General features: G+C 67.8%; 81 protein-coding genes and 3 tRNA genes (1 of these 84 cut by a window edge). 45 read left to right on the top strand and 39 right to left on the bottom strand.

Annotated elements, in window-relative coordinates:
* The coding region (locus VSR71_RS06645) for a hypothetical protein (protein WP_342913113.1) at positions 1-214 on the top strand (214 nt) is incomplete at its 5' end.
* Here the strand turns inward: VSR71_RS06645 and VSR71_RS06640 are convergent.
* From VSR71_RS06640 to VSR71_RS06625, 4 genes are read right to left on the bottom strand one after another with little or no spacing between them, the layout of a single operon-like run.
* The gene (locus tag VSR71_RS06640) at positions 201-671 is read right to left on the bottom strand and encodes a DoxX family protein (protein ID WP_342913112.1); all 471 of its coding nucleotides are present in this window, start codon (positions 669-671) and stop codon (positions 201-203) included. The two genes, VSR71_RS06645 and VSR71_RS06640, sit on opposite strands and share 14 nt — an antisense overlap.
* Positions 668-1,423, bottom strand: coding sequence for a DNA-binding domain-containing protein (locus VSR71_RS06635; RefSeq protein WP_342913111.1), 756 nt, complete (start codon positions 1,421-1,423; stop codon positions 668-670). Before VSR71_RS06635 ends, VSR71_RS06640 begins: the two co-directional genes overlap by 4 nt.
* Entirely contained in the window at positions 1,420-2,256 is an 837-nt protein-coding gene (locus tag VSR71_RS06630) for a DUF692 domain-containing protein (RefSeq protein WP_342913110.1), read from the bottom strand. Before VSR71_RS06630 ends, VSR71_RS06635 begins: the two co-directional genes overlap by 4 nt.
* Before the next feature lie 13 nt (positions 2,257-2,269).
* Positions 2,270-2,557 (bottom strand): BufA1 family periplasmic bufferin-type metallophore, encoded by a 288-nt coding sequence (locus tag VSR71_RS06625; RefSeq protein WP_342913109.1) that lies wholly within the window; start codon positions 2,555-2,557, stop codon positions 2,270-2,272.
* A 296-nt stretch (positions 2,558-2,853) separates the two neighbouring features.
* Here VSR71_RS06625 and VSR71_RS06620 point away from each other — a divergent pair, with 296 nt between their 5' ends.
* Together VSR71_RS06620 and VSR71_RS06615 are read left to right on the top strand one after the other, a co-directional pair.
* Positions 2,854-3,447 (top strand): sigma-70 family RNA polymerase sigma factor, encoded by a 594-nt coding sequence (locus tag VSR71_RS06620; protein WP_342913134.1) that lies wholly within the window; start codon positions 2,854-2,856, stop codon positions 3,445-3,447.
* Positions 3,444-4,088 (top strand): DUF1109 domain-containing protein, encoded by a 645-nt coding sequence (locus VSR71_RS06615; protein ID WP_342913108.1) that lies wholly within the window; start codon positions 3,444-3,446, stop codon positions 4,086-4,088. The genes VSR71_RS06620 and VSR71_RS06615 overlap by 4 nt, the downstream gene beginning before the upstream one ends.
* Positions 4,089-4,108: 20 nt before the next feature.
* On the opposite strand, the gene VSR71_RS06610 is transcribed toward VSR71_RS06615, so the two are convergent.
* The 4 genes from VSR71_RS06610 to VSR71_RS06595 form a co-directional block, all read right to left on the bottom strand.
* The gene (locus VSR71_RS06610; RefSeq protein ID WP_342913107.1) at positions 4,109-4,636 is read right to left on the bottom strand and encodes a gamma carbonic anhydrase family protein; all 528 of its coding nucleotides are present in this window, start codon (positions 4,634-4,636) and stop codon (positions 4,109-4,111) included.
* 107 nt (positions 4,637-4,743) lie between these two features.
* Positions 4,744-5,667, bottom strand: a complete 924-nt coding sequence (locus VSR71_RS06605) for a tripartite tricarboxylate transporter substrate binding protein (protein ID WP_342913133.1) — start codon at positions 5,665-5,667, stop codon at positions 4,744-4,746.
* Positions 5,668-5,790: 123 nt separating this feature from the next.
* The gene (locus VSR71_RS06600) at positions 5,791-6,996 is read right to left on the bottom strand and encodes a CaiB/BaiF CoA transferase family protein (protein ID WP_428979354.1); all 1,206 of its coding nucleotides are present in this window, start codon (positions 6,994-6,996) and stop codon (positions 5,791-5,793) included.
* A gap of 39 nt (positions 6,997-7,035) precedes the next feature.
* Positions 7,036-7,971, bottom strand: a complete 936-nt coding sequence (locus VSR71_RS06595; protein WP_342913106.1) for a hydroxymethylglutaryl-CoA lyase — start codon at positions 7,969-7,971, stop codon at positions 7,036-7,038.
* A 204-nt stretch (positions 7,972-8,175) separates the two neighbouring features.
* Between VSR71_RS06595 and VSR71_RS06590 the strand changes: the two genes are divergently transcribed.
* A complete protein-coding gene (locus VSR71_RS06590) occupies positions 8,176-9,150 on the top strand; it encodes a LysR family transcriptional regulator (protein WP_342913105.1) in 975 nt (324 codons plus the stop codon).
* A gap of 23 nt (positions 9,151-9,173) precedes the next feature.
* Here VSR71_RS06590 and VSR71_RS06585 read toward each other — a convergent pair whose 3' ends face one another.
* Entirely contained in the window at positions 9,174-9,761 is a 588-nt protein-coding gene (locus VSR71_RS06585) for a hypothetical protein (RefSeq protein WP_342913104.1), read from the bottom strand.
* A 566-nt stretch (positions 9,762-10,327) separates the two neighbouring features.
* On the opposite strand from VSR71_RS06585, the gene VSR71_RS06580 reads away from it, so the two are divergent.
* The 16 genes from VSR71_RS06580 (at position 10,328) to VSR71_RS06505 (ending at position 32,170) form a co-directional block, all read left to right on the top strand.
* Positions 10,328-10,699: a PHA-granule associated protein 4 gene (locus tag VSR71_RS06580; RefSeq protein WP_342913103.1), complete on the top strand. Its 372-nt coding sequence runs from the start codon at positions 10,328-10,330 to the stop codon at positions 10,697-10,699.
* A gap of 145 nt (positions 10,700-10,844) precedes the next feature.
* Positions 10,845-11,273, top strand: a complete 429-nt coding sequence (locus tag VSR71_RS06575) for a GNAT family N-acetyltransferase (RefSeq protein WP_342913102.1) — start codon at positions 10,845-10,847, stop codon at positions 11,271-11,273.
* An 81-nt stretch (positions 11,274-11,354) separates the two neighbouring features.
* On the top strand, positions 11,355-12,122 hold the full coding sequence (locus VSR71_RS06570) for a ParA family protein (RefSeq protein WP_342913101.1): 768 nt from the start codon (positions 11,355-11,357) through the stop codon (positions 12,120-12,122).
* 319 nt (positions 12,123-12,441) lie between these two features.
* Entirely contained in the window at positions 12,442-13,413 is a 972-nt protein-coding gene (locus VSR71_RS06565) for a tripartite tricarboxylate transporter substrate binding protein (protein ID WP_342913100.1), read from the top strand.
* 11 nt (positions 13,414-13,424) lie between these two features.
* The gene (locus tag VSR71_RS06560; RefSeq protein ID WP_342913099.1) at positions 13,425-14,555 is read left to right on the top strand and encodes a TauD/TfdA family dioxygenase; all 1,131 of its coding nucleotides are present in this window, start codon (positions 13,425-13,427) and stop codon (positions 14,553-14,555) included.
* A gap of 38 nt (positions 14,556-14,593) precedes the next feature.
* Positions 14,594-15,439 carry an isocitrate lyase/PEP mutase family protein gene (locus tag VSR71_RS06555; RefSeq protein ID WP_342913131.1) on the top strand — a complete coding sequence of 282 codons (846 nt, stop codon included), beginning with the start codon at positions 14,594-14,596 and terminating at the stop codon, positions 15,437-15,439.
* Positions 15,436-16,701 carry an MFS transporter gene (locus VSR71_RS06550; RefSeq protein WP_342913098.1) on the top strand — a complete coding sequence of 422 codons (1,266 nt, stop codon included), beginning with the start codon at positions 15,436-15,438 and terminating at the stop codon, positions 16,699-16,701. The genes VSR71_RS06555 and VSR71_RS06550 overlap by 4 nt, the downstream gene beginning before the upstream one ends.
* A 79-nt stretch (positions 16,702-16,780) precedes the next feature.
* On the top strand, positions 16,781-17,578 hold the full coding sequence (locus VSR71_RS06545; RefSeq protein WP_342913097.1) for a GntR family transcriptional regulator: 798 nt from the start codon (positions 16,781-16,783) through the stop codon (positions 17,576-17,578).
* Positions 17,579-18,087: 509 nt separating this feature from the next.
* Complete coding sequence (gene bcsD / locus VSR71_RS06540; protein ID WP_342913096.1) at positions 18,088-18,471, top strand: cellulose biosynthesis protein BcsD; 384 nt, start codon at positions 18,088-18,090, stop codon at positions 18,469-18,471.
* An 89-nt stretch (positions 18,472-18,560) separates the two neighbouring features.
* A complete protein-coding gene (gene bcsP / locus VSR71_RS06535) occupies positions 18,561-19,034 on the top strand; it encodes a cellulose biosynthesis protein BcsP (RefSeq protein ID WP_342913095.1) in 474 nt (157 codons plus the stop codon).
* 10 nt (positions 19,035-19,044) lie between these two features.
* Positions 19,045-19,839, top strand: coding sequence for a cellulose biosynthesis protein BcsQ (gene bcsQ / locus VSR71_RS06530; RefSeq protein WP_342913094.1), 795 nt, complete (start codon positions 19,045-19,047; stop codon positions 19,837-19,839).
* On the top strand, positions 19,839-22,037 hold the full coding sequence (bcsA, locus tag VSR71_RS06525) for a UDP-forming cellulose synthase catalytic subunit (protein WP_342913093.1): 2,199 nt from the start codon (positions 19,839-19,841) through the stop codon (positions 22,035-22,037). Before bcsQ ends, bcsA begins: the two co-directional genes overlap by 1 nt.
* 107 nt (positions 22,038-22,144) lie before the next feature.
* Entirely contained in the window at positions 22,145-24,466 is a 2,322-nt protein-coding gene (gene bcsB / locus VSR71_RS06520; RefSeq protein ID WP_342913092.1) for a cellulose biosynthesis cyclic di-GMP-binding regulatory protein BcsB, read from the top strand.
* Complete coding sequence (bcsZ, locus tag VSR71_RS06515) at positions 24,463-25,695, top strand: cellulose synthase complex periplasmic endoglucanase BcsZ (protein WP_342913091.1); 1,233 nt, start codon at positions 24,463-24,465, stop codon at positions 25,693-25,695. Before bcsB ends, bcsZ begins: the two co-directional genes overlap by 4 nt.
* Positions 25,680-29,948: a cellulose biosynthesis protein BcsC gene (locus VSR71_RS06510; RefSeq protein WP_342913090.1), complete on the top strand. Its 4,269-nt coding sequence runs from the start codon at positions 25,680-25,682 to the stop codon at positions 29,946-29,948. Before bcsZ ends, VSR71_RS06510 begins: the two co-directional genes overlap by 16 nt.
* 128 nt (positions 29,949-30,076) lie before the next feature.
* Positions 30,077-32,170, top strand: a complete 2,094-nt coding sequence (locus VSR71_RS06505) for a bifunctional diguanylate cyclase/phosphodiesterase (protein ID WP_342913089.1) — start codon at positions 30,077-30,079, stop codon at positions 32,168-32,170.
* A 10-nt stretch (positions 32,171-32,180) separates the two neighbouring features.
* Here the strand turns inward: VSR71_RS06505 and VSR71_RS06500 are convergent, their stop codons facing one another.
* Positions 32,181-34,202 carry a transcriptional regulator gene (locus VSR71_RS06500; RefSeq protein WP_342913088.1) on the bottom strand — a complete coding sequence of 674 codons (2,022 nt, stop codon included), beginning with the start codon at positions 34,200-34,202 and terminating at the stop codon, positions 32,181-32,183.
* 93 nt (positions 34,203-34,295) lie between these two features.
* On the opposite strand from VSR71_RS06500, the gene VSR71_RS06495 reads away from it, so the two are divergent.
* Together VSR71_RS06495 and VSR71_RS06490 are read left to right on the top strand one after the other, a co-directional pair.
* Positions 34,296-35,537: an MFS transporter gene (locus VSR71_RS06495; protein WP_342913087.1), complete on the top strand. Its 1,242-nt coding sequence runs from the start codon at positions 34,296-34,298 to the stop codon at positions 35,535-35,537.
* Between the two features lie 18 nt (positions 35,538-35,555).
* Positions 35,556-36,386 (top strand): alpha/beta fold hydrolase, encoded by an 831-nt coding sequence (locus VSR71_RS06490; protein WP_342913086.1) that lies wholly within the window; start codon positions 35,556-35,558, stop codon positions 36,384-36,386.
* 24 nt (positions 36,387-36,410) lie between these two features.
* Here VSR71_RS06490 and VSR71_RS06485 read toward each other — a convergent pair whose 3' ends face one another.
* From VSR71_RS06485 to VSR71_RS06460, 6 genes are all read right to left on the bottom strand, one after another.
* A complete protein-coding gene (locus VSR71_RS06485) occupies positions 36,411-37,376 on the bottom strand; it encodes a GntR family transcriptional regulator (protein ID WP_342913085.1) in 966 nt (321 codons plus the stop codon).
* A 247-nt stretch (positions 37,377-37,623) separates the two neighbouring features.
* Positions 37,624-37,983 carry a hypothetical protein gene (locus VSR71_RS06480; RefSeq protein ID WP_342913084.1) on the bottom strand — a complete coding sequence of 120 codons (360 nt, stop codon included), beginning with the start codon at positions 37,981-37,983 and terminating at the stop codon, positions 37,624-37,626.
* Positions 37,984-38,456: 473 nt separating this feature from the next.
* The gene (locus tag VSR71_RS06475; RefSeq protein WP_342913083.1) at positions 38,457-39,434 is read right to left on the bottom strand and encodes a tripartite tricarboxylate transporter substrate binding protein; all 978 of its coding nucleotides are present in this window, start codon (positions 39,432-39,434) and stop codon (positions 38,457-38,459) included.
* Positions 39,435-39,562: 128 nt separating this feature from the next.
* A complete protein-coding gene (locus VSR71_RS06470) occupies positions 39,563-40,810 on the bottom strand; it encodes a CoA transferase (protein ID WP_342913082.1) in 1,248 nt (415 codons plus the stop codon).
* A gap of 301 nt (positions 40,811-41,111) precedes the next feature.
* Positions 41,112-42,773, bottom strand: coding sequence for a cation acetate symporter (locus tag VSR71_RS06465; RefSeq protein WP_342913081.1), 1,662 nt, complete (start codon positions 42,771-42,773; stop codon positions 41,112-41,114).
* The gene (locus tag VSR71_RS06460; RefSeq protein WP_342913080.1) at positions 42,770-43,075 is read right to left on the bottom strand and encodes a DUF485 domain-containing protein; all 306 of its coding nucleotides are present in this window, start codon (positions 43,073-43,075) and stop codon (positions 42,770-42,772) included. The genes VSR71_RS06465 and VSR71_RS06460 overlap by 4 nt, the downstream gene beginning before the upstream one ends.
* A gap of 408 nt (positions 43,076-43,483) precedes the next feature.
* Here VSR71_RS06460 and VSR71_RS06455 point away from each other — a divergent pair, with 408 nt between their 5' ends.
* On the top strand, positions 43,484-43,870 hold the full coding sequence (locus VSR71_RS06455) for a hypothetical protein (protein WP_342913079.1): 387 nt from the start codon (positions 43,484-43,486) through the stop codon (positions 43,868-43,870).
* Between the two features lie 64 nt (positions 43,871-43,934).
* Here VSR71_RS06455 and VSR71_RS06450 read toward each other — a convergent pair whose 3' ends face one another.
* The 8 genes from VSR71_RS06450 to VSR71_RS06415 form a co-directional block, all read right to left on the bottom strand.
* On the bottom strand, positions 43,935-45,920 hold the full coding sequence (locus VSR71_RS06450) for a response regulator (protein WP_342913078.1): 1,986 nt from the start codon (positions 45,918-45,920) through the stop codon (positions 43,935-43,937).
* Positions 45,921-45,922: 2 nt separating this feature from the next.
* Positions 45,923-46,834: a sensor histidine kinase gene (locus tag VSR71_RS06445; RefSeq protein WP_342913077.1), complete on the bottom strand. Its 912-nt coding sequence runs from the start codon at positions 46,832-46,834 to the stop codon at positions 45,923-45,925.
* Between the two features lie 2 nt (positions 46,835-46,836).
* Positions 46,837-47,835: a SpoIIE family protein phosphatase gene (locus VSR71_RS06440; protein ID WP_342913076.1), complete on the bottom strand. Its 999-nt coding sequence runs from the start codon at positions 47,833-47,835 to the stop codon at positions 46,837-46,839.
* Between the two features lie 28 nt (positions 47,836-47,863).
* A complete protein-coding gene (locus VSR71_RS06435; RefSeq protein ID WP_342913075.1) occupies positions 47,864-48,277 on the bottom strand; it encodes an anti-sigma regulatory factor in 414 nt (137 codons plus the stop codon).
* Positions 48,274-48,642 carry an STAS domain-containing protein gene (locus tag VSR71_RS06430; RefSeq protein ID WP_342913074.1) on the bottom strand — a complete coding sequence of 123 codons (369 nt, stop codon included), beginning with the start codon at positions 48,640-48,642 and terminating at the stop codon, positions 48,274-48,276. The genes VSR71_RS06435 and VSR71_RS06430 overlap by 4 nt, the downstream gene beginning before the upstream one ends.
* A gap of 15 nt (positions 48,643-48,657) precedes the next feature.
* Positions 48,658-49,509, bottom strand: coding sequence for an STAS domain-containing protein (locus VSR71_RS06425; protein WP_342913073.1), 852 nt, complete (start codon positions 49,507-49,509; stop codon positions 48,658-48,660).
* A gap of 256 nt (positions 49,510-49,765) precedes the next feature.
* Positions 49,766-54,049 (bottom strand): trifunctional serine/threonine-protein kinase/ATP-binding protein/sensor histidine kinase, encoded by a 4,284-nt coding sequence (locus VSR71_RS06420; RefSeq protein WP_342913072.1) that lies wholly within the window; start codon positions 54,047-54,049, stop codon positions 49,766-49,768.
* Positions 54,050-54,093: 44 nt separating this feature from the next.
* Entirely contained in the window at positions 54,094-54,753 is a 660-nt protein-coding gene (locus tag VSR71_RS06415) for a response regulator transcription factor (protein WP_342913071.1), read from the bottom strand.
* A gap of 335 nt (positions 54,754-55,088) precedes the next feature.
* On the opposite strand from VSR71_RS06415, the gene VSR71_RS06410 reads away from it, so the two are divergent.
* The 7 genes from VSR71_RS06410 to VSR71_RS06380 all read left to right on the top strand — a co-directional run bounded on the left by VSR71_RS06410 (position 55,089) and on the right by VSR71_RS06380 (position 61,546).
* On the top strand, positions 55,089-55,775 hold the full coding sequence (locus VSR71_RS06410; RefSeq protein ID WP_342913070.1) for a hydrolase: 687 nt from the start codon (positions 55,089-55,091) through the stop codon (positions 55,773-55,775).
* Between the two features lie 123 nt (positions 55,776-55,898).
* Positions 55,899-56,720 carry an alpha/beta hydrolase gene (locus VSR71_RS06405; RefSeq protein WP_342913069.1) on the top strand — a complete coding sequence of 274 codons (822 nt, stop codon included), beginning with the start codon at positions 55,899-55,901 and terminating at the stop codon, positions 56,718-56,720.
* Between the two features lie 89 nt (positions 56,721-56,809).
* Positions 56,810-58,675 carry an amidohydrolase gene (locus tag VSR71_RS06400; protein ID WP_342913068.1) on the top strand — a complete coding sequence of 622 codons (1,866 nt, stop codon included), beginning with the start codon at positions 56,810-56,812 and terminating at the stop codon, positions 58,673-58,675.
* 32 nt (positions 58,676-58,707) lie between these two features.
* Positions 58,708-59,148: a DoxX family protein gene (locus VSR71_RS06395; RefSeq protein ID WP_342913067.1), complete on the top strand. Its 441-nt coding sequence runs from the start codon at positions 58,708-58,710 to the stop codon at positions 59,146-59,148.
* Positions 59,149-59,153: 5 nt separating this feature from the next.
* Positions 59,154-60,785: an MFS transporter gene (locus VSR71_RS06390; protein ID WP_342913066.1), complete on the top strand. Its 1,632-nt coding sequence runs from the start codon at positions 59,154-59,156 to the stop codon at positions 60,783-60,785.
* Between the two features lie 31 nt (positions 60,786-60,816).
* Positions 60,817-61,095: a XapX domain-containing protein gene (locus VSR71_RS06385; protein WP_342913065.1), complete on the top strand. Its 279-nt coding sequence runs from the start codon at positions 60,817-60,819 to the stop codon at positions 61,093-61,095.
* Between the two features lie 37 nt (positions 61,096-61,132).
* Positions 61,133-61,546, top strand: coding sequence for a response regulator transcription factor (locus VSR71_RS06380; protein ID WP_342913064.1), 414 nt, complete (start codon positions 61,133-61,135; stop codon positions 61,544-61,546).
* Here the strand turns inward: VSR71_RS06380 and VSR71_RS06375 are convergent.
* Together VSR71_RS06375 and VSR71_RS06370 are read right to left on the bottom strand one after the other, a co-directional pair.
* Positions 61,528-62,637, bottom strand: coding sequence for an alkene reductase (locus VSR71_RS06375; RefSeq protein ID WP_342913063.1), 1,110 nt, complete (start codon positions 62,635-62,637; stop codon positions 61,528-61,530). The genes VSR71_RS06380 and VSR71_RS06375 overlap by 19 nt on opposite strands.
* 7 nt (positions 62,638-62,644) lie before the next feature.
* Positions 62,645-63,283 (bottom strand): TetR/AcrR family transcriptional regulator, encoded by a 639-nt coding sequence (locus VSR71_RS06370; RefSeq protein WP_342913062.1) that lies wholly within the window; start codon positions 63,281-63,283, stop codon positions 62,645-62,647.
* Between the two features lie 180 nt (positions 63,284-63,463).
* Here VSR71_RS06370 and tolA point away from each other — a divergent pair, with 180 nt between their 5' ends.
* Positions 63,464-64,216, top strand: coding sequence for a cell envelope integrity protein TolA (tolA, locus tag VSR71_RS06365; protein WP_342913061.1), 753 nt, complete (start codon positions 63,464-63,466; stop codon positions 64,214-64,216).
* 52 nt (positions 64,217-64,268) lie between these two features.
* On the opposite strand, the gene VSR71_RS06360 is transcribed toward tolA, so the two are convergent.
* The 3 genes from VSR71_RS06360 to VSR71_RS06350 form a co-directional block, all read right to left on the bottom strand.
* Positions 64,269-64,343: transfer RNA gene (locus VSR71_RS06360), tRNA-Thr, on the bottom strand.
* A gap of 28 nt (positions 64,344-64,371) precedes the next feature.
* Positions 64,372-64,447: transfer RNA gene (locus VSR71_RS06355), tRNA-Gly, on the bottom strand.
* A gap of 6 nt (positions 64,448-64,453) precedes the next feature.
* Positions 64,454-64,529: transfer RNA gene (locus tag VSR71_RS06350), tRNA-Asn, on the bottom strand.
* 284 nt (positions 64,530-64,813) lie between these two features.
* Between VSR71_RS06350 and VSR71_RS06345 the strand changes: the two genes are divergently transcribed.
* Genes VSR71_RS06345 through VSR71_RS06330 form a run of 4 tightly spaced genes read left to right on the top strand, consistent with a single transcriptional unit; the run spans position 64,814 to position 70,038 of the window.
* Positions 64,814-66,976: an acetate--CoA ligase family protein gene (locus VSR71_RS06345; RefSeq protein WP_342913060.1), complete on the top strand. Its 2,163-nt coding sequence runs from the start codon at positions 64,814-64,816 to the stop codon at positions 66,974-66,976.
* Positions 66,973-67,971: a tripartite tricarboxylate transporter substrate binding protein gene (locus tag VSR71_RS06340; protein WP_342913059.1), complete on the top strand. Its 999-nt coding sequence runs from the start codon at positions 66,973-66,975 to the stop codon at positions 67,969-67,971. The genes VSR71_RS06345 and VSR71_RS06340 overlap by 4 nt, the downstream gene beginning before the upstream one ends.
* 21 nt (positions 67,972-67,992) lie before the next feature.
* Entirely contained in the window at positions 67,993-68,877 is an 885-nt protein-coding gene (locus VSR71_RS06335; RefSeq protein ID WP_342913058.1) for an SDR family oxidoreductase, read from the top strand.
* Between the two features lie 9 nt (positions 68,878-68,886).
* Positions 68,887-70,038: an acyl-CoA dehydrogenase family protein gene (locus VSR71_RS06330; RefSeq protein ID WP_342913057.1), complete on the top strand. Its 1,152-nt coding sequence runs from the start codon at positions 68,887-68,889 to the stop codon at positions 70,036-70,038.
* A 185-nt stretch (positions 70,039-70,223) separates the two neighbouring features.
* Here the strand turns inward: VSR71_RS06330 and VSR71_RS06325 are convergent, their stop codons facing one another.
* Genes VSR71_RS06325 through VSR71_RS06300 form a run of 6 tightly spaced genes read right to left on the bottom strand, consistent with a single transcriptional unit; the run spans position 70,224 to position 78,805 of the window.
* Positions 70,224-71,222, bottom strand: coding sequence for a tripartite tricarboxylate transporter substrate binding protein (locus VSR71_RS06325; RefSeq protein WP_342913056.1), 999 nt, complete (start codon positions 71,220-71,222; stop codon positions 70,224-70,226).
* Between the two features lie 30 nt (positions 71,223-71,252).
* Complete coding sequence (locus tag VSR71_RS06320) at positions 71,253-73,070, bottom strand: acyclic terpene utilization AtuA family protein (RefSeq protein WP_342913055.1); 1,818 nt, start codon at positions 73,068-73,070, stop codon at positions 71,253-71,255.
* The gene (locus VSR71_RS06315; RefSeq protein ID WP_342913054.1) at positions 73,067-75,070 is read right to left on the bottom strand and encodes an acetyl-CoA carboxylase biotin carboxylase subunit; all 2,004 of its coding nucleotides are present in this window, start codon (positions 75,068-75,070) and stop codon (positions 73,067-73,069) included. The genes VSR71_RS06320 and VSR71_RS06315 overlap by 4 nt, the downstream gene beginning before the upstream one ends.
* A gap of 43 nt (positions 75,071-75,113) precedes the next feature.
* The gene (locus VSR71_RS06310; RefSeq protein WP_342913053.1) at positions 75,114-75,959 is read right to left on the bottom strand and encodes an enoyl-CoA hydratase/isomerase family protein; all 846 of its coding nucleotides are present in this window, start codon (positions 75,957-75,959) and stop codon (positions 75,114-75,116) included.
* Positions 75,960-75,974: 15 nt separating this feature from the next.
* Positions 75,975-77,135, bottom strand: a complete 1,161-nt coding sequence (locus VSR71_RS06305) for an acyl-CoA dehydrogenase family protein (protein ID WP_342913052.1) — start codon at positions 77,133-77,135, stop codon at positions 75,975-75,977.
* Positions 77,136-77,185: 50 nt separating this feature from the next.
* Positions 77,186-78,805 (bottom strand): acyl-CoA carboxylase subunit beta, encoded by a 1,620-nt coding sequence (locus tag VSR71_RS06300; RefSeq protein ID WP_342913051.1) that lies wholly within the window; start codon positions 78,803-78,805, stop codon positions 77,186-77,188.
* 131 nt (positions 78,806-78,936) lie between these two features.
* On the opposite strand from VSR71_RS06300, the gene VSR71_RS06295 reads away from it, so the two are divergent.
* Complete coding sequence (locus VSR71_RS06295) at positions 78,937-79,677, top strand: IclR family transcriptional regulator (protein ID WP_342913050.1); 741 nt, start codon at positions 78,937-78,939, stop codon at positions 79,675-79,677.
* 344 nt (positions 79,678-80,021) lie between these two features.
* Here VSR71_RS06295 and VSR71_RS06290 read toward each other — a convergent pair whose 3' ends face one another.
* Both VSR71_RS06290 and VSR71_RS06285 read right to left on the bottom strand, forming a co-directional pair.
* Entirely contained in the window at positions 80,022-80,447 is a 426-nt protein-coding gene (locus VSR71_RS06290) for a type II toxin-antitoxin system VapC family toxin (RefSeq protein WP_342913049.1), read from the bottom strand.
* Positions 80,444-80,701: a FitA-like ribbon-helix-helix domain-containing protein gene (locus VSR71_RS06285; protein ID WP_342913048.1), complete on the bottom strand. Its 258-nt coding sequence runs from the start codon at positions 80,699-80,701 to the stop codon at positions 80,444-80,446. Before VSR71_RS06285 ends, VSR71_RS06290 begins: the two co-directional genes overlap by 4 nt.
* A 174-nt stretch (positions 80,702-80,875) precedes the next feature.
* On the opposite strand from VSR71_RS06285, the gene VSR71_RS06280 reads away from it, so the two are divergent.
* Positions 80,876-81,100, top strand: coding sequence for a hypothetical protein (locus VSR71_RS06280; protein WP_342913047.1), 225 nt, complete (start codon positions 80,876-80,878; stop codon positions 81,098-81,100).
* Between the two features lie 174 nt (positions 81,101-81,274).
* Here the strand turns inward: VSR71_RS06280 and VSR71_RS06275 are convergent, their stop codons facing one another.
* Positions 81,275-82,441 carry an acyl-CoA dehydrogenase family protein gene (locus VSR71_RS06275; protein ID WP_342913046.1) on the bottom strand — a complete coding sequence of 389 codons (1,167 nt, stop codon included), beginning with the start codon at positions 82,439-82,441 and terminating at the stop codon, positions 81,275-81,277.
* 289 nt (positions 82,442-82,730) lie between these two features.
* Here VSR71_RS06275 and VSR71_RS06270 point away from each other — a divergent pair, with 289 nt between their 5' ends.
* The 8 genes from VSR71_RS06270 (at position 82,731) to VSR71_RS06235 (ending at position 92,339) form a co-directional block, all read left to right on the top strand.
* Positions 82,731-83,624 (top strand): MaoC family dehydratase, encoded by an 894-nt coding sequence (locus VSR71_RS06270; RefSeq protein WP_342913045.1) that lies wholly within the window; start codon positions 82,731-82,733, stop codon positions 83,622-83,624.
* A gap of 14 nt (positions 83,625-83,638) precedes the next feature.
* Positions 83,639-84,955 (top strand): acetyl-CoA hydrolase/transferase family protein, encoded by a 1,317-nt coding sequence (locus VSR71_RS06265; RefSeq protein WP_342913044.1) that lies wholly within the window; start codon positions 83,639-83,641, stop codon positions 84,953-84,955.
* A gap of 48 nt (positions 84,956-85,003) precedes the next feature.
* Complete coding sequence (locus tag VSR71_RS06260) at positions 85,004-86,212, top strand: acetyl-CoA C-acetyltransferase (RefSeq protein WP_342913043.1); 1,209 nt, start codon at positions 85,004-85,006, stop codon at positions 86,210-86,212.
* Positions 86,213-86,432: 220 nt separating this feature from the next.
* On the top strand, positions 86,433-87,419 hold the full coding sequence (locus VSR71_RS06255; protein WP_342913042.1) for a tripartite tricarboxylate transporter substrate binding protein: 987 nt from the start codon (positions 86,433-86,435) through the stop codon (positions 87,417-87,419).
* A 53-nt stretch (positions 87,420-87,472) separates the two neighbouring features.
* A complete protein-coding gene (locus VSR71_RS06250; RefSeq protein ID WP_342913041.1) occupies positions 87,473-88,630 on the top strand; it encodes an acyl-CoA dehydrogenase family protein in 1,158 nt (385 codons plus the stop codon).
* A 76-nt stretch (positions 88,631-88,706) separates the two neighbouring features.
* A complete protein-coding gene (locus tag VSR71_RS06245) occupies positions 88,707-90,005 on the top strand; it encodes a CaiB/BaiF CoA-transferase family protein (protein WP_342913040.1) in 1,299 nt (432 codons plus the stop codon).
* Positions 90,006-90,046: 41 nt separating this feature from the next.
* Complete coding sequence (locus VSR71_RS06240) at positions 90,047-90,676, top strand: AraC family transcriptional regulator (protein WP_342913039.1); 630 nt, start codon at positions 90,047-90,049, stop codon at positions 90,674-90,676.
* Between the two features lie 130 nt (positions 90,677-90,806).
* On the top strand, positions 90,807-92,339 hold the full coding sequence (locus tag VSR71_RS06235) for a class I adenylate-forming enzyme family protein (RefSeq protein ID WP_342913038.1): 1,533 nt from the start codon (positions 90,807-90,809) through the stop codon (positions 92,337-92,339).
* Between the two features lie 21 nt (positions 92,340-92,360).
* On the opposite strand, the gene VSR71_RS06230 is transcribed toward VSR71_RS06235, so the two are convergent.
* Positions 92,361-92,462, bottom strand: partial view of a LysR substrate-binding domain-containing protein gene (locus VSR71_RS06230; protein ID WP_342913037.1) — the end only. 801 nt of this gene lie beyond the right edge of the window; 102 of the gene's 903 nt are visible here — the last part of the coding sequence; its start codon lies beyond the right edge, outside the window; its stop codon occupies positions 92,361-92,363.

The following is a 92,462-nucleotide window of genomic DNA, read 5'->3' as shown; positions in this document are numbered from 1 at the left end:
GACCTTGGATTTAGCCATCCTCTGGCGTCTCCATCGTGTTCAACCGGGCAGGCTGAATACCATGAAGAGCGCCTCAGGCGGACATTTCTGCTTTGCTAAAACCGGACATTACCGCTTTGCCGCTACAACCTTCCTTCGCATAATCTATCTTATGTTAAATAATCAGTTTACCTCAGCTTGCCAAGACAAGCCGCCCAATCTCAGCGAATCTTGAACAACCGGTCCATCGACCATGCACCACCACCGCGAGCGATCAGAAGCAGCATCAATCCTGCCCACGTCAGATGGGTGGGCCACGCATCAGGGTAGACGAAGATCTCTATGACCGCCGTCATGCACAGCAAGGCAAACGCCGCTGGCCGGGTCAGCAATCCCAGCACAAGCAAGACCGGGAACAGATGTTCGGCATAGGTTGCCAGATGTGCTGCCAGCTCGGGCGGCACCAGCGGCAGCCGATACTCGCTCTCGAACAGCGCAAAGGTACTGTCCTTGATCGTCAGCACGCCGGTCACCTTGGTTCGTCCTGACAGGAAAAATACCGATGCGATCGCCATGCGTGCAATCAGCGCCAGCACATCATCGTTGATCCAGCGTGCCGCACATTGCGTCAGGATTGTCCATGCGCCCCCGCTGGCGCCGGTGTGGTGCGTGGCTTGGGTCCTGTCTGTCATGGTTGCTCTCCGGCGATGATTGAGACAAAGGCACCCGCACCTATGAGCGAGGCCAGCGTTTGGGCGATGTCGATGCCAGGCTCGGCCATTGCGGCGGATTCGGTGGCGATCTGCAGCGCCTTGCCTTCACCGCAGGCGTCAAGGAACGCGCACATGCCCCGGCCTGCCGCTTGCCAGCACACGCTGCCGGACATGCGAACCAGCAATGCCCCCTCGCCCACCCAGTCCATATCTTCGGCAGGTACCTGGACAGTACGGTTGGCCTGCCAGATCGAGAACGCCGGATGGGCGCCGCACCAGTGCCAGCGCAGCGAGGCGCGGGGCCGCAGCCTCGCGTGAAGCAACGTCTCACCGGCCAGTGTGCTGAAGGCGCCGGCGTCGAGCGCTTCATCGTCGGCGGCAAGGTGGGATTCGGTCCACAGCCGGTCAAGCCGCGCGACGTCGGCAAGGTAAGGCAGTTCGGCCGCCGGCGGAAACGTCCGCAGGAAGTCGGCAAAGCCGGCGCCGTACTCGATCAGGCATACACTGCGTGGCGGCTCGGCACGGGCATGGATCAAGGCAGCCGACCGGAACCAGTCTTCGCCGACCAGCCGGACGACGGCCGGATAGTTTGCCGCCAATGCGTCCACGCAGGCCTTGAGCACCGTATTGCGGTAGACCTGAAAGCCGGGCTGGCGTGTCAGCACTGGTAGCAGCAGATCCGCCCCCTCCTCTGCATAGAGCGCATTCAGGAAGTCTTGCTCGAAGCTCATGCGTAGGCTGCCTCCCTGCCGAGCAGCGCGGCCGCGTGCGCCCGCTCCGCCAGCAGTTCATCGAACGACGGAATGTTCCCATCCCGCTCAATCAGCGTGGGGCGTGGGCCGATGCGGTCTATCAATATCTGGTAGAGCGACCAGACTTCCGGCGCGACCGGTGCATCGTGCGAATCGACCAATAGCGGCTGACTGGCAGTACGGTCAATCGAATGTCCGGCCAGATGGATCTCGCGCACGGCGTCTGCCGGCAGTTGATCGAGATACCAGGCGGCGTCATAGCCAAGGTTGCTGGCACTGACGTGGACATTGTTGACATCCACCAGCAAGCCGCAACCTGTGCGGCGCACCAGCTCCGCAAGGAAATCCGTCTCGTCCCACGTATGCGCATCGAAGTGCAGGTAGTGGGATGGATTCTCGATGGCTATCTCACAGTTCAGGGCATCCTGGGCCAGTGCAATGTTGTCGGCCACCCGCACCAGCCGCTCGGTGGTGCGGGCCACCGGCAGCAGATCGGGGTAGTAGCGGCCATTGAGCGTCGACCACGCCAGGTGTTCCGACATGCGTACCGGATCGACGCGGCGGATCAGTTCGCGCAGGCGGGCGAGATGCTCGCGGTCCGGCCGGGCATCGCCCGCCAGCGATAGCGACACCCCGTGCAAGGCTACCGGATGCCGTTCCCGGATGGCATCGAGCCAGGCCAGGCGCGGCCCGCCCGCCATCAGGTAGTTCTCGGGGTGGACCTCGAACCAGAGGCCGGGCGCGGTACATCGCAAGGCCTCGGCGAAGTGTTGCGGCTTGAGGCTCAGGCCGGCATGGGGTGTCGCGTTCATGGCGCGCGCCTGGTCAGAGCGGCTTGAGCGAGCCCATGCCGCGCGGCGTCTTGATCGACGTGCACGTTCCCACCGGCACATTCTTCCAGGCGTTGCCCTGGTAGTCGGTCTTTGAGGTGCCGGCGCAGGTGGTTCCTTCACCGGCCTTGCAGTCGTTCTGGCCGGCGAGCGACACGCCGTAGCACTTTTCCATCGCAGGCTTGGCCTTGTCCGGGGCCTGTGACGGCGCACTTTGCGCCATGGCGATGCCAGAGGTCAGGGCGGCCAGCGTAATGGCGCTTGCGATCTTCATCGAGTTCATTTGGAAGACTCCTTCGGGTGGACATGAGGACTGGAACGTAGATACCGGCAGAAAGACGGACAGCGCCGCACGGTGATCTGACCGGTAATTCGCAGCGGCACGCCGCCCGGTTACAGGGCCATCCCGGAGAATATTTTTGCGCGCCGCTGTAACCGGATGGCCCCGGGGAGCGAACCTGCAGGTATCAGTGCTCGCGAATTGCCGCCATGGATGCCCTCGCCTATCATCCTGAAACGCTCGCTTCTGCCCCTGCTGACGTGGCTGATCGCCCCGAACGGACCGCAGCGCTCCCTTTTATGAATCCGCTCGCCGACAACGCCCGCCCGGACACTGCTGCAGCCAACCCTGTCGAGCAACGCCTTCGCACGCTGATGCTGGCCGGATTGCAGGGCGACCAGGCGGCTTATCACACTTTCCTGATGGAACTGACCGGGCACCTGCGGGCCTTCGTCCGGCGACGGCTCTATGGCATGCCGGATGAAGTGGAAGATGTGGTGCAGGAAACGTTGCTTGCCGTGCATAACGCCCGCCACACCTATCTGACCGAACAGCCGCTGACGGCATGGGTCTATGCCATCGCGCGATACAAGCTGCTTGACTTCTTGCGGGGCCGCTCGCGCCACACTGCACGACTCGAACCACTCGACGATTTCATAGACATTCTTGCCGATTGCGAAGCGGTACCGACCCACGATGCGCGGCTGGACGTGGACGGGCTGCTCGAACAACTGCCCGACAAGCAGCGCCTGCCGATCGTTCATGTGAAGCTGCAAGGACTTTCGGTTGCGGAGACGGCAAGGCTGACCGGCCTGTCCGAATCGGCGGTCAAGGTCGGCATCCATCGCGGCTTGAAGGCACTGGCCGCAAAAGCAAGGATCCTCTCATCATGAAGACCGACGATCTGGTCACGCTGCTCGCCACCGGCGTCAAACCTGTAGACCGGCATGTCGCGCTGAAATCGTTCATCCTGGCCCTGGCGCTTGGCGGCGCGGGTGCCGTGCTGTTGCTGGCCATTGCGTTCGGCCTGCGGCCCGACATCATGCAGGTTCTGGTGCTGCCAATCTTCTGGATCAAGGTGGCATTCCCGCTGGGGGTGGCTGTCGCGGCCACGCACGTCCTGCGACGGCTGATGGTCCCGGGGGCGACGATCGGCGTGCGTTGGGCCGCGCCTACCCTGCCCGTGCTGGCCGCATGGGCCGGCGCACTGGTTATCCTGGCCAATGCCTCCGGGGCGGCGGAGCAAGCCAGCCTGATACTGGGCCGGACGTGGCGAACCTGCCCGCTCAATATCGCGTTGCTGTCGCTGCCGCTTTTCGTCTCGGTCCATTGGGCGGTACGCCAGATGGCCCCGACACACCTGCGAGCGGCAGGCGCAATGGCCGGCCTGCTCGCAGGCGCCACCGCGACCATCGTCTATTGCCTGCATTGCCCGGAAATGGAGGTCCCGTTCTGGGCGGTCTGGTACCTGGCGGGAATGCTGATTCCGACGGTGCTGGGTGGACTGCTCGGCCCACGAATCTTGCGGTGGTAGTGTCGGGCAGTTCTTCGGGATCAGTACGTGCTTTGCTCGAGCAGCGTGCGGTAGCGCGCGGACCGGCATACATAGTCCTCGGCGTTGGCGCGCAAGTTCTTCACTTCTTCATCGGTCAGCTCGCGTACGGCCTTGGCGGGCGAACCAAGGATCAGCGAGCGCGGCGGGAACTGCTTGCCTTCGGTCACCAGCGCGCCGGCGGCCACCAGCGACTCCGCGCCGATCGACGCGTTATTCAGGATCACTGCCTGGATGCCGATCAGCGCGCCATCGCCAACGGTGCAGCCGTGCAGCATGGCCTGGTGGCCAACGGTCACGCCACTGCCCAGTGTCAGCGGACAGCCCGGATCGGTGTGCAGCACGGCGCCTTCCTGCACGTTGCTGCCTGCGCCAATGGTCACCGGTTCGTTGTCGGCGCGGATCACGGCGCCGGGCCAGACCGAAACATCGTCGGCCAGTTCGGCGCGGCCGATGATGGTGGCTTCGGCTGCCACAAAGGCGCTGCCGGCAATGCTGGGGACGAGTTCGCCCAACTTGTAGATGGTCATGGTGGGGGAATTGAAGACAAAGGGCTGCCACCGCGGCCCGCCCGGACAGGGCGCCGGCCGCGTTGACAGCAGGAAAATGTGTGACGGCCCGCCCGCGTGTAGCCGCTTTACTCGACCTTTACGTTGGCTTTCTTCACCAGCGCGGCATAGCGGCTGGCTTCACTGCGGAAGAAGCTGGCGGCTGCTTCGGGCGTGCCCGGTTCGATCTGGGTGCCCTGCTTCTTCATTGCCTCCAGGACTTCAGGCGAGGTGAAGGCCTTGGCGAATGCATCGTGGACACGCTTGACCTCTGCCGGCGGCATGCCGGCCGGCCCCACCACGGCGAACCAGCCGGCAACGTTGTACTTGGGCAAGCCTTGCTCGGCGATGGTGGGCAGTTCAGGCGCGGCGGCGGAACGCTTGTCGCCGCACAGGCCAATCGCACGCAGCGTGCCGGCCTTCAGATGCGCCGACACCGCGTTGAGTGCGACGACTCCCATCTCCACCTGCCCGGCGAGCAGGTCGTTCAGCATCGGGCCGGTGCCCTTGTACGGCACGTGGTGAGCGGTCACGCCGGCTTCATCCAGGAACATCTCGCCCGCCAGGTGAATGATGGTGCCGTTGCCCGACGATGCCAGGTTGTAGCTGTCCGGCTTGGCCTTGAGCAGCGCCACCAGTTCCTTGACGTTCTTGGCGGGCACCTTGGGATTGACCACCAATACCAGCGGCGTCGTGCCGATGACGCTGATCGGCGTGATGTCCTTGATCGCATCGAACGGCATGTTCTTGAACACGCTGGGGTTGATCACATGGTTGTTCGACACCAGCCCGAGCGTGCTGCCGTCAGGCTGGGCCTTGACGACCGCGGCGGCGCCCGTGATCCCGCCGGCGCCGGGGAGGTTCTCGACCACCACGGGCTGGCCCATGGTCCTGGCCAGCGACGGCACCGCGGCCCGTGCGATGGTGTCGACGCCGGAGCCCGCGCTGATGGGCAGGATGAGACGGACCGGCTTGCCGCCCTGCGCGATGGCAGGTGCCGTGGCGATGCTCATCGACGCCGCGACGGCGGTGGCAAGCCTGAACAAACGGCGTCGGGCCGGATTGAATACTTTCTGGTCGGGGGTCATGGTTTGTCTCCTGGTCTTTGTTTTGTCCTGCTGTCGGGGCATGCTGCCTCAGGCGGGGCCTGGCATTCCCGAGGATTGCGGAAAGAACTCGGCGTTATGCTCGCCCGCCTTCGGCAGCGGACGGCGCACGCCGGGACGGCGGCCGCCCATCAGCAGGGGCAGCAGCACCGTTGGCGCCGTGGAGCCGTCATCCACCTGCATGGGCACCAGCCCGCCGCTGGCCTTCAGGTGCGGATCGTCGAGCAACTGGTCGGGACGCATGATCGGTGCGTACGGAATCCCGGCCGCTTCCAGCCTTGGCGCGAGCACCGCCGGATCATGGTCCTTCAGGATGGCGCCCAGTTCCTCCAGCAGCCTGGGCCGTACGGCCACGCGCGACGTGTTGTCGGCATACTCCGGCCGTTGCGTCAGTTCCGGGTGCTCCAGGACCTTGCACAGCGTGACGAACTGCTTGTCGCTGACCGCGCCGATGAACAGCTGCTCGCCGCCGGCCAGCGTGAAGACGTCGTACACGCTCCACGCCGACACGCGCGACGGCATCGGCGGTGGCACTTCGCCGGTCATGGCGAACTGCTGCATGTGCTGCGAGGACAGGAATACGCAGTTCTCGAACAGCGCACTCTGTATTTCCTGGCCGCGGCCGGTGCTGTCGCGCTCGCGCAGCGCGGCCAGCACGCCGATCGCGCCGAACATGCCGCCCATGATGTCATTGACCGATGTCCCGGCGCGCAGCGGGCGCCCCTTGGGGCCGGTCATATACGACAGCCCGCCCATCATCTGCACCACCTCGTCGAGCGCCAGGCGGTTCTCGTACGGCCCGGGCAGGAAGCCCTTGTGCGAGACGTAGATGAGATGGGGATGCCTGGCCGACAGCGTCTCGTAGTCGAGCCCCAGTTTCCGCATCAGGCCCGGACGGAAGTTCTCGAGCAGCACGTCGCACTGGCCCGCCAGCTCGGCCGCGGCGGCACGCCCTTCATCCGTGGTGATGTCGAGCACCACGCTCTTCTTGTTGCGGTTGAAGGCGCGGAAGAAGCCGATGCCCAGCCCCGGCAGATTGCGCGTCTTGTCGCCGCCGGGCGGCTCGACCTTGATGACCTCGGCGCCGAGATCGGCGAGGATCATGCCGCAGGTGGGGCCCATGACCATGTGCGTGAATTCGAGCACGCGGATGCCGGTCAGCGGCAGGCGCTCGCTGTCGTGCTCGCTGTCGTGCTCGCTATCCTGATAGTTGTCGTGTTCCAGAGCGGTGTTCATGTCGTCTTGCATTCCGTTCGATTCGTTGCGATTCGTTGATCAGGCCGCGGCGCGTGACGATGCGCCGGCGAAGGTCTTCGGCAGGCCCGCCCGCCACAGCGTGCCGTGCAGCGCTTCGCCAGCCAGCCAGCCGGCCACCTCTTCACGCAGCGCCAGGAGCTGGCCGATGTCGATGCCCATGCTGGCCAGCATGTAGGCCAGGTCTTCGCTGGCCACGTTGCCGCTGGCGCCGGGCGCGTGCGGGCAACCGCCGATGCCGGCCAGGCAGGCGTCAAAGCGGGTGACGCCGGACTCCAGCGCGGCAAACACATTGGCGAGTCCGAGGCCGCGCGTGTCATGGAAGTGCCCGCACCAGAAGCGGTCGCCGGCAATGGCAATGGCACGCTCGAACAGGCCGCGAACCATGGCGGGATCGGCATAGCCGACGGTGTCGGCCAGGCTGACCCGGTCGGCGCCGGCGTCAAGCAGGGCCCGCATCAGGCGCAGGACTTCATCGGGTTCGACCCGGCCCTGAATGGTGCAGCCGAAGGCCGTGCCTACCCCGCCCTCGATCAGGGTCTTAGAGCCGGCCGCGTCGCGCGCCGCGCGGATGCGCGCCACCTCCGCCACCACCTCGTCGGGGGTCTTGCGCAGATTGGCCACGCTATGCGCATGGCTCGCCGACAGCGGCACGATCATCAGGTCCGCGCCGCTGTCGATGGCGTTCTCCGCGCCGCGCAGGTTCGGTACCAGCACCGAGGCAAACACGCCCGGAAGGGTGCGCGCATACGACACCAGTTCGGCCGTGTCGGCCAGTTGCGGCAACAGGCGCGCAGGCACGAACGAGCCGACTTCGATCTCGCGCTGGCCCGCGGCATGCGCCTGGCGGATCCACGCCTTCTTCTGCTCGGTGGGCAGGATGGCCTGGATACTTTGCAGGCCATCCCGGAGCCCGACTTCGCGGATGACGGCGTTGGTGGGGTATAGGGCAGTCATGGCAGGAACCTGAATGAGGGTGAGTCGATGGCCTCTACGCGAGAGGCAACGCCACAACTCTAAGACCTTCCGCCATGCTGGAACAGCGATGTTTCGTCCACGATAGCGTTCCAAATCGGAAAGTCTCAAGACATTCCCGAAATTTGCAGCCAGGGCGGGAAGTCCGCATTAAGATTCCGGCAAGGAAACCCAGGAATTTCATCCATGCGAGATCTCGACCTGACCACGCTGCGCCTCTTTGTCGCTGTCTGCGAGACGCAGAACATGGCGCGCGCCGGCGAACAGGAACACATCGTCGCGTCGGCCATCAGCAAACGCCTGGCGCAACTCGAGGAAACTGTCGGCACCACCTTGCTGGAGCGCCGCCGTCGCGGCGTGATTCCCACGCCGGCAGGGGAAATTGTGCTGGCCCATGCCCGCGCCATGCTTTCCGCCGCGGACCGCGTGGCCCGCGACATGGCTGACTTTGGGTCTGGCATCCGCGGCCAGGTGCGCCTGCTTGCCACCGTATCGTCCATGGCGGAGTCGCTGCCGGACGACATAGCGGCGTTCCTGCAAATGCCGGAGCACCGCGATGTCAGTGTCAGCATCGAGGAAAGCCTGAGTACGGAGATCGTGCGGTCCTTGCGCGAAGGATCGGCACCGCTTGGCATCTGCTGGGATGCTGCCGACCTGGAAGGCTTTGAGACCCGGCCCTATCGCAGCGATCACCTTGCGGCCGTGGTTCCGGCCTCGCACCCGCTCGTGAGGGCCGATTCGTGCGATTTCGAGGAGACGCTCGCCTTCGACCATGTCGCCATGCCAGCGCAAACGGCTGTCCAGACCATGCTGGTTCGCCATGCCGCCATTCTCGGCCGCCGGATCGTCTACCGCGCCGTCGTCTCGACCTTCGACGCCGCGCTGCGTTGCGTGCGCGCTAACCTGGGTATCGCCATCTTGCCGGCAGAAATCGCCAGGACCATCGCGCCGGCGTTCAACGTCCAAGTGGTTCCACTGCGCAACGATTGGGCTCGGCGGCGCTTCGCCATCTGCTGCCGCAATTTCTCACTGTTGTCGCCAGTTGCACAACTGCTCGTGGCCCACCTGGAAAAGTGCGCAGCCGACGACGGTCCCGCAGTAGCCAGCGGGCGCTTGTCGAGGAAGGAAACGTCATCGAGCAGCATCAAGAAGCCACGTTGACCCCTCGGTAAGCCTGACCGCCCTCAGCGGCTCGCCCTCGGCGACATCGATACGGCAAACGCTTCGGTGTAGACCGCCTGCACCTGGTTGCCGCGCCGGATGGCCTTGAGCTGCTGCGGATCGCTGACATGCACGTCGACCGTTTTCCCCTTTGGGCCCTTGAGCGTCACCATGCCGGTCTTGCGGTTGACGTTGACGACATCCGCAGTCACGGTCACCTCCCGACCGATGGTGCCGCCGGGCTTGGCTCCGGGCGGCGCGCGTTCGATCGTCTCCCGCTCGATGGCCGTGCGCATGCCGGTCTGACGGGTCATGCTCACGGACAGCGCTCGCTTGTACTCGACGGCGACCACGTCGCCAATGCGGACCTGGTCGAAATTCCGGACGTCTTCGCCGACCTGCAAGTCGGTAACCTTGCCTTGCTTGTTCTTTAACGAGACGGTGCGCGTGGCGCTGTCGATGGCCACCACGGTCGCGGTGGTCTTGACGGTCTCGGTCGCCATCATCGCCCCGACGCCGGACGCGACATGCACGCTGGATTCTGGCTGGGCTGGCGCTGCAACACTGGCTGCGGCCAGCGCGCAGGCTGCGAGTAGCTTGTAGCATTGCATGCTCGGCTCCATGGCGCGGAGAAACTTGCGGATACGTGAGGTTTAGTTCATCCACGCCAAAGTACAAGCGGCGAAGCGCGCGCATGCACAAATGTTGCCTTCGAAAGATATTGGAGAATCCCGGCGAACAGATGCTCGCAATCGGTTTTCCCGCTATCGGCCAAAAGTATTAGCCGCACTGATCCCTTCTCCTCGTTGCCAAGTCCTGGTTTGCGCTGAAGAATGCAGCCATGGACCAAGGGAGGCTGACGATGGAAATGCGTTGGGAGAAACTCTACTCAGGCGGCCTGGCCGAGTTTCACCAGTCCGAGTCCGGGGCCTGCCGTGCGGCGCGGCGCGCAAGCGTGCTGGACGCGGTGTGGCTGGGAGCGCTGTTGACGGTACTGATAACCGGCGGCGCCCTCCTCTTCAGGTGAAACCGACACCGGTATGCGATGGCCCCACGCCGTCTTCTAGGCGGGGTGTCCGGCAAACGATAGCCACGTCATGCGCGTCGCAGCCGCTTGCATCATGCCCCGCCTCGTAGGTATAGTCACCCGCGATGACTCCATCGCGGAGACTTGCCGATGAACGCCTTCATTGCACGCAGCCGGGCCAGCGCCGTGGCGTACATCAACGCCTGTGCGAAAGGGACTGTCGAGCTGGACTATGAGTCAGCGTGGGAGGACGCGATCGAACTCGGGCGAATGGGTCAGAAACTGGGGGTCGATGTCCAGTACCGGACAGTCGAGCATATTTGCGTGGAATCTGCCGACGCCCTGACACGCGGACTGCGTGAAAAGAAGCTGACCTTCCGGCAGCGATACCTCTATTGCAGGTTCGACATGTTTGCGCTGCCTGAGGCGGTCCTGTGCGAACTCGAGACCCTCGCCATCGAGCATGGCGACTACATCTTGCCCGGCCATTTGCTCGGGGAAACTACCCTGGTCTGGCGCTAGCGATAGCGACGAGAAAAACGCGCGCTGCAGTCCGGCGTGGTGGCCTGATGTGGCGATAGGCAGATTCACCTAAGGATCAATCCCTACAGGCAGCATGCCCCCTCGAAAGTAGGATAAGTGGACGAACTACGCGAGGGTTTCCGCTATGCGTCCTCACTATGCTACCGAGGCGGACTGGCCGGACATTAAAGCGCTCCTGCACGCTTCATCATTATCCGTGGCGGGGGTGCAGGACCGGATCGGCCAATACATGGTAATTCGGGATAACGCCGGCCTGCTCGGCTGCGCGGGCCTGGAGCGTTATGAAAACACCGGCGTCCTCAGAGGCCTTGCCGTTGCACAGCGCGCCCGCTCATCCGGCCTTGGCGAACTTCTCATTTCCGCCATCGTCGCGGACGTCCGTCGCAATGGCGTCGAATCGATCGTGCTGCAAACCCGCAATGCGTCAGGCTATTTCGCGCGAATGGGCTTTACGCCTGTCAGCTACGCGGAACTCGCTCCGGCGGTCCTTGCCTCCCCGGCAATGCGCCACGACCAGGCCGAGGCCGGGACACTGATGCAGATCGCGCTGTGAAAATCGCCACCGCTGCCGTGGCCGCGCCCTCCCTCGCTAAGGTATGCTTTCGCCTTCAAAACGGTCTTCGCAGGGGAAGCAATGCGGCGCGTCGTATTCAATCAGAAAGGTGGCGTTGGCAAGTCAACAATCGTATGCAATCTCGCGGCGATCAGCGCCAGCGAAGGCTTGCGCACTTTGGTCGTTGACCTGGATGCCCAGGGCAATTCGACCCAGTACCTGATGGGCGCGCGCGCCGGAGAGGCCAGTCCGAGCGCGGCAAACTTCTTCGAGGCGTCCCTGACCTACAGCTTCAAGCCGGTGGACCTGGCGTCGTTTATCCATCCCACGCCTTTTGAGAATCTCGACGTGATGCCCGCGCATGCCGACCTCGACGCGCTGCACGGCAAGCTTGAATCCCGCTACAAGATCTACAAGCTGCGCGATGCCCTGATCGAGCTGGAGGCAACCTACGACGCCATTTACATCGATACTCCGCCGGCGCTGAATTTCTATACCCGTTCCGCACTGATTGCCGTAGAGCGCTGCCTGATCCCGTTCGATTGCGATGATTTTTCGCGGCGGGCCCTTTACACGCTGCTCGATAACGTGAAGGAAATCCAGCAAGACCACAACGACGCGCTGGAGGTCGAGGGCATCGTCATCAACCAGTTCCAGCCGCGCGCCAGCTTGCCGGCAAAGCTGGTCGAAGAGCTGGTCACCGAGGGGCTGCCGGTACTTGAGTCGCGGCTGTCTGCCTCGGTGAAGATCCGCGAATCGCACCAGCACGCCATGCCGATGATCCACCTCGATCCCCGGCACAAGCTGTCGCAGGAGTACCTGGCGCTGCATCGGGAACTGGCAGGCTGAACGCCGTCATTCCTGCGCTGTATCCGGCCCATGGCGCGGCAGCCGTCGCGCCATGGAACCGCGGCTCGCGCAGTCCGGAGCAGCGCTGACCGTATCGTCCGCGACCCGGCAAATGTGCCGGGAGACAAGCATGCGGATTTCGGTGCACCCCGCGCCCCGTCCCTAGGGTAACCCCCGAGCTCCCCCTTCTTGCCTGTTGTCGCCCGCCTGTCTATTCTGAATCCACAATTTGTCCGGACAAAAAAATAATTACGGACAATATGGTTCACGATCCGGTCCACCGGACTTTCCATCCTTCGACAGGAAAGAGGAGACAAGCATGCCCGCCCCACTTCGACTCGCGGCGATCAGCCTATCGCTGACCCTTGCCGTGCTGGCCTTGCCTGGCAATGCGCACGCGGAATTTCCGGACAAGACCGTCCGTATCGTCGTGCCCTACTCGCCAGGCGGCGGCACCGACATCGTCGCGCGCCGGCTGGCGGAGCGGCTGACGCCGCGCCTGAAACAGACCGTGGTGGTCGAGAACAGGCCCGGCGCCAACGGCATCATCGGCACCGACGCCGTGGCCAAGTCGGCCCCGGACGGCCATACCTACGTGCTGGTGGTCAATACGCACCTGCTGAATCCGATCCTCTACAAGAAGATGCCTTACGACACCTTCAACGACCTGATCGGGGTCACGATGGTGGCCAAGTCGCCGCTGGTGTTCGTTACGCAGACGGAGTTTCCGGCCACCAACGCAGTCGAGTTCGCGCGCCATGTCAAGGCGAAGCCGGACAAGTACTCGTATGGCAGCTCCGAGAACATGACCCGCCTCGTCGGTGCCATGTACAACAAGGCGCAGAACCTGGACATGGTCAACGTCGCCTACAAGGGTGGCGCGCCGCTGATGACCGATGTGGTCGGCGGTGTCACCACGGTAGGCGTCACCAGCGTGCTGACCGCCAAGCCGTTCATCACCTCCGGGAAGCTGCGCCCCCTCGCGGTCACCGGGGCGCAGCGCACGCCGGCGCTGCCCAACGTGCCGACCATGATCGAGTCCGGCATGAAGGACTTCGAGGTCTACACCTCGTACAGCCTGTATGCGCCGGCCAAGACCCCGAAGGCGGCGCTGGAGCGCATGCAGAAAGAGGTCCATGCGGTGGTGATGGCGCCGGACATGAAGGAAATCCTGGCCGAACAGGCTGCCACGCCGGTGGCGCAGCCGGTGGACGAATTCAATGCCGAGGTGAAGAAGGACTTCGCGCTCTGGCAACGCCTGGCCAAAGAGGTCAACCTGCAAGCGGAGTGAAACAAGCCAACATGGAAACAACCAAGACCAACACCCAGGGGATCGGCCCCGTGGCGGGCGGCTGGACGCGCCGCGACGTGGAGCAGGACAACAGCTGGATCCATGTGCTGAGCGAGGTGGAGATCGACGCGCTGGAACGGGCGCTGCGCCACGCGCAACAGACCGGCAAGGACCGCTTCGATATGTCGCTGGAAGACTTCCCGCTGGACGCAGGCGTGCGCCAGCGCCTGGTTGCGCTGATCGACGAGACGCAAGGCGGCTTCGGCTTCAAGCTGCTGCGCGGTTTCCCGGTGCAGCGCTGGGATGTGGATGCGCTGCGGCTGCTGTTCTGGGGAATCGGCCTGGCACTGGGCGTGCCGCGCCCGCAGGGCAAGATGAGCCAGTTCGTGTCCGACGTGCGCGACGCGGGCGGCACCTACCGCTCCAATACCGGCCGCGGCTACAACACGCGTTCGGGGCTGGATTTCCATGCGGATGGCAGCGACATGGTCGGCCTCTTCTGCGTGCGCACCGCGAAGAGCGGCGGGTCCAGCCTGATCTCCAGCTCGGTCGCCGCGCATAACGAAATGCTGCATTTGCGCCCGGATCTCGCCGCCGAACTCTATGCGCCGCTGGTCTTCAGCCGCCAGGGCGAGCAGGCCCCGGAAGAAGCGCCGTACTATGCCGCGCCGGTGTTCGGCGTCCGCGACGGGCATTTTGCCTGCCGCCATATCCGCAACCACATCAAGGGCGCGCAGCAAACCTTCCCCGACGTGCCACGGCTGACGCCACAACAGACCGAGGCGCTGGACCTGTTCGATGAACTGCTCGCGCGCGAGGACCTGTGCTACCACATGGACCTGCAACCCGGCGACATCCAGCTGCTGAACAACCATATCGTGCTGCACTCGCGCACCGAGTATGAGGACCATCCCGAGCCCGAGCGCAAGCGCCACCTGTTCCGGCTGTGGCTGTCGCTGCCGCAGGCGCAGCCGCTGCCGCACGGCTGGGTCGACGCCTACAAGGATGTCGATGCCGCCTGCGTGCGCGGCGGCTTCCGCGGCATCGGCATCACGCCGCAGATCCGTGAGTTCGAGGCCCGCATCGCCAGTGCGCACGGCATGAAGCTGCGCATTTACCCCAAAAACAAGGAAGCTGCCTGATGACATCGACCAACACTGAAGCCAACGCGCGCCCGACCATGCGCGAACTGCTGGCGCGCAAGCGCCTGATCGCCGCGCCCGGCGTGTTCGACATGATCTCGGTACGCATCGCCAGCCGCATGGGCTTCGACTGCCTGTACATGACCGGCTATGGCACGGTAGCGTCCTATCTGGGCCTGCCCGATGCGGGGCTGGCGACCTATACCGACATGGTCAACCGCGTCGGCGCCTTCTGTTCCGCGGCCACCATGCCGGTGATCTGTGATGGCGATACCGGCTATGGCGGCCTGCTCAACGTCGCGCATACCGTGCGCGGCTACGAGCGCGCGGGCGCCAGCGTGATCCAGCTCGAGGACCAGGAATTCCCCAAGAAATGCGGCCACACGCCGGGCCGCCGGGTGATTCCGGCCGAAGACATGGTGAAGAAGATCCAGGTCGCGGTGGAAGCGCGCGAAAGCAAGGACTTCATGATCCTCGCCCGCACCGATGCGCGGACCTCGCTGGGCCTGGATGAGGCGCTGCGCCGCGCCGAAGCGTATGCCCGCGCCGGCGCCGACATCCTGTTCGTCGAGTCGCCGGAGTCGGAAAAAGAGCTGGAGATCATCGGCAAGACTTTCGACCTGCCGCTGCTCGTCAACGTGGTGGAAACCGGCCGCACACCGGTGCTGCCGGCCGAGACGCTCGAGCAGATGGGGTTTGCCATCGCGATTTATCCCGCAGTGGGCTTTCTTGCCGCGGGCAAGGCGCTGGAAGACGTCTATGCCCACGTCAAGGCCAACCGCACCTCCCTGGGCATCGGCGACCGGCTCTACGACTTCCCGCGCTTCAACACGCTGATGGATTTCGAGTCGGTGTGGGAGTTCGACAAGCGCCACGCGTCATGACCGTTGAGACCCCCGCCCGGTGGCGCGCTACCGTCACCCTCTCCTGCTCGCTGGCGATACAGATGGTCGCGACCGCCAGCACGCTGGCGTTTGCGGTGCTGGCGCCGGTGATTCCCGGCGTCGAGCTGGCAAGCGTCGGCATCTACCTGGCCATGGTCTATGTCGGCGGCATGCTCGGCAGCCTGGCCGGGGCCGGGCTGGTGGCGGGAGTGGGTCCGGTACGCGCGTCCCAGCTGGGGCTGCTGGCGCAAGCCGTGGCGCTGGGCCTGCTTGCCACCGGCGAGCCCCAGGCAAGGCTGCTGGCCGCGCTGGTCAGCGGCCTGGGCTACGGGCCGATCACGCCGGCAAGTTCCCAGATCCTGGCGCGCAGCACTACGCCGGAGCGGATGGGTTTCGTGTTCTCGCTGAAGCAGACCGGCGTGCCGCTGGGCGGCTTGCTGGCCGGCGCGGCATTGCCACCGCTGGCCGCGCTGGGGTCGTGGCGGGCTGCGCTGGGCGCGCTCGCGGTGCTGGCGCTGGCCGTGGCCGCGCTCAGCAATTTCCAGCGGCGCGAGTTCGACCGCGGAGCGACTGGCCGCATGACGTTCGCCGGCAATCTCGGGCGGCTGTTCGGCGACGTGCTGGCCGATAGCCGCCTGCGCTCGATGGCGGCGGTCTCGCTGCTGTTCTCGGCGTGCCAGCTGTCGGTCAGCGGCTACCTGATGGTGTATTTGACGGCCGAGGTCGGCATCGGGCTCGCGCAGGCCGGCATGGTCTACGCGGTGACGCAAGGCGCCGGCATCGTGGGACGCATCCTGTGGGGCCATCTGGCCGACCTGACCGGATCGCCGCGCGGCGTGCTGATCTTCCTGGCCGTGCTGATGAGCGCGAGCGCGGTGGCCACCGGCCTGTTCACGGCGCAGTGGACGCTGGTGCCGCTGTGCCTGGTTTCATCGCTGCTCGGCGCGACGGCAATCGGCTGGAACGGCGTCTATCTCGGCGAGATCGCGCGGCTGGCGCCCCCGGGCCGGGTGGCGTCGGTCACAGGTGGCGCGCTGTTTTTCACTTACTTTGGCGTGGTGTCGGGGCCGCCGGCGTTCGGCTACCTTGCCGAACGCAGCCACAGCCTGGGCGTGGCCTATCTTGCGTTGGCGGCCGTGCCGGCGCTCAGCGTGGCCTTGTTGCTGTGGAACGGGCGTGCCCGGGGCCGGACGGCGGTGGTGGCGCCCGCCAGCAAGGCAACCGATCCCGACAACCCGCCGCAATCGTCGCTCAACTCGTGATGCGGGCCTGTCGCTTGCCCGTGCGACGGGTCGCGGCTATGCTGCGAGCGTCATTCACCACCACCGAAGCACCGGAAACATGGAACAAGCTGGCAGTCTCGACGACGACGCAGTCGGCCCCGACGCGGACGTGCGCAACGGTGCCGGCCCGCGCTACATGGCGCTGGCACGGACGCTGCGCTCGGAGATCGAGAACGGCACCTACCCGGTCGGCAGCAAGCTGCCCACGGAAATGGAACTGTGCAAGCAGTTCGGCGCCAGCCGCCATACCGTGCGCGCCGCCATCGAGCGGCTGGTCAGGCTCGAACTGATCACGCGCACGCCGCGCGTCGGCACCGTCGTCACCGCATCGCGCGCCAAGGGCGGCTATGAACTGGCCGTCGGGCAGGTCGGCGATCTGCTGCAGTACGCGGCCAGCACCCGCATGCGCGTGGTCTCGCGCGGACTGCGCGTAGTCGATGAAGATGCCGACCCGGTGCTCAGTCCCTACCTGGGCCAGCACTGGCTGGTGATCCGCGGCGTGCGGACCGGCGACGCCGGACCCGCGCCGATCTGCTACAACGAGGTCTGGGTCCACCCGGACTTCCGCGGCGTCAGCGGAACGGAACGGGATATCGAGGCGTCGGTGTTCCACCTGATCGAGCAGCAGTTCAATGTCGCGGTATCGCGCATCGAACAAGTCATCCACGCGGGCGCGCTGCCCGCGGACATCGCGCAATTGCTGCAGGTGCCGCCTGGCACGGCGGGGCTGTGGATCAACCGGCAGTACCGGGATGCGGGCGGCAGGCTGATCGAGATGGCGTTGTCCGTGCATCCTGCGGACCGGTTCTCTTATCGCATGGTGCTGGACCGGACGTGGCGCAGCGTGCAGGGGTAAGCGCGCGCCGGCTTGCATTGGCAGTGGATAACCGGGTTTCCGAGGTCGACTGAAAATGGCAAAAAAATCAAAATTACGTTAATCGCCAGCGGACTTCGCGTGCCGCACACACGCGTTTCAAAGGCCTGAATGCGCCAGCCCAGGAAACCTGGGCGCAAATATGGAGCAATTGGCCAATGGCAAGCGAATTCATAATGCGCACAGGTTTCTGATTGCCGCTTCCGGAGTCTGCGTACCGGGAATATCGAGGGTGTCCAAGCCCCGCCCGGTGCCCGCGTTTCATTTCAACATTATTAGGCGAGCACTTAATTTTGCATGCAAAGGCTGTATGTTGCGAGCACGCATCATGTATTCTTTACAAAACCTTTGCATGGACCTAAACAATCGGCCACCATTCGTCCCGCAAACAAAAATAGAATGAGAACGGGGAATCTGAAGTGGGCGATGCATTACTGCAATACCTGACGGAGCGTCATGCCTCCATACAATGGCGTGACTTAATCGAGGCCTTGGCCGAGGAACTGTCCGCCCAGTTGGGCGATGCCGGTGTCAACGCGCTGATGGCCGCGACCGGCGCCCGTTTTGCCGCCCGCTTCCCGCTCGGGCCCTGCGGCACGGTTGCAGATCTCGAACGCGCCATCGCGCAGGTCTGGCTCGACATCGACTGGGGTTGGACCAGTATTGCCGATGCCGGCGATGCCTTGCTCGTGCACCACCACTGCGCGCCGCGCACGCGGCCGGATGAAGGCAGCAGCGCACCCTGGCAGGCCGCGTTCCTGACCGGCGCCTACCAGCACTGGTTCCAGTCGCTCGGCTCGTCGGGCTTGCTGCAGATCACGCAAGCCTCGCCGTTCGACGCGACCGGAAGCATGAGCTTCCGGCTCGGACGCTGAGCCCGCGACCAGCTCCTTTCACCTCCAAGTCATCTTTTTCATAGCCGTGCCCGCGCTCCTGTCCGGAGCGCGAGCGATGCCCTGTTGCCATGAGCTCCGACGATCTATCCAAGCTGTTCAGCCGCTATGGTGGCCACCCCGAGACCTACCGGGAGATTGTCCGCGAGGACGCTGCCGAAGAGGCCGAGCAGCGTTGGCCCTTGCTCGCGGCGCTGCGGGTAGATCGCAGCGCAGTGGTGCCGCCGGTGCAGGCATTGGGGATCGGCATGCCGGTGGTGCCTGCCGCCGCGCAGCCACTTACTGCGCCAGTTCCTGCGCCGGCCACTGCGGCGGCTACTGCGCCGGTCCTGGCCACCCTCCCGGCTGCCGCGCCCCAGCCAGCGCAACCCTTGCAACGCGCTGCCTGGCCGAATTCCCCGGCAGCGGCCGCCGCGCCACGACCCGCCGGTGCCACGCCGCTGGCGCAGGTGTTCGCGCGGCTCGAAGGCCAGGCTGCGCCCGCAGCGCAGCCCGAGCATACGCCGGCCCGCCGTTCCTTCCTCGATCGCCTGAAACGCAGCTGAGCATCCGTCCGTGAAAATCGTAGCCGTTGTCTCCGCCAAGGGCGGAGTTGGGAAAACCACCTTGTCGGCCACGCTTGCCGATACGCTGGCGCAGGCCGGCAACCGTGTCCTCGCCATCGACCTCGATCCGCAGAATGCGCTGCGCCTGCACTTTGGCATGCCGGTGCAGGATGTCGCCGGCCATGCCCGCGCCACGCTCGCCGGCGAGCGCTGGCTGGAAAGCATCTGGCCGGGCGGACGCGCCCTGGTGATGCCGTTCGGCGGCCTCAACGAGACCGATCGCGCCGCCTTCGAGCAGCACCTGGCCACGCATCCGAACTGGCTGCGCACACAGCTGGACGCGCTCGGGCTGGCCGAGGACGACATCGTCGTCATCGACACGCCGCCCGGCCCGTCGCCGTACATGCGCCAGGCACTGTCGTGCGCGCACGTCTGCCTGGTGGTGACGCTGCCGGATGCTGCGTCGTATGCCACCCTGCCGCTGATGGACGACCTGATCCGTACCTACTGCGAGCGCCGCCCCGGCTTTCTCGGCCACGCCCTCGTCATCAACCAGGTCGACATGGCGCGCCAGCTGGGCAAGGACGTGGTCCAGGTCCTGCGCAACCAGCTGGGCGAGCGGGTCCTCGGCGTCATCCACCAGGACCAGGCCGTCCCGGAAGCGCTGGCGCACGACAGCACCGTCGTCGAGCGCAGCCCGCACAGCCAGGCCGGGCAGGATATCCGCCGCTGCGCCACCTGGCTGCGCGGCAGATTGCAGGCTACCCGGGCTACCCCTCAAGCCATTCTCCCAGAGCACGCCTGATGACTTCGCCGAAGCCCTCCAGGCCTGCCCGGGCACCGGCGTCGCCGAAGAGCGGCCTGGCTCAACGGCTGCTGGACCTGCCGTTCGACAACGCCGCCGGCCGCACGGCCGGGCTGCTGCTCGGCCTGCTGCTGTTTGCGATCGTCGTGACCGTGCCGCTGGATTTCTGGCAGCAGGTCGGATTCGCCGTGGCCTGCTACCTGATGGCCGTATGGCTTTCCCGGACCAAGGGCCACCTCGCGACGCTGATGATGGTGATCCTGTCGCTGGCCGCCACCAGCCGCTACATGTACTGGCGCGTGACGGAGACCACGGCCTTCGAGTCCTGGATCGACATGGCCTTCGGTGCCGGGCTGCTGGCGGCCGAGGCCTATGCCTTCGTGGTGCTGGTGCTCGGCTACTTCCAGACCGCATGGCCGCTGCAGCGCAAGCCGCTGCCGATGCCGCGGGACCTGGCCGAGTGGCCGACCGTGGACATCTTCATCCCGACCTACAACGAGCCGCTGTCGGTGGTGAAGCCTACGGTCTTCGCGGCGATGTCGCTCGACTGGCCGCGCGACAAGATCAACGTCTACGTGCTGGACGATGGCCGCCGCGAGGAATTCCGCGCCTTCTGCGAGAAGGTCGGCGTCACGCACCTGACGCGCGACAACAACCGCCATGCCAAGGCGGGCAACATCAATGCGGCGCTGACGCAGACCAGCGGCGAGTATGTCGCGATCTTCGATTGCGACCACATCCCGACGCGCTCCTTCCTGCAGCTTTGCATGGGCTGGTTCCTGAAGGACCGCAAGCTGGCCATGCTGCAGACGCCGCACTATTTCTTCTCGCCCGACCCGTTCGAGAAGAACCTGCGCACGTTCCAGGACGTGCCCAACGAGGGCGAGCTGTTCTACGGGCTGGTGCAGGACGGCAACGATTTCTGGGACGCCACGTTTTTCTGCGGCTCGTGCGCGATCATCCGGCGTGCGCCGCTGCTGGAGGTTGGCGGCATCGCGGTCGAGACCGTGACCGAGGACGCCCACACCGCGCTGAAGCTGCACCGGCTGAAGTACAGCACCGCCTACCTGGCCATCCCGCAGGCCGCGGGGCTGGCAACGGAAAGCCTGTCCGGCCACGTGGGCCAGCGCATCCGCTGGGCGCGTGGCATGGCGCAGATCTGCCGCATCGACAATCCGCTGCTCGGGCCCGGCCTGTCGCTGCCGCAGCGGCTGTGCTACCTGAACGCGATGCTGCATTTCTTCTACGGGCTGCCGCGGCTGGTATTCCTGACGGCACCGCTGGCGTACCTGCTGTTCGGCGCGCACGTGATCAATGCGCAGGCGCTGAGCATCGCCATCTTTGCGCTGCCGCACCTGCTGCACGCCAACATGACCAACTCGCGCATCCAGGGCCGCTTCCGGCATTCGTTCTGGAACGAGGTCTACGAGTCAGTGCTCGCGTGGTACATCATGCGCCCGACACTGGTCGCCTTTATCAACCCGGCGGCGGGCAAGTTCAACGTGACGCCCAAGGGCGGCGTGATCGAGGAGGCGTACTTCGACTGGATCATCTCGCGTCCCTACCTGATCCTGCTGGTATTCAACCTGCTGGGCTTCGGCCTGGGCATCTGGCAACTCGCGGCGGGCAGCCATGGCATGCCCGATGAAACGATCACGGTGATCCTGAACCTGCTCTGGACCGCCTACAACCTGATCATCATCGGCGCATCCATTGCCGTGGCAAGCGAGACGCGGCAGGTGCGCGAGGCGCACCGCGTCGCCATGAAGCTGCCCGCGACGCTGCGCTTCGACGACGGCCGCGCCGTGGTCTGCGAAACCGTGGACTTTGCCGAGCGCGGCATCGGCATCCGGCTGCCCCAGGGCGTGGTGGCGCGTGTCGGCGAACGGGTCGGGGTGTCGCTTTACCTCCAGAACGCCGAGCACGTGTTCCCGGCCCAGGTGGTCTTCCAGGGCCAGAACCATACCGGCCTGCGCCTGGAGCAGATGGCGCCGGCGCAGGAAATGGCTTTCATCCAGTGCACCTTCTCCCGTGCCGACGCGTGGCTCGACTCGTGGGGCGGCAAGCGGCACGACGCGCCGCGGCTGGCGCTGCGCCAGATCATGCAGATCGGCCTGCTCGGCTTCCGCAACGTGACCTTCCACCTGGGCCGCGAGCTGCGCAAGCTGATGCGGCGCGGACAGGCGGCACGCACCTGAACTCCTGCCCCGCGATCCCCGACTTCATCGATTGCACCGGCGCCGTATGACCCTGCCGGCCGCATCCGGTCCCATACCCAACCTGGCACAAGGAACTCGCCTCAATCATGACGCCGCCCACTCCGGTCCGCACCCTGCTCGTCCGTTGCGTCATTCCCCTGCTCGCGGCCAGCGCGGGCGCTGCAGCTCAGGCGCAGCCGCGCGCGCCGCAGGACCTTGCCGCCCTGCCTGCCACGACCTCTGCCACGGCCACTGCCGCCGGTTCCGGCGTTTCCGCTGCGCGCCCTGCCAGCCGCGTGGTGTCGATGACGCTGAAGCAGCTCGGTGCGGACCTGCCGTTCCAGCTGCGCGGCGTGGACGGGATCAACGGCGTGCCCTTTTCCGTCCGCGCGGACGAGGTCGTCACCGGTGCCCGGCTGAAGCTGCGCTACAGCTACTCTCCCGCGCTGCTGCCGCAGATCTCGCACATCAACGTGCTGGTCAACGGCGAGGTCGCGCAGAGCGTGCCCGTGCCGCGCGACACGGCCGGCAGCAACCTGGAGAAGGAACTGGCGCTGGAGCCGCGGCTGATCACCGAATTCAACCGGCTCAACCTGCAGCTGATCGGGCACTACACCACCGACTGCGAAGACCCGTTCCATTCGAGCCTGTGGGCTACCGTCAGCAACAGCAGCGTGCTGGAGCTCACGGTCATGCCGGTGGCGCTGGCCAATGACCTGGCGCTGTTGCCGCTGCCCTTCTTCGACCGCCGCGACGTGCGGCGCCTGAAACTGCCGTTCGTGTTCGCCGGCTCGCCGTCGCCGGCGGCACTGGAAGCGGCGGGCGCGGTGTCGTCGTGGTTCGGCGGGCTGGCGGGCTACCGCGGGGCCACCTTCCCGGTGTCGCTCAACCAGGTCCCGGCCGGCGGCAATGCCGTCGTGTTCGCCACGCAGCAGGAACGTCCGGCCGGCATCGAACTGCCGCGGCTCGATGGCCCGACGCTGTCGATCGTGCCGCATCCCAATGACCCCGGCAGCAAGCTGCTGCTGGTGCTGGGCCGCGACAGCGCCGAACTGAAGACCGCCGCGCGCGCACTGGTGCTGGGGGCCAAAGCCTTGTCGGGTCCGCGCGCCACCATCACGAGCCTGGAAGCCGTGGCGCCGCGCCAGCCCTACGATGCCCCGAACTGGCTGCGCAGCGACCGCCCGGTGCGTTTCGGCGAGCTGATGCCGGTGGAGCAGCTCAACGTATCCGGCTACCAGCCGGACCTGGTACGCGTGAACTTCCGCGTGCCGCCCGACCTGTTCGGCTGGCGCTCGCGCGGCATCCCGATCGACCTGCGCTATCGCTACACGCCGCGCCCGACGACCGACAAGTCGACGCTGAACGTCAACGTCAACCGCCAGTTCCTGCGCGCGTACACGCTGCGCTCGCTCAAGGACGGCGAAGGCAAGGCATCCGAGCTGGTCGCGAGCGTGCTGCCCGATGGCTCGGTGCCGGCGCGCCACACGCTGCACCTGCCGCTGTTCATGCTGCCGGCGCAGTCGCAGCTGCAGTTCCATTACTACTACGACTACCTCAAGCAAGGGGCCTGCAAGGACGTGCTGGTCGACAACGTGAAGGGCGCCATCGACCCGGATTCGACCATCGACATCTCCGGCCTGCCGCACTTTATCGCCCTGCCCGACCTGGCCGCCTTCGGCAACAGCGGTTTTCCGTTCACGCGCCTGGCCGACCTGTCGGAAACGGCGGTGGTGCTGCCGGCAACGCCTACCGCGGAGGACTATTCGACCTACCTGACGATGATGGGCCGCATGGGCGAGTCGACCGGGTACCCGGCGACCGGCGTCAGGATCGCCGCGCCTGCGGACGTCGGGCAGGTGGCCGACCGCGACCTGCTGGTGATCGGCACCGCGCAGAGCCAGCCGCTGCTGGCGCAATGGGCGGACCAGATGCCGGTATCGCTGGCCGGCGCGGGCAAGCGCTTCACGCTGACGGGAGTCTATGACAGCGTCATGGGCTGGTGGAACGGTGCCGACGGCAATCGCAACCGCCCGGTCGAAGCGAACCTGTCGATCAACAGCCCCGGCACCGATGCGGCACTGGCCGGCTTCGAGTCGCCGCTGGCCGCCGGCCGCAGCGTGGTCGCCATTACCAGCAACACGCCGGGCGGCCTGCATGCCGTCGCCGACACCCTGCTGGACGTGGAGCGCCTGCCGCTGGTACAGGGCAGCCTGGTGCTGGTACGCGGCAACTCGGTCGACAGCCTCGCGGCACAGCAGAACTACTACGTCGGCAAGCTGAATCCCTGGACCTATGCGCACTGGTGGCTGTCGCAGCGGCCGTACGCGATGGTGTTGATGCTGGCGCTGGCCACGCCGCTGCTTGCCGCCGTGCTGTTCCTGATGCTGCGCCATCGCGCCAAGCGGCGCAAGGCAGGCCAGGCATGACCCCGGTCCGACCCGACGCGCGCCGCCGCGCGCTGCTCGGCGCCGGCGCCATCGGCACGCTGGGCGCCGTTGCCGGCGCGTTGCCGGCCGTCGCGGCAGCGGTCGCCGCCACGCCGGCGCGTACCGCCTGTCCGTGGCCGCTCTACGAACAGTTCCTCAGCCGCTTCATGCAGGCCGACGGACGCGTCATCGATCCGTCCGTGCGCGAGCAGCACAGCACCTCCGAAGGCCAGTCCTACGCCATGGTGTTCGCGCTGATCGCCAACGACCGCGCCACCTTCGACAAGGCATGGCAATGGAGTGTGGCCAACCTTGGCGGCGGCAATCTCGCCGACAAGCTGCCCGCCTGGCGCTGGGGCAAGCGCGACGACGGTTCCTGGGGCGTCATGGATGCCAACCCGGCGTCGGATGCCGACCTCTGGTACGCGTATGCGCTCGCCGAAGCCGCGCGCGCCTGGAAGTCGCCCGCGTATGCGCAGGCCGCGCGAGCGCTGCTGCGCCTGGTCGCGAAGCACGAGGTGGTGACGCTGCCCGGTTTCGGGCCCATGCTCCTGCCCGGCCCGCAGGGCTTTGTCCATGACAAGGGCGATGGCGCGCATGTGTGGCGCCTCAACGCCAGCTACCTGCCGGTGCCGCTGCTGCGCCGGCTGGCCACGTTCGATCCTGCCGGGCCGTGGGGCGCGCTGGCGAACCAGGTGCCCGCGATGGTGCAGGCGGTGGCCCCGCGCGGCATCGTGCCGGACTGGTCCGCCTACCAGTCCGGACCGAACCAGCCGGCACGCTGGAGCATCGATCCGGACAAGGGCGATGTCGGCAGCTACGACGCCATCCGCGTCTACCTGTGGGCCGGCCTCACGCCCAGGGCCGACGCCGCGTCGCGCCGGCTGATGCAGGCACTCGCCCCGGTCGCGCAGCTGATGCAAGGCCGGCCGGCGCCGCCGGAAAAAATGCACGCCGCCACTGGTGCGCTCGCAGGCGAAGGCCCGCCCGGCTTCTCGGCCGCGCTGGTGCCGTTCCTGCAGGCTGCCGGCTCGCCGGCGGCTGCGGTACAGCGCACGCGCGCGCAAGGCCTGGGCGACGCGTCGTCCAAAGCCACTTACTACGACACCGTTCTGGGCCTGTTCGGATTCGGGCACGCCGACGGTCACTATCACTTCGTCCCGTCGGGACAACTGGAGCTGCGGTGGTTGCAGGGCAAGAGCGGAGACAAGGCATGCGCACGGCAATGAAGCGGACCCGCGAGTCCTCCCGCCGCCGCATGCGTACGCATGCGCTGGTGCTGGCGCTGCTGGCCGGGGCCATCGCACCCGCCGCGCCCGCCGCGGCGCAGGAAGATCCCGTCAAGGCGCTTGTCGAGCAAGGCAAGTACTGGCAGGCGCGCGGCCGGCCGGACCGGGCGGCCGAGGTGTGGCAGAAGCTGCTGCGCCTGAATCCGGCGCAGCCGGATGCGCTGCATGGCATGGGCGTCGCCGAGCTGGAGGCCGGACGGCCGGATTCGGCGCGCACCTACCTGGATCGCCTGCAGAAGGCGGCGCCGGGCTCCGCGCTGGCCCGGCAGCTGGCCGAACAGATCGCGCGCGGCGGCAGCGCCGGCGCACGGCAGCAGGTCGAACAGGCGCGCCAGCTCGCGCGCAGCGGGCAAACCGAGCAGGCCGTCAAACGCTATGAGGAAGCCGCCGGCGGCAACGTGCCGCAGGGCGACCTGGCGCTCGAGTATTACCAGACGCTGGGCGGCACCGCGCAGGGCTGGGACGCCGCACGGCAGGGGCTGGAGCGCCTGGCGCGCGCCAATCCGGCCGATGCCCGCGCGCAACTGGCCCTGGCGCAGCACCTGACGTACCGCGACAACACGCGCCGGGACGGCATCCGCCAGCTGGAAACCCTGGCCAGCCGCGCCGATGTCGGCAAGGACGCCACCGAAAGCTGGCGCCGCGCGCTGGGCTGGCTCGGCCAGCGCTCCGCGGACGCCCCGCGCTACCAGGCGTGGCTCGCAGCGCATCCCGACGACGCCGCCATTCGCGCCCGGCTGGAAGCCGCGACGCGCCAGCCTGCCACTGCCCGCCAGCCCGACGCGGCGGCCGCCGACGCGATGCGCGGCACGGTGCAGCAGGGCTTTGCGGCACTGAACGCCGGCGACCTGGCAAGTGCCGCCGAGCGCTTCCAGGGCGCACTCGCGCAACAGCCCAACGATCCCGATGCGCTCGGCGGCATGGGCGTCCTGCGGCTGCGGCAGGAACAGTTCGCGGAGGCCGCGGACTACTTCGCGCGCGCTTCGCGCCACGGCGCCGGCAGCCGCTACCGCCAGGCCAGCAACAGCGCCAGCTACTGGTTGCTGGTGCAGCGCGCCGCCGCCCGGCGCGAGGCCGGCAACGCCGCCGAGGCACGCCGCCTGCTCGAGCAGGCGCAAGGCATCGAGCCGAACCAACCTGCTGCGCGGGTGGCGCTGGCCGACCTGCAGGCCGACGCGCGGCAGTATGCCGCCGCCGAGGCGGGCTACCGCCGCGTGCTGCGCGCGCACCCCGAGAGCGCCGCCGCCACGCGCGGACTGGTCGAGGTGCTGCAGGCACAGAACAAGACCACCGAGGCACTGGCGCTGGTCGAGCGCATGACGCCGGCCCAGCGCGGTCAGCTTGCCCCGCTCGGGCGGCTGCGCGCCGACCAGGCCCGCGCCCAGGTGCGCCAGGCCATGCAGCAAGGCGACACGGCCAGCGCGCGCCGCCAGCTTGAAGACGCGATGGCGGCCGACCCGACCAACGCATGGGTGCGCCTGGAGGTCGCGCGCCTGTATATCGCGATGGGCATGAAGGACCAGGCCCGCAGCGTCATGGACAACCTGCTGCTGTCCGTGCCGGGCGATCCCGAAGCGCTGTACGCCAGCGCGCTGGCCGCCGCCGAATCGAATGAATGGCAGCGCGGCCTGGACCTGCTCGAGCGCGTGCCCGCCAACCGGCGCAGCGCCGACATGGGCAAGCTCCAGGGACGCCTGTGGGTCCACGCCGAAGCCGCGCGCGCCAGCGAGCTGGCCGCTGCCGGCCAGCACGCCGCCGCCGTCGGCGCGCTGCAGCAGGCCGAGCGCTTTGCCGGACAGGATGCGGAACTGACCGGGGCGATCGCACAGGGCTACGCGGATGCGGGCGACACCGCGCGGGCACTGTCGCTGATGCGCAATGCGATGCGGCGCGCGGTGGTGCCCGATGCCGGCCTGCAGCTCCAATATGCCGCGGTCTTGCTCAAGGCGCAGCAGGACATGGAACTGGCCGGCCTGTTGCGCCAGCTCGCCGGCGCGGACATGACGCCCGAGCAGCGGCGCGGCTACGACGATATCCGTATCGCCTATATCGTCCGGCAGGCCGACGCACTGACCGCGGCGGGCGATCTCGTTACCGCCTACGACACCCTCGCCACGGCACTTTCCGAGCGCGGCGGCAACCCGGCGGTGCGGGCCAGCCTGGCGCGCATGTACGCGCAGGCCGGCGAGAACGACAAGGCGCTCTCGCTCTATGAAAGCGTGCTGGCCAGGGAGCCGGCCAACCTCGACCTGCGGCTGGCGGCCATCGGTACCGCAACGGCCGCGAAAGAATATGGCTGGGCCGAGCGCGCCCTGCAGCCGGCGCTGAAGCAGGCACCGGATTCCCCGGACGTGCTGACCGCGGCCGGCCGCCTGTACAAGGCACAAGGCAAGAATGCCAGGGCGGCCGAGTACTTCCGCGCCGCGGTCGCTGCCGAAGGCGGCCGCGCGGGCGTTGCCCGCGCCGGTGCGCAGCCCGGCGGCGGCTTCGACCGCGTGCCGGCCAACCCCTTCGTCGGGCTGCCGGGCCAGCGGCAGGCATCGACGCTGCCGCCGGCAGGATCGCCCGCGCCATACCCGGCCGTGCCGGGGATGGCAACGCGGCAGGCCGCCGGCATGGCAGCGGGACAGCCTTATATCCCGCAACCCGCTGGCGCTCCTGCGGTAGCGGCGGCCCAGGCCCCGACGATGGTGCCGGCCTCGTATTACCCCGCGGCTGCCGGTACCGCCAGCACCGCGGCACGCCCCGCCAAGGCAGGACGCGCGCCTGCCGTCGCGGTGCAGCCGCCTCTGCAGCCATATGCGCAGCCCGAAATGGTGGCCGCGCAAGCGTACGCGGCCGGCGTGCCGGCATCGGCCCAGCCACCGCTGGGCGCGCAGTCGCGCCTGCCGTGGCTGGCCGATGCCGACGCGCCATCTGCGCCCGCGGGTCCGAAAACCGCGCTGGAAGAACTGCGCGAGATCGAGCAGCAGCGCACCAGTTCGTTCGCTGGCGGCCCGATGCTGCGCGGCCGCAGCGGCGACTCCGGCATGAGCCAGCTGACCGAACTGCAGGTGGTCGCCGAAGGCAAGGTGCCGGCCGGCGACGGCAAGCTGGTGGCGCGGGTCACGCCGGTGGCGTTGGAAGCGGGCAACGTCGGCACGGACTTCAACAGCGGCAGCCGCTTCGGAACCGGCGTGTTCGGGTGGGCCGTTCCGGGCACAAACCCTCCGCAGGACCTGCTGGGCTTGCCGCTGAATTCGGCCTCTGCCGGCTCACAGAGCGCGTTCGGCGTGGCGCTCGGCATCGCCTACGAGGCAGAGCGCTACGGCTTCGACATCGGCACGACGCCACTGGGCTTCCGCTTCACCGATATCAATACCGGCGGGTACCTGAAACTGCCGCTGACGCAGCGGACCATGCTCGGCCTGTCAGCGTCGCGCCGCCCGGTCACTGACAGCCTGCTGTCCTATGCGGGCGCCCGCGATGCACGCTTCAAACTGGTCGACGTGGAATGGGGCGGTGTCATGGCCAGCGGGGGACGCGCCGAACTCGGCTGGAGCGACGGCTCGTTTGGCATCTACGGCTACGGTGGCTACAGCGTGCTGAAGGGGCACGACGTGGCGAGCAACAACAAGTGGGAGGGCGGCGGCGGCTTCTACATGAAGCTGGTCGACTCGGACACGCAGCGCTTCACCTCGGGCATCAACTTCACGTCGATGGGCTACAGCGAGAACCTGCGCTACTTCACCCTGGGGCACGGCGGCTACTTCAGCCCGCAGACGTACTTTGCGGTCACGGTGCCGCTGGCGCTGGAGGGGCGCAATGGCCGCCTGGCCTACCATGTGCGCGGCGCCCTGGGTGTGCAGTCGTTCCGCGAGGACGATGCCCCCTACTTCCCCACCAACGGCGCGCTCCAGCAATTGGCCAACGCCACGATGCAACTGGCCAACGCCAACAACCTGACCAGCCAGACCTCGGCGGTCTATGCCGGCCAGTCCAAGACCGGCCTGGCCTACAACCTGGTCGGGTCGCTGGAGTACCAGGCGGCACAGCAGCTGTACGTCGGGGGCCTGGTCGGCATCGACAATGCGCGCGACTACCGGCAGTGGTACGCCGGCATGTACGTGCGCTACGCACTGCAGCGCCAGACAGGCCAGGTCGGCTTCCCGCCTTCGCCACCCCGGTCAGCGGTCGGGCCGCTGCCTTTCTGAGGCGCCGAACGATACCGGCGACATTACCGGCGACACCGGCGGCCACGGCCGCCCGGCGGCGCTGATGCCGCGCGGCATTGCGGTCCATTGCCGTCGCCCCTGCATTTTTGCCCCCAAGGCTTCCATTCGTGCTTGTCCATCGCTACGACAACCTTCTTGTGCTCTTCTCCGTGCTGGTGGCGGCGATGGCATCCTATACCGCGCTGACCCTGGCAAGCCGGCTCGCCAACGCGCGCGGCAGCGCGGTCCAGGCCTGGCTTGCGGCAGGCAGCGTGGTGATGGGACTTGGCATCTGGTCGATGCATTTCGTCGGCATGCTCGCATTGCGGCTGCCGATCCCGCTGGGCTACGACCTGCCGTTGACGGCGTATTCGCTGCTGATCGCAGTGGGCGCATCGGGCTTTGCCCTGCGGCTGGTATGCACGGATACCCTGCCATGGCGACGTCTCGCACTGGGCGCGATGCTGATGGGCGGCGCCGTGGCGGGCATGCACTACACCGGCATGGCGGCGATGCGCATGCACCCCGCCATCGACTATGATCCGCTGCTGGTCGCGCTGTCCGTCGTGGTGGCCGTATCGGCATGCGGCGTGGCACTGTGGATGGCGTTCCAGCTTCGCCACCACGGCCGCCACACCACGCAGCTTCGCCTCGGCGCGGCGGTGGTGATGGGCCTGGCGATCGCCGCGATGCACTACATCGGCATGGCAGCCGCGCGCTTTGCGCCCGGCAGCGTCTGCGGGGCCGTGGACAACGGCCTGGCAAGCGACGAGCTGGCGCTGCCGATCCTGGTCATCACCATCTGCGTGCTGGCGGTGGCGCTGATGACGGCCATGCAAGACCTGCGGGTCGAGGCCCGCACCGCGGCGCTGGCCACGTCGCTGGCGGCGGCGCGGCAGGAGCTCGGCTACCTGGCGCTGCACGACAAGCTGACCAGGCTGCCCAACCGCGCGCTGCTGGAAGACCGTTTCGAGCAGGCGCTGCAGGCCGCGGCATGGCGTCGCCGGCGCATGGCGGTGCTGTTCATCAACCTCGATGGCTTCAAGGGCATCAACGATACCTACGGCCACCATGTCGGCGACCATGTGCTTGCCGAAGCGGCGCGGCGCATCGGCGCCAGGCTCGGTGCCGGCGACACCGCCGGCCGGCTCGGCGGCGACGAGATCGTGCTGCTGGCCGCGATCGACGCGCCCGAAGACGCCAATACCCTGGCCCTGCGCATCCTCGACGACCTGCGCGAACCGGTTCAGGTCTGGGGCGCCGGCGGCAAGTCCCTGCAGATCTCCGCCAGCATCGGCATCGCCATCTATCCGGACGACGGCAGCGCGCAGCGCACGCTGCTGCGCAATGCCGACGCGGCGATGCATCACGCCAAGGCATCCGGCCGCGACAGCTGCTGCTTCTTCACGCACGCCATGAAGGACGACGCGCAGGCGCGGCTGGAGCTGGCACAGGACCTGCGCCTGGCGCTGAAGCGCAACGAATTCGAGCTGCACTACCAGCCGAAAATCGCGGCCTCCGACGGCAGCGTGGTGGGCGCCGAGGCGCTGTTGCGCTGGCGGCATCCCAGGCAAGGCTTGCTGACGCCCGACCAGTTCATCGGGCTGGCGGAAAAGAGCGGCCTGATCCTGCAGATCGGCGCGTGGGCGCTGGACGAGGCCTGCGCGCAACTCGCCCGCTGGCATGCCGCGGGAAGCAGCCAGTGGACCATCGCGGTGAACGTGAGCGGCGTGCAGTTCGGCCACCCTGCGCTGATCGGCACGGTGCGCGCCGCGATCGAGCGGCACCGGCTCGACCCGCGCGCGCTGACGGTCGAAGTCACCGAGTCGACGGCAATGCGGGACATGGAGAGCAGCCTGGCGATCCTGCGCCAGCTCGACGAAATGGGGGTGCGCATTGCCATCGACGACTTCGGCACGGGGCACTCCAGCCTGCTCTATCTGAAGCGCATGCCGGCCAGGGAACTGAAGATCGACCGCGACTTCGTGCGCGACCTCGGGCGCGACAGCGAGGATACCGCCATTGTTGCCGCCATCATCGCGCTCGGCCGCACCCTCAGCCTGACCATCGTCGCCGAGGGCATAGAGACCGCCGCGCAGCAAGCCACGCTGACCCGGCTCGGCTGCGATGTCTTGCAGGGCTACCTGATCGGCGCGCCGGTGCCGGCGGAGGCCTTTGCGGCGACGATGGCAGCGAGGGAGCGCACCCGGGTCGTTTCGTGACCCCAGGCCTTCACCGGAACCCGATGCGCCGCGCCCCTTCCCGGAACAGCGCCTCCCCGTCGGCATCGAACGGGAACGTCAGCAGGAAGTCCTCGAGCGTATAGCGCGGCGCGACCTTGTAGATCGCCGCGGCCTGGGCCCGCGCCTGCTCCAGCGAGTCGGCCAGCGCCAGCGCGCAGGCGGCGATGGCGTGGATATGCGGAAACGCATTGGGCCGCGCGGCGGCCTTGACCGCCCAGCCGGCGGCTTCCTCGAACTGCCCGAGCCGGACCAGTGCCATCGCCCGCGTGGCCAGCATGCCGAACAGCATCGGGTCGAACGGACTCAACTGGCGCGACAGGTCCGATGCATCGATGGCCGCCTGCGGGTCGCCGGAGATCGAGCGGACGAACGACAGGTTGTAGTGCCCCAGCGCGAAGTTGGGGCTCAGGTCGATGGATTGCTCCAGCTCGCCGACGGACTCTTCGGGACGGCCCCGCAGCCACAGCGCGCGCCCCATCGCCCAGTGCACCGCGGGGTCGCGGTCATCCGCCATCATGCCCTGCACCGCGGCTTCGTAGGCCTTGTCGATTTCCGGTCCGCGCTTCTCCCAGTTCTGGAACGCGTCCTGGAAGTGGGTGAAGGACAGGCCGGCGTAGGCGCGCGAGAAGGTGGGATCGAGCCGCAGCGCCGTCTGGAAGAATTGCCGGGCCATCTCGTTGTCGGCCCGGCGATACCGGTACATGTGCCACAGGCCGCAATGGTAGGCTTCCCATGCATCGAGCGAACCCGGTGGCTTCAGGATGGCGCGGTTGCGCTCCAGCGTCTCGATCTCGCCGGCGATGGAGGCGACGATGCGGTTGCCGACTTCTTCCAGCACAAGGAAGGCGTCGTCCGGCTTGTGGTGGAAGGTGTCCGCCCAGACGATCCGGGCGCTGCGTGTCTCGGCCAGTTCGACGGTCACGGTCAGGCGCCCTTCGCGCGTGCTGACGGTGCCGCCCACGACGTAGTCGACATTCAGCGTCCGGCCTGCTGCTTCCGCGCCGACGTGGCGCTCATGCAGCGCGAACACGGTCCCCTGCGCGATGACAAACAGGCTGCGCAGCTTGGCCAGCCGCGTGATGATGTCGTGCGCCAGTGCATCGGCGGCGCCGCCGCGCGCCGGCGCCGCGGTGGACGGGTCGACGAAGGGCATCACCGCGATGGAGCCGTGCCGGGGAGTTGCCGGTGCGGCGTCGGCGGCTGCTGCAGCGCTGGCGACAACGACAGCGCTGGCGACCATGGCGCGGCCCGCTGCCGCGGTCAGCGGCGCGGCCATGGCCGCGCGCCAGGCATCGCGGATCGGCCGGCTGTCCAGCCCTTCGGCCTCGAACAGCGTGGTGGTCGCGGCGACATGCTCTTCCCCTTCGCGCAGGCGGCCCTGGCGGGCGAGCGCGGCCAGGATGGTTGCGTGCACCCGCTGGTCGAATGGCGCCAGCTCGCGCCACTTGTCCAGGTAGCCGAACGTCTCTTCGTCGGCAGCGCCCTGCGCGAGCTGTTCCAGCAGCGCGGCGTGGCAGGCCCGGAAGCGCCTTCGTTGCGCGGTGAGCCATGTGCTGAACGCCGGGCAGCGGGCCAGTTCGAGGCCCTCCAGGAAATCCCCTTCGAACAGCATCGCCAGGGCCTGCTGCCGCTGCGGCGCGAGGGCCGTGACGCCAGCCTCGATGGCTTGTGCCACTGCCAGCGCATCGACAAACCCGTCCGCCAGGTCCAGCCAGATGGTGTCCCCGCTGGTGCGCAGCCGCTGCCGTGCTTCGGAATCGACGAGCTTGCGGATCCGGCTCAGGCACCAGCGCAATTCGCCACGTGGATCGTTGGGCACCTCCCATAGCAGTTCGCAGAGCTGGCTGCGCAACACCGGCCGCGGCGCAAGCGCCAGGTACGCGAGCAGCGCGCGGACTTTCCGCGACGCCGGCAGCGACAGCTCGACGCCCTGCTGCCGGACACGAAGCGGCCCAAGCATCTGGATCTGCACAGGCGGGATGCCGGCCTGGGGCGTCAGGTTCGATTCCACGGCAATTTCCACGCCGGCTACCACGCCACCTTCCACGCGCGCGGCAAAAGATCGGGACCGGAACGACCTGGAGACAGGAAAGGAGACAGGATCATGGACACCCCCGTGCATGTGCGCGACCGCGGTCATCTCACCATCGCGCTCGCGGCCGGAGCGGTCTTCGCGCTGGGGCTCGGCCTGCGCCAGTCGCTGCCGCTCTTCATCAGCTTACTCAACTCTCATACCGGCATCGGCTATGCCACCGTCAGCCTGGCCTTTGGCGTGTCGCAGCTGATGTGGGGCGTGGCGCAACCGGTGGCCGGCGCGATCGCGGACCGCTGGGGGCCGCGCCCGGTAATGATCGCCGGTGCCACGCTGTTTTCTGCCGCGGTCGCGGCCACGCCGGCCGCGGACAATGCCATCGCGCTGATGCTGCTGATCGGGGTGGCCGCCGCTGCCGGCTCCGGCGCGATCGGGCCGGCCGTGCTGATGTCGGCGGCGAACCGGCTGATCCCCGAGGCACACCGCGCCCTGGCGAGCGGCATTGTCAACGCGGGCGGCTCGGTGGGCCAGTTCGCGATCCTGCCCCTGACCCAGTTGCTGATCGGCACCGCGGGCTGGCAGCCGGCCCTGGTGTTGCTGGGCGCGGCGGGACTGGCCGCGATCCCGGCAATCCGCGTCATCACCCGCGCGGCGCCCGCGCGCGGTAGCGCCCACGCCGGCATCCCGGGCGGCGGGACGGTGGGCGCCGCACTGCGCGGCGCGTTGCGCGATCCCAGCTTCCTGCTGCTCAACGCCGGCTTCTTCGCCTGTGGCTTCCACATTGCATTCATTTCCACGCACCTGCCCGGCGTGGTCGCGCTATGTGGAATGCCCGCCACAGTCAGCGCGTGGTCGCTGTCGCTGATCGGCCTGTGCAACATCCTGGGGAGCCTGTTCATCGGCAAGGCCATCCAGACCGTGTCGATGAAATACGCGCTGACCGCCCTTTACTTCGCACGCGCGCTGTTGATCCTGGCGTTCTACATGGCGCCGAAGACGCCGGTGACCATTGCTCTGTTCGCCGCCGGACTCGGCTTCACGTACCTGTCGACCGTGCCGCCGACCATCGGCCTGGTCGCGAGGCTGCACGGCGCCCGTTATCTGGCCACGCTGTTCGGCGTCGTCATGCTGTCGCACCAGCTTGGCGGATTCCTGGGCGCCTGGCTTGGTGGCAAGGCCTTCGAGATGACCGGCGGCTACGACTGGATGTGGCTGGCCGATATCGCGCTTTGCCTGCTTGCCGCCACGCTGCACCTGCCGATCCGCGAGGCACGCCCGCTGCCGCTCGCCGCCGCGCAGGTCCAACCCACCTGAGAACCTGAGGAGACTGTCATGCGTTCATTCCACTCGGCATCCCTGCCTGTGCCCTCCCAGACCTTTTTCCGCGAGGCGGGAGCCGGACCCGGCGTGGTCTGCATCCATGCCAATGCCGGCACTTCCGGACAATGGCGCGCGCTGATGGAACATCTCGCACCGGGCTTCCACGTCCTGGCGCCCGATTCCTATGACGCGGGCCAGGGTCCGCACTGGCCGTCGGACCTGGTCATTTCGCTGCGCGACGAGGTGGCGCTGATCGAGCCGGTGCTTGGCAAGGCTGGCCCATCGCCGGCCCTGGTGGGGCATTCGTATGGCGCCGCGGTGGCCCTGGTTGCCGCGCTGGCGCAACCCGGACGCGTGAGCGCGCTCGTGCTGTACGAGCCCACGCTGTTCTCGCTGGTCGATGCGCAACAGCCCGCGCCGAATGACGCCGATGACATTCGCGATACCGTCGCCGCCGCGGCGGCCGCGCTCGACGCTGGCGACGAAGATTCCGCTGCGGAGCACTTTATCGACTACTGGATGGGAGCGGGAGCGTGGCGGCAGATGCCCGCGCAACGCAAGCCACCGATTGCCGCCTCGGTGAAGAATGTCCGCCGGTGGTCGCACGCGCTGTTCACGGAGCCCACGCCGCTGCAGGCATTCCGGTCGCTTGACGTGCCGGTGCTCTACCTCGCCGGCAAGCGCTCGACGCCTTCGGCGCATGCCGTGGCGCGGCTGCTGACGGCGGCGTTGCCGCGGGTGGAAGTGGTGGAATTCGCCCAGCTCGGGCATATGGGCCCGTTGACGCATCCGGAGACAGTCAACCCGGTGATCGCGGAGTTCCTTGCACGCCACCGGCGATGAGCCGCGTCCGCGCCTCCAGCGCTGCTACAAGGCGAGCGTAAACGGCAGCAACAGCGCATTCACCAACAGCAAGCCGAAGAAGACGAGCGCGATGGCCGCGGAGACGCTGCGAGGCCGCGCCTGCCCTGGACCCGCCGTTCGCCGCGTCCACAGGAAGCCGGCCCCCATGCCCAGCACCGCCAGCCCGGAAAACACGCTCTCCGCGGTCAGCGCGGCCGGGTAAGCCCGGGCGGGGGTGGTGTTGAAGCTTTCGATGAACGGGAGCGATTCCATCGCAGCGGGTGCCGGCGTCGGCGCGGCTGCGGGAACCGGCTGTGTCAGCACCTCCGATACCTGAACCACTTGCGGCGCAGGCAATGCTGTCGCCGGTGATGCATCGGGCTCGGATGGCGCAGACGTCTCGTCCGGAACGGCGGTCAGTGCAGGGGCCAGCAGTGGCGCGGTTGCCAGCTCCTGGATGGCCGGGGTGGCCGCCGTCAGCGGCGTCAGCGGCATTATCGGGGTTATCGGGGTTATCGGGGTTATCGGGACTTTGGCCGTGGCCGACGTAGACGGCGCAGACGGCGGGGAAGCAGGCCGCCCCGAAGTACTTTTCATCGAGTCCCGTTCCCGCCAGAACTTCGCGAACAGGCCCTCCAGGCAGCGTGCCGACTCGCATGCATCGCGCCGCGCACGCCACGCCGTGATATCGCCGTCGTCGATCCTGCCCTTGCGCAGCATCCGCTGCTGTTCGGCGTAGATGCGCTCGTAGCGGTCCGATAACCGGGACGAGTCGCAGATCAGCGCGTGGCGCTGGCGCGGCCTGGGCTCGTCAGTAATGAGCGAGCATCGCACGCCGGATCCATCCGGATTGCTGCAGCGGACCGTGGGTTCGCCCGCAGGCGACTTGCATGCGATGTCGGAGGCCCATGCGCCGCCGACGGCGAACAGGCACGCAGCAACAGCCGCAGCTACCAGCGAGGCGAGGCGCCCGAGGATCCTTTTCATCATGATGCCCCATCGTGAATCGGCCCAAGGCTTTCAAGCTAGTCGCTAGTTGGCGGGTCATACAAGTGCTGGTTTTTGCAGGCCTGCGTCAGCGCACATGGCGCCGGTTCAGCCGGCAGGAAAGCGCGCTGTCCGTCTCTCGCCGCAGCTCGCCGGGCGCACAAACAATGCGAATACCCGCGCCCTTGGCAGGGGTGAAGGCGGCCGGGCTGCCAGTCCCTGCAGCGGCTGACTTCCAAGGCTTGCGCAACTACCAGCGAATCCGCATGCCAAGGTTGCCGCCGCTGACGCTGACATTGCCGCCGATCACACCGCCGGACAGGATGACGGTGTCATTGCCAAAGCCCGCTACCAGGTTGCCGCGGATGGTGCCGCCGGACATGTCGAAGATATTGTTGTCCAGCTTCATGTCGACGCGGCCGATGGTGCCGCCAGTCATGGTGGCGACGTCGCCGTCCTCGAACGCACCCACGATGGTGCCGCCTGACATGAAGAACGTGTCGCGCGTGTCGCCCTGCGACAGCGACCCGATCTGGCCGCCGGTCATGCGGAAGTCATCGGGATTTGCGCCCTGCGCCACCGCGGCGGTGATGATGCCATCGGAGATCACGGCGCGGTTGTTGCCGTTACCCTGGCTGATTAAACGCGCGTTTTAAATAAATTGCCGACTGCCGACTTATGGCGGCGGCGATTCGTTCCGCGGGGAATCAGCGAAATTGCCGAAAATCAGTGCCAGACAAGGCGGGCGCGCAAAGTCTGGCTGCAAAACAATCCAGGATCGAGATAATTGTTTTCGAAATTTTGCGGCACACAATTCCCCGTTGACGAGGGCGGCCAACAATTAGTCTCGGCGGATATTCAAGCAGGTTTCAGGGAATCAGGCAGCCGCTGCGCCGGCACCGTGCAGGGCGGCTTGCAGGGCTTTGGCATGGCCCGGACCACGGTGCTGGTGCCATGGCCGTTTATCCGGAGATTTCCGAATGACTGGGTGGAGTCGAAGCAGCGGTGCAATGACCGCTACCCGACTCTTGCGGGAACACTATTCGAAAGCTGTTCGACCGCTATTCGGCCGTTATTTGACCGTTATTCGACCGCGATACCCTTGTCGCGGATGACCTTGCCCCACTTGGCATAGTCCTGGCTGATGCGCTGGCTCATCTGCGCCGGCGCCTGGTAGCTGGCGATGGCGCCCGCCTTCAGCAGCTTGTCCTGCACGTCCTTGTCGGCCAGGATCTTGCCCACTTCGCCGGAGATGCGGTCGACCACGTCCTTGGGCGTGCCCGGGGGCGCCAGCAGGCCGCCCCACGACACCGCGTCATAGCCCTTGAAGCCCTGCTCGGCAATGGTCTTGACGTCGGGCAGCATGGCGACGCGCTGCGGCGAGCCGACGGCGATGGCGCGCAGCTTGCCGGCCTGGATGTGCGGCAGCGCCGCGACCAGGTCTGCGTACATGATGGGCACCTGGCCGCCGATGGTGTCGCTGATCGCCGGCACGCCGCCCTTGTAGGGCACGTGCTGCATCTCGAAGCCGCCCAGCTGCTTGAGCAGCTCCATGCTCAGGTGGCCGAAGCTGCCGGCGCCGGAGCTGGTGTAGTTGAGCTTGCCCGGCTGCGCCTTGGCCTGCGCGATCAGCTTGGCCAGGTCGGTCACGTTAGGCAGCAGCGTCGGATTGACCACCACCACGATGGGCAGGTCGTAGACCGTGGCCACCGGCGTGAAATCCTTGGTGGTGTCGTATCCCGCCTTCTTGTACAGGAACGGCGCCAGCAGCGTCGGCGTGGCCAGCATCATCAGCGTGTAGCCGTCGGGCGCGCTCTTGGCGACCTGGGCGGCAGCGATGGAGCCCGAGGCGCCGGCGCGGTTTTCCACCACCACCGGCTGCTTGAGGGCTTCGCCCAGCTTCTGGCCGACGATGCGCGATGCGGTATCCGTGGGCCCGCCCGGCGGGAACGGCACGACCAGCTTGATGGGCTTGGTCGGCCACGACTGGGCGAAGGCCGTGCTGACCAGCAGCGGTGCAGCGGCCAGCGCCAGGATCGCGCGGCGGCGGGAATGAACCATACGGGTAATGTCTCGAATACGCACTTTCTTGTTCCAGTTGAATCAGCGCAAGGCAATCCAGCCCCCTTGCCGGGCGCGCTGCGCGTGCGCCATGGGCCTGCCATGGGCACGACGCGCGGCGCGAATGCTCAGGCCGACGCCGGCGTGTCCGGCAGCGTCAACACGCCGCTGGCCTGCAGCGCCTGCAGCTGCTCATCGCTCATCTGCAGCAGGTTTTGCAGCACGGCTCGCGTGCCTTCGCCCAGCGTGGGCGGCGCGCTGCGGATCGGCAGGCGCTGGCCGTCGAGCCGGTAAGGCGGCGCGAACACATGGGTGGTGCCGGCGACCGGATGCGGCATCTCGCGCAGCAGGCCGCCCTGGCGGGTGCGTTCGCTGGTCAATGCCTCGTGCAGCCCGGCCACCTTGCCGCACGGAATGCCGCACGCGCTCATGCGTTCGAGCAGCAGGTCGCGCGCAAAGGTGCGGATCAGGCCCGTGATCAGCGGGGTCAGGGTCTCGCGGTTCCTGGCGCGCTCGACATTGGTGGCGTAGCGCGGATCCTCGACGATGTCCGGGCGCTCGATCACCTGGCGGCAGAACTTGTCGAACTGGCTGTTGTTGCCGACCGCGATGATCAGCGGGCCATCGGCGGCCTCGAACATGCCGTAGGGCACGATCGACGGATGGGCATTGCCGTAGCGGGCCGGATCGCGGCCCAGCAGCATGGCGTCCAGGCCGTAGTAGCCGGTCACCATCAGGCCGCAGTCGTACAGCGCCATTTCGATCAGCTGGCCCTTGCCCTTGCGTTCGCGGCGGAACAGTGCCGCCAGCACGGCCTGCGCGGCGTACATGCCGGTCATCAGGTCCACCACGGCCACGCCAAACTTCAGCGGCGGGGTATCGGCTTCGCCATTGAGCGCCATCAGTCCGGCCTCGCCCTGGATCACCAGGTCATAGCCGGGGCGCTTGGCCTCGGGGCCGCTGGCGTTGTAGCCGGAAACCGCGCAGTAGATCAGATCAGGCTTGATCGCCTTGAGCTGCTCGTAGCCCAGGCCCAGCTTCTCGGCGCCGCCGGTCTTGAAATTGTGGATGACCACGTCGAACTGCGGCAGCAGGTCATAGACGATCTGCACGCCTTCCTTGCTCTGCAGGTCCAGCGTGATCGACCGCTTGTTGCGGTTCATGCTGTTGAAATACGTGGTCTCGGTCTTGCCGATGCGCATGCCCCAGTCGCGCGTATCGTCGCCGCGTCCGGGGTGCTCGACCTTGACGACTTCTGCGCCGAAATCGGCCAGGACCTGGCCGCACAGCGGGCCGGCGAACACACGCGACAGGTCGAGTACGCGTACCCCCTCAAGCGGGAAGTCGATGCCTTGGGATGATTCGGGCGTCTGCAAGTCTTGTCTCCTTGGGCTGTTTCGAGGTACGAGCCGTCTTTGGGAAATCGTAGCCCTTGCCGGGCTGGCGCCACGCATGGCAGGCGTGGCTGTGGTGTGGCGCGCTGGCGTGGCGCGCCCAGCCCATCATTCTTGCTTGGATAAATAGCCTATACAATCCCAATCGACATTGACAAAATGTTCAATAAAATTTGACAACGCTCCGCGCAGGGCCCAAATGCGTGGCGCCCGGGCATCCGACTGGAGTCGAATGCCCGGGCGCCACGTTGACTTCACATTCGCCGGGAGGTACCTGCCTGCTTCAGTGGCTGGCTCCCTCCACCGCGCCGATGCCGGTCTCGGAACGCAGCTCCTGCGCCTCGAAGCCAGCCTTGTCCACGCGGGCCCGCGTCGACTTGTCCGTCACCGAGAAGAACCAGATCCCCAGGAAACCGGCCGTCATCGAGAACAGCGCCGGCGACGTGTACGGGAACGGCGCGCTGTCGAAGTGGAACACGTCCACCCACACGGCCTGCGACAGGATGGTCAGCACCACCGCCGACAACAGCCCGATAAAGCCGCCGACCGTGGCGCCGCGCGTGGTGCAGCCCTTCCACAGCACCGACATGAACAGCACCGGGAAGTTGGCCGACGCCGCCACGGCAAACGCCAGCGACACCATGAAAGCGATGTTCTGCTTCTCGAACACGATGCCAAGCACCACCGCAACCAGGCCAAGGATGATGGTGGTGATGCGCGAGACGCGCAGTTCGACCGAACTCGTCGCCTGCCCCTTCTTGAAGACCGTGGCATAGAGATCGTGCGAGACGGCCGAGGCACCGGCAAGCGTCAGGCCCGCGACCACCGCGAGGATGGTGGCAAAGGCCACGGCGGAGATGAAGCCGAGGAATACATTGCCGCCCACCGCGCTGGCCAGGTGCACCGCCGCCATGTTGATGCCGCCGAGCAGCTTGCCGCTGCCGTCCTGGAAGCTCGCGTTGGTGCCTACCAGCACGATCGCGCCGAAGCCGATGATAAAGGTCAGGATGTAGAAGTACCCGATCCACGTGGTAGCCCAGAACACCGACTTGCGCGCCTCCTTGGCATTGGGCACGGTAAAGAAGCGCATCAGCACGTGCGGCAGGCCGGCGGTGCCGAACATCAGCGCAATGCCGAACGAGATCGCGGAGATCGGGTCCTTGATGAAGTTGCCCGGGCTCATGATCGAGTCCTGCTTGGCATGGACCTCCACCGCCTTGGCGAACAGCGCCTCGGGGCTGAAGTGATACTGCGCCAGCACCATGAACGCCATGAACGAGGCGCCGCCAAGCAGCAGGCACGCCTTGATGATCTGCACCCAGGTGGTCGCGGTCATGCCGCCGAACAGCACGTACACCATCATCAGCGCGCCGACGATGACCACTGCGATCCAGTATTCCAGCCCGAACAGCAGCTTGATCAGCTGGCCCGCGCCGACCATCTGCGCGATCAGGTAGAACGCCACCACCACCAGCGTGCCCGATGCCGCGAACGCGCGCACCGGCGCCTGCTTGAAGCGGTACGCGGCGACGTCGGCGAAGGTGAAGCGGCCCAGGTTGCGCAGCCGCTCCGCCATCAGGAACGTGATCACCGGCCAGCCTACCAGGAAGCCGATCGAATAGATCAGGCCGTCATAGCCGTTGGCATACACCGCCGCGGAAATGCCCAGGAACGACGCCGCCGACATGAAGTCGCCGGCGATCGCCAGGCCGTTCTGGAAGCCGGTGATGCCACCGCCGCCGGTGTAGAACGCGGCGGCGGACTTGGTCTTGGAGGCCGCCCATTTGGTGATGTAGAGCGTGCCGAGGACGAACACCACGAACATGCCGATGGCGGTCCAGTTGGTCGGCTGGCGCACGGCCTGCCCCATGTCGCCGCCGGCGGCGAACACGCCCGCCGACAGCAGCAGCGCCGCGGCGCCGAAGATTGCGTGGCGGGCGTTCATGCGACCTCCCGCTTGATACGTTCGGTCAGCTCGTCGTAGGTGCGGTTGGCATGCTGCACATACAGTCCGGTGATGACCACCGTGAAGACGATCACGAACAGCCCGATCGGCATGCCCCATGTCATCACACCTTCGCCCGTCTTCCTGGCAAGCAGGTCCTTGTCGAAGGCGATCAGCAGCACATAGCCGTAGTAGATCACCAGCATCGCCGCGGTCAGCAGCCAGCCGAGGCGCGAACGCCTGCGCACCAGCTGCAGATAATTGGGATTGGTCTTCAGTCGCCTGACCAGATCTTCATGCATTCCTGTCTCCTGCCATCTATGCGTGGTCTTGCACGGTTCACCCGCGGCGGGACGCCGCGAGTCCGTGCTGCATAAATTAACGGCCGCCCCTTACCTGCTTCTTACACGGTGCAGAAATCGGCACCGGGGGTAAACGCTGAGAACGCTGAGTCGAGACGCGGGGCGGGAGCTCCCCGGCGATGTGGGCTGTTGGTTGGCAAGGGCGGCGCATGCGCCGCAAGTCGGGCCGCACCCAACACTCTTGTCGGTGAACGAGCGGTATTTCCACGCGTAGCGGGACGTCGGCGCCATTTTCTTGCCACTGCATCCGGTGGCATGCCTCCTGCGTAAAAGCAAGCGGACGCTGCAGCGTTCTGCCCGCTTCTTCTGCCCCCTTTTTTGCTTCCTACCGTTCATCGGAGTACCGCCATGATTCGACAGTTCGCTCACACGTTCCTTGCCACCGCTGCGATCGCAGTAGCCTGCACCGCCAGCGTCGCCCACGGCGCAGCGCCTCGCGACAGCGGGCATGCCGGCGACAAGTACGGCTATTCCTTCCGGGTCGACATGCACGATGTGTTCAGCGAAGGCGCACGCACCGGCCGCTTCGACGTGTTTGCCGAGGGCGCGAGCACCGAGGCTCCGTCCGCCAATGCGCAGTTCATGTCGGGCCTGGACCGCAGTGGCGTATCAGCGGATCCTGCTCGCAAGTTCGACGTGTACAACGATGGCGCACTGGCGGGCCTGGACCGCAGCGGCGTATCGGCCGACCCGGCGCGCAAGTTCGACGTCTATTCCGATGGAGCATTGGCCTGAGCAATGCCCGAGATCGGGGCGTCGAATATCCGCCTCGAATGACGAGCAGCGGCGTGGCCGTGGCCTAGCCGTACTTCCCGCCCGGCAGCGCCATCTCGATCGCGCTCATCAGTTCCTGCAGTCGCAGCGGTTTCGCGCACACCGCATCGAAGCCGCTTTCCATCGCCAGGCGCCGGTCCTGCTGGCGCGTGAAGGCGGTCAGGGCGATGGCCGGCACGCGCGCGCGGGACCCCACCACCTCCTGCGCGCGCACTTCGCGGACCAGTTCATTGCCGTCGCGGCCAGGCAAGCCGATGTCGCTGATGATCAGGTCCGGCGTGGCGTTCGCGATCTGCGCCAGTGCGTCGTCGCTGTCGCGGGCGCTGCGGACATGGGCGCCAAAACCCGCCAGGATGGCGCTCAGGGCGGCGGCCGCATCGCTGTCGTCTTCCACCAGCACGATATCGAGTCCGTCCAGCCGCGTCGTGTTCCCGGGTGCGCCGTGGTCGGTGACGCCGGCAACGTCTGCCTCCGCTGGCTCGGGGCTCGGGGTCAGCAGCGGGACGGTGATCTCGAAGGTGGCGCCGTGGCCTACCCCCTCGCTGTAGGCCTGCACGATGCCGCCATGCATCTCGGCAAGGCGCTTGACGATCGCCAGCCCCAGGCCCAGCCCGCCCTGCGCGCGACGGTTGGTACCTTCGCTCTGGGTAAAGCGGTCGAACAGGAATGGCAAAAATTCCGGATCGATGCCACGGCCCGCGTCGATCACGGACACGCTCAGGATTTCCGTATCGGACTTCGCAACCACGCGGACGGTGGCGCCTTCAGGCGAGAACTTGATCGCGTTGGAGATGAGGTTCCACAAGATCTGCTGGAAGCGCGCCGGATCGAGCCACGCAGACTGCGCCAGGTCCGGTGCGATTTCCGCCTGCAGCGACAGCCGCTTGTCGCTGGCCATCAGTTGCATGCTGTCGAGTACGGCGCGGATGACGGTGGCCGGGTTGGCCATCTCGCGTTCCAGCTTCATCTTGCCGACATTGAGCAGCGACACGTCGACCAGGTCTGCCACCAGCCGCTGCTGGATGGCGACATTGCGTTCGACCGCGGCCAGCCCGCGGCGCCCTTCGTCGGTGGTGACGTGGCGGCCCAGCACATGGGTCCAGACCGAGATCACATTGAGCGGGTTGCGCAGTTCGTGCGACAGGATGGCGATGAACTCGTCCTTCATGCGATTCACGCGTTCGACGCCGGCACGCGCCGCCTGTTCGCGTTCGATCAGTTGCTCCTGCTGGCGCTCGAGGTGGAGCCGCTCGGTCGCGTCCGTCACGACCGCGACCCGGTCCCCCGATGGCGTGGTCGGGGAAATGTTCCAGTCGAGGTGGACCGGCTCGCCCGCCGCGTCGAGCAGCGGGAACGATCCCTGCCATCCCACGTCCGCAGGCACCATGGCTTCCGCGGCGCGCGCGGCAAAATCGCCGGGAACCAGCGCGGCGACTGACTGCCCGAGCAGATCCGAGGCCCGCCGGTGCAGCAGCGTCAGCATGGCAGGATTGACGTCGATCAGCTGGCCGCGGGCGTCCAGCACGCAGATGCCGCTGGTGGCCTGCTGGTAGATCGCGCGCAGGCGTGCCTCGCTCTCGCGCAGCGAGCGCTCGGCCGCGGCGGCGCGCGCCAGCGCCGAGACCGTGGCAATCAGCACTTCCGGCTCGGCGGGATGGATCAGGTAGGCCGTGGCGCCGGCATTCAGCCCGCGCGCCTTGTCGTAGTCCTGGACGTAGGTGGCCGACAGGTGGATCACCGGCAGCGTCGCGGTATCCGGGTCGGCGCGCAGCCGTTCGCACACCTGGATCCCGTCGATATCCGGCAGGTTGACGTCGAGCACCATCACCGAAACGCCCGGAGTTCTCGCCAGGCGCAATGCGTCCAGCCCGCAATCGGACTCGGTGGTGCGGAACCCGGCGCTCTTGAGCACGCGCACGGTTGAATAGCGGGTGATCGGGTTGTCGTCGACGACCAGTACGAGGGGAGATGACGCGGACGGTGCTGCGTGCTGCGTGGATTGCGGGTCCATGATCATGCCTTTGCTGCGCCCGCTGGCGCCGGCGCTGCGGGATATGTGAGCGGCAGCGTGACGTAGAAGCGCGAGCCCACATCGACTTCGCTCTCGAAACCGACCCGCCCGCCCAGCACCTCTGCCAGCCGCTTGCTGAGCGCAAGGCCAAGCCCGGAGCCGCGCAGACGGCGCTGCAGCGGCGAATCGATCTGCACGAAATCCTGGAACACAGCGCCATGCATCGCCGCCGGGATGCCAATGCCAGTGTCCTTGACCGAGAACATGACCTCGTCCTCGCCCACCCGATTCGCGGCAACGCGGATTTCGCCGCGCGGTGTGAACTTGAGGGCGTTGGAGATGAAATTGCGCAGGATCTGCGACAGCTTGCGGTCGTCGCTGTAGAGATTCGGCACCTCATGCGGTTCTTCAAAGATCAGCGACACCTCGGGATTGGTCAGCACCGGCTTGAACATGCCGCGCAGCGTATCGAACAGCGCGACCATGTCGAACCATGCCGGGGATACGTCGACCCTGCCCGCCTCGAGCTTGGCCAGGTCGAGCAGGTCGTTGACCATGTCGGCGAACTCCGCTGCGGTCTCGCGCACGAACATCACCTGCCGTTCCTGCTCGGGGGTGAGCGGACCGTCCACGCGATCGATCAGCAGGCGGGTGATGCTCTGGATCGCGACGATGGGCGTGCGGAATTCATGGCTCATGTACGCCAGGAAGCGGCTCTTCAGTTCGGTGGCCTGGCGCAGTTGCTCCGCCTGGATGTCCAGTTCCGCGTACAGTGCCAGCACGCCGCGGTTGGTCTCCTCCAGTTCCGCGCGCAGGCTGTCGCACTCGCGGATCTTGGCGTCCAGGGCCTCGCGCAATTCGTCCGGACTCGGCGGCGCGTCCGGCGGCAGGCGGGAGTCGTCGTGGCTGGCCATGCTCAACCCTCGGCGCGGCGGATCACGAGCACGGTCGCGTCATCCCGGCCCCGGCCGAACTTCCAAACGATAAACGCCGCGATCAGCGTGGGATCGTGCCGCAACAGGCTGGCATCGTCCAGTTGCCAGCGCGACTGCACGCCATCCGAGAACAGGATCACCAGCGCATGGGCCGGCCATTCCATCACCTGCTCCTGGATGGCATGCACCTGGATCCCGGCGGTGCCGTGCTGCGGCAGCAGCGTGCGGTCTGCCGTGCCCGAGATAACGCGGCCCATCACGTTGCCGGCGCCGGCGAAATGGATCTGGTTGCCGCGCAGGTCCAGCCGCGCCGCGCTGATGGCGGCGCCGCGGGTGCTGCGGAGGGCCGCGTGGGCGCGTTCAAGGACCTGGGACGGGCTGCCGCAGGGCTTCTCGGCAAACGCCGCCAGCGCGGCCCTGGCGGCGTCGGCGGCCAGCGGGCCATGCCCGAGGCCGTCGGCCAGCACGACGTCGGCGCCGCCCTCGTGCTGTGCGACGCCCCAGCCGTCGCCGCTGACCTGCTCGCCGGGTGCGGCCAGGCACACCGCCCCGACCAGGCAACCGCGCAACCGCGCCTCGCGTACCGGGCGCCCGCCCGGCTCCCGTTCCCGGTAGAACCGCGCCAGGATGACGCTGCCCTGGCCGAGGCGGCTGACGATGTCGAAGTCGTCGGCCATGCGCTGCACCGCGCCCAGCCCCTGCCCGGCGCTGCCCGCGCTGGAATAGCCGTCGCGCATGCAGCCCTGCAGGTCGCGCATGCCGGGCCCCTTGTCCAGCGAAATCAGCTCGATCAGCATGCCGTCGCCGACGTCGCGGGCGCCAATGTACATGCGGCCGCCGACGGCATGGCGTACCAGGTTGCTGCAAAGCTCGTTCGCGACCACGGCGATCCGGCCTGCCAGCACGCTGTCGAAAGCCAGCCGCGCGCACAGGTCGGCCGCGAGCCGGCGGGCTTCGCCGACCCGGCTGGCGTCGTCCATGGGCAGCACGACGGCGGGACCCTGTCCGCTACTTCCACCGAGTGACACTGACACAGGTTCCCTCCCCGACTTGGGTGCGGATGGAGAAATCGTTGACCAGCCGGCGGCTGCCGGACAGGCCCATGCCGAGGCCGTTGCCTGTGGTCCAGCCATCGGTCAGCGCGAGGGAAACGTCGCGGATGCCAGGGCCCTTGTCCTCGAAATGCAGCCGCAAGCCCCGGCGCACGCCTTCGTCGATGAATTCCCAGCGCATTTCGCCGCCATGCCCGTGCACCACCGCATTGCGGGCCAGCTCGCTGGCCGCCGTAATCATCTTAGTCTGCTCGACCAGTGAAAACTGCAGCTGGGCCGTCAGCGTACGCACGACCGAGCGGGCCTGCACGACATCGCGCTCGTCGCGCAGCGGGATCGTTCCGGTGGTGCCAAGCGCGGATTGCGTCACCTGAGCTCACCCCGCTGCGCCTGGTCCAGCAGCGCCATGCCGCGCTCGACGTTGAGCGCGGTCCTGACACCGGTCAGGGGCAGTCCCAGTTCCACCAGCGTGATCGCCACGGCCGGGCGGATGCCGACCACGACCGTGACCGCGCCCAGGATGCGTGCGATATCGGAAATGCCGACCAGCATGCGGCCGATAAACGAATCGACCATTTCCAGCGCCGAGACGTCGATCAGCACGCCGCGCGACGTGTTGCGCTCGATGCTGGCTGCCAGGTCTTCCTGCAGCCGCAGCGCGGTCTGGTCTTCCATGTCGATCTGGATCGTGACCAGCAGGTAGGACCCCATCCGCAGGATCGGAATTCGCTCCATGGATCTGCCTCCCGGTCAGGCCGGCTGGCGGGCCACGGTGTGCCCCGTCATCCGCATTGCGGTGGCCAGCGCGTCGGCCAGCGTTGCCTTGGTCAGGATGCCCTGCAGGTCGATGCCCAGGTGCACGATGGTCTGCGCGATCTGCGGCCGGATCCCGCTGATGATGCTCTCCGCGCCCATCAGGCGGATCGCGGTCACCGTCTTCATCAGGTGCTGGGCCACCAGCGTGTCGACGGTCGGCACGCCGGTAATGTCGATGATGGCCAGCGTGGAGCCGGTTTCGACGATCCGCTCCAACAGGGTCTCCAGCACCAGTTGCGCACGGCTGCTGTCCAGCGTGCCGATCAGCGGTACCGCCAGCACCCCTTCCCACAGCTTGATCACCGGCGTCGACAGCTCGAGCAGTTCCTGCTGCTGGCGCCGGATGATGTCTTCGCGGCTGCGCTGGTAGGTGGACATGGTCCACTGCGCCATGCGGTCGACGATGGCGGACGTGGCCCAGATCACGTCGATCTGCGCTTCCAGGTTGCTGCGGTCGCGCTGCAGCGCCTCGAAGATGGGCCGTTTGAGCGACAGCACAAAGCCGCTGGTCACGTCCGCGGTCTCGCCTTGCGCGGCGCGCGAGGCCGACAAGTGGGCGAGCGCCTCGCGCAGTTCGGCGAACGGCGCCTGCTCGAAGCCGCCCGCATCGCCATTGGCGCGCAAGGCGGCCTGCAGGCCGTGCAGGATGGAGCGCTGCTCGCTCGCAAGATTGCCGGTGAAGCCTCGGCCGCCGGACAACGACTGGTATTCGGCGGCCCAGCCATCGGCAATCTTCTCGGCTTCGGCATGCAACAGGTCGGCAAGTCGCTGGTTTTCTGGACGCATGTGGATGGCGAAAGTTGTAAGCGATGCACAGGAGACAAACGACACAGTGTCAGTGCATTCTAGGAGAGATTGATAGCTCACTCCACGTTACTTCGCGCTCCACAAAACAAAGACGGGTACAGCCGTGTGCACTGCCGTGCACGGCTGCGCCCGTCTGGTCCAATCACGGATCGCTCTGCCGCCCCCGGTACACCGGCCAGCCATAGCCGCTGTTCCATATCACATCAATATCGGACGCGTGCAGCGCGCTGGCCCTTCAGCGCTCGTGCGCTGCGGCAGGCCCTGCCGGATGCAATACCGGCAGCCGGAACATGAACTCGCTGCCGCCACTGCGGCGGCGCCTGGCCACCAGCGTCCCGCCGTGCGCCTCGACGATCGAGCGGCAGATTGCGAGCCCCATCCCCATGCCGTCGTCCTTGGTGGTGAAGAAGGCATCGAAGACCTGCGGCAGCACGTCTTCAGTAATGCCGCTCCCGTGATCCTGCACGCTGACGACCACCTCCTCCTGCTCTCGGTACGAAGCCACCAGCAGCTCGCGCTGCTCTGCCGGCGTGCCGGCCATGGCGTCGAGCGCATTGGTGACCAGGTTGAGCACCACTTGCTGGAGCTGCACGCGGTCCGCTTCAACCTGCGTGGCGCCAGCGGCGAGCCGGGTCACGGCCCTGACGCCGTGCGCGTCCAGTTCGGGCCGCACCATCACCAGCACCTCGCGCAGTACCTCGTCCGCGGACAGCGGCGCGAGTACCGCCGGCGCCTGCCGCGCCAGCGCGCGCAGCGCACGCACGATGTCGGCAGCGCGCAGCGCATGCTGGCGGATAAAGGCAAAGCCCTCCAGCGCCTCGCCCAGTTCCGGCTGCGGCCGCTTCAGCCAGCGCACGCTGGCATCGACGGTCGCGACAATGGCTGTCAGCGGCTGGTTGACTTCATGGCCGATCGACGCCGCCAGCGTTCCCATCACGGTCAGGTGCGAGGTACGGGCCAGTTCGGCGCGCGCATCGCGCAGGCCGATCTCGGCGGCCACGCGGCGGTTGTTCTCGCCGATCAGCTGCTCGTACAGCCGCGCCGTTTCGAGCGAGATCGCGACCTGCGGCGCCAGCATTTCCAGCTCGGCGACGTGGTTCGCGCCGAACACGCCCGGGGCATTGTTGTTCTCCAGGTAAACCGCGCCGATCAGGCTGTGTCCGCGTACCAGCGGCAGGCACAGCACCGAGCGCACCCCGCTGTCGATGGCGGCCCTGGTGCGGATCGACGGCGCGTCGACCATGGCGTCGGCGAGCACCAGCGTCTGGCGCGTGCGCAGCACGCTGTTGAGCACCGCCAGCGGCAGCGCGTGCTCGGTGGGCGGCGCCGAGCCAAGTGCCACCGTCACCCTGCCGTCGAGCACGCGGCCCGAGGCCTCGATCATCGGCTCGCCGTCCCGCATCAGCACCAGCAGCCCGTAGCGGGCACCCGCGTGCAGGATCACGGTGCTCAGCAGGCTCTCGACCAGGCGATCCATCACGATCTCGCTGGACAATGCACGCGCCGCCTGCTTGCCGAGTTCCGAGCCGGCGAGCGGGAGCGTGGGCCGCGCCGGCGTGTCGTCAGCCGCGGGCGCGTCGAGTTGCGGATATTGCACGGCCAGCAGCGCCGCCTTGTGTTCGGCGCCCCAGCGCTGGTAGCACGCGCGCGCCACAGCCAGATGCTGCCGGGCCGCCGTATGCAGGCCGTGGCGGATGCACAGCATGCCGGCCAGTTCATGCGCCAGCGCCTGCTCATGCACGAAGCCGGCCGCCGCTGCCGCCTCGGCGGACTGCTCGTAGCAGGCCAGCGCACGCAGCGGATCGCCATCCGCCTGCGCCAGCGCGGCATCGGCCAGGAGCAGCTTGTTGCGGAACGTCAGCGGGTTGAGTGCTGCCCAGCGCGCGAAGCAGGCGCGGTGTGCGGCGATGCCGGCGGCCGCGTGCGGTGCCTGCGCGTGCGCCAGCGCAATGCTGAGGAACAGGCGGCAGTCGGCCACGTTGATATGCGCCGGCGCGGACCAGAGCAGTGTCTCGGCGTGGCGCAGGCTGTGCACCGCCTGCGCCCACTGCCCCAGGAACACCGCCGCCATGCCGTCGTACAGCTGGATCCAGAAGCGGGTCGGCAGCGAATTGCTGCATGCCAGCCGCTGCGCGGCGGTGCCGCAGCGCGCGGCTTCCTCCTGCCACCCGCTGCTATCGATACCCTCGCCACCTTCGCCACCTTCGCCATCCTCGTCGCCCGCGCGCAACCGCTGCACGAAATGCAGCTGCGAATGCAGGATCAGCTCGATGTCCCGGTACTGGACCTGGCGCGTCAGCGCCAGGCCGCGCGCGATCTCTTCCGCCACCAGGCACAGCTGCTCCCCCATGACCAGCAGGTCGGAGGCGATATGGTTGCAGGCATAGCAGGCCATGCCGATGTCGCCGGAGGCGCGCCCCAGCGTCACGGCTTGCTGCGCGTGGCTCAGGGCATACGACAGCGGACGCGTCCAGGCGCTGACCTGGTCGACAGCAACCAGCGTCGCGATGCGTCCCGCTTCATAGCCATGGTGGTCGATCAGTGCCATCGCCGCCTGTCCGTACGCCAGCCCGTCCTCGTACGCCTCGTACAGGCTGGCGATAAACACGCCAAACCATGACAGGCCGTACGGAGACTCCGGCGTGGCGCCATGGTCGAGGGTCAGCTCGACCATCTTGGCCACATGCAGGAAGCTGATGCCATCGCGCACGAACAACGAAGAAATCAGCGTGGACAGCAGCCCCATCACGGCATGGATGCGCGGGTCTGCGGTGGCCGGCAATGACGCCAGGCTGGCGATCTGGCGCTTTCCCAGCGCGGCGCGCACGGCATCATGGGCGTCGCGCATGCGCTGCGCGGACGGCGCGCGCTCCAGGTGTACGTCGAGCAGCGCGAGCCCGGACAAGGCGGCGTTGATCGCGCCTTCATAGTCCGAGCGCACGGTCTGCAGGCTGGCGCGCAGACGGTACACGGCAGCCTGGTCGAGCGCGCTATGCGCGCGCGCGAGCAGCGCATCGATGCCCTCCGACGCGGCATCGAGCCGGGCCTGCGCCAGCAGGCATTCGCAACGCAGCAGGTTGGCGGCGTACGCCAGGTCATAGTGCGCTTGCCACCAGTCCGGCCTCATCAGCGCCTGGGCCGTGTCCATGTAGTGCAGCGCCTGCCCGATCGCACCCGAGCGCCAGGCGCGCCGCCCCGCCACCAGCAGCACCTCGACGAAGGCCACCCGTTGCGGCACCGGCAACGCCTGGCTGGCCCGGATCGCCACGCGCTCGATCTGGTTGCAGATCTCGAACGCATGGTCCGCGAGCCAGCCGCGCCAGTGTTCAATCATGATCTGCGCGATGCGCGCGTGCTCGGCGGGGCGTGCGTGCGGCTCGATCATCGCATACGCGGATTCCAGCACGCGGTCATGCTGGAACGCATAGCCGCTCGGCACCTGTACCAGCAAGCCAGCCTCGACCAACGGCTGCAGCTGGCTGGCCAGCTGTGCGGCGCTGACGCCGGCCACGCGGGCCAGCAGGCCGGCATCGCCGCGCAGCCCCACGCAGGCCAGCTGCTGCAGCAGTTCGGTACCGGTGCGCGGCAGCCTGGCGAAGCGCCGGATCATCAGGTCGACGACGTTGCCGGTGTAGTGCTGCTCGTCGACCTCGGCGGCATGCCAGTCCCAGCCGGTGCCGCCGGCGTGCCTGGTCAGCACGCCGTCGTCGACCAGCGTGCGCAGCAACTGGTAGGAAAAGAACGGGTTGCCCGCGGTCCTGTCGTGCACGGCATGCGCCAGCGTCGCGATACGCGCGGGCGGTTCATCGAGCGCGGCGCCGACCAGCTCGGCGAGATCATCGGCAGCCAGCGGCCTGACGGAGATGCGCGTGACCGCCAGCGCGCCGCTGCGGTTGGCATGCAGCAGCCACGAGAAGCGTTGCTCGACGTCCTGGCCGTGGTCGCGATACGCGGCGATCAGCAGGATGCCGCCCGGACGCCGCACCGTGAAGGCTTCCAGCAGCGCGACGGTGAACGCGTCGGCCCACTGCAGGTCGTCGAAGAACAGCACCAGCGGCAGGCCCGGCGCGGCAAAGGCGGAAAACGTGGCCAGCAGCGCGCCGTGCGCGCGGGCCTGCGCCTGCTGCGCCGGCACGTTGACCAGCGGCGCGGTGCGGCCCAGAACCTGCTCGGTCTCGGGCACCAGTTCTGCCACCACCCTGCCCTGGCCCGCCAGCATGCCAAGCCAGCGCTCGCGCAGCGGCGCCAGCGTGGCCTGCGGCGCATCCAGCAAGCCAAGCGTGAGCGCGAGGATGGCCTGCGCCACTGGCGCATACGGAATATCGAGCTGGAGCTGGTCGCTCTTGCCGGCGGCAGTGCGGGCGCCGGTCTGCGCCGCGGCCTGGCGCGAGAAGGCATTGGCCAGCGCGGACTTGCCGGTGCCGGCGCCGCCGGCGACCAGCACCAGCTCGGACTTGCCGGTGAGGCACACGCGCCCCAGCGCGTCGGTCAGCAGCGCCATCTCGCGATCGCGCCCCACAAGGCACGCCGGGACTTGCAGGGCCGGTGGCGCGGGCTGATCCGTCACTGACCGACCTGGCAAAGACCCAGCAGCTGTGCCATCAGCACCAGCTCGGCAAAGGTGCGCGCCTTCATCTTGCGCATGGCCTGCCCGCGATGGATCTTGACCGTCACCTCGCTGATGCCGATTTCGGCGGCGATCTGCTTGTTCAGCAGGCCGGACACCGCCAGGCCCATGACCTCGGCCTCGCGCGGCGAAAGGGTCTCGTAGCTGGCGCGCAATTCGTCGGTCTTGCGCGCGCCTTCGCGGCGCAGGCGGTCCTTGGCCAGCGCGGCGCTCACCGCGTCGAGCAGGTCCTGGTCGCGGTACGGCTTGGGAATGAAGTCCACGGCGCCGGCCTTCATCGCGGCCACGCTCATCGCGATGTCGCCGTAGCCGGTCATGAAGATGATGGGCAGCGGCACGCCCATGCGTGCCAGCCGGCCCTGCAGGTCCAGGCCGCTGGGGCCGCGCAGCCTGACGTCGAGCACCAGGCAGCACGGCGTATCCGGCAACGGAAAGGCGAGCAGCTCGGCGGCGGACTCAAACAGCACCACGCTCAGGCCGACCGAGCGGAACAGGTTGCCGAGCGCATGGCGCACCCCGGCATCGTCGTCGACGACCAGTACGGTCGCGTCATCGCAGGCACTGTCGTCGGCAGGATCCAGGCTTGGGGATGTCACGGTCTGATCTCCGGTGCATGCGTGCGAGGCCGCACGAGCAGCGGATTATAACCAGCAGGCCGCTATCGGCAATGACCGCCATGCCGGCACAGGGGCGATGTACAAGTCACACGCCACTCATACCATCGTGTTAGTCAGGCGCGCGCCGGTGCCGAACGGCTCGTCCGCTTCCGGCGCAATCGCCGCCGGGCAGCGCTAATACCAACATGCAATGGCGATCCCCGCGCTTGCCGTCTAGTCTTCTATCCGGGCCGCGCGCTGCCGTGCCGTTCGCACGGTGGCCGCCGTTCGCCTGCTCCCGCGCGCTCATACACATTGCCTTGAGGATCGACACCATGTCCAACCCGAAGCTCGAAGTCCTGACCCCGCAGAACAGCCAGCTGATCATCATCGACCACCAGCCGCAGATGGCCTTCGGGGTGCAGTCGATGGACCGCCAGGCCATGAAGAACAATGTCATCGGCCTGGCCAAGGCCGCGAAGATTTTCAATATCCCGACCACCATCACCACGGTCGAGAGCGAATCGTTCTCCGGTTTCACCTATCCGGAGTTGCTCGACGTGTTCCCCGATCAGAAGACGCTGGAGCGTACCTCGATGAACTCGTGGGACGACCAGAAGGTCCGCGACGCGCTCAAGGCAAACGGCCGCAACAAGGTGATCGTCGCCGGCCTGTGGACCGAGGTCTGCAACACCACCTTCGCGCTGTGCGCGATGCTGGAAGGCAACTACGAGATCTACATGGTGGCCGATGCCTCCGGCGGCACCAGCAAGGAAGCCCACGACTACGCCATGCAGCGCATGGTCCAGGCCGGCGCGGTGCCGGTGACCTGGCAACAGGTGCTGCTGGAATGGCAGCGCGACTGGGCGCACCGCGACACGTATGACGCCGTGATGAAACTGGTCAAGGAACATTCCGGCGCCTACGGCATGGGCGTCGACTACGCTTACACGATGGTGCACAAGGCGCCGCAGCGCACCGCCACGACGCACGAGTCGGTGGCGCCGGTGCCCGCGCGCTGATCCCGGCAGCCGGCAATGACCGCCGCTTGCGCGCGGCCAGCACGGCGGCGCGCAAGCCTGCTTACAGGCACCGGCAAGGTGCCTTGCCTTCTTCCACTTCCTGCTCTCCGGAGGGCCTGACCGATGAAAACCATCACCACCCAAGACGGTACCCGCATCTTCTACAAGGACTGGGGCGCGGGCCAGCCGGTCGTGTTCTCGCATGGCTGGCCGCTGCATGCCGATGCATGGGACACGCAGATGCTGTTTCTCGCGCGCCAGGGCTTTCGTGTGATCGCCCATGACCGCCGCGGCCACGGCCGCTCGGACCAGCCCGCGCAGGGCAACGACATGGACACCTATGCGGACGACCTCGCCGCGCTGATCGAAGCGCTGGACCTGCGCGACGCGGTGCTGGTCGGGCACTCGACCGGCGGCGGAGAGGTGGCGCACTACATTGGCCGTCACGGCACCGGGCGCGTGGCCAAGGCGGTGCTGATCGGCGCGGTGCCGCCGCTGATGCTGAAGACCGACGCCAACCCGGGCGGGCTGCCGCTGGACGTGTTCGACGGCATCCGCAAGGGCGTGGCCGAGAACCGCTCGCAGTTCTACCAGGACCTTGCGGTGCCGTTCTTCGGCTTCAACCGCCCGGGCGCCAAGGTCTCGCAGGGCACCATCGATGCCTTCTGGGCGCAGGGCATGGCCGGCGGCATCGTCGGCCAATACGCCTGCATCCGCGAATTCTCGGAGGTCGACTACACCGAGGACCTGAAGAAGATCGACGTGCCCACGCTGATCCTGCATGGCGACGACGACCAGATCGTGCCGATCGACGCCTCGGCCAGGCGCGCCGCCGAGCTGGTCAAGGGCGCGACGCTGAAGGTCTACCCCGGCGCCTCGCACGGCATGTGCGTGGTCAACGCCGACCAGGTCAATGCCGACCTGCTCGCCTTCCTGAAGGGCTGAGCGCGATGCCGCGAGGCCGTTTTACCCGCCGGCAGTTCATTGGCACCGCGGCCGCGTTCGGCGCGGCCGTTTCCCCGGAGATATTCGGCATGCAACCCAGCACCGCGCCCAGCCTCATCCTTGTCAACGGCAAGTTCACCACGCTCGACAAGGCCAACCCGCAGGCGGACGCCGTGGCCATCCGCGACGGCCGCTTCGTCGCCGTGGGCACGCGCCAGGACGTGATGAAGCTGGCCGGCGCACAGACGCAGGTCGTGGACCTGAACGGCCGGCGGGGCATTCCCGGGCTGATCGACAGCCACATGCACATCATCCGCGGCGGCCTCAACTACAACATGGAGTTGCGCTGGGACGGCGTGCGCTCGCTGGCCGATGCCATGCGCATGCTCAAGGACCAGGTCGCGCGCACGCCGGCGCCGCAATGGGTGCGCGTGGTCGGCGGCTTCACCGAGCACCAGTTCGCCGAGAAGCGGCTGCCGACCATCGAAGAACTGAACGCGGTGGCGCCCGATACCCCGGTATTCATCCTGCACCTGTACGACCGCGCCATCCTCAACGGCGCGGCGCTGCGCGCGGTCGGCTATACCAAGGACACGCCCAACCCGCCGGGCGGCGAGATCGTGCGCGATGCGCGCGGCAATCCCACCGGGCTGCTGCTGGCCAAGCCCAATGCCACCATCCTCTATGCCACGCTGGCCAAGGGCCCGAAGCTGCCGCCCGAATACCAGAAGAACTCGACGCGCCATTTCATGCGCGAGGTCAACCGGCTGGGCGTGACCGGCGTGATCGATGCGGGCGGCGGATACCAGAACTATCCCGAGGACTACAGCATCATCGAGGAGCTGCACAAGGAAGGACAGCTGACGGTGCGGCTGGCGTACAACCTGTTCACGCAGAAGCCCAAGGAAGAACTGAACGACTTCAAGACCTGGACCACCAAGGTCACGCCGGGCCAGGGCGACGATCTCTACCGCCACAACGGTGCCGGCGAAATGCTGGTCTACACCGCAGCCGACTTCGAGGACTTCCGCGTCGAGCGGCCCGACATGGTGCCGTCGATGGAAGCCGACCTGGAGCCGGTGATCCGCCTGCTGGCGGAAAAGCGCTGGCCGTGGCGGCTGCATGCCACCTACGACCAGACCATCTCCCGTGCGCTGGACGTCTATGAAAAGGTCGCGAAGGACATCCCGTTCAACGGCCTGAACTGGTTCTTCGACCACGCCGAGACCATCTCCGACCGCAATATCGACCGCATTGCCGCGCTCGGCGGCGGCATCGCCGTGCAGCACCGCATGGCCTACCAGGGCGAATACTTTGTCGAGCGCTACGGCGCGCGCGCCGCCGAGGCCACGCCGCCGGTCAAGAAGATGCTGGAAAAAGGCGTCAAGGTAGGCGCCGGCACCGATGCCACGCGCGTGGCGTCGTACAACCCGTGGGTATCGCTGTACTGGCTCACCACCGGCAAGACCGTGGGCGGCATGGCGATGTACCCGCAGGCCAACCTGCTCGACCGCGAGACCGCATTGCGGCTGTGGACCGAGGCCAACACGTGGTTTTCCTCGGAAGTCGGCAAGAAGGGCCAGATCAAGGCGGGCCAGCTCGCCGACCTGGCGGTGCTGTCGGCCGACTACTTCAGCGTGCCCGGCGACGAGATCCAGGACATCACCTCGGTGCTGACCATCCTGGGCGGCAAGGTGGTCTATGGCGACGCCGACTTCAGCAAGCTGTCGCCGGCGCTGCCTCCCCCGATGCCTGACTGGTCGCCGGTACGCCACGTGGGCGGCTACCAGCCGCGGCCCGAAGCGCGCAAGCTGGCGCTGAACACGGCGTGCGGATGCGCGAGTTCGTGCGGCGTCCATGGCCATGCGCATGCCAGGGCCTGGACCGCCGGCGTGCCGACCTCGGACGAAAGCACGTTCTGGGGCGCGCTGGGCTGCTCATGCTGGGCCTTCTGACCGCCGCTGACCGCTACCAATGGAGACCGGCCATGCCTGAACCGATGACTTCCCTTCCCCTCGCGCCGGCGGACGCCGCCGGACTGCCGCGCTGGATGCGCTGGGTTGCCCTGCTGCTGCTGTGCGCCGCCTACCTGCAGGGCGGCCTGTTCAAGCTGGCCGACTTTCCCGGCGCGGTAGCCGAGATGCGGCACTTCGGGCTGAATCCGCCGGTGCCGATGGCAGCCGCCACCATCGTGCTCGAGCTGGGCGCATGCGCCATGATCCTGCTGGGCTGGCGGCGCTGGCTTGGCGCGCTGGCGCTGGCGGGGTTCACGGTCGGCGCGACCTTGATCGCCAACCGCTTCTGGGACGCCCCGCCTGAAGCCCGCTTCATGATGACCAACGCGTTCTTCGAACACCTCGGCCTGGCCGGCGGCTTCCTGCTGGTGGCCTGGCACGACCTGCGCGAGCGCGCAACCCGGCACGGCTGAGCACGATGGCAGAGCAGGCAACGCAACCTTCTTCCCGCCCCGCCGACGGCGGCACCTTCGCGCCGCTGGCGCAGGCGACCTTTGCCGTGCTGTGGGCGGCAACCATCCTCGGCAATGTCGGCAGCTTCATGCGCGACGTGGCCAGCGCCTGGCTGGCCACCGACCTGTCGTCATCGCCGGCCGCGGTCGCCACGATCCAGGCCGCGGCGACGTTGCCGGTATTCCTGCTGGCGATCCCGGCCGGCGTGCTGTCCGACATCCTCGACCGGCGCCGCTTCCTGATCGCGATCCAGGCCGGGCTGGCGCTGGTCAGCGGCGCGCTGATGATGCTGGCCTGGCGCAACGCGCTGACGATCGAAATCCTGATCGGCATGGCCTTCCTGGGCGGCATCGGCGCGGCGCTGATGGGTCCGACCTGGCAGTCGATCGTGCCCGAATTGGTGCCGCAGCAAGAACTCAAGCGCGCGGTCGCGCTCAACTCGCTCGGTGTCAACATCGCCCGCGCGATCGGCCCCGCCGCCGGCGGCCTGATACTGGCGGCGTTCGGCGCGGCCGCCACCTATGGCGTGGACCTGCTCAGCTATGTCTTCGTGATCGCCGCGCTGCTGTGGTGGAAACGTCCTGCGCGCGCCGCCGACCCGCTGCGCGAGCATTTCCTGGGCGCGTTCCGCGCCGGGCTGCGCTTTACCCGCGCCCACAGCAAGCTGCATGTCGTGCTGGCGCGGGCCGCGGTGTACTTTGCCTTCGGCAGCAGCATCTGGGCGTTGTTGCCGCTGGTGGCCAGGCAACTGCTGAAAGGCGGCGCCGGCCTCTATGGCGTGCTGCTGGGCGCCGTCGGCCTCGGTGCGATCCTGGGTGCGCTGGTCATGCCGCGGCTGCAGCGGCGGCTCGACGCCGACGGAATGATGCTGCTGTCTGCCTGCACTACCGCGGTGGTGATGGCCGGGCTATGCGTGGCGCCGCCGGTCTGGGTCGCGCTGTTGCTGCTGCTGTTCCTGGGCGCGGCATGGATCATCGCGCTGACGACGCTGGGCGGCGTGGCGCAGGCCATCCTGCCTAACTGGGTGCGCGGGCGCGCGCTGGCGGTCTACCAGATGGTATTCAACGGCGCGATGGCGGCGGGCAGCCTGGTGTGGGGTTTTGTCGCGCAGGCGCTGGGTACGCCCGGCGGGCTGCTGGTGGCGGCGGCCGGCATGCTGGCGGCAGCGCTGCTGCTGCACCGGCTGCGCCTGCCGCGCGGCGAAGAGAACCTGGTGCCGGCACGGCACTGGCCCGAACCCGAAGGCGCCGCCGATATCGCGCATGACCGAGGCCCGGTCATGATCCTGATCGAGTACTGCGTCCGCGCGCCGGACCGCGACGCCTTCCTGCGCGCGGTCCACCGGCTTTCCGAGGAACGGCTGCGCGACGGCGCCTTCAACTGGGGCGTGATGGAGGACCCGGCCGACCCGGAATTGCTGACGGAGTGGTTCCTGGTCGAATCGTGGGCCGAGCATTTACGCCAGCACGAGCGCGTGCCGCATGCCGATGCCGATCTGCAGCGCGAGGCCGCCCGCTTCCATGTCGGCGACAAGCCGCCGCGCGTGCGGCACCTGCTCGGCGTCGGATTGCCGCCGGCCCCCGCTGCGCGCAGCTGATCCCCGTGGCTTTCTTATTGGAGGCTTTGCCATGAAGCTCTACCTCGTCTCACTCGGCGCCGGCATCCTCGTCGGCATCATCTACGCGCTGATCCAGGTACGTTCGCCGGCGCCGCCCGTGGTGGCGCTGGTCGGCCTGCTCGGCATGCTGATCGGCGAACAGGTGGTGCCGCCGGTCAAGCGCCTGCTCGCCGGCGAGCCAGTCACCATTGCATGGTTCCATTCGGAATGCGTGCCCAAGATCACCGGCGCCCCGGGTCCGACGCTGAACGCGGCCAGCAAGGCGCCCGCGGACGACGCGACGCACTGAGCGGCGCCGGTGGCGCGCCCGGCCCAGGGAACCAGCGGTGGATGCCACGCCGGTCATTGCCATCGTCGACGACGACGCTGCCGTGCGGCATGCCACCGGCGGGCTGGTGCGCACCTTCGGCATGGCGGTGGAGTTGTACGCGGATGCGCAGGCACTGCTGCGGTCGTCGTCGATCGACGGCATCGACTGCGTGATTTCGGATGTGCAGATGCCCGGCATGGACGGCTTCGCGCTGTGTGACGCGCTGCGTGCGCGCGGCTTGCGCATGCCGGTTATTTTCATGACGGCGTTCGACCTGCGGGATTTTGCGCAGCGCGCGCGCGCCGCGGGTGCGGCCTGCTTCCTCAGCAAGCCGTTTGACGATACCGAGGTGCTCCGGTGCATCGAGCGAGCGCTGGCGACGCACCGGAGATCTTCACGCGCGGGGCCTGGTCAGGCCAGCGCGGGATAGTCGACGTAGCCGTGCGGGCCGCTGCCGCCATAGAGCGACGCGTCCTCGAACGGCTTGTTCAGCGGCTGGTTCTCGCGGAAGCGGCGCGGCAGGTCCGGGTTGGTGATCATCTTGCGGCCGAACGACACCATGTCGGCGCGGCCGCTGCGGATGGCTTCCTCGGCCATCTCCTTCGAGTAGCCGTTGTTGACCATCCAGACGCCGCTGTACAGGCGGTGCAGCGCTTCGTAGTCGAACGGCACGTTGTCGCGCGGGCCGCCGGTGTGGCCCTCCACGACATGGATATACACCGGCTGCAGCTTTTCCAGTTCGCGCACGACATGCTCGAACAGCGGCTTCGGGTTGCTTTCCAGCGCGTCGTTGACCGGCGACACCGGCGCCAGGCGCACGCCGACACGGTCGGCGCCAATCTCCGCGATCACCGCGGCCATGACTTCGAGCAGGAAGCGCGCGCGGTTTTCGACGCTGCCGCCGTAGGCGTCGGTGCGCTTGTTGGTGCCGTCGCGCAGGAAGGCATCGAGCAGGTAGCCGTGGGCACCATGCACTTCGACACCGTCGAAGCCGGCGCGGATGGCGTTCGCGGCGGCGGTGCGGAAGTCATCGACAATGCCCGCAATCTCGTCCAGCTCCAGCGCACGCGGCAGCGAGCATTCGACGTAGCCCTGGCCGTTGATATAGGTCTTGGAGTTGGCCGCGATGGCCGACGGCGCCACCGGCGCCTGGTTGTCCGGCTGGAAATGCGTGTGCGACATGCGCCCGGTGTGCCAGATCTGCAGGAAGATCCTGCCGCCCTTCGCGTGCACCGCGTCGGTCACCTGCTTCCACGCAGCGATCTGCGCGGGCGTGTAGATGCCCGGCGTATTGGTGTAGCCCTGGGCCGTGGTCGAGACCTGCGTGGCCTCGGCGATGATCAGGCCCACGCCGGCGCGCTGGCTGTAGTACTCGACTACCATGTCGGTCGGCACCAGGTCGTCGTCGGCGCGGCTGCGCGTGAGCGGCGCCATGGCCATGCGGTTGGCGAGTTCAAGCTTGCCCAGCCTGACCGGCTGGAACAGCGCATCGGCGAGAAAGGCTTCGTTCTGTGCACCCATGAATGGCTTACTCCGAGGTTGGTGATTGGCCGGCAGCAGCAGCAGCAGCAGCCGGCTGGAACAGGTGGTTGAACATCAGGTCGACGCTGCGGCGCAGCGGCTCGACCGAGCGTTCGAGCTTCATGCGCAGCAAGGCGCCTTCCCAGGTATCCCAGGCCAGGCCGGACAGTTCTTCGGCCGCGATATCGGTGCGGATGGCGCGGTCCGCCTGGGCTTCGGCGATCATCCCGGCCAGGCGCTCGCGCCAGGCCAGTTGCGCAGCCTGCAGCGCCGCGCGGCAGGTTTCGCTGGACGAGGCGATTTCCGCGGCGAAATTGCCGACCAGGCAGCCGGCCCGCTCCGTCCTGGCTTCGTGGTGGGCAATCATCTGGTCAAAGACGTAGCGGATTGCCGCCATCGGCCGCGGCGGCGCCGCTTCCATCATCGCTTCCCACGACCGCTGCAGGTACGCCGCGTACTGCGCGATGATCGCCGCGGCGAACGCTTCCTTGCTGTCGAAATGGTTGTAGAACGACCCCTTCGGCACGCCGGCATGGTCGGTGATCTGCTGGATGCCGGTGGCGTTGTAGCCATGGCGCGAAAAGAGTTCGCGCCCTGCCTTGGTCAGGCGGTTCGGGATGTCGGTCTTGTCTGCGGTGCGGGCCATGGCTTGAATAATATGACCAGTCGTCTTGAAAAGTCAAATGGGTCAGAAGCGGCGATTTCGCCACTGGAAAGCTGCTTTGACTGGTGAAGATGCCGTTCCCTCTACCTTGGTTCGGCACGCCGCACTTCATAGAATGAAGTTGCCTTCTGGACAAGCGGCCCGGCCGCCGCAGCCACCGCCATGCAAGCCGTCGCCTATCCCTACCAGCCGGTGCCGGAACGGGGCACCGTGCGCTGCTTCGTGCTGGCCCTGCTGATGCACCTGTTGCTGGGCGCCCTGCTCTATTACGGCGTGCGCTGGCGCAACGCGGTGCCGGAAGGCGTGACCGCCGAATTGTGGGAGTCCATACCTGAAGTGGTCACGCCTCCACCCGCAGTCACGCCGACGCCGACGCCAAAGCCGGTCGAGGAGGAGGACGCGGATATCTCCCTGCAGGAAAAGCAGCGCAAGGCCGAACGTGCCGCCCGCGACGAAGCGCAGCAGGCCCGGCAGCGTGAAAACGTCCGCGCCGACGCGGCCCGCAAGGAAGCGCAACGCAAGGCGCAGGAAGAACTGCGCCAGGCTGACAACACGCGGCGCCAGGGCGAACTGGCGCGCCTGCAGTCGCAGGCGGGCGGTGCCAGCGTGGGGACCGGTTCCGGCACCTCCGGGCGGCCTTCGTCGGGCTATGCCGAACGGGTCCGGCAGCGGGTCAAGCCGAACATCATCTTCAACGAAGACGTCGCCGGCAATCCGGCAGCGGTGGTCGCGGTACACATGGCGCCGGACGGCTCGGTGCTGTCGACGCGGCTGGCCAAGTCAAGCGGCAACGCCGGGTGGGACAACGCCGTGCTGCGTGCGGTCGCGCGCTCGGACCCGCTGCCGCGCGACGAGAACGGTGTCGCGCCATCGAACATCAACATCACGTTCTGGCCGAAGGACCAGGGCGGCTAGCCGCGGCACCGCGCCAGGCGAAACGGAAAACAGAAGGGGAAAACAAGAGGGGTGGTGCCCATGGGCAGGATCGAACTGCCGACCTCTCCCTTACCAAGGGAGTGCTCTACCACTGAGCCACATGGGCGCACGCTCCGGCCGAAGACCGGAAGATATGGAGCGGGAGACGAGTCTCGAACTCGCGACCTCAACCTTGGCAAGGTTGCGCTCTACCAACTGAGCTACTCCCGCGTACTTTGGCTCCCCGACCTGGGCTCGAACCAGGGACCTGCGGATTAACAGTCCGTCGCTCTACCGACTGAGCTATCGGGGAATTCATCGCGTTTTCAGCGAAGCGCGGATTCTACAACAACGTTGGCGCCTTTTGAAAGGGGGCAACGACAAAAATCCGCAAAACGCTGTGTGCCCGGTGGGCCTGGTGGCGGTGCCGCGCTCGGGGCAAATGACATCTGGCAGCAGGCCGTTGCCGTATCACCGCTGCCGGCCGATCCGGATTCTGTGCACATTGTGCACACCGAGCGCCCGTTCGCTTGTCCCCATCCACCCGATACGCTTGAATCGGGTCACCCTTCCGGCAGAGGAAGGATGGAGACAATGATGCCTATTTCCAACACGGCGCGACCACCGGTACGCGCTGGCCGCGCCGCACTGGCGCAGCTGCTTGAGCCCGCCTCGATTGCCATCATCGGCGCCTCGCGCGATACCAGCCGCATCGGCGGCGTGGCGCTGGACCACCTGCAGCGCCTCGGCTACCAGGGGCAGGTTTTCCCGGTCAATCCGCGTTATGCGGAGATCGCCGGGCTGGCCTGCTATCCCGATGTGGAATCCCTGCCGGCGGTGCCGGACGTGGCGGTGCTGGCGCTCGGCGCCGACGAAGTGCTGCCGCAGCTGCAGCGCTGCCATGCCCGCGGCATCCGGGCCGCCATCCTCTATGCGTCGGGCTTTGCCGAGGCAGGCGCAGCCGGCGTCGCGCGCCAGGCCGCGCTGGCCGCCTTCGCCCGCGAAAGCGGCATGGCCATCGCGGGCCCCAACTGCATGGGACTGGCCAACCTGACCACGCGCGCCATCACCGCCTTTGCCACCACCTTCCGCGCCTACCCGCCGCAGGACGGCCCCGGCGCCGTCAGCCTGCTGACGCAGAGCGGCAATGTCTGCGCCATCGTCTATGCCACCGGCAGGCAGATGGCCGTGGGCTTCCACCAGTTCATCAATACCGGCAACGAAGCCTGCCTGGACTACGCCGACTACCTCGGCTACCTGGCCGACGATACCCAGACGGGCGCCGTGGTCGGATACGTCGAAGGCCTGCGCAATGGTCCGCGCTTTATCGACGCCGCGGCGCGGCTGCGCGCGGCGGGCAAGCCGCTGATCGTGCTGAAGGCCGGCGAAAGCGAGGCCGGTTCGGCCGCGACCCAGTCGCACACCGCCGTGCTGGCTGGCAACCAGGCCATCTACCGCGCCGCATTCGCCCAGGTCGGCGCGATGCAGGCCAGCGACCCGACCCACCTGACCGACCTGGCCTACCTGTCGGGCTTCCGCCAGCGCAGCGCGGGCCGCCGCGTGGTGGTGGCATCGGTGTCGGGCGCAATGGGCGCCCTCTCCGCCGACCTGCTCGGCGCCGCCGGCCTGGACGTGCCGTGCCTGCCCGAGCCGGTGCAGCAGCGCCTGCAGGCCGCCGTGCCGGAGATCGGCTCGGTGGCGAACCCGGTCGACCTGACCGGCCAGCTGTTCAACCGCAGCGGCCTTGCATATGCGGTGCTCGACCACCTCGCGGTGGTTGATGGCATAGACGTGATCTTCCTCTACGCCACCGCCTACCTGCTCGACCGCGTGGCGGACGAACTGATCGACGTGGCGGGCAAGACCGGCCGGCTGATCGTCGTCGCGACCACCGGCGAGCCAGCCAGCCGCGCGCGGCTGGCGGCGGCGGGCGTGGCGCTGTTCCCGGACGTGGCGCGCGCGGCCAGGGCATTGGGCACCTATGTGGGCTGGCTGGGCACGCAGGCCCGGACCGCGCATTGGATGGGGCTGCGCGCACTTGCCTCCGATCATCCGCGGGACGAAGCACTGCCCGCTGCCGCGCTGGACGAGTACCAGGCCAAGCACTGGCTCGCCGGTTTCGGGGTGCCGATCGGCGTGGAAGCCGTCGCGGCCACTCCCGCCGATGCCGCACGCGCCGCCGCGAACCTCGGCTTCCCGGTGGCGGTCAAGGTGCTCAGTCCCGACATCGCCCACAAGACCGAGGTCGGCGGCGTGCGGCTGGGACTGCGCGATGCACAGCAGGTGCACGACGCCGCCGCGGAAGTGGTTGCCGCCGCAACGCGCGCCAGGCCGGACGCACGCCAGCGCGGCGTGCTGGTGCAGCAGATGGCCAGCGGCGTCTGCGAGCTGATCGTCGGCGTGACGCGCGACCCGGTGTTCGGCCCGGCCATGACGGTCGGCCTGGGCGGGATCTTCACCGAGGTCTTCCACGACGTGGCGCACTGCTTGCTGCCGGTGGACCGCTCCATGGCCCGCGAGATGCTCGCCAGCCTGCGCGGCTACCGGCTGATGACCGGCTTCCGCGGCAAGCCCGCCGCCGATATCGACGCGGCCGCGGACGCAATTGCCGCGCTGTCCGACGCCGCAATGGCCCTCGGCGACGCGCTCGTTGAAATGGAAGTGAATCCCCTGCTGGTGCGCGAAGCGGGCCGCGGTGCGGTCGCGCTTGACGCGCTGGTGCTGACGCAGCAGCCGAACCACGACGGAGGCCGGCAATGAGAGACAACAGCATCGACATCCGCCGGCGCGACACGCTGGCGCTGCTGGGCCTGGGCGCGCTGGCGCCGCTGGGTACGCTGGCCTCGGGCGCGGCGCGCGCAGCCGATTTCCCCGCGCGGCCGGTCACGCTGATCGTGCCGTTCGCGGCCGGCGGCGCCACCGATACGCTGGTGCGCACGCTGGCCGACAGCGCCGGCAAGACGCTGGGCCAGCCCGTCGTTGTCGAGAACAAACCCGGCGCCGCCGGTGTGTTGGGCGCCAACGTGGTCGCGCGCGCCAGACCCGACGGCTACACGCTGACGATCATTCCGGAACCGGTGTTCCGGCTGCCCCACCTGCAAAAGACGCAATACGACCCGCTGCGCGACTTCACCTACGTGATCCACCTGACCGGCTACACGCTGGGCGTGGCGACGCGCGCCGACGCGCCGTGGAAGTCGTGGCAGGAGATGGTGGAAGATGCGCGGCGCCGTCCGGGCAAGATCAGCTACGGCAGCACCGGCACCAACGGCACCATGCACGTGACCATGGAAGAGATCGGGCAGAAGCTCGGCGTCCAGTTCAACCATGTTCCCTACAAGGGCGAGTCCGAGATCATCGCCGCGCTGATGGGCGGGCATATCGACCTGGGTGTCACGGCCGGCGGCATCGGCCCGTATGTCGACAGCGCCAGGGCACGCTGGCTGGTGCTCTGGACCGCCGAGCATTCGCGCCGCTGGCCGCGCGTGCCGACGCTGCGCGATGCCGGCGTCGATATCGTGTCCACGTCGCCGTTCGGCATCGCCGGCCCGCGCGACATGGACACGCAGGCCGTGCAGGTGTTGCACGACGCCTTCCGCAAGGCGCTCAACGAGCCGGCGATGCAGAAGCTGCTGGAGCGGCTCGACCAGGAGAACGCCTACCTGAACAGCGCCGACTACGCCGCCTTCGCGCGCCAGCGCTATGAAAGCCAGGGCAAGCTGGTCAAGCGCCTGGGCCTGACTGCCAACCCCTGATGCCCTGATCCCGGAGACCGCATGCAATATCGATCCGTCTTCCACGCCGGCCTGTTCGCCGGCCGTACCGTGCTGGTTACCGGCGCCGGCAGCGGCATCGGCCGATGCACAGCGCATGAGCTGGCCAGCCTGGGCGCGCGCGTGGCGCTCGCCGGGCGCAAGCTGGAAAAGCTGGAACAGGTCCGCGACGAAATCAACGACGCCGCGCCAGACGCCGCGGACCGGCTGACGCTGCACAGCTGCGATATCCGCGACGAGGCGCAGGTGCGCGAAACCGTGGCTGCCGTGCTGGCGGCGCACGGCAGCATCGACGGCCTCTTCAACAATGCCGGCGGGCAGTTTCCGTCGCCGCTGCGCGATATCAGCCTGAAGGGTTGGGAAGCCGTGGTGCGCAACAACCTGACCGGCGGCTTCCTGGTAGCGCGCGAATGCTTTACGCAATGGATGGAAGCCAACGGCGGCGCCATCGTCAACATCATTGCCGACATGTGGAACGGCATGCCGGGCATGGGCCATTCCGGCGCGGCGCGCGCGGGCATGCTGTCATTTACCGAGACCGCGGCGTGCGAATGGGCCGCCGCCGGTGTGCGTGTCAACGCCGTGGCGCCGGGATGGATCGCGTCGAGCGGCTTTGACACCTACCCCCCCGAATTCCAGGCCAAGATCCGCCAGCTGGCGCGCAAGGTGCCGCTGCAGCGGCTGGGCACCGAGGCCGAGGTCTCCGCCGCGGTGGTGTTCCTGCTGTCGCCGGCGGCGGCCTTTATCACCGGCTCGACCCTGCGCGTCGACGGCGGCGTTCCCAACGCCAAGCACACCTGGCCCCAGCCCCAGCACCAGCGCTCGCAGCCGTTCAACGGCTTCCCGCTCTACACGCTGCCGCAATGCCTGACGCCGTCCAACGAGTAAGCGAACACCATGACCCTGCAACCGCCCAATCCGCGCTACTACAGCGCGGACCATGAAGCGTTCCGCGCCAGCGTGCGGCGTTTCTTTGAAAAGGAAGTCGCGCCCAATGCCGAGGCCTGGGACGAAGCCGGCAGCTTCCCGCGCGAGCTGTACCGCAAGGCGGCGGAAGCCGGCCTGCTGGCGCCCGGCTTCCCCGAGGAGTACGGCGGCGCGCCGTGCGACGCCTTCTACCGCATGATCCTGTTCGAGGAGCGCGCCTGGGGAGGGTCGGGCGGAATCGCCTCGGGGCTGTTCTCGCACACCATCGGCGCGCCGCCGATCGCCGCGGTGGGCAGCGAAGCGCTGAAGGCACGCGTGCTGCCGCGGATCCTGTCGGGCGAGAAGATCTCCGCACTCGCGATCACCGAGCCCGACGCCGGCTCCGACGTGGCCCGGCTGTCGACCAGCGCGCGCCGCGAAGGCGACCACTACCTCGTCAACGGCACCAAGCTCTATATCACCTCCGGCATGCGCGCCGACTACTTCACCGTGGCCGTGCGTACCGGCGGCCCGGGTGCGGGCGGCGTCTCGCTGCTGCTGATCGAAGGCGATACGCCGGGGCTGAGCCGCACGCCGCTGAAGAAAATGGGCTGGTGGGCGTCCGACACCGCGCAGCTGTTCTTCGAGGACTGCCGCGTGCCGGTGGAAAACCTGGTCGGCGAGGAAGGCAAGGGCTTTGCCGCCATCACCCGCAACTTCAACCACGAGCGCCTGGCGCTGGCGGCGGCGGCTTGCGGCTATGCGCAGGTCTGCTTCCACGACGCGCTGGCGTGGGCGCGCGACCGCCAAACCTTCGGCAAGCGGCTGGCAGACCACCAGGTGGTGCGCCACCAGCTGGTCGACATGGCCACGCGCATCGAATCCACGCGCGCGCTGCTCGATGACCTGGCCGCGCGGCTGGACGATGGCGCCGCGCCGGTGGCACAGATCGCGATGGCGAAGAACATGGCCACGCGGACCTTCCAGTTCTGCGCAGACCGCGCGGTGCAGTTGCTCGGGGGGATGGGCTATATGCGCGGCAGCCGCGTTGAGCGGCTGTATCGCGAGGTCAAGGTGATGATGATCGGCGGCGGCGCCGAGGAAATCATGAAGGACCTGGCGGCAAAGCAGCTTGGGATCTGAGCGCCGAGTGACCGCTGACAACGTCAAAGGCTGCCAAATGTTGTCTCCCCTCTCCCATTTATGGGAGAGGGGCGGGGGAGAGGGCGGGAGTTGCCACGAAGTGAGGCGCCACGGTGCTTGCCATGCGCCTGCCCTCTCCCCCAGCCCCTCTCCCGCAAGCGGGAGAGGGGAGCAAACAACCCTGCTTATTCCAGCTTCACCCCGCTCCTCTTCACCACCTCGCCCCAGCGCACCGCTTCCGTCCTGATAAAGGCCTGGAACTGCTCGGGCTTGCCGCCGACCGGATCGATGCCGTAGTCGATCAGCCGCGCACGCACGTCCGGCTGGTGCAGCACCGCATCCATGTCGGCCGACAGCTTCGCCAGCACTGCCGGCGGTGTCTTTGCCGGTGCCAGCAGCCCGATCCAGCTGCCCGCCGTCACCGCCGGGAAGCCGGCCTCGGCCATGGTTGGCACGTCCGGCGCGGCGGGCCAGCGCGTCGGGCTGGTAATCGCCAGCGCGCGTACCTTGCCCGCCTTCACCTGCGGCATCATGGTCTGCACCGAATCGAAGATCACCGCGACCTGCCCCGAGAACAAGTCGGGCAATGCCGGCGAGATGCCCTTGTACGGCACGTGCGTCATCTTCATGCCGACTGCCTGCGCAAACAGTTCTCCCGCCAGGTGCGCACCGGAGCCGGCGCCGCTCGACGCAAAGGTCATCTTGTCCGGGTTGGCCTTGCCCCAGCCGACCAGTTCCTTGACGCTGGTCGGCGGCAACTGCGCGCTGCTGACCAGCAGCAGCGGGATCCGGCCGATCATGCTGACGCCGGTCAGGTCCTTGACCGGGTCATAGCTCATCTTGCCGTACAGGCTCGGGTTGATCGCGTGGGCTGCGACCACGACCAGCAGCGAATAGCCATCCGGCGCCGATCTGGCGACGTTTTCCGAGCCGATCATGCCGTTGGCGCCGGCACGGTTTTCCACCACCACCGGCTGGCCGATGCGCTCGGACAGCTTCTGCATGACCAGCCGCGTCACCGCGTCGGATACGCCGCCGGGCGTATACGGCACCACCACGCGGACCGGCCGGTTCGGATAGGCGTCACCTTGCGCCATGGCCGGGATGGCAACGGCAAGGCTGCCGCCGAGCAGGCCCAGCGTCAGCAGGCCGCGGACGCGCGCATTGCGCTTGAGTCGGGTCATGTGTCTCCTCCTTGTCAGGGTTGACCGGGTCTATGCCCAGCTGTGCGGTACGGAAAGCGGGAAATCGAGCAGCATCTGCGCATAGCTCTTGCCCAGCGGGTCGGAGCGCAGGCTGGCCACGCCGCCGCCGCCCAGCGCGCCATGCATCAGGAAGTTCAGCGCGTGCAGGCCAGGCACCTCGAAGCGCTCGACCTCGCCCTCGACCAGGTGGGCGAAGTACGCGCGCACGGCCTGCGCTGTCAGTTGCTCGCGCAGCAGTGCCAGGTATTCCGGCTTGCGGGCGATCACGCCGATGTTCTCGTCATCGCCCTTGTCGCCGCTGCGCGCGCAGGCCAGCGCGACCAGCGGCCGTTGCACGCGCGGTTCGTCGGGGATCGGGGGCAGTGCCGGAGCGTCGACAACTGCGGGCGCCTCCGGCGTGGCGCTGGTTGCGGCGTTTGGCAGCGTAATCACGCCGCCCTCGAATTCCACCCGCATCGGCACGTCGGCCTTGGGCACCAGGAACGAAAACACCTTCACCACCGGCTGGATATCGACACGCCCGGCAAAGGAAGATCGCGTCCCGGCAGCCATCGAGGTCCCCGCCGACGAGCATTCGCGCTGCAGGAAACTCAGGCCCCGCGCCAGCGGATGGCGCGCGCCGATGCGCAGCACTACCTCGCGCGTTGGCAACGGCCGCGCATGGGGGCCGTATTGCGATTCGCAGCCCAGCAGCTCGACCACGGTCTCGGTGTAGTCGGGCATGCCGCGTTCCGCCAGCATGGCGCGGGTGCGCGCCAGCAGCGCGTCGGCGGTGCGGCGCGCCTTGGCCGGGGCGTCGATGCCGCGGATCGCCATCATCAGGCTGATCTGGAAGCCGTCCTGCCAGGTGGCGTTGCCCTTGTAGTGGGTGCCGGGCGCCCTGCCGCGCGCGCCATCCACGCGCACGCGGCCCGGTGCGGCCTGCTCGGTGCGGACCATGCGGAAATCGCAGGTCACGTCAGGCATCAGGTAGCTGGCGGGGTCGCCCACCTCGTATAGCACCTGCTCGGCGACCGCGGCCGGGTCGACCAGCCCGCCGGTGCCGTCGGGCTTGCTCAGCACGAAGCTGCCGTCGTGCGCGCAGTCGATGACCGGGTAGCCCATCCGGTCCCAGCCGGGCACGCGCTCCCAGTCGGTAAACAACCCGCCGGTGGCCTGCGCGCCGCACTCGATGACATGGCCGGCCAGCGTGCCGGCGGCGAGGCGGTCCCAGTCGGTCCAGTCCCAGCCGAACTCATGCGCCAATACCCCGACCACCACGGCGCTGTCGACGCAGCGTCCGGCGATGACGATATCGGCGCCCAGCGCCAGCGCGCGTGCAATGCACTGCGCGCCGGTGTAGGCGTTGGCCGACCACGGCTCGGTCGTTGGCACGGGCCCGCCGGCCAGGTCGGTCAGCCCGTCGGCGCACCATTGCGCGAAACTGGGCTGCACGTCGTCGCCGGTGACCACGGCGATGCGCGGCTTCAGGCCTTGCTGCGCGGCGACCTTGAGCAGTGCGTCCCGGCAGGCTTCCGGATTGAGGCCGCCGGCGTTGGCGACCACGCGCACGCCACGCCGCAGGATCTCGGCAAGGTTAGGCCCCATCGCCGCCTGCACGAAATCGGTGGCGTAGCCCAGCGCGGGGTCCCTGGCGCGGGCGCGCGCCAGGATCGACATGGTGGTCTCGGCCAGGTAGTCGTAGACCAGGTACTGCAGGCCGGGAACCGCCAGCAGTTGCGGCGTGGCGATCGCGGAATCGCCCCAGAAGCCGGAGGCGCCGCCGATACGCACGGTCTTGCCGGTATGTGGCGCGGTATGTGCCTCAGTATTTGCCAGTTCGTTCATGCCGGCTCCTTCGCCATGACATCGGCTTCGACGCGCGCCAGCAGCGAACCGGCGCTGGCCTGTCCGCCGGCGCGCGCGGGCAGTTCAGCGACCACGCCGGCAAACGGCGCGGCAATGGTGTGCTCCATCTTCATTGCCTCCAGCACCACCAGCGGCTGGCCGGCTTCCACGCGCTCGCCCTCGGCCACGTGGACCGCGACGATGCGTGCCGTCAGCGGTGCCTGCAGGACCCCGTCGGCTTCACCGGCATCGCGGCGGCGACGCGGGTCGTGCAGCGGGAACTGCCAGGCGCGGCCGCACTGAAACAGATGCAGCACCTGCTTGTCGGCGGCGAATACCAGCGGATAGGCCACGCCATCGCATTCGACCAGGGCGGTGCCGCTGTCGCCGTCGGCGCGCAGCACGCGCAGCGCGCAGGTGACTGGCTGCTGGCCGTCCTCGCGTTGCCGCAGCGTCACGCGCCAACCTTGGTCGCCGACGCGCAAGGTCGCTTCCCACGCCGTGCCGGCCGCGTACAGCACCACGCTGGCGGCGGCCCGCGCGAGCGTCGCCGGCTTGCCGTTGTCGCCGAGCAGCCCGGACGCGGCCAGCGCGGCGCTGGCCATCACCGGCAGCGGCGGCAGCGGCGCCTGCAGCGCGCCCTGCATGTGCGCATCGACAAAGCCGGTATGCACGTCATTGCCCGCGAAGGCCGGATGCGCGAGGCAGTCGGCCAGGAAACCCTGGTTGCTCGGCACGCCCAGCAGCGCGCAGTCTTCCACCGCGCGCAGCAGTTTGCGGCGCGCTTCCTCGCGGTCGGCGCCATGGGCGACCAGCTTGGCCACCATCGAGTCGTAATGCGTGGGGATGGCGCCGCCCTCTTCCAGCGCATGGTCGACGCGCACGTCGCGGCCAATGGCGGGCGGGCGCCAGCGCAGCAGCGGCCCGCCCTGCGGCAGGAATCCGGCGGGCACGTCTTCGGCGGTCAGGCGGACCTCGATGGCGTGGCCGTTGAGCTTCACCTGGTCCTGCGTCACGGGCAGCGGCTCGCCCGCCGCCACGCGCAATTGCCATTCGACCAGGTCGAAACCCGTGATGGCTTCAGTCACCGCGTGCTCGACCTGCAGGCGCGTGTTCATCTCCATGAAGTAGAAGTTGCCGTCGGCGTCGAGCAGGAACTCCATGGTGCCGGCGCCGACATAGCCGATCGACCTTGCCGCGCGGACCGCGGCCTCGCCCATGCGCGCGCGCAGCGCCGGGCCAACCGCTGGCGACGGCGCCTCTTCGATGACCTTCTGGTGGCGGCGCTGCACCGAGCAGTCGCGCTCGCCCAGATGGATGACATGGCCCTGCGTATCGGCAAAGACCTGGATCTCCACGTGGCGCGGCGCGATCACGGCGCGCTCCAGGATCAGCTCGTCGGAGCCGAACGCGGCCGCGGCCTCGGAGCGCGCGCTTGCCAGCGCCATGGGCAGCGCCGCCGCCTCGCGCACCAGCCGCATGCCGCGCCCGCCGCCGCCGGCCGCGGCCTTCACCATCAGCGGGAAGCCGATCGCGCCGGCTTCGGCCAGCAGCGTGGCGTCGTCCTGCGCCGCGCCCTGGTAGCCAGGCACGCAGGGCATGTCGGCGGCCAGCATCAGGCGCTTGGCTTCGGCCTTGTTGCCCATGGCGCGGATCGCCTCCGCAGGCGGGCCGACAAAGACCAGACCGGCCGCGGCGACGGCTTCGGCAAAGCCCGCGTTCTCGGCCAGGAAGCCGTAGCCGGGGTGGATGGCGTCGGCGCCGCTGGCTCGCGCGGCTTCGATGATGGCGGGGATGTTGAGATACGACTCGCGCGGCGCGGCGGCGCCGATACAGACGGCGCGGTCCGCGAACGATACATGCAGGCTGTGGCGGTCGGCCTCGGAGTAGACGGCCACGGTGGCCAGCCCGAGGCGGCGCGCGGTGCGCATGATGCGCACGGCGATCTCGCCACGGTTGGCGACGAGCAGCGTATGGAAGGGTCGGCTGGTTGCAGACATGGGGAATCCTGTGAATTTCCGGGAATTGGCTGGCTGGCGCTCGTCAGCTCGCCGACTGGGCAGCGCGCACGGCGTCAGCATCGAAGCGCACGGTCCAGTTCGCGTCGCGCTTTTCGCGGAAGGCCGCCACGCCCTCCGCGCCCTCGCTGCGCATGCACTCAGCGAACAGCCGCGAGGCTTCGTCCAGCAGCGGACCCGCCGGCTCCTGCCCGCAGCGTCCTACCAGCGTCTTAAACACGCGATTGGCATGGGGTCCGCAGCGGCCGATGCGCGTCAGCCATTCGGCGACCAGCGCGTCCAGCTCGGCGCCGTCGTCGGCCAGCTGGTCGATTAGCCCGATCGCCACCGCCGCCTCGCCGCTGATGCGCTCGCCGGTAAGGCCCAGGCGGCGCGTGGCGGCGGCGCCGATGCGCTGCACCACGAACGGCGCGATCTGCGCGGCGATGATGCCAAGCGTCGTTTCCGACAGCGCGAAGCGCGCGTCGCGCGTGGCCAGCACGATGTCGGCGGCGCACGCCAGGCCCATGCCGCCGCCCATCGCGACGCCCTCCACGGCGGCAATGACCGGCACCGGCAACGCGCTCAGCCGCTGCATGAAATAGCCGAACTGGCGGTTGCGCGTGGCGACCGGGTCTTCCCGGCTGGCATCGGCATCGAGCCGCGCCTGGAAGTTGCCGACATTGCCGCCGGCGCTGAACATACCGCCGGTACCGCGCAGCACCAGCGCGCGCACCTGCGCGTCGGTTTCGGCCTTTTCGACCGCTGCGGCCAGCGCGGAAACGACCTCGGGCGCCAGCGCATTGCGCGTGGCCGGGATGTTGAGAGTGGCGAACAGGACGCCGCCGGCGCGGCGTACGATCACGAGTTCGGTTTGCGTTTTCTCGGTCATGGCGCTTCCTGCCTGTCAGCCGCGCGACATCAGGCCCATCTGCTTGGCGATGACCTGCAGCATCACTTCGTCCGCGCCGCCGCCGATCGAGCCCAGGCGGAAGTCGCGGTAGGCGCGCGACGCGTGGTTGTCCCAGGTGTAGCCCATGCCACCCTGGAACTGCATGCACCAGTCGGCCACCTCGCGCGACAGGCGCCCGGCCTTGAGCTTGGCCATCGACGCCAGCTCGACCACGTCGCCGCCCGCGATATAGGTCTGCGTGGCCAGGTAGACCAGCGCGCGCAGCGCCTCCATCTCGGTCTTCAGCTCGGCCAGCTTGAACTGGATGAACTGGTTGTCCAGCAGCGGCTTGCCGAAGGCAATGCGCTGGCGCAGGTACTCCGCGGTTTCCTCGATCAGCGCGGTGCAGGCGAGCCGGCGCGCCGCGCCGTTCAGCCGCTCTTCCTGGAACTGCTTCATCTGGTAGATGAAGCCCATGCCCTCCTCGCCGATGCGGTTGCGTACCGGCACGCGCACTTCGTCAAAGAAGATCTGCGCGGTGTCCGAGCACCACATGCCGAACTTCTTGATCTTCTGCACTTCCACGCCGCGCACGCGCTTGCCGTCTTCCCTGATCGGCACCACGATCAGCGATTTGTTCTTGTGCACGGGCCCGTCGGAGGTGTTGCACAGCAGGCAGATCCAGTCCGACTGGGTGCCGTTGGTGATCCACATCTTGGAGCCGGAGATGACATAGTCGTCGCCGTCGCGCACGGCACGCGTCTTGAGCGAGGCCACGTCGGAGCCCGCACCCGCCTCGGACACGCCGATCGAGCACACCATGTCGCCGGCAATGGCGGGCGCCAGGTAGTTGCGCTTCAGTTCGTCGGAGCCGAACGCGGTCAGCGCCGGCGTGGCCATGTCGGTCTGCACGCCCACGCCCATGCCGACGCCTTGTGCGCGCGCATACCCGAGCGCCTCCGCGGCGGCAACGGCGTAGGAGAAGTCGAGCCCCATGCCGCCGTACTCCACCGGCTTGGTGATGCCGAGAAAGCCGAGGTTGCCCATCTTCTTGAACAGTTCGTGCGCCGGAAACACCTCGGCGGCTTCCCATTCGTCGACGAAGGGATCGATTTCCGCCGAAACGAAGCGGCGGATGCTGTCCATGATGTTGCGGTGGTCTTCGGTGTAAAGCATGCTGGTCTCCTGGGATTCGTTGCGTTCTGTTTGTCTGGGAGCGGCGGCGCTCAGAAGCGCCCGACGCCGAACTGGATGGCATGCGGCTGGCGCAGCGCCGCCTCGCGCGCGGTAGCCAGCACAAAGGCGAGCACGGCACGCGTATCGCGCGGATCGATCACGCCGTCGTCCAGCAGCAGTCCGCTGGTGACGAAGGCGCTCGCCTGGCGCTCGAAGTTGGCGACGATCTCGGCGGTCTGGCCGGCCAGCTGCGCCTCGTCGACCGGCTTGCCCTTGCGCGCCGCCTGCTGGCGCGCCACGATCTCCAGCGTCATGGCGGCCTGCTCGCCGCCCATCACCGCGGTGCGCGCGTTCGGCCACGAGAAGCAGAAGCGCGGCTTGAAGCCCCGCCCGCACATGCCGAAGTTGCCGGCGCCAAACGAGGCGCCACAGTACAGCGTAATCTGCGGCACCCTGGAGTTGGACAGCGCCTGGATCATCTTGGAGCCGTGCTTGATCATGCCGGCCTCTTCCGAGGCGCGCCCGACGATAAAGCCGGTGGTGTTCTGCAGGAACACGATCGGCGTGCCGGACTGGTTGCACAGCTGGATGAACTGCGCGGCCTTGGTGGCGCCGGCCGGGTCGATGGGGCCGTTGTTGGTGATGAAGCCGACCGCATTGCCTTCGATGCGGGCATGGCCGCACACCGTGCCGGGGCCGTAGTCGGGCTTGAACGGCAGCCACGCCGAATCGTCGACGATACGCGCGATCACCTCGCGCATGTCGACGGGGCGCTTCATGTCCAGCGTCATGACGCCGTCCAGTTCCGATGCGTCCAGCCGCGGGGCACGGGCCTGCTGCGCCGGCTGTGGCTCGACCCTGGGCCAGTCCAGGCTGGCAACGATGTCGCGCGCGGTGGCGATGGCGTGCTCGTCGTCTTCCGCAAGGTATTCGGCCAGGCCGGTAGCGGTGGCATGCAGGTCGGCGCCGCCCAGTTCCTCGTCGGTGGCGATTTCGCCGGTGGCGGCCTTCAGCAGCGGCGGCCCGGCCAGGAAGGCCCGGGCGCGGTTGCGCACCATCACCACGTAGTCGGACAGGCCGGGCATGTAGGCACCGCCTGCCGTGGAGGAGCCGTGCACGACCGTGATCACCGGCAGCCCGGCCGCCGACAGCCGCGCCAGGTTGTAGAAGATCGCGCCGCCGCGCACGAACTTGTCGACGCGGTACTTGCGCAGGTTGGCGCCGGCCGACTCCACCAGGTGGATGAAGGGCAGCCGGTTCTCCAGCGCGATTTCCTGGCAGCGCACCAGCTTCATGTTGCCGGCCTCGGTCATGGCGCCGGCATCGATGCCGGAATCGGTGGCAAGCACCATGCAGCGCACCCCGCACACAAAGCCGATGCCGGCCACCAGTGAACCGCCCGGCACCGAGGTCTCGGGGTCGGGATCGTCCATGCAGAAGCCCGCCAGCGTGGACAGCGGCAGGAACGGCGCGCCCGGGTCGAGCAGGCGGCCGACGCGCTCGCGCGGCAGCAGCGCGCCACGCCTTGCGAAGGCGGGCCGCGAGCGCTCGGACGCGGCCACGGCGCGCTGCTCCAGGCCGTGCAGGCGGTCGATCAGGGCCTGCATGCCGGCGCGCTGGCCGGCGAATGCTTCGGAGGACGGGTCAATGCGGGATTCGATGGGGATCATGGCGCGTGCCTGTGGTTCCGTGATGGATGGATTGCAAACCACGGCGCCCCGCGCGACAACCGCAATCGCTCAGATTGTGCATAATGTGCACAATCTGCCGAACCAGCGAGGCGCCGCCGGCGCATCCAGCCATGCCCCCCAGATCCCCTGCCCCCGGCGGCGTCCAGAGCCTGGCGCGCGCCTTCACCCTGCTGCAGTTACTGGCCGAGCACCATGACACCGGGCTGGCGCTGCCCGACCTTGCCGTCATGGCGGGCATCGACCGCACCACCGCACACCGCATGGCGCGCTTCCTGGAAGCCGGCGCGTATATCGAGCGCGAATCGGCCGGCAAGCGCTATCACCTCGGTACCGCGGCGATGGCGCTCGGGCTGCGCGCGATGAACCGGCCGCCGCCCAACAGCGCCCTCGTCAGCAAGATGAAGGCCCTCGCGCGCCTGACCGGCGACGCCGTCTTCCTGATCGTGCGCATCGGCGACCACGGGCACTGCCTGCATACCGAGGAAGGCAGCCACCGCATCAAGACCTTCCACATGCTGACCGGCACCTCGCGCCTGCTGGGCCAGGGCACCGGCAGCATGGCGCTGCTGGCCAAGATGGACAACGATGCGGTCCGCGCGCACTACGAACGCCACCGCGCCGAGTACGAGGCAGGCGGCCTGAGCCTGCTCAGGCTGATGCGCGGCGTCGAGCGCAGCCGCAAGCTGGGCTACGCGCTGGCCGGCGCGGAAGGCGTGGCGGGCGTGGGCTACGCCTTGCCGCTGGCAATGGGCGCGGATGCGGCCATCAGCATCGTCTCGACTGCGTCGCGCATGTCTGCCGCACGGCGGCATGAAATGGGCGGGATCATCGTGGCGATGTTCGCGCAGTGAAGCGGCGGCAGGACGCGCGAACACCGTCTCTGCGCGACCTGTCAACACACCGAGCGGCCGCGCACCTCGGTTTTGAAACGCGTCTCTGTCAGGGGCCGCACAGATTGCACCAGCTCTACGGCGTTCAATGGTGACGCAAACCGAGAGATGCAAGCACGCGCCCGCCGCCCTGGCATCGGCCGGGCCAGGCCGCCTTCATTGGAAGACGGAATCAGTCCAGGTGCCAGAACAATAAATTCCCCCGCCGACCAGAGGGAGGGTCGGCACTCTGGGCCACGCCCCGACGTCGGAGCGTGGCTTCTTTTTTAGTTTTACCGGGATGAACCAGGGCTTGTCATGCGGAATCAGGCTCGTTGCGCTTCCCAGGGATTGATGACGGGCACGCCGGCTGCCTGGAAGGGACTCGTGTCGCGTGTGGCCACTGTATAGCGGTGCGCGGTCGCGATAGCGGCAATGTAGCCGTCAGGGGTTGGGAATCCCCTCCCCGCCGCTCTGGCTCGCGTTGCGAGTTCGGCGTAGCAGCGCGCTGCCTCGATATCAAACGGCAGGATCCGTTCCCCGAACAAAACCAGCAGGCCTTCCAATGCTCCTTCCAGCGCAGCCTTGCGACGCCCGGCCGCCAGCGTTCCAATGCCGTAGAGCAGTTCGGCCAGCGTCACGCTCGACAGAAACAGGGTTTCCGCGGCCTGTTCGTTGAGCCAGGCACGCACGCTCGGCGACGGTTCCGGCTTCATGGCTTCGGATACGACATTGGTGGCCAGCACGATCATTCATCGAATCCTGTCGGATCTGCCGGCGTACGGTCGCGACCTTGCTCAATCGCCTCGACATCGGCATTGGTGAGGCCCAGGTCCCGTCCCAAACGCGTCAAGGCGTCGCCCATGCGCAGGCGCTGGGCCGGCTTCACAGCCGCTTCGAGGATGTCTCGCACTTCCGCTTCGGTACTGCGTCCATGCGCGGCAGCTCGTACCCTTAACGCACGATGTACATCGTCCGGGAGGTTTCTTACGGTCATGGTGGCCATGGCTGTCACCGTATCAAAACGATATCAATGCAGTCATTTTATTAAAATGACTGCACCGAGGCGAGGCGAAACCGACTGGTGCGGCTCACGAAGCACCCCGGCAGCCGCCGTTTTTGCCGATGGTAGCTGTCACCTTTGCCTACACTGAACGCATTCCGCGCAAAGGGGCGCTCCATGCCATACATGCTCATCATCAACCGGCGCCGCGCCCTGCGCAGCCTGCCAGGCCGTGCGTTCTGCATCGCCCTGCTCGCGGCAACCGTGGCTGGATGTGAAGCGCCGCCGCGCGATACCTCCATGACCCCGCCACCGCCACGCTTGCCGATCGCCGCTGGCGACGAGGTATATCCGGCGCCCGGCACGGCGCGGGACACCCGCCCTGCGACGCCCTCCCGCTAGCGGAATGCCGGGCGGCAAATCGCGCGCAGCCGTGTCGAAGCTCGCGCCCTTCTTCCGGTCGCATCTGTAAGCGGGAACGACCTCGGGCCCAGCGTTAGCGCTCAGCGCCGGAATGCAAAAGGCCGGCGCGCAAGCGCGCCGGCCCGAAGCGGCATCGATTGCCGTCGTGCCCGCTCAGAACGAGCGCGGCAGCCCCAGGATGTGTTCAGCGACGTACGAGTAGATCAGGTTGGTCGAGATCGGCGCGACCTGGTACAGGCGCGTCTCGCGGAACTTGCGCTCGACATCGTATTCGCAGGCAAAGCCGAAGCCGCCGTGGAACTGCAGGCAGGCGTTGCCGGCTTCCCAGCTGGCCTTGGCCGCCAGGTACTTGGCCATGTTGGCCTGCGCGCCCATCGGCTCGTGCTTGTCGAACAGTTCGCAAGCCTTCCAGCGCATCAGGTTGGCGGCTTCCAGCTCGATGAAGGATTCGGCGATCGGGAACTGCACGCCCTGGTTCTGGCCGATGGGGCGGCCGAAGACTTCGCGCTCGCTGACGTACTTGGTGACGCGGTCCATGAACCAGTAGCCGTCGCCGATGCATTCGGCGGCGATCAGCGTGCGCTCGGCGTTGAGGCCGTCGAGGATGTACTTGAAGCCCTTGCCTTCTTCGCCGATCAGGTTTTCCTCGGGGATTTCCAGGTCTTCGAAGAACAGCTCGTTGGTCTCGTGGTTGACCATGTTCGGGATCGGCCGCACGGTCAGGCCCTTCTTCTGCGCCTCATGCAGGTCCACCATGAAGATGGACATGCCTTCGCTCTTCTTCTTTACGTCGGCCAGCGCGGTGGTGCGCGCCAGCAGGATCATGAAGTCGCTGTGCTGCACGCGGCTGATCCACACCTTCTGGCCGTTGACGACGTAGCGGCCGTCCTTCTTGACCGCCGAGGTCTTGATCTTGGTGGTGTCGGTGCCGGTGGTGGGTTCGGTCACGCCCATCGACTGCAGGCGCCATTGGCCCGAGGCGATCTTCGGCAGGTACTTTTCCTTCTGCGCGTCGGAGCCGTGGCGCAGCAGCGTGCCCATGTTGTACATCTGGCCGTGGCAGGCGCCGGAGTTGCCGCCACTGCGGTTGATCTCTTCCATGATCACCGAGGCTTCGGTCAGCCCCAGCCCGGAACCGCCGTATTCCTGCGGAATCAGCGCGGCCAGCCATCCGGCCGCGGTCAGCGCGTTGACGAAGGCCTCCGGGTAGGCGCGCTGCTCGTCGACTTTGCGGAAGTACTCATCCGGGAATTCGGCGCAAAGCGCGCGCACGGCATCGCGGATTTCTTGATAGTTGTTCGATTGGGTCTGTTCGATCATGGCGCGTCGTTGGCGTAGGTACGGACGGAATTTGCGGCGCTTCGGTCCCATGGGGTGCCCCGTGGGGACGACCGATGCTGGCTTGGCCGCAATAGTCGCTGCGATCGCCGCCCCGGGCAATCAGCCATTGCGAAAGCGCGCCTTCCACAGCGCTTAAGGCCGGCATGCGGCGCCCGGCGGTGCCGTTTTCGCAATCGCCAAAGCCGGCCATTGGCATTGTCAAATAGCGCAAAACCCACTTTGGCGACATCCTCACGGCAATCTCCTGATAAAGACATAGGATCCGCACATGGCAGTGAGCTACCAGCACCTCAAGCAGCGACCGTTCGCCCCTGTACGCCAGCGCTATGCCGAGCGCGACACCATGCTGTATGCGCTCAGCCTGGGGCTGGGCAACGATCCGCTGGACGGCGGCGCCCTGCCCTTCGTGTTCGAGGGCGCGGCGGGCGGGTTGCGCACGCTGCCGTCGCAGGCGGTGGTGCTGGGCTATCCCGGCTTCTGGGCGCGCGAGGCGGACACCGGCATCGACTGGGTCAAGCTGCTGCACGGCGAGCAACGCATGCGCCTGCACCGCGCGCTGCCGGCCAGCGCCGACATCGTCGGCCACAACCGCATCACGCACCTGACCGACAAGGGTGAAGGCAAGGGCGCGATCATGGTGACCGAGCGCCGGCTCGAAACGGCGCAAGGCGAGTTGCTGGCAACGGTGCAGCAGGTCAGCTTCCTGCGCGGCGATGGCGGCTACAGCCAGCGCGACGGCGGCCAGCCCAGCGACGAACCGCTGCCCGCGCTGCGCCCCACCCCGGAAGACCGCGCGCCGGATTTCACCGACACGCAGGCAATCCGCCCCGAAGCCGCGCTGCTGTATCGCCTGATGGGGGACTTCAATCCGCTGCACGCCGACCCGGCCGTCGCCAGGGCGGCGGGCTTCGAGCGCCCGATCCTGCACGGGCTGGCCAGCTACGGGCTGGTCGCGCATGCACTGGTGCGCCAGTGCGCGGACCGCGACCCGGTCCGCCTGCGTGCGCTGGATATCCGCTTCACCGCGCCGGTATTCCCCGGTGAAACGCTGGTCACCGAGATCTGGCGCATGCCGGACAGCCCCAACCACTTCCAGGTGCGCGCCCGCGTCGCCGAGCGCGACAAGGTAGTGCTCAGCCACGGCTGGGCCGAGATCGCCTGATCCCGCGCCATCCCATGCATCCCGCTACCGTGGATAACAACGAACTGGCCTCGGCGCTGCAGGCACTGCTGCAACCCGGCGACCATATCTGGTGGGGCCAGGCCACCGCCGAGCCGCTGACGCTGACGCGCGCGCTGGTCGAGCACCGCCACGCGCTCGCCCGGGGTGGCCGGCTGAGCGTGTTCGTCGGCATCGGCCAGTCCGACACGCTCCAGCCGGCGCAGGCCGACGTGATCGACTTCTTCGGCTATGCCGCCAGCGGTCCGCACCGCGCGCTGGCCAGGGCCGGCGTGCTGGACATCGTGCCGAGCCACTATTCGCACCTGCCCGGCCTGATCCGGGATGGCGCGTTGCGCGCCGACGTCGTGCTGGTGCAGGTGTCACCGCCCGACGAGGAAGGCCGCTACAGCATGGGCCTGGTGCATGAGTACATTCCCGCGGCGCTCGACCGGGCCCGCGTGATCGTGGCCGAGGTGAACCCGGAGGTGCCATGGACCTATGGCAGCCGCCACCTCACCGCGGACCAGATCGACCTGCTGGTCGATGCCGCGTATGCGCCGATCAGCCTGGACCGCAGCGCCCCCGGGCCGGCGGAACAGGCGATCGCGCGCCATATCGCGGGCTGGGTCGAAGATGGCGCCACGCTGCAGATGGGCATCGGCAACCTGCCCGAGGCGGTGGTAGCCGCGCTGCATGACCGCCGCGACCTGGGCCTGCACAGCGGCGCGGTCGGCGACGGCATTGCCGCGCTGGCCGAGGCCGGCGTGCTGACCAATGCGCGCAAGACCATCGATACCGGCATCGGCATCGGCGGCATCCTGATGGGCAGCGAGCGCCTGCGCCGCTGGGCCCACCGCAACCCGAAGCTGCAGCTGCGCGAAACCAGCTACACGCATCATCCCGAGGTGCTGGCCAGCATCGACAAGCTCACCGCGATCAACTCGGCGATCGAGGTCGACCTGACCGGACAGGTGAACGCCGAAGTGGCGGCGGGTGTCTATGTCGGCGCGGTTGGCGGTGCGGTCGACTTCCTGCGCGGCGCCGCGCGCAGCCGCGGCGGCCTGCCCATTGTCGCGCTGCCCGCGACCGCCAAGGGCGCGAGCCGGATCGTGGCGCAGTTGTCCGGCCCGGTCAGCACGCCGCGCTCGGATGCCGGCCTGATCGTCACCGAACACGGCGTCGCCGACCTGCGCGGCCAGACCCTGTCGCAGCGCGTGCGCCGCATGCTGGACATCGCCGCCCCCGAACACCGCGAGGACCTGGAGCGCCAGGCCCACGCCCTGCTGCGCCAGTGCGGCGCGGCTTTCGTTGCCACCACGGGCGCGGCCTGACCCGGCCGCCTGCTTCGACTACCTGACAGAACTTCCAAGGAGACTTCCATGCGCCGAGCCGCAATCGTCACCCCCCTCCGTACTCCCGTCGGCACCTTCGGCGGCAGCCTGCGCCCCGTGTCCGTCGAGGAACTGGCCGCCACCACCGTGCGCGCCGTCGTCGAACGCAGCGGCATCGACCCCGCCCGCATCGATGACGTGGTCTTTGCCCAGTCCTACGCCAACAGCGAAGTGCCCTGCGTGGGCCGCTGGGCCGCGCTGCAGGCCGGCCTGCCGGTCGAAGTGCCGGGCATGCAGCTGGATCGCCGCTGCGGCGGCGGCCTGCAGGCCATCGTCACGGCCTCGATGATGGTGCAGAGCGGCGCTGCCGACGTGGTCATCGCCGGCGGCGTCGAGAGCATGAGCAATATCGAGTACTACACCACCGACATGCGCTGGGGCTCGCGCTCGGGCAACGTGAAGTTCTACGACCGCCTGGACCGCGGCCGCGAGCGTTCGCAGCCGGTCGAGCGCTTCGGCAAGATCTCGGGGATGATCGAGACCGCCGAGAACCTGGCGCGCGACTACGGCATTACCCGCGAGCAGGCCGACGCCTTCTCCGTGCGCAGCCACGAGCGCGCCGCGGCGGCGTGGGAGTCCGGCCGCTTCGACGCCGAGATCGTGCCGGTGCAGGTGCCGCAGCGCAAGGACGACCCGGTCACCTTCGCGCGTGACGAGGGCTTCCGTCCCGGCACCTCGATGGAAAGCCTGGGCAAGCTGCGGGCGCTGATGCCCAACGGCACCGTCACCGCCGGCAACGCAAGCCAGCAGAACGATGCCTCGGCCGCCTGCCTGATCGTGGCCGAAGACAAGCTGGCCGAACTGGGCCTGACCCCGATGGCGACGCTGGTGGGCTGGGCCGCGGCGGGCTGCGAGCCGTCGCACATGGGCATCGGCCCGGTGCCGGCGGTGAAGAAGCTGCTCAAGCGCCTGAACCTGACGCTGGACCAGATGGACCTGGTGGAGCTGAACGAAGCCTTTGCCTGCCAGGTGCTGGCCGTGCTGAAGGGCTGGGAATGGAACGACCAGGACGCGATCGAGCAGAAGCTCAACGTCAACGGCTCGGGCATCTCGCTGGGCCACCCGATCGGCGCCACCGGCGTGCGCATCCTGGCCACGCTGCTGCACGAACTGCAGCGCCGCGGCGGCCGCTATGGCCTGGAAACCATGTGCATCGGCGGCGGCCAGGGGATCGCCGCGGTGTTCGAGCGCTGCTGATCGCCGGCCTGAATGTTGTTTCCCCTCTCCCATGTATGGGAGAGGGGCGGGGGTGAGGGCGGGAGTCTCTACGAAGTGAAACGCTTGCATGCTTGCCATGCGCTCTGCCCTCACCCCCGGCCCCTCTCCCGCAAGCGGGAGAGGGGAGCAAACCAGCGGCATCCATGCAACGCAGCAATGTGAAGCTGTGCCCGTCTTTCGTATTACCTAGGAGTGCAAGTTGATTTCCCCTTCCCGCCGCCACCTGCTGCTGTCCGGACTGGCGCTGTGCGCCGCAACCCTGGGCAGCGTCCCTGCAGCCGCGCAGGGCAACGGCCAGCCGGTCCGCCTCGTGGTCGGCTATGCCGCGGGCGGCCCTGCCGACCAGGCCGCGCGGCTTTTTGCGGCGTCGCTGGGCAAGACGCTCAACGCCAACGTCATCGTCGACAACAAGCCCGGCGCCAATGCCACGCTGGCCGGGTATGAAGTGGTGCGCGGCAAGCCGGACGGCTCCACGCTGTGGTTCGCCGCCAGCGCCGCGCTGACGGTGGCGCCCAACATCATGAAGAGCCTGCCGTTCGATCCGGCCCGCGACCTGACGCCGGTGGCACCGGTGGCGCGCTACTACAACATGCTGGTGGCCAATACGAAGGAACCATTCAAGAGCACGCAGGAACTGGTCGCCTACGCCAAGGCCCATCCCGGCAAGCTCAGCTATGGCTCCTCCGGCGTCGGCAGTTCCAACCACGTTGCCATGGCGCTGTTCGCGCGGCAGGCGCAGGTCGAGCTGAACCACATCCCCTACAAGGGGAATGCTCCTGCCATGACCGACACCATCGGCGGCCAGATCGACGTGATGTTCGACATCATCAGCACCGCCAGCAACTACGTGCAGAGCGGCAAGGTCAGGCCCATCGCCGTGGGTTCGCCCCGGCGCAGCCCGTCGCTGCCCAACGTGCCGACCTTCCGCGAAGCCGGCATTGCCGGCCTGAAGGACTATGAGGCCGGCGGCTGGTACGCCATCTATGCGCCCAAGGGCCTGCCGTCGGAGCTGACGCAGAAGCTGGCGGCGGCCGTGAAGCAGGCCGTTGAAGACGGCGAGCTCAAGAAGCGCTACGCCGAACTCGGCTACGAGCAGTGGAGCGGCACCACGCAGGACGTCGTCAACACCGCCGCCCGCGAGCGCACGCAGTGGGCCGGCGTGCTCAAGGGCGTGACGCTGGACTGAGCCCCGCCCGCACCCGCTCCCGCACATCGACCCGACACAGAGGAAAACCCGACATGATCCGCGATAACGACACCCTGGAAGCGCTGCTCGACAGCGTGCGGCGCTTCGTGCGCGAGCGCCTGGTGCCCGCCGAGGCACTGGTTGCCGAAACCGATGAGATCCCGCAGGACATCGTGCAGGACATGCGCGAGATGGGCCTGTTCGGCATGACCATCCCCGAGCGCTTCGGCGGGCTGGAACTGACCATGGAAGAAGAAGCGCGCGTGGTCATGGAGCTGTGCCAGACCTCGCCCGCGTTCCGCTCGCTGCTGGGCACCACCGTCGGCATCGGCTCGCAGGGCATCCTGATGGACGGCACGCCCGAGCAGCAGCAGGCGTGGCTGCCGCGCCTGGCCACCGGAGAGATCCTGGCCTCGTTCGCGCTGACCGAGCCGGAAGCCGGCTCGGATGCGGGCTCGCTGCGCACCACCGCCATCAGGGACGGCGACCACTACGTGGTCAACGGCACCAAGCGCTTTATCACCAACGCGCCGCAGGCCGGGATGTTTACGCTGATGGCCCGGACCAATCCGGACATCAAGGGCTCGGCCGGCGTCTCGGCCTTCATCGTCGACGCCAAGACGCCGGGGATCAGCTTCGGCAAGCGCGACGTCAAGATGGGCCAGAAAGGCGCGCATACCTGCGACGTGATCTTCGAGAACGTGCGCGTGCCGGCGGCCAACCTGATCGGACTGAAGGAAGGCCAGGGCTTCAAGACCGCGATGAAGGTGCTGGACAAGGGCCGGCTCCACATCTCGGCAGTCAGCGTTGGCGTGGCCAAACGCGTGCTGCGCGACGCGCTCAACTACGCGCTGGAACGCCAGCAGTTCGGCCAGCCGATCTGCGAGTTCCAGCTGATACAGGCCATGCTGGCCGACAGCCAGGCCGAACTCTACGCCGCCGAATGCATGGTGATCGACGCCGCGCGCCGCCGCGACGAAGGCAAGAACGTTTCCACCGAAGCCTCTTGCTGCAAGATGTTCGCCACCGAGATGGTGGGCCGCGTGGCCGACCGCGCGGTTCAGATTCTCGGCGGTTCCGGCTATATTTCGGAGTTCGGCATCGAGCGCTTCTACCGCGACGTGCGCCTGTTCCGCCTGTATGAAGGCACCACGCAGATCCAGCAGGTCATCATCGCCCGCAACATGATCCGCGAGGCGCGCGGCGCCTGAGGGCCGAGCCGTCGAGATGCCCCCATGCTGCCCGCCCTCCCCGCCGGGCAGCCAAGAAGCAACCGCCACGAACTTCATGACTGATTCCGCCGCAAATTCCCTTCCCGACCTGCCCCCCCCTTCGCCGCGCACGGGCGCGCTGAGCCACCTGCGCGTGCTCGACCTGTCGCGCGTGCTGGCCGGGCCGTGGTCCACCCAGAACCTGGCGGACATGGGCGCCGACGTCATCAAGATCGAGAAACCCGGCGAAGGCGACGATACCCGCCACTGGGGCCCTCCGTTCCTGTCGGGCGAGGATGGCGTGCCCACGCGGCAGGCCAGCTATTTCACCGCGGCCAACCGCAACAAGCGCTCGGTCACCGTGGACATGTCGAAGCCCGAAGGCCAGGCACTGATCCGCGAACTGGCCCGCCACAGCGATGTCGTGGTCGAGAACTTCAAGACCGGCGGCCTCAAGCGCTATGGGCTGGACTACGAGAGCCTGAGCGCGATCAACCCGCGCCTGGTCTATTGCTCGGTGACGGGCTTCGGCCATACCGGCCCGTATGCCGCCCGCCCCGGCTATGACCTGCTGATCCAGGCCATGAGCGGCCTGATGAGCATCACTGGCCATGCCGACGGCGAACCCGGTGGCGGTCCGATGAAAGTGGGCGTGGCGGTGATCGACCTGTTCACCGGCATGTACGCCACCACCGCGATCCTGAGCGCGCTGGAAGCGCGCCACTACACCGGCCGCGGCCAGCATATCGACATCGCCCTGCTGGACGTGGCGATGGCGGTGCTCGCCAACCAGGGCGCGGGCTTCCTCAATGCCGACGACGTGCCCCGCCGCCAGGGCAATATCCACCCGAGCGTGGTGCCCTACCAGGACTTTCCCACCGCCGACGGCAACATGCTGCTGGCGATCGGCAACGACGGTCAGTTCGCGCGCTTCTGCGAGGCCGCGGGGGTGGACTGGGCTCGCGACGAACGCTATGCGACCAACACCGGCCGCGTCAACAACCGCAAGGTGCTGATCGCGATGATGATGGAGCTGACGCGCACCCGCACCACCGCCGAATGGGTCGCGCTGCTCGAAGCCAACTCCGTGCCGTGCGGCCCGATCAACAATATCGCCCAGGCGTATGCCGACCCGCATGTGCAGTCGCGCGGCCTGCGCATCGAGCAGTCGCGCTATCCGGGCGAGGAGGCGCCCGCCGGCCAGAGCGTCAATCGGGTGGTGACCGCCGCCAGCCCGCTGCGGCTGTCGGAGACGCCGCCCACGCTGCGCTATGCCCCGCCGGCGCTGGGCCAGCACACCGAGGAAGTGCTGCGCGACTACCTGAAGCTCGATGCGGAGCAGGTGCAGGCGCTGCGCACCAGCGGCGTGGTGTAAGCCGATACGACGACAAGCCGCCGACAGCGTCGCCCGAAGACATGCGCATCGAACTCCAGGCTTTCTCGCCTACGCAGGTGTCGCGGCTGTTGCCGGCGTTTCCGCTGGTGATCGGAGCAAAGCAAGGCAAGACCCTGGTGCGGCGCCGCGGCTTCGAGCGCATGGTCGTACCCGGGCAGCCCCTGGTGGTGGCGCCGTTCGAATCGGTCGACCTGTACCTCGACGGCGGTGCGCTGCAGCCGGCCTGCTGCAGCCTGGAAATGCGCTTGCGGCCCGGCGGCGCGCCCGGCGCGGCGCTGCATCACCGCCTGTCGCAGCGTGTCTTCATGCAGCCGCAGCACACATGGAGCGCGGCCTTTATCGCCGATTTGCTGCGCGCCTCGCCGGCGCAGGTGCGGCGCACGCTGTTCTCGGAAGGCGCCGCGCTGACCGAACTGTGCCGCACGCAGCGGCTGATGCGGGCCTTGTTCGAGGTCTTGCATGACAACCCCTGCACCGGGGAACTGAAGCGCCGCATCGGCTGGTCGCCGCGCAGCGACGTGGAGGCGGCGTTCTACGACTGGTTCGGCCTGTCGCCGCACGCGCTGGCACGTTCCGGCGCAAGGCGGCCGGCCGCCGCCACGCGCGCCGCGGCGTTCGTGCCGCAGTGGCTGGAACATCAACTGGCCTGATGCGCGCCCTTTCGGCAAGCTCGAAAGCGGCCTTCACCGATCCGCGATTGCAGCGTACTTGCCGCGCACATACACTGGCGTCGTCCGGTTTGCCGGACGGCCTTCTACCCCGCACAAGGACTTCCGCGCGATGCCCACGGACCGAGCCAACCCGCAACGGATCAGCGATATCCCCCGCCACTGGGCCACCGAGGCCCCTGACCGCGCGGCCGTCTTCGAGGATGGCCGCACCGTGACCTTTGCGCAGCTCTGGCAGGGCATCGGGGACGCCCAGGCCTGGCTGCAGGCGCAGGAGGTCGGCACCGGCGACCGGGTGCTGGTCGTGGCCGAGAACTGCCTCGCCGTGATCACGCTGGTGTTCGCACTATCCGAACTGGGCGCATGGCCGGTGGTGGTCAACGCGCGCCTCTCGGAGCGCGAGATCGAGGTGATCCGTTCGCACTGCCAGCCCCGGCTGATGCTGTTTACCCACGGCGCCTCCCCCGACGCGCTGCGGCACGGCGTGCGCTACCGTGCCCGCGAAATCGCGCCGGCCGGACTCGGCCCGCTGATGGCCAGCGCCCCCGACCGCGCCAGCGAACGCGAGCCCGAAGCCCTGGCTCGCGAGGTCGCCGCGCTGATCTATACCTCCGGCACCACCGGGCAGCCCAAGGGCGTGATGGTGACGCACCGCGGCCTGCTGCACTTCGCCCGCGTCACGGTGGAATCACGCCGCATGCTGCCGGATGACTGCGCCTATGCGGTCATGCCGATGTCGCATGTCTTCGGACTGGGCACGCTGCTGGTGTCGACCTTCCAGGCCGGCGCCAGCCTTTACCTGAGCGCGCGCTTCAATGCGGCGGATGTCACCGCGGCGATCCGGCACGGGGCGATCACGCTGCTGCAGGGCGTGCCGACCATGTTCAGCCGCATCCTCGCGCATGTGCGTGCGAGCGGCATGCCGCTGGCGCCATCACCCAGGCTGCGCTACCTGTACACCGGCGGCGGGCCGCTCGACCCGACGCTCAAGCAGGAAGTCGAAGCGATGTTCGGCCAGCCGCTGCACCATGGCTACGGCATGACCGAGTACGCGGGCTCGCTGTTCGTCACGCGCATGGACCGGCCGCGCGGCGATTGCGCGGCGGGCGAGATCGTCGAGGGCGCCGAACTGCAGGTGGTCGGGCCAGACGGCCAGCCGGTGCCCGCCGGCGAACCCGGCGAACTGTGGGTCAGGGGCCCCGGTGTCATGCGCGGCTATTACCGCGCACCGGCACTGACCGCCGAGGCGCTGCGCCCCGGCGGCTGGCTCAATACCGGCGACCTGGGCCGGCTCGGGCCCGACGGCGCGCTGTTCATCGTGGGCCGCACCAAGGACCTGATCATCCACTCGGGCTTCAACGTCTATCCGATCGAGGTCGAATCGGTAATCAACACGCATCCGTCGGTGCGCGTGTCGGCAGTCGTCGGCCAGCCTGCCGCGGACGGCAATGAGCAAGTGATTGCCTTTGTCGAGATCAAGGACGGCGAGAAGTTCGATGCGGCGGCGCTGCACGACTACCTGGTCGAGCGCCTGTCGCCGTACAAGCGCCCGGAGAAGATCCTGCGCGTCGCCACCATCCCGACCACGGCCAGCGGCAAGCTGCTCAAGCACCAGCTCAGGCAGATGGTTTCGAAGGAGAAGTAGCGGTAACCACGGCGGCGGCGTTCAGTCCTGCCGCCCGAGCCCGTCCTCGACCAGCAGGTCGACCAGCTTGCGCGCGAACAGCGGCAACGCGCCGACATCCGCCACGCACACCTGCAGCTTGCG

This window comes from Cupriavidus oxalaticus, assembly GCF_038900635.1.
Lineage (GTDB): Bacteria > Pseudomonadota > Gammaproteobacteria > Burkholderiales > Burkholderiaceae > Cupriavidus > Cupriavidus oxalaticus_B.
The sequence above is the reverse complement of the archived record's forward strand: the minus strand, read 5'-3'. Positions and strand labels throughout refer to the sequence as shown.

Coding starts and splice junctions, on each gene's coding strand:
- VSR71_RS06640 (WP_342913112.1), bottom strand. CDS start 671: ATGACAGACAGGACCCAAGCCACGCACCACACCGGCGCCAGCGGGGGC.
- VSR71_RS06635 (WP_342913111.1), bottom strand. CDS start 1,423: ATGAGCTTCGAGCAAGACTTCCTGAATGCGCTCTATGCAGAGGAGGGG.
- VSR71_RS06630 (WP_342913110.1), bottom strand. CDS start 2,256: ATGAACGCGACACCCCATGCCGGCCTGAGCCTCAAGCCGCAACACTTC.
- VSR71_RS06625 (WP_342913109.1), bottom strand. CDS start 2,557: ATGAACTCGATGAAGATCGCAAGCGCCATTACGCTGGCCGCCCTGACC.
- VSR71_RS06620 (WP_342913134.1), top strand. CDS start 2,854: ATGAATCCGCTCGCCGACAACGCCCGCCCGGACACTGCTGCAGCCAAC.
- VSR71_RS06615 (WP_342913108.1), top strand. CDS start 3,444: ATGAAGACCGACGATCTGGTCACGCTGCTCGCCACCGGCGTCAAACCT.
- VSR71_RS06610 (WP_342913107.1), bottom strand. CDS start 4,636: ATGACCATCTACAAGTTGGGCGAACTCGTCCCCAGCATTGCCGGCAGC.
- VSR71_RS06605 (WP_342913133.1), bottom strand. CDS start 5,667: ATGAGCATCGCCACGGCACCTGCCATCGCGCAGGGCGGCAAGCCGGTC.
- VSR71_RS06600 (WP_428979354.1), bottom strand. CDS start 6,996: ATGAACACCGCTCTGGAACACGACAACTATCAGGATAGCGAGCACGAC.
- VSR71_RS06595 (WP_342913106.1), bottom strand. CDS start 7,971: ATGACTGCCCTATACCCCACCAACGCCGTCATCCGCGAAGTCGGGCTC.
- VSR71_RS06590 (WP_342913105.1), top strand. CDS start 8,176: ATGCGAGATCTCGACCTGACCACGCTGCGCCTCTTTGTCGCTGTCTGC.
- VSR71_RS06585 (WP_342913104.1), bottom strand. CDS start 9,761: ATGCAATGCTACAAGCTACTCGCAGCCTGCGCGCTGGCCGCAGCCAGT.
- VSR71_RS06580 (WP_342913103.1), top strand. CDS start 10,328: ATGAACGCCTTCATTGCACGCAGCCGGGCCAGCGCCGTGGCGTACATC.
- VSR71_RS06575 (WP_342913102.1), top strand. CDS start 10,845: ATGCGTCCTCACTATGCTACCGAGGCGGACTGGCCGGACATTAAAGCG.
- VSR71_RS06570 (WP_342913101.1), top strand. CDS start 11,355: ATGCGGCGCGTCGTATTCAATCAGAAAGGTGGCGTTGGCAAGTCAACA.
- VSR71_RS06565 (WP_342913100.1), top strand. CDS start 12,442: ATGCCCGCCCCACTTCGACTCGCGGCGATCAGCCTATCGCTGACCCTT.
- VSR71_RS06560 (WP_342913099.1), top strand. CDS start 13,425: ATGGAAACAACCAAGACCAACACCCAGGGGATCGGCCCCGTGGCGGGC.
- VSR71_RS06555 (WP_342913131.1), top strand. CDS start 14,594: ATGCGCGAACTGCTGGCGCGCAAGCGCCTGATCGCCGCGCCCGGCGTG.
- VSR71_RS06550 (WP_342913098.1), top strand. CDS start 15,436: ATGACCGTTGAGACCCCCGCCCGGTGGCGCGCTACCGTCACCCTCTCC.
- VSR71_RS06545 (WP_342913097.1), top strand. CDS start 16,781: ATGGAACAAGCTGGCAGTCTCGACGACGACGCAGTCGGCCCCGACGCG.
- bcsP (WP_342913095.1), top strand. CDS start 18,561: ATGAGCTCCGACGATCTATCCAAGCTGTTCAGCCGCTATGGTGGCCAC.
- bcsA (WP_342913093.1), top strand. CDS start 19,839: ATGACTTCGCCGAAGCCCTCCAGGCCTGCCCGGGCACCGGCGTCGCCG.
- bcsB (WP_342913092.1), top strand. CDS start 22,145: ATGACGCCGCCCACTCCGGTCCGCACCCTGCTCGTCCGTTGCGTCATT.
- bcsZ (WP_342913091.1), top strand. CDS start 24,463: ATGACCCCGGTCCGACCCGACGCGCGCCGCCGCGCGCTGCTCGGCGCC.
- VSR71_RS06510 (WP_342913090.1), top strand. CDS start 25,680: ATGCGCACGGCAATGAAGCGGACCCGCGAGTCCTCCCGCCGCCGCATG.
- VSR71_RS06495 (WP_342913087.1), top strand. CDS start 34,296: ATGGACACCCCCGTGCATGTGCGCGACCGCGGTCATCTCACCATCGCG.
- VSR71_RS06490 (WP_342913086.1), top strand. CDS start 35,556: ATGCGTTCATTCCACTCGGCATCCCTGCCTGTGCCCTCCCAGACCTTT.
- VSR71_RS06485 (WP_342913085.1), bottom strand. CDS start 37,376: ATGATGAAAAGGATCCTCGGGCGCCTCGCCTCGCTGGTAGCTGCGGCT.
- VSR71_RS06475 (WP_342913083.1), bottom strand. CDS start 39,434: ATGGTTCATTCCCGCCGCCGCGCGATCCTGGCGCTGGCCGCTGCACCG.
- VSR71_RS06465 (WP_342913081.1), bottom strand. CDS start 42,773: ATGAACGCCCGCCACGCAATCTTCGGCGCCGCGGCGCTGCTGCTGTCG.
- VSR71_RS06460 (WP_342913080.1), bottom strand. CDS start 43,075: ATGCATGAAGATCTGGTCAGGCGACTGAAGACCAATCCCAATTATCTG.
- VSR71_RS06455 (WP_342913079.1), top strand. CDS start 43,484: ATGATTCGACAGTTCGCTCACACGTTCCTTGCCACCGCTGCGATCGCA.
- VSR71_RS06450 (WP_342913078.1), bottom strand. CDS start 45,920: ATGGACCCGCAATCCACGCAGCACGCAGCACCGTCCGCGTCATCTCCC.
- VSR71_RS06445 (WP_342913077.1), bottom strand. CDS start 46,834: ATGGCCAGCCACGACGACTCCCGCCTGCCGCCGGACGCGCCGCCGAGT.
- VSR71_RS06440 (WP_342913076.1), bottom strand. CDS start 47,835: ATGGACGACGCCAGCCGGGTCGGCGAAGCCCGCCGGCTCGCGGCCGAC.
- VSR71_RS06430 (WP_342913074.1), bottom strand. CDS start 48,642: ATGGAGCGAATTCCGATCCTGCGGATGGGGTCCTACCTGCTGGTCACG.
- VSR71_RS06425 (WP_342913073.1), bottom strand. CDS start 49,509: ATGCGTCCAGAAAACCAGCGACTTGCCGACCTGTTGCATGCCGAAGCC.
- VSR71_RS06410 (WP_342913070.1), top strand. CDS start 55,089: ATGTCCAACCCGAAGCTCGAAGTCCTGACCCCGCAGAACAGCCAGCTG.
- VSR71_RS06405 (WP_342913069.1), top strand. CDS start 55,899: ATGAAAACCATCACCACCCAAGACGGTACCCGCATCTTCTACAAGGAC.
- VSR71_RS06400 (WP_342913068.1), top strand. CDS start 56,810: ATGCAACCCAGCACCGCGCCCAGCCTCATCCTTGTCAACGGCAAGTTC.
- VSR71_RS06395 (WP_342913067.1), top strand. CDS start 58,708: ATGCCTGAACCGATGACTTCCCTTCCCCTCGCGCCGGCGGACGCCGCC.
- VSR71_RS06390 (WP_342913066.1), top strand. CDS start 59,154: ATGGCAGAGCAGGCAACGCAACCTTCTTCCCGCCCCGCCGACGGCGGC.
- VSR71_RS06385 (WP_342913065.1), top strand. CDS start 60,817: ATGAAGCTCTACCTCGTCTCACTCGGCGCCGGCATCCTCGTCGGCATC.
- VSR71_RS06375 (WP_342913063.1), bottom strand. CDS start 62,637: ATGGGTGCACAGAACGAAGCCTTTCTCGCCGATGCGCTGTTCCAGCCG.
- VSR71_RS06370 (WP_342913062.1), bottom strand. CDS start 63,283: ATGGCCCGCACCGCAGACAAGACCGACATCCCGAACCGCCTGACCAAG.
- tolA (WP_342913061.1), top strand. CDS start 63,464: ATGCAAGCCGTCGCCTATCCCTACCAGCCGGTGCCGGAACGGGGCACC.
- VSR71_RS06345 (WP_342913060.1), top strand. CDS start 64,814: ATGCCTATTTCCAACACGGCGCGACCACCGGTACGCGCTGGCCGCGCC.
- VSR71_RS06340 (WP_342913059.1), top strand. CDS start 66,973: ATGAGAGACAACAGCATCGACATCCGCCGGCGCGACACGCTGGCGCTG.
- VSR71_RS06335 (WP_342913058.1), top strand. CDS start 67,993: ATGCAATATCGATCCGTCTTCCACGCCGGCCTGTTCGCCGGCCGTACC.
- VSR71_RS06330 (WP_342913057.1), top strand. CDS start 68,887: ATGACCCTGCAACCGCCCAATCCGCGCTACTACAGCGCGGACCATGAA.
- VSR71_RS06325 (WP_342913056.1), bottom strand. CDS start 71,222: ATGACCCGACTCAAGCGCAATGCGCGCGTCCGCGGCCTGCTGACGCTG.
- VSR71_RS06320 (WP_342913055.1), bottom strand. CDS start 73,070: ATGAACGAACTGGCAAATACTGAGGCACATACCGCGCCACATACCGGC.
- VSR71_RS06315 (WP_342913054.1), bottom strand. CDS start 75,070: ATGTCTGCAACCAGCCGACCCTTCCATACGCTGCTCGTCGCCAACCGT.
- VSR71_RS06310 (WP_342913053.1), bottom strand. CDS start 75,959: ATGACCGAGAAAACGCAAACCGAACTCGTGATCGTACGCCGCGCCGGC.
- VSR71_RS06305 (WP_342913052.1), bottom strand. CDS start 77,135: ATGCTTTACACCGAAGACCACCGCAACATCATGGACAGCATCCGCCGC.
- VSR71_RS06300 (WP_342913051.1), bottom strand. CDS start 78,805: ATGATCCCCATCGAATCCCGCATTGACCCGTCCTCCGAAGCATTCGCC.
- VSR71_RS06295 (WP_342913050.1), top strand. CDS start 78,937: ATGCCCCCCAGATCCCCTGCCCCCGGCGGCGTCCAGAGCCTGGCGCGC.
- VSR71_RS06290 (WP_342913049.1), bottom strand. CDS start 80,447: ATGATCGTGCTGGCCACCAATGTCGTATCCGAAGCCATGAAGCCGGAA.
- VSR71_RS06285 (WP_342913048.1), bottom strand. CDS start 80,701: ATGGCCACCATGACCGTAAGAAACCTCCCGGACGATGTACATCGTGCG.
- VSR71_RS06280 (WP_342913047.1), top strand. CDS start 80,876: ATGCCATACATGCTCATCATCAACCGGCGCCGCGCCCTGCGCAGCCTG.
- VSR71_RS06275 (WP_342913046.1), bottom strand. CDS start 82,441: ATGATCGAACAGACCCAATCGAACAACTATCAAGAAATCCGCGATGCC.
- VSR71_RS06270 (WP_342913045.1), top strand. CDS start 82,731: ATGGCAGTGAGCTACCAGCACCTCAAGCAGCGACCGTTCGCCCCTGTA.
- VSR71_RS06265 (WP_342913044.1), top strand. CDS start 83,639: ATGCATCCCGCTACCGTGGATAACAACGAACTGGCCTCGGCGCTGCAG.
- VSR71_RS06260 (WP_342913043.1), top strand. CDS start 85,004: ATGCGCCGAGCCGCAATCGTCACCCCCCTCCGTACTCCCGTCGGCACC.
- VSR71_RS06250 (WP_342913041.1), top strand. CDS start 87,473: ATGATCCGCGATAACGACACCCTGGAAGCGCTGCTCGACAGCGTGCGG.
- VSR71_RS06245 (WP_342913040.1), top strand. CDS start 88,707: ATGACTGATTCCGCCGCAAATTCCCTTCCCGACCTGCCCCCCCCTTCG.
- VSR71_RS06240 (WP_342913039.1), top strand. CDS start 90,047: ATGCGCATCGAACTCCAGGCTTTCTCGCCTACGCAGGTGTCGCGGCTG.
- VSR71_RS06235 (WP_342913038.1), top strand. CDS start 90,807: ATGCCCACGGACCGAGCCAACCCGCAACGGATCAGCGATATCCCCCGC.